The organism is Pelagicoccus albus (genome assembly GCF_014230145.1).
GTDB classification, from domain to species: Bacteria; Verrucomicrobiota; Verrucomicrobiia; order Opitutales; family Opitutaceae; genus Pelagicoccus; species Pelagicoccus albus.
Map to the genome: position 1 here is coordinate 1,270,433 of NZ_JACHVC010000012.1, position 103,915 is coordinate 1,374,347.

Genomic DNA, 103,915 nt, shown 5'->3' on the forward strand with positions numbered 1-103,915 from the left:
TCACGCACTTCTCGGAGTGATGATGTACAAGTACAAGATTACCGACCAATTCTATGACAATATGGTTGAGGAAAGCGGTATCCTGAAACCCGCGGATTCCGAGTAATAGTTACCTTGTAGTAGAAGTATAAATACGAAAATTTAGACGATTTTGGCTATGGAAACACAACCGACTCCACTTATCTTGCAACGTGCGGACCCGCATATACTCAAGGCTCCAGACGGCTACTACTATTTTTCCGCTTCAGTGCCTGAATACGATCGCCTCGAGCTAAGACGCTCGAAGACGATAGAAGGGTTAGTAGAAGCCGAAAAGGTTACGGTTTGGACAAAGCCTGATGAAGGTCCGTTTTCTGATCTGATTTGGGCTCCAGAAATTCACTACAATCGAGGTGCGTGGTACATTTATTTTGCAGGGGCTCCATCGCGGGAGATCAAGTATGATCTGTTCCAGCATCGAATGTATGCCATATGCACTACGGCGGAAAATCCGCTGGAAGGGGAATGGTCCGAGCCGGTTCAGATTGATACCGGTATCGACACGTTTTGCCTAGATGCGACTACTTTTGAACATGGTGGCGACTTGTTTTATGTCTGGGCTCAAAAGGAGATTGGTATCGAAGGAAATTCCAATCTTTACATAGCTAAAATGGATACGCCTCTGACACTTGCGACCGATCCGGTCCGGCTAAGTATCCCGGAGTTCGATTGGGAAATCCGTGTTTTTTGGGTGAATGAAGGGCCTTCGATCCTCAAGCGAAACGGGAAGATATTCTTATCCTACTCTGCGAGCGCTACGGACGAGAACTATGCCATGGGCCTACTTTACGCAGACCAGGATAGCGATCTGCTCGATCCCAGTAGTTGGACCAAAAGCAAGACTCCAGTTCTTTGTTCGAACTTAGAGTGCAAGCACTACGGCCCGGGTCATAACAGCTTTACCGTTTCAGAAGACGGAAAAGATGACCTGCTTGTGTATCACGCTCGTGAATATACTGAAATCGAAGGTGATCCGCTTTGGGATCCAAATCGCCATACTTTCGTTAAGAAGTTGCTATGGGACGATTCAGGCATGCCCATCTTCGATGAACGCCTAACTTCGTAGGCTCCGTTTCGGATGAATCGCTTTTTTAAGAGTCTACTATTTGTTTGCGGCTTTTCAGTGTTGGCGTCCTGCCATGCTGACGAACCGGCTGACGTGTCAGAAGCGGTTAATCTGCTTCCTCATGACGTGGTCGCTCACGACCCAGTAATCATTAAGGATGGAGAGACTTTCTACCTCTTCACGACTGGACCAGGGGTGACGGTTTGGAAATCTGAAGATTTGAAACGGTGGACCATGCAGGGACCCATTTTCGATCCTGTGCCGGAATGGACGAACAAAGAGGTCGCTGGTTTTCAGGGACACATGTGGGCTCCGGACATCAGCTACCACGACGGTAAATTTTACCTCTATTATTCTGTATCCACATTTGGCAAAAACAATTCCTGTATAGGACTTGCCACGAATACGACATTGGATCCTGAGAACCCTAGTTTCAAATGGGTTGATGAGGGGATTGTGGTTCAATCGAAGCCTGACCGTGATGACTGGAACGCGATCGATCCGAATCTGATTCTCGATGAGGATGGGACTCCCTATCTGGCATTCGGCTCGTTCTGGAGCGGACTCAAGATCGCGGAACTTAACGCTGACATGACTCGGATTGTTGAGCCCGAGGTGGAACCGCTTCCTTTGGCCAGTCGAGTGAAGGCATTTGAAACATTGGAGTCAGGTGAAACAATATCCGTGGCTGGCAATACTGCCATCGAGGGACCTTTCATTTACAAAAGAGGGCAATATTTCTACCTCTTCGCGTCGATCGATTTCTGCTGTCGCGGTTTGGATAGCACCTACCGCATGATATACGGCCGTTCGGAGGATGTACTTGGCCCGTATGTCGATAAGCAAGGCCACGCTCTCCTAGATGGTGGCGGAAGTTTACTCAAAAGCGGAGACGAGCGTTGGCAGGGAGTAGGGCACAATGCCGTTTGCGAATTGGACGGAGTGGAATATGTTATATTTCATGGATACGACGGAAATACGGAGCGAGGGCTGCCCAAGCTTCATATTGAAGCCTTGAATTGGACCGAAGATGGTTGGCCAGAGTTGACGGAGCAGGAGTAATTCTGCGTCTCGAAACACGGCACCCCGAAAATAATTATTAATTAAAATACTCTATATTGACGGGTTTTACCGCTCAAACGCGCATTTCCCGATAGAGGCATAGTTCCTCGATAGTTTTCTAATTTTAGTACCTTAAACCCAGTCAAAACTATATCTAACTAACACTACCATATGACCCCAAATACCCTCCCCGCTAATACCGGGGCTCTCGGATCGGCTGCACGCCGCCGAAAGTCCTTGGGCTATTCGCTCGCGCTCGTGCTTTCGCTCGTTTGCGGCGCAACCTCTTCCTACGGGCAAGAGGCTACCGACGAAGACGATGAAATTTTCGAACTCGGCCCTTACATCGTAGAAGGCAGTATTCGTGAAAGTTTGATCGAAGGTCTCGAAATCAAAAAGGAATCTTTCCAAATGGTCGACGCCCTCGTGGCGGAAGACATTGGTAAGTTCCCAGACAACAACGTTGTTGAAGCGTTGCAACGCGTCACTGGCGTGCAGGTCACTGACCGTGCATCGGGTGAAGTTTCATCGGTTTCCATTCGCGGTTTGAGCGACATCGCGACAACCGTTAACGGGCGTAACATCTTTACGTCTACTGGGCGTTCGGTGGCTTTGCAGGATATTCCCGCATCACTTTTGTATCGAGTGGATGTTTATAAGACACGTTCCGCTGCCGAGATAGAGCAAGGGATCGCCGGTGTTATCGACATAAAGACGCAACGCCCTTTCTACTTCGACGGCGAAAAGACTGTGGTTGCCGTTCGTGGTATCTATCAGGAATTGGCCGATTCTCTCGATCCGAATATCAGCGCCCTCTACACCAACACTTGGGAATTGGACAATGGCGCAAAGTTTGGTGCTTTGATTAACTTGTCGTATGCGGAAACTAACTACCGCGATCAAAGCGTAACCGCTGGGGCGATGGTTCCATTTTGGACAGACGAGCAACCAGATGGTTACGTTCCCTATCAACGTATCTTCGATACGGCTATCTGGACTCCTGGTCTAGAAAACGGTTTGCCTTTCGATGAAGGATCCACTCTCACGGTCAATGGAGAGGAATATGAATACGTTCTCTCTCGTGACGCGGTATTTGGTAATACACTCGATGGTTCGCGCGAGCGTCCCGCTGCAAACATCTCCCTGCAGTATGCTCCCAACGAGGATGCGGAGTACACCTTCGAAGCGTTCTACAACGGATACCGTGCTGAGACCTTCAACCAGTTGCACTTCGCTTTTGCGGACTGGTGGGGTTCTCTTGGCGATGATCCCGCTGCAAACGTAGAGTTGTATCCAGGAACCAATATCGTTAAGTCTCGTGACAACGTGGGCTTCCCATACGGCTTCCAAAGTGGTGACTACTTCAATGGGAAGACGGACAGTTATCTCTATGCCTTGGGTGGTAAGTGGAACATCAGCGACAAGTTCAAACTGACTGCTGACCTCTCCTTCCAAGATAGCGTTTACGAAGGTCAGTTCTTCGCGATGCGTCTCGACCGTGTTCACAGCGAGATCGACGTCGACTTCAACTCGGCCAGTGGATTCCCTGCATGGAACTTCGGCGAAGCCGATGACCTCAACGATCCAGCTAGTTGGAACGTAGCTCAGCTTTGGGACAACGCCGATAAGAGCGAAGGCGATTCGATGGAGCTACTCATCGACGGTGACTACAACCTCAAGGCAGGGATCATCGACGGTATCAAGTTTGGTCTTCGTTATGACGACCGTGGCGCTAAGTTCTCGGATCGCTACATTGACGAACGTCTAGGATACGTACCGTTCTTGGGCGCGAACCTCGCAGACTACCCAGATTTGGTTTACCAAAGCACAGGCTTCTTCGACGGTCGTTCCGACCTTCCTGATTCCTACCTCGTTCCAAACGCTTACTACACATGGGAAAACCATGAAGAAGTACTCGGTTGGTACGGACTGCCAGGACTCGATGATCCTCTATATGCTCTAGAAACCGTCTTTGACGTGAATGAAGTAACGACCTCTGCGTATGCAGTTGCTAACTTCAAGACAGAGCTCGGCGGCAAGAACCTAGACGGTCAGTTTGGTCTACGTTACGTAAATGTGGATACAGACATGTCTTTCTATGACTCCGACGCTGGCGCATTCACGGATGCATCCGTTTCTACAGACGACATTCTGCCAAGCTTCACCGTTCGCTACGATGCTGCAGATAACTTCCGTATTCGTTTCAGCTACGGTGAAACGCTTCGTCGCCCAGGTTTCAATGACCTGAATCCAATCATCAACTACGTGGATGACGTAACTGGTATCGGTTACGGTACCGCATCGGGTGGTAATCCAAACTTGGTTGCTACTACATCCAAGAACTACGACTTGGCTTTCGAATACTACATGGAAAACGCTGGCTCCCTCCATGCGACGCTTTTCAGACGTGATATCGAAGGCTTAGTGGTTAGCTTCCGTAACCGTGTTACCTACGAAGGTTACGATTACATCCTCTCTCAGCCGGACAACACCTCCAACGGTGAGCTAGAAGGCGTGGAGATCGGCTGGGTTTACTTCCCAAAGGATTTGCCAGGCGTACTTGACGGCTTCGGTGTACAGGCAGCTTACACGATGCTCGATTCCATTCAGGATATTCCGCTTACGGATGCTACCGGTACTGTCATTGGAACCGAGTCTAGCCCATTCTATGGTGTATCCGATTCTTCTTACAGCGCCGTGCTTGCTTACGAAAAGGAAAAATGGAGTTCCCGTCTCTCCTACGTTTGGCGTGAAGATTGGCTGAACAATGCGGAGGCTGCTCTTTTCGCTAACCCACTGGGTGTATGGCGTAAACCACAGCAGAGCTTGGACTTCCAGTTCACCTACAATGTGTCGGATGATTTCAAGATCACACTCGATGCAACCAACGTGACTGATGAGGAGTACAAGAGCTACTACGTTTACCCAGAGACTCACAACTTTGGTAACTGGCTAATCAGCCGCACCGTAGCAATCGGAGCACGCTACTCATTCTAAGCGTTTTTTCCTGATCTTAGTTTTGTTTATCGAAAGGACGTCCCGCGAGGGGCGTCCTTTTCGTTATCAGGGTTGGCTTACCGAAGTAAGCTCCTATGCCGAGCAGGGCTGGTGTGATATGTATTGCGAAACGCCCTACAAAAGACGTTGGAGGACGAGAACCCGGATGCGGCAGCAATTTGTTCGATGGGAAGGGAGGTTGACTCCAGCATACCCTTGGCGTGGGAGAGGCGTAGCTCCCTCAGCATTGCGCCGGGCGAAGTGTGGTAGCGCTTGGTAAACGCTCTGATTAAGTGCTCCCGTGTCACGCCGCACGTTTTAGCGATGCCTTTAAGCGTGATAGCGTCAGCGTAGCGGTTGTGTAGCAGGTGGTAACAGTATTCGATCGGGTTGCTGCCCTGAGTCTCCGCTACCTGCTGGCGATAGATTGCCGTGAAGAGGCGAATGATCAGTTCCGATTCGTGGTAGCGATCTCGAAAGTTGCCTTGGTTGAATCGCTCGTAGGCTTCTTGGAAAAGGATCCCTGACTCGGACTGATCTGGGATGGATAGAACCGGACCGAAATCTTGACGGATACGGTTAAATAAAGGGTTGGCGGAAGCGGATGAGTCGATGGATAGGTACTGTAGGTGGTATGGCTGTGAACCAGTGGCAGGATAGCCATAGCGGGAGTTTTCCCGCTGCGTGAAGGCCATCATGGTCCCTTGGGGCACTGCGTAGCGTCGTCCGTTTGATTCTTCGAAAAAGCCTTCACCCGAGAGGGTGCGCTGCAGGTTTATGCGGTTGGATTCTAGCCGTTTAGAGTTGTCCCAGTAGTAGCTCGTGTTGGTGCGTATTTCTTCCGCACCGCCATCTATACGAGCAAAAACGTCTTCCCTCATGGAGGAAAGACGTGTCAATTTTTGCACAGATTGCGAGGCCTCAATTCAGTCGAGGCCAGACTGTTTTGGGACAGATCTACTTCTTGGTCAGACGCATCATCAGTACGTCGTGGCTGCCTACTTCAGCGGTGAGGTCTGTGTGGGTGTCGCCAAGATCCTTGTCTGCCCAGAGGTCACGCACATCGAATTCGCCTTGAATGGCACGCTCTAGTCGCTCCCATTCGATGTGAATTTCCTGAGCTTCGTCCGCTGTATTCAGAACGCAGACTGCCCAATCTCCGCCATTGAGGGGTTTGATCCAAATCTCGTAGCTATCGGGAACGATGCGGTAGCGCCAAGCGGCCACGCCGTCTTTGTCCTGGTTAACTGCAATAACGTCTTTGTTGGTGAGGATATCTACGATTTCCGGAGTGATGATCCGCATGTCGTTGCCGGCCATGAGAGGAGAGGCGACCATAGCCCAGAGGGTGAAGTGGGAACGGGATTCCGCCAGCGTCAAACCGGGGTTTCCGACCTCGAGCATATCGAGGTCGTTCCAGCCGTCTGGTCCCGAGTACATGCCCAATCCGTCGTTCCCAACCACGGAAGGTTTCTTGTCGTGGTATAGGTCCAGGATAACTTTGAATCCTCGCGACCATTCCTGTTCGCAATCCCAGCAGTCGTAAATGTCGCCGGAGATTCGCCATAGGTGTCCAATGTCTTCGCCCCAGAGCCATGGATCGGCGGTACCCCATTCGCAAATTGAGAATACGATGGGGCGACCTGCTGCGTAGAGGGCGTCGCGCATGGTGGTGTAGGCTTCGATTGGGTCTCGAGTACCGGTGGCGCACCAGTCGTATTTCAGATAATCAATTCCCCAAGAGGCGAAGGTACGGGCGTCTTGGTACTCGTGTCCTTGGCTCCCAGGATAACCGGCGCAAGTGGTTTTACCGGCGTCGCTGTAGATACCCATTTTAAAGCCCATTTCATGGAGCTTGTCCGCCAAGCCTTTGATGCCGTTGGGGAATTTCTCCGGGTCGGGCACTAGATAACCTTCCGGGTCGCGTTCCCGAAGAGACCAGCAGTCGTCGAGCACGATGTACTCGTAGCCGGCTTCGAGCATCCCATTGGCCTTCATCTCGCGAGCGGTGTCTAGGATAAGTTCCTCGCTAATGTTGGACTCGAAAGTGTTCCAGGTATTGAAACCCATGGGAGGAGTGAGGGCGAGCCCCTCGAATTTTTGAGCTACGGTGGTAGCTGCTAAGGCGCTGGCTATACCGACCGCCGCTATTTTCCTCAACGAGGCGAATAGGCCTCGGACTTGGTGATTTCTAATTTCCATAGCTTTGTTTTGGGGGTTCGCTCCAAGGCCATGCTAGTAACGGAAGAGGTCAAACCAAGCCTGAAGAATTATCACATATTGCACATTCACAGGTCACTCTTTGATCTATTTGTCCTGTCGAATGGATGTCCTGGGCTTTCTCAAGCATTTGAACGAGGCGTGAAAATGCAGTGTCGTTGGGTTTCAATGCGCAGCCATCTGCGGTGGAGTGTCGTGCATAGTTCCTTGTCAACTGGAACTCTCTGGACTCAGATGAGGGCTTGGGGCATGTTTAAGGGGCAGGTGGAGTGGCTATATCGACCACAAGCTAAGTCGGCTGCAAATTATTATGCAGTTGGCACAGACCTAGCAGCTTCGATTTAGAGGAAATCAACCATGAAGAAATACTATCTACCGATCGTTTTCGTAATATCGCTAATCTGGTCTACTGCGTCTTTCTCGCAGGTAAGTTCAGACCTTTCGCCCGAAGTGATGATTGGGGCGGAAGTTGTGGGTCCAGATGGCAGTTCACGCTTGGGTCACGTGCTTGGCCTGGGGCGTAGCGGTGAGAACGGCGAGCCCCTGATGTATGTTGTGGGAACGAAAGGGCTCTTTGGGAAAAAGGGAATAGTCCCGCTCTCCAACGTGAAAGAAGAACTGACCGTGCCCGGCAAGGATGGGATGAGAACTTTTCGCCTAGTCGTAGGCGTCAACAAAGGTACTTTCCGCAATATCGCCAAATGGAGTGGTGACGAGCCGCTTGGTTCCTACCTGTCGAGGATTGATTCGATCCTAGGAACTATCTACGGCCTCGATGAAGACACGATCGAGCAAATGGCTCGACGTGTCGTTTTCGATGATGGTGCGCCAGAGGAAGCAATCCCGGTTGCTGCGTTGTAATTGAACCGGGACCGCTTTGGAGTTGGGTACTCGACTAGAGGCTGAACTTTACGGTTTCTCCGGCAGCTCTGTGGTTGGTCCAAAAGGATTCTCCATCGTGCGCTAGGGCTCGTGCTTGAAAGGGGATGTTTGCCAAGTCTTCGTATTCCCCGCTCTTCGTATCAATTCGGCCGAGATAGTAGTCGTTTGTCTCTTCGTCTGCTGTGTTGGCGATGTAAATGTAATCGCCTATGATGACCTGCCCGCAGATCCCTCGAGGCGATCGGTAGGTTTCTAAAACGTCACCATTGGGACTGAGCGACAGGACGACTTGGTTATACCATTGGCTAACGTGTAGGGAGCTACCGTCGAAGCCGAGCTGTGAACCAGTATCATCTGGACACTGAATCTTGAAAGCTGTGTCGAAACCGTGGGCTGGTATTAGCCGGCGGATGAATCGATTGTCCTCTTCGGTTTCGCCGCAGAGCACCCGCAGTTCCTCTCCACTTGAAACCATGCCGAATGGGTTTCCGGGAGCTGGGAACTCGGATTTCACCGTCCAAGTCTCCACGTCAATTTGGTAGATGCGTTTAGTCGCAAGTGAACCCATCCACAGAGCGTCTGCGTGCCAGGCTAAGGATTGGGGCAAGTCTGCAGGGGCTTTGAGACGGGAAATTTCGGTAATAGTGTTCATGGTGTGTTGAATTGGGTTTTATTGGAGCTTGGCTAGATTTAGGATAGGGGAACTAGCGTCGATAAAGGCTTGAATTTGGCGTTCTTGAAAACGTGAACCGAGGCAAATGAGGTTGTGGGAGAGAGTGCAATCGAAGCCGTCCCACTTAATCAATTCGCCGTTTTCGATCTCTTGTTCTACAAGGGCTTCGCCCATCAGGGATAGGGCGGCCCCGTTTCTGACAAACTGCAAGCAGGTACCTTCTTCGTCTATGGTGTAGCGTTTTGGGATCGTAAGTTCGTGGGCCTTTACGATTCGATCCATGAGCTGATAATAGCTGCAGTCCGGGGTTTTGAAGACCCAAGGCAGCTCTTGCAGCTCTAACCAGCTCGCGTCAGTGAGCTCGTCCTGATATTTTGGAGACGCTATTACCAGAACCTTGTTCTCGCGGAATTTTGAGCTCAGGATTTTGGGTGAATCTATTTCCCCCTCGTAAAAGCCGACGTCGATTTCTCCCGCGAGAATTCCTTTCTTTATGTATCCAGAAGAACTGTGCTGAAACTCAAGCTGCAGGTTGGGACAGGATTCGCTGAGAGCTTGGGCTATTTTGTCCAGAGGGATTTCAGCGGAACCGGAGTTGACGCCAATGATGAGTTTTCCGGACGGACTGGACTGAAGGTTTCTCGCTAAGTTGTTCAACTCCGCGGTCTCTTTCAGGATTGAGTAGGCTCGGGTTAGCAGGGCTTCGCCGTCCTTGGTCAAGAGCATGCCGCGAGAGCTTCTCTCAAAGAGAACGAGTCCCAGCTCGTCCTCAAGAGCCTTTATATGGGCGCTGACCGATGGTTGGCTGGCGAAGATTCGCATGGCTGCCTTGGCGAGAGTGCCCTCCTCAGCAACCGCTGCGAATGTTTTGAGCTGGTAGAGTTCCATTTAGGTTTCGATCTCGGAACAGCTAGGCGGATATGGGCGAAGGATTCAACTGTTTGTGAGCCCCTGCCATCGCGTCCTCCTCTTCGTCTTCCTTTTCTGGCTTACCGGTTTTAATGCTGACCACTACGCCGTGCACTAGGATTTTAAATCCTGGCTGCTTTGGATCGACAGGCAAGGGGCTGACGTCGGGGAGAGAGTTGTGGATGGCTTTAAAAAATCCTCCGATAGAGGATAGCAGTTTACTGAGTTCAGTTGGATTGTTTTTCATGACGCCCACAGTATGCCATGGGCTTCGATTTTTGGGTAGACGTAGTAGCTGATGCTTGCCTTCAGCTTTTCTGAAGGTCCCTTGGCTACCTATAGAAATCTCGAAGTAGAAGATTCCTAGCGACTTGTCCGGCTGAGTCGTTGCAAGACCTGCAGGGCGAGCTCCGCCTGGGATTCCGGTATCAACAAGTGGTCGTGAAAGTATGCCGAAACCACATTGCACGATATATTTGAAGCGGCTAGCGCTTGGGCGATGTGGCTCAGGAATCCCACGGCTTCGAGGGATGAATGAACCTCCAGCGTGATTAAGCGAAATACCGAATCGAAAGGAATCCCACAGCGGATGGCCTCTGCCTTTTCGCAAAAGACGGTGAGTCCTTCTGATTCGTAAAAGGTACCTTTCGCCTTAAGCCCTTCAGGTAGATGAGAGTCTCTTAAGGTCGCAATGACGAATGACTCTTCCGATAGAGTGGGAGACATCGTCTGTATCAGTTGCTTCAAGTCCGTTGATCCGCTCATCGTCGTTTAAATCCAAAACTGAATGAATTTACGCAATGGCGCGAGCCCTCTTTTACGAGGGTGTTAGGAGAAGTGTCGCCAGAATAGTGATACAATTGAGATGCCTCGTCTATGACGCAAGGCTCTCGCTGGAGCTTTCTATGCTTTTGAGCAAGGATTTTAAGAGTTTGTCCGGACGTGTCGGTTTGGCGACGTAGTCATCCATCCCTGCTTCCATGCAACGTTCGCGATCTCCGGTCATTGCGTTGGCTGTAAGGGCAGTTATGAATATGCGATCGTTGTCGCGCGACTCTCTGAGTTTTTCTGCCGCTTCAAAACCATCCATTCCCGGCATTTGGCAATCCATGAAGATGACGTCGTAACGCTTCTTCTTAACCATCTCGAGGACCTGAAAACCATCTTCAGCCAGATCCGCGTCCAATCCGAGCTTCTTAAGCTGCAGCAAGGTTACCTTCTGATTGATGGGCATGTCCTCCGCAACGAGGATTTTTATGGCGGGTCCTGTCCATCTAAGCTTTTTCTTTTTCCTTTTGCCCTCTTTGGTATCAGGAAGCTCTTGTTGTGATGTCTTATTGAATACGGCGGTGAACCAGAAAAGCGAGCCTTGGCCTTCGGTGCTCTCCAGACCTATTTCACCACCCAGCAATTGAACGATTTCTTGCGAAATCTTAAGACCCAAGCCGGTGCCTCCAAAACGTCGTGCATGAGAGTTGTCAGCCTGTACGAAGCTATTAAAGAGTTTTGTTTGGGCAGCGGGAGGTATGCCGATACCAGTATCGGTTATGTTGAAACGATAGGTTAGCTTATCTTCGGCATCGTCCTCTAGCTCCACCTTTAACGAAACGAATCCCTGTTCCGTAAACTTGATTGCGTTGCCTAGCAGGTTCAGGAGGACTTGCCTCAGCTTACCTGCGTCACCCATGAGTTCTAGCGGTATTGATTCAGTGACCTTCGACCTCAAGTCGATACCCTTGGTTTTCGCGGTAGTTCCGAGTAGCGTAGTCGTTTGATGTATTGCTTCAGCAAGGTTGAAAGGGTGTGGATCGAGAGTAAGCTTGCCAGCCTCTGCTTTGGATAAGTCTAGTATATCATTTAGGAGAACGAGGAGGGAATTTGCTGAATCGCGAATCGTCTCACTATACTCTTTTGCCTCCTTATTTAGTTCCAAACCAAGGAGCAAATCCGTCATGCCGATGATGCCGTTCATGGGCGTTCTCAATTCGTGGCTCATGGTGGCAAGGAACGCGCTCTTTGCTCGCGTGTTTTCCTCCGCTTTTTCCTTGGCCCTAGTAAGTTCGGCTTCCACTTGCTTGCGAGCATCGATGTCTCTCATTATTCCGAATGCGTAGACCGCCTCCTTGTTTTTGCGTACGAAGCCGCAATTGACTTCGACCCAAAGCGGCGACCCATCTTTACGGTGGATTTGCAGCTCCAGAGACATTGTAGGCGCGTATCTTCCCTTCCTTAGTATATTCCGAACAAGCAAGGCATGCCGGGTGCCGAGAAGGGCAAAGATGTTGATCGATTTAGACTCGGCTTGAGTGTATCCAGTGAGCTCCTCTCCCGCTTCATTGAAGGAGAGGAAATTTCCCTCGAAATCTAGTGTATAGATGAAATCGGATACGTTGCGGATCAGCTCCTGATGTTGCGATTCGAGGAGCCTTTCGCTCTCCGCTTTTTGACGAATAGTCTCGGTCTGAGTTCTGATAACTCTTCTGAGAGACAAGCTCCACAATCCGCCTGCGACAACGGCCGCAAAGCAAATAAATAGGGCTGCTCCGATGCGACCTGGGGTCCACCAAGGGGCATACTTGAGTATGTCGACATCGTTTTCGCCTCTCAGTAGAATAGATGATTCGGCGGGTAAAGAGTGTTCATCGAAAACAATATAGTAGATTCCAGTTATGCCGAGCTTAGCTCCGGGAATCAGGCGATGCATTACGGCTTCGAAATTCGAACTCTTGCCTGAAGCTTCTATAACGGAGTCTCCGGATTGTAGAAATAATCGAATTTGATTATTGGATACGGCAGTGTCGACTAGTTTGGCTTCCACACTGATTAGTTGTCCATCTAGTGCGAGGTTTAGATAAGGAAGCTTTTTACCAAGGTAGAGGGGAGCGAGTGCCTCGCTGTCTCCAATTTTTTGGATTTTAGCGTTCCGAAAGTAAAGTCCAGTTGATGATCTTTGCGGGATACCGACGACTTGTACTTTGTCCCCAGGCAGAAACTCTTGATTGGTGTGACTGAGCACTCTTAGCGAATCGCGGCCATCATTGAGGTATATGGTTTGACCCAAATCGTGATGGGCAACTGTTGCTTGTATATGCCGGTACTGGTTTGCTTGGCCGATCGCTTGATAAGCTCTGAGCGAGGTTATGTCTGTAAGGGGCAAATCGAATGGGTTTTTGAGTGAGGGAATCGCGACACGAACGAATCTTTGCTCAGGAATGTAGAGGTGGATCGCTTTAAAGTACTTTCGCTTGTCTACCTCTGTAACGAGTACTCCGTTCAGCTCCAAGGTGTCGCCGACTTCGAAGGCGGCATCTCCTTTGTACAGCTTTGCTCTAAAGTCTCCATGAGGAGTTGAAAGGAGGAGGTGACTCCAGTCGTTTTCATATTCTACCTCTTCTAGATAGGCAGATATCTGAACCCATTGGCTATCTAAGGATCCTGAAATGGCCTCTTCGTAGTTGGTTTTTACAGGTTTCGGTATAGGGAGGTATCCTGCGATCTGGAGAGACTCGGCCACTACCTCGGGAGTGAAATTCCCTTCTTGGATTTTTCCTTTTACCGAAATTGATTCCCCAACGAATGGCTGAGAACGAAGGGGTGTTGATATGTTAACCCTTATTCCTCCCGTCGAATCTTGGAGGTAGACGAAGCGAGAATGCGGATCGACATACGTGAGTACACCAGACAGGTCAGCTGAATGTCCGATACTCTGCTCTGCAAGAGGAAGCTCTAAGACTTGTTCGACCAACCTGAATTGGTGCAATATCGAGTCAGCCTGCTGGGGGATGATTTGACTGTCGTTGATTGGTCGATACGTGGCGTTTTCCAGAGTCCATTCCGCCCCGTTTTTGGCAGTGTATCCAAAGAGCTCGACACTGTCCCCTCTCTCAAGCTCGCTTTCCTGCTCAACGGAAACTGCGATTTGGCCAGTTTCGTCGCGAACGATGAGAGGTTGTTCAGGGACCTTTGAGTATACGAGACTGGGCAATGATACTAGTTCGCCAACTTTTTGCTCGGCCAGTTGGGAGATGTTTATCCGAGGGGCTTGTGAGATCTTTTCCTCAAGCTCCGGAGCTGTAGCTAAACCAGTGGAAGCATCGCACCAGATAGCGGCGCTGTTTAGAGTGGGGTCGGAGTTTCGCGTAAGCACGATCACCCCTGACGCGCTAACAAAGGAGCCTACTATTTGAGGGCGAAGATTTGTATCTTCCAGCAAAACCCGTAGTTCAAGTCTCTGACCTCCAACGATAAAGTCATAAGCAAGATGGGTTTCATCTTCGAATAGGATTCTGTCTACGTAACCCTGAGCTTTTGCGAATTGGAGGTCGGCATTCGAGAAGTCTGCATCTTTTCCGGAGTACAGCTTGGGCTCTGGAAAGGTGTTTTCCTCAATTACCTCGATACTGAGAGTTTCAGATTTTAGGCCGAGAGAGGGCACCATGGTTCCTCTCATTCGTATTTTGTTTCCGGATGCGAATTCGAGAGGGGTGCCGGATAGGGGTAGATAGGCTCCGATACCCTCGTTCCGAACCCAGAGATTTCCCCATTCCGGATCGTAGTGCAAAACGTCCAGAGTCAGGTCCAGTTCGAGAGGCTTGTGCTTATGCGTTTCGAGTTGAGAATAGTGCCAGAATTGACCGACTCCGGATATCTTCTCCGGACTCGACGAAGTAATTTGAGTTTCGACTGAATCCTGTGCCTTAACTTGGGCAGTCAGAAAAGAGCCCAACCCGACTAATGCCGCCATCGCTACTTTGCTCCCTAGGGTACAAAGCAATTTCTTTCGGAGAAGTGGAATGTTGAGTCTTAGCTTTTTCTGGGGGGGTAATCTGGAGAAATCCGAAATCACTAGCGTATTATTCGGTAACTCTCCAGTTAGCCCAAAGCATAATCAGACTTGGGTGGCTCTCCAGAAGTTGTTCCCAGTCTCATTTATTTCCTTTTTACTGAAGTTGCAGGATGTACCATTGGTGGCTTCGCCGAGTGCTCAATCTATTTCCCTTGGTTCTCTCTAGGGAGGTTGTGATCGGACTAGGTTGATATCCCCCAGCAGGCTGAGGCCTTCAGACACTGGCTAGGAAAGAAGCAGGAATTAGTTGGAATAAATAGTACGATTATCCGCTGACTTCCTTTAGCTTCCAGGCTGCCAAGGAACCAGCGATGGAAATCAATGCGAGCATCCCAATGGCACCACTCGGGCCGAACGATTCTGCGAGGAAACCCAATCCTCCGAGGATTAGTAGGCCTACACCGATCAAGGTGTTACCAACCGCGACATAGGACGATTTGTCTCCATCCACCATATCTACGAGGTAGGCTTTTCTCCCCAAACGCACACCCGCGTAGAAGATACTGATCAGAAAGAAAAGGGCAGCTTGAGGCCATGACCCTGACAAGATTTGGCTGTATCCGAATTGATATACGACTGCAATGGCGATCCCAAGTAGGCCGGTGGCTAGTGACGCTGTAGCCATAGTCATGCGGCTGGAACGATCAGAAAATCTCCCCCATATCGGCCCGCCGACTGTACCTGCCAAGCCGCCAGCGATAATCAACCATCCTAACGTGCTTCCAGAATCGCTGCCCTCTTTGGCGAGGAGGGTGTAGAAGGGCGGGGCCATGGCCACGCTTAGTAGAAGGGCCCTCGTCAGAAGATAGTGTCGAAACATTGCGTCGTCTCGAAGCAAGCTCATGTTTTGGCGGATAGCTTTCAGCGGGCTGCGACCTCCTTCTGTGGCTCCTGCTGGCTCCTTGATCTGGGCGAAACAAGCGACTGAGGCGAACCAAAGTCCTCCCGATGTTAGGAGAAGGAGGTAAGGCACGGATTCGTTTCCTTGTTCTTTAGCCAACGAAAGCCAGAGGCCCACCCCAAGCACCAGAGCGCTAGATATCCCAGCACTGTATCCCATGAGGGTGCCTCGTCGCTTTTTGGATACAGTTTTCCCGATGACGTCTTTGGCTGAAACTGAGCATATTCCCCGTCCTAGACTGTACGCCAAAAGTAAAAAGAGAGATAGCAGTCCGGCCACCGTTCCGGAAAGGAAAGGGCTTATGCCTCCAACTAGAAGGAGGCAAAGTCCGGAGAAACCCGCACCCCAGAGCCACGCGTATTTCCTGAGTTTTTTTTGTCTTAGGTATTCGGATACGATTAGCTGAGGCAAAAGCACGCCCGCTTCTCTGAGCGGAACGATGAAACCGACTAAGGCCATGGGAGCTCCCATCGCGCTGAATAACCAAGGCAACACTAGACGCGCGGAACTCAATTCATCCGCAAGCTTGCTGAGGATATTTGAGCTTAAGTATGCAAAATAGTTTCGGGGAAGGTGCTTGCAGGCGGATTCTGGAATGTCTCGGCAGAGTCTCGTTTCTTCTTCTCCGTTTACCAAATCATAGAGTTGTTCGAGGGATTGTTTGGGTTTCTGGTTCATTTTAGCCGCTAGTGGGAAGCGTATTTCCTGTATCCACTGGTAGGAGGCCTGTCGATAGAAACTCTGCTTTCAAGCGAAAGGAGTAGATTTAAAAAAACCGGTACCCACTCGCAGGATACCGGCCGAAATTATATTTCAATACTTGGTGCGCTTTCGCTAGGACGCAAGCTTGGCTACTGTTGCCTTGAGCTCATCTTTCAGCTTCGCATCTGCAATCCCAGATTCGGTTGTGAATTGATCGTGGAAGCTAGGAAGGCTGAAGCTTGCCTTCAGCTCGGCTCCCATACGAGGGAAGGTGGCCTCGGCTGCTTTCAACACAGTGGCAGCTCCGCCCGGACCGGGTGATGTAGCCAGAAGGACCATAGGTTTACTCTGCCAAACTGCATACTCTACGCGGGATGCCCAGTCGTAGAGGTTCTTGAAAGCGGCTGAATAGGAGCCGTTGTGTTCAGCTAGGGACAGGACGATCGCGTCGTGTTCTTTGATCGTCTCTATGAACGCTTTGGCGTCATCGGGTATGCCGGAGGATTCCTCTTCGTCTGAGCTGTAGATTGGGAGGGTGTAGCCTCGCAAGTCGAGGGCAGTAACTTCTGCTCCCGGCAAAAAAGTCGCCGCATAGTGGGCGAGTTGTCGATTGATGGATTTGGAGCTCGTGGAGGCTCCGAAGGCTAGGACTTTCATAAGTAATTGGTCTGTACGAATATCAACGAATTAGCGCGATACTTGCCTGCCTCGAATTTGACTAACGCATCGTTTCGTTATATCTGATTCTCTACAATGGTTCGGGCGGATTTCTGATGCTGCTTTAGCATAGGGGAAATTCCTTTTTGCAGGTCAGTTGCTACCCTAGCCAACGTTAAATAACTCATAATGCCGTCTACTTCGGCTCATTCGAATCAATTTTGCCCAGAATCTCCGATAAACTGATCATGACTATGGCTATCGCACAAATACCTCCTCAAGCGGCACCCTGCTGGAAGCGGTTTGCGGCCAAAGGTTTAAATGGATTCGAGACTAAGATGCTTGGTCTCCAGCTCCTCTTTAAGCGCTTTGAGCTGGAATCCTTGCCGGTAGAAAAACGAGTCCAACAGCTCCACGCCTTCTTCGTTAAGTACGAGAAAATCCTTCAGAAGGAAATCGCCCAACTCACAAAACTATGAAAAATGTTCTCAGCAATACCTTGGTCTCATTGGAGGAAGCCAAGGATCTCATCCGAAAAGGCGAGCCGCTAAGTGTGGCGGGATCTGAAGAGTTGCTTGCTCAGTTGCCTGCCGGTAACTGGATCGGCGGTACCAGTTCCTACTTCATGGCCGAAGGTGGAGGCGTCTTATCTTCGGACCAAGTTTTCGTTAGCCATCTACCCGAAGGTGCGGGTATTTGTTTCAAAACCTATGAGGCTGATCAGCTTCATGACATAATGGATGACGCTCCGGACAATGGGTTTTCTATGGTGATCATCCCCTCTGGTAGTGGAGCCCTGCGACAATTCTCAGAAGGCAGCCGCTACTGGGAAGACATTCTTTTGAAACCAGTCGTAGGTTGGGTTTCAGGAATCAATCTCGCAGATTTGGGTAAAGCAGTTCCGAAAGTATTCCTCGGTACTGACGCTTCTGCTCACGACAACGTAGCCGTTGTGGCCCACGTTTCCTTGCCGGCCCACCAGCTCGCACTCGTTGAGACAGTTAACATTTTCGAGCGAGACGAAAGCTGCGTGATTCGCTTCGACGAGCGAGGAACCGAAGTAGTGGATTGTGTCGTCGATGGTCAGAGAATGAAGTTCATCGACTTCCTGAAAAGCAAGGGAAACGAGGATGGCAAACTGCCGATCATTGGCAATTTCAGTGGCGCCAATATCAATGTCTCGATCCAGAGCGTCGACGAGGAATCGGGCAAAGTCACTTTCTACGCACCCGTGTTCCAAGATGTAGAGTATAGCTTGGCCAAAGACATTGCCGACTACTCTGCCCGTTTCACTTCAGAGCTAGATAATTGCGATTCGACTGGGTTGGTCAGTTCGTGCAACTGTATTTTGAACTACCTACACGGTGAGCTTGAAGGCAAAAAAGCAGGGGAGTTGCAAGGGCCGATTACTTTCGGGGAAATAGCCTACCTCTTGCACAACCAAACTTTGGTTACACTGCGGGTCCTTTAGGCGACTCTTTAGTTTTTTCAGCAAAGAGGCAGAGCTAAGGCTCTGCCTCTTTTCGTTTAGAATGGAGAGTCTGGAGATATGATCTGTCTCAAAAAGGAGAGCACGTACTCGTTCGTGGCTGAACTCTCTGTTTGTCGGGTGGTGATCAGGGCGGTTCCCTCGATGAGGCACTGCAGCGCGTAGAAGCGTTTATCTATTTGTTCATCCGAAAGGACTGTGCCTGATTTTTGAGAAAGGTGGGTGAGCCATTTCTTGAATTCGGCGCGATAGGTTGCGTCGGCTTTCAGTATTGCGGTTTGCACTTCCGGGTCCCGACTCGCCTCGGCGCACATTTCGATAAAGAGCACCGAATTCATACGCGTGTTGCCCTCTTTAGACCAACTCTGCACAAGCTCGATGACTTTGGCTACGTAGTCATCCGCGGTTGCTGACGCTTCGTTCAAAGTATGACGCTCTGATAGTTGCCGATCGATGATCGCCAGGATGATGGCGTTTTTGCTTTTGAAATACCTGTAAGCTAGGCCTTGGCTGATCTCTGCAGTCTCCGCGACCTTAGCCATGCTAGCGGCATGAAATCCGTATCTGATGAAGCAGAGTTCCGACGCGTCTAGGATGCGGTTTCGCATCGCTTCGGCGTGTTCCGCAGAGCGGGGGTTGTCTTTAGAGTTGGGTTTCATGAGTCTTCATTCCAGCCGCCTCCGAGGACTTTGTAGAGTTCTATGCGATTGCCCTGTTCGCTGAGGAGAGACTGCACGAGGGCTTGGCGGGCACTGTAGAGCGTTCTTTGCGAATCGAGCAAGGTCAGATAGCTGTCGCGTCCAGCGTCGTAGCGTTGCTGGGACAGGGTTTCGGCCTGGTTTGCGGCGTCGACCAGTTCCTCGATGGCCATTCTGCGATTGGCTAAAGTGGAGTTCAGCGTCAAGGCATCGGACACTTCTTTAAACCCGCTTTGGATGCCCTTCTCGTAGTTTGCCAGGGCGATGTCTCGATCGGCTCTCGCTACGTCTCGATTGGAGCGCAGCCGGCCGGCTTGGAAAATCGGCATGCTGATTTGCGGAATGAAACTCCAAGTTCCGGTGTTGTCTCCAAATAGCTCTGACAGCTCGCCACTCGCAGTTCCCAACGATCCAGTGAGGGATATTGTCGGGAAAAAGGCAGTGCGAGCTGCGTCAAGGTTAGCCTTGGCGGCCCGAAGTTGAAGTTCCAACTGCTGTAGATCTGGTCTTCGAAGGAGAACCTCGGAAGGCAAGCCCGAGGGTAAACTTGCAACGCCACTCACCTGCAAGTCGAATGTGCTTGGTAGCAAATCGCTCCGAACGGGGCTTCCCACCAGCAAGCTCAAAGCGGATGTGTCTTGTGCAATCTGCCCTTCGTATAAGGCTAGGTCCGCTTTGGCGCTGGCTACCAAGGTGCGGACTTGGCTGAGCTCCAAGTTAGAAACGCTGCCGAGTTCGTTTCCACGTTTAGAAATGTCATACTGTTCTAAATACGTGTCCAAGGTTGCTTGCGCGATCTTTTGCAACTCTTGGTCGGCGGACAAGGTTAGGTAAGCGTTTGCGACCTCAGCGATGAGGCTTAGCTGGGCAGAGCGTTGTGCTTGCTCTGTAGCCAGATAGCTTTGCAGTGCTGCATCGCTGAGGCTTTTCACGCGTCCGAACAAATCGATTTCGTAGGACGCGATTCCCAGGTTTGCCTCGTATTGCTCGACCTCCGCAACTGCATCTCCGCCTGTCCTAGTCATGGAGGCTGAACCATAAACTGAAGGAAGGCGATCCGCTCTTTGGATACGATACTGGGCTCTGGCCCGCTCCACATTTAGAACTGCGACACGTAGGTCTCGATTGTTCTCCAGAGAGAGCGAGATAAGCTCTTCCAGTTTGGGATCGGTGAAGAAATTGCGCCAGCCAATCTCGGCCGCGATCTGCGTACCGAAGGCGTTTGCTGCTTCGTTAGCTGGCGTTGATTGTGTTCCGCCTGTTTGCCATTTGTCGCCTATTTGAGCATCTGGTTCTGGCAATTTGGTTTGCAGCGAGGAGCACCCTGCGAGTGAGAGGGCAACTGCGACGGCGGGTAGAGTGAATATTCGTTTATGCATGGCTTTGGTGCCCTTTTTTGCGGATGAAAAGACGTTCGATTACGAAGAAGAATAGTGGCACGAAGAAGAGCCCCAAGAAGGTGCCTACTAGCATACCTCCCAATACTCCGGTTCCGATGGCCATCTGAGCTCCCGATCCCGCGCCGCTTGCAATAGCCAATGGCACAACGCCAAGTCCAAATGCGAGCGAAGTCATTAGGATCGGACGGAGTCGATCTCGCACAGCGTGCAGGGTCGCCTCCATTAGTTTCATGCCGCTCTCAAGATTTATCTTAGCGAACTCGACTATGAGGATGGCGTTCTTACTGGTCAGCCCGACGGTTGTGAGCATCGCCACCTGGAAGTAAACGTCTCGCTCGAAACCACGTGCCATGTTCGCCAATACAGCTCCTACGATACCGAGAGGAGCAGCCAAAAGGACTGCCGTCGGAATAGTCCAGCTTTCGTATAGCGCTGCGAGGGCGAGGAATACCATGAGGAGTGAAAGGGCGTAGAGTAGGGTGGTTTGGTCGCCTGCTTGGCGTTCTTGGTAAGATGAGCCTGTCCACTCGATACCGAAGCCTGCCGGAAGTTGCTCAACTAACTTTTCGACCTCTAGCATGGCGTCACCAGAGCTCGTGCCGTTAGATCCTTGCCCTTGTATTTGAACGGCGGGTACACCATTGTAGCGTTCCAGTCTCGGAGAGCCGTAGCTCCACTCAGTTGTTCCAAAGGCAGAGAAGGGGACCATCTCGCCGTCGGAATTGCGGACGGACCAATCGTTGAAGTCCTCTGGCTGCATACGGTGTTCCGCTTCAGACTGCATGTAGACGCGCTTGACGCGACCCCTGTCGATGAAGTCGTCGATATAGAGACCACCCCAGGCGACTCCTAAGGTTGTATTGATTTCGCTGATTGAGAGTCCTAGCGAGGTGGCTTTAGCGTTGTCGATGATGACTCGGAGTTGCGGAGTGTCTTCCAATCCGTTTGGACGCACGTTCGTGAGTCGCGGGTTTTGAGCTGCCATCCCGAAGAATTGGTTACGAGCAGCGATTAGAGCTTCGTGCCCCTGACCGCCATTGTCTTTCAGGTAAAAGGTGAAGCCGGCAGAGTTGCCCAGCTCGGTGATTGGCGGAGGAGCGAATGCGAAGACTGTGGCTCCCTCGATACGGCTAAACGCTGCATTGGCTCGACCAGCTAAAGCTTGAGCGCTCTGTTCTGGGTTTGGACGATCATCCCAGTTTTCCAGACTTACGAAGGCCATGCCATTGCCCTGTCCAGCTCCCGCAAAGCTAAAGCCTTGTACAGTAAATGCGTCTGAGACCACGCCTTTTTCATCGTTCATCAAGAAGTTCTCTACTTCTTCCAGGACCTCCAAGGTATGCTCTTTAGTGGCGCCTACGGGGCCGATGATTTGGGCGTAGATTGAACCTTGGTCCTCGTTCGGAAGGAATCCGGTTGGCAGCTTCATGAAGAGAAGCACCATAAGGCCGACGATGACTAGGAAAGCGGCAAAGAAGCTTTTGCTGTGTCCTATGATTTTACCTACGATTCCTTGGTATCCGTTGTTAGTGCGATCGAAAGTGCGATTGAACCAGCCGAAGAAGCCTGTATCCTTTATGTGGTGACCTTTCTCGATTGGTTTCAGCATTGTGGCGCACAGAGCCGGGGTGAAAATGATCGCCACGATCACGGAGAGTCCCATAGCGGCGACGATTGTAACCGAGAACTGCTGATAAATAACTCCAGTGGCTCCGCCTAGGAATGCCATGGGAACAAACACAGCCGAGAGAACGACCCCGATGCCTATCAAAGCTCCGGTGATTTGGTCCATCGATTTCTTGGCTGCCTCTTTTGGACTTAGCCCTTCCTCGCTCATGAGGCGTTCCACATTTTCAACGACAACGATGGCGTCGTCCACGAGAAGTCCGATTGCCAAGATCATAGCAAACATGGTGAGCATGTTGATCGAGAAACCGAACAGGGAAAGAATACCGAAAGTTCCGAGCAGAACGACTGGGATAGCGATGGTCGGGATCAAGGTTGCTCTCCAGTTTTGTAGGAAGAGGAACATGACGATGAATACGAGTACAACTGCTTCGAGGAGCGTGTGTACCACTCCTTCGATAGCCACTTCGACGAAAGGTGTGTTATCGAAAGGAATGACCACCCGTAGACCTTCGGGTAGGAAGGGCTCCATTTCTTTGATCGCTTCTTTTACTGCAGCGGCTGTGGCGAGCGAGTTTGCTCCTGAGGCGAGCGAGACCGCCATGCCGCCCGCTTGTTGTCCATTGTAGTGAGTCTCCTGTCCATACTCCTGCGAGCCCAGCTCGACTCGAGCGACGTCGCTTAAGCGTAGGAGGGAGCCATCAGAGTTGCTTCGCACCACGATGTCGGCGAATTCATCCGCGGTTTCCAAGCGGCCACGGGTGTTTATGGTGAAGTTGATTTCCTGACCTTCGACGGCGGGTGCCCCACCTAGTTGCCCGATAGACACTTGCGAATTCTGAGCCTGCACTGCAGACGTGATGTCGGAAACTGAGAGTTCGTAGGACTGTAGTTTGTTTGGATCCAGCCAGATTCGCATGGCGTATTGTCCACCGAATACACGCGTGCCGCCCACACCGTCGACGCGAGCAATCTGGTCCGCGACGTTGGCTACGAGGTAGTCGGCGATATCGACCCGCCCCATGCTTCCGTCTTCCGATACGAATCCCAGTACCATGAGAAATCCTTCTCCCGATTTGGATACGGTGACGCCTTGCTGCTGTACTTGGCTCGGCAGGAGAGCGGTCGCGGACTGGATTTTGTTTTGAACCTGCACTTGTGCGATATCTGGGTCAGTTCCGGTTTCGAAGGTGGCAGTGATTTGCGAAACGCCGGATGAGTCACTCGTAGCAGAAAGATAGATTAACCCGTCGAGTCCAGTGAGGCTTTGTTCGATGATCTGCGTTACGGAGTCTTCTACGACCTGAGCGGAAGCTCCCGGATAGACTGCGCTGATGGAAACCGAAGGCGGAGCCACGGTCGGGTAACGGGAGATTGGAAGCTGAGTCATACTCAACGCACCCGCTATCATGATGGTTAGGGCGATAACCCATGAGAAAATGGGTCTATCGATAAAAAATTTGGCCATGGTAAAGTGTATTTAAAATTTTGGCACGAAGACTACTTAACCTTCGGCTGTTTCGGAGGCTGTTCCGCTGATCTGAACTGTTGCTCCAGCTGCGGCTTTTTGTAGTCCGTTGACAATTACGCGATCGCCCTCGGTAAGGCCGCTTTCGACTACCCATTTGTTGCCTTTCGTCTGACCTAACTGGACGGTGCGGGACTCCACCACATTGTCCTGCCCCACTACCTTCACTGTGGTAGATCCATCGAAACTGCGGCTAACTGCTTTCTGTGGTACGAGTATCCCGTTTTTCCTTACGCCCTCGCTTATGACTCCTCGCACGTACATGCCTGGCAGGAGTAGATGCTCGGGGTTTGGTACTTCAACGCGAAGGATGTAACTACCGGTGGTGGGATCGACGGTAACTTCGGAGAAAGAAATGGAGCCTTTGTGTTCGTAGGTCGTGCCATCCTCCAGAATGAGATCTACAGGCATGTCGGCCTCTTGTAGTTGGCCATTGGATAATGCCCTTCGCATAGCGAGGAGCTCTGAACTCGATTGAGTTAGATCGATGTAGATTGGGTCGAGTTGCTGAACCGTCGCGAGTGCAGTTGCTTGATTTGCGGTGACAAGTGCCCCTTTTGTCACGCTGGATTTGCCGATTTGCCCACTGATCGGGGAAGAGATGCGACTGTAATCCAAGGTGATGCGGGTGCTTTCTAAAGATGCTTCAGCGAGGTTTGCTTGCGCCTCTGCTTGTTGGAGCGTCGCCTGAGCGCTGTCATATTCTTGGGTGCTGATCGCTTTTGTCTTATACAGGTCTTCGCTCCGTTTTGCTTCACTGCGGGCTAGTTTTAGTGCTGATTGGGCATTCTCTAAGGTTGCTTTGGCAACATTGTAGTTTGCCAGGTACATCGCATCGTCGAGCTGGTACAGAGATTGGTTCTCCTCGACCATGCCTCCTTCTTCGAAAAGTCTTTCCTCGATAATTCCGCTGACCTGCGGCCGAACTTCGGCTATAAGGAAGGGTGTCGCTCTGCCGGGAAGCTCGCGGGTGATCACGACTTCCTCAGCCTTCACCTCGGCGATGGTCACGGAAGGGGCGGGCATTTGGCGGGCGCCTGCGGCTGCTGGGCCTGCTTCCTCTTGGCCGCAGCCGGCCAGGAAAACTGCAGAAAGGAGTGCGATAGCGGTGTACTGAAAGTGCTGTTTCATAATTGATTATTTCGAAGTGAATGAACGTTCATTTATGGTACGTCAAACTAGAAATGAACGTTCATTCACTTTTTACGAAACGGAGTTTCTCACGCTTGCGGGCAAATTAAGATCTTTACTTACGTAAGCACTTACGGAAATAAGTCGAAATGGACTTTTACGATAGAGTTGGGGTGGCGGCTCTGGGAAGCCGGCTCAGGCGGCTGGGCGATCGGTTGGCGGAAGATGCGGCTAAGGTGTATGAACTTTACGAAAATCCGCTGCAACCTCGATGGTACCCGGTTTTTCAGATTCTGCAGCAACGGAGCAGGGAGTCGGTTTCGGAAATCGCGAATGAAATTGGGCAATCGCATGCTTCGGTGAGCCAAATCGCTAAAGACATGGAGCGAAACGGCTTTTTGAGATTCACCAAGGACGAATCGGATTCCCGAAGATCCTATCTGGAGTTGACGGAGCTCGGTATCGCGGCGGGACCGAAAATGACCGAACAGCTCAAGGGGGTGGGTGCAGCCGTGGAGGCGCTGTTGAATAGTTCCTCTCACAACCTTTGGTTGGCTATGGCCGATTGCGAGGAGGCTTTGGAGAAGGTTTCGCTGTTGGATCGAGTTCGGGAAGTGAAATCGAAGGAGGATTCGGCTCAGGTCAAAGTGGAGCGATTTTCGCCCCGTTACGCAGAAGACTTTCGTCAATTGAACGAGGAATGGATTACCCGTTACTTCGAGCTCGAGGATTCGGATCAAAGACAATTGGGCGATCCACAGAAAACGATTTTAGAGAAAGGAGGGGATATCCTATTCGCTTTTCTCGGAGAGGAATGCATTGGCACCTGCGCTCTGATCCCCCATGGCGAAGACTGCCTTGAGTTGGCCAAAATGGCGATATCTCCTAGTAGGCGGGGCTTAGGCCTAGGGGCGATTCTCGGAAAAGCGGCTTTGAATCGAGCGAGGGAAATGGGTGCACGGACTGTGTACCTCGAAAGCAATCGCGGCCTTACCGCTGCTATCCGCCTGTATCGGAGCCTGGGATTCCAAGAAGTGGTGGGAGCGCCGTCACCCTACGCTCGGGCGGATATCCAGATGGAGCTTATGCTCTAGGCTAAGCCTTTTGTCTGCTACGCCTCGCGCCGCCGCTAGCAGTCTCTCAGTTGCACATCGACCCGGCATATGTGGTTGCAGAGCCAATCTTCAAGTTTCTTGTGCAAGTCCTTCGCCCATGACTTTCGGTAGCCCTCGGTTCGATAGGTTTCGATTGATCGAGATAGGTAAGCCTTGAAAGCTATATGCTCGGAGCGGTTTTTCTGAGCGGCTGGACACTTTCGTTTTAGCATACAGGCTTCCTCGTAGCGGAAGTGATTCTGGATATAGGTATTCAGAAAGCTCAACAATGATTCGACCTCATGCAGGTCGGGATCTTCCTGCTGGGCGACGCTTTCGAATCGATTGGTGAAACGAAATATCTGCTGGTGCTGTTCATCAATGTGCGAGTCTTTTGTCGCAAACCCTTTATCCCATTCAATAGCCATACTCGGAAATTCCCTTTCGAGCAGAATTCCTGATGTTGGATTCAAATGCAACTTATGCTTATTTTGTACAGTGGAATTATAAATATAACTAATTGAAAGCGTAAGCGCTATACACGTTGGAGGGTGAATGCGAGTATCCTTCTTTGTAGCAAAAAGCCCGGACGCTTTCGCGTGCCGGGCTTTGTTGTATTCAGATTTTTGGAGCTGGTTTATCAGCCGTAGGCGGCTCCGGTTTCCACGTCGATGACTCGGTAGTTTTCTACGTGGAAGTTCGGGTCGGCCCGGAAGGTTAGTTGGGCGTTGTAGTCCTTCTCCAGGCTGATGAGCAGGTCAGCGTCCTCTTCCCTTAGGCGATCGATGATCGAAGGGTTGACGAGGATACGCAGCTTGATTGGGCGTTCCAGGTCTGGCGTGCGGTTGCGAGCCCGGCGGATGATGCCTGAAAGCTTGCGTTGCAGCTCGACGGAGACGGTAGTGGCGGACTTGACGATGCCTTTTCCTCGGCAGTACGGACAGTCCGTGTAGAGTCCGGACGAGGTGGATTCCTGCATGCGCTGACGGGTCATTTGCATGATGCCGAGAGGCGAAATGGGCAGTATGTGAGTCTTGGCCTTGTCGGTTGCCATAGCTTCGCGCATGCGGGTGAGGATCGCGTTGCGATGGCGGCGTTGCTTCATGTCGATGAAGTCGATGATGATCAGTCCTCCGATGTTTCGCAGTCGGATCTGGCGGGCGACTTCCTCGGCGGCTTCGCAGTTAACCTGGAAGATGGTGTCGTTTTCGTTGCCCTTGTTCTTGTGCGAACCGGTGTTCACATCGATAGCGATTAGGGCCTCTGTTTCCTCGATGACAATCGCTCCGCCGGAAGGCAGAGGCACTTGGCGTTGGAAGGTTTGTTCGATCTGCTTTTCGATGTTGTAGCGTTCGAAAATAGGGATCGAGTCCTCGTAGAGCTGGATCTTGGAGGTGGACCGCTTGGAGATTTGAGCGACGGTTTCCGATATGCGTTCGTGATCGGTCTCGTTGTCGATGAGGACGCGATCGATATCTTCGGTCAGGAAGTCGCGCACCGTGCGTTCCGCGAGATCCGGCTCCTTGTAGAGGCAAGATGGCGCTTTGGCGGAGTCCATCTTCTTTTGGATCTTCTCCCACGTCTGCAGAAGGATGTGCAGGTCGCGTACGAAGTAGCGGGCCTTTTTGCCCTCGCCCGCGGTGCGGACTATGATGCCCATGCCTTCGGGGATGGTGAGGTCGCGAATGATTTTCTTCAGGCGCGCTCGCTCCTTGTTGTCCTCGATCTTGCGGGAGATGCCACACTGGTCGGAGAAGGGGACGAGTACGATGAAACGCCCTGGGATGGAAAGGTTGGTCGTGCTCCGAGGTCCTTTGGTGCCGATGGGGCCCTTGGTGATCTGGATGACGATTTCGGTTCCGATCGGGTAGTGGTTAGGGATCTCCTTGAGAGGAATCTTGGCCTGCTTCTTCTTTTTCTTAGAGGAGTTTACGCGAACGACTTCGATCGAGGAGTCGGCCTCCTGAGGCTGGATGTCCCAGTAGTGGAGGAAGGCATTTTTCGGCATGCCGATATCGACGAATGCCGCCTTGAGGCCGGGGTCCAAGTTTTTGATGCGGCCTTTGAAGATGCCTCCAACGATGCGTTGGGCGGAGTGGCGTCTCTCGATATCGAACTTATCGAGGATTCCGTCGACTAGTTGCCCGACGCGGGTTTCCAGTGGCTCGGAGTTGATGATCAGTTCGCGGTAGGGCTTTTTCTCTCCTTTGAACTTTTCGATGATTTTGGTCATCAGCGGGCGTTTCTTCGCTCGTTGATTGGCCTCGGATCGAAGCTTGTCCTGATCGACTTTTGTGCCGGTTTGGAGCTTGGGAGGCTGACGTAGCTCTTCGTCGAGTTTGCTAGCTGGGTCTGTCTGTTGGTTTTTGTTGGTTTGTTTTTCGCTCATTTGGGCGCGTTTCCTGTGTTTCTGCAGGGGGCGTCCTTTGGTGGGGAGCTGAGCGGCATTTTTTCCTTTTGGGCGGTATTTCTCGAAGGCGGCGTATTTAGCGTCTGCTGTTCAGGCAGACTTAGAAATCCTTTCGATAGCGATAGACGCTTTGAACCAGTCCCAGGAGGATGCAGCAGCTCACCATAAAGGTGCCTCCGTGACTTAAGAAGGGGAGCGGCAGTCCTGTGATCGGCATCAGCCCGATGGTCATTGCGATGTTCACGAAAATGTGGACGGAAAACAGGGCGACGACGCCCAGCACGAGTAAGGTACCGAAACGGTCCTTGGCTTGGCCGGCGATGCGCAAGCTGTTAGCTAGCAATATTCCGAAGAGACTGATCACGACTGCGCTTCCTATAAAGCCTGCTTCTTCCGCGATAACGGAGAAGATGAAGTCGTTATGGGCTACCGACCGAGGCAGGTAGCCGAGTTGGGCCTGGGATCCCTGTCTGACTCCTTTGCCAAACAGGCCGCCCGAGGCGACTGAAATTACTGATTGTTCCCGGTTCCAGCCGGAGTCTTGCGAATCGACCTTGCTGGGATTTACGAAGTTTAAAATGCGGTTTCTTTGGTAATCTTTGAGAGGGAACCAGGAGGTCTCCTGGTATTGGCCTTGGCCTTGGGAGGGCGTCAGGTTGTTTTCTTCTAAAAATTTAACGTAGTTGTGGTTATCGATTAAAATAGCGCCTAGCAGCACTCCGAACACGACGAGTGCCGTGGTGAAGAAGCGCTTGGATAGGTTGGATGCGTAAAGTTGTGCGAACACGAAAAAGGGGATAACGAGAGAGGAGCCGAGATCTGGCTGCGCCAAGATCAACAGGAAGGGTATAGAAATCGCAAGCGCCATTTTAGCAAGTACTTGTAGAGAATCCCTGAAGTCTCCGACTTCCGATCGAGTGAGAATGCTGGCGCTTATGACAATGCCGGCGAGTTTTGCGATTTCCACGGGCTGGAAGGTATAGAATCCGAGGTCGAGCCAGCGTTTTGCCCCGTAGATCGATTTGCCGAGCGGGCTCCAAAGAACCAGGGCCAACATCACTACGGCGGCGAGCCAGAGCCAATGGCTGTATTTCAGGAAATTCGAGTAATTCGTCAGCGATACGGCTGTATAGATAGTGGAGCCGATAAAGAACCAGGCTAACTGGCTTTTCCACTGGCCACCATGAATATAGGATTGGGCGCTGTGGATGAAAAGGATGCCAATAGAGGACAGCAGCAGGATACAGATCGGGTTGATCAGATCCAGGCGAGGATGGTTGTGCTTGTTGGGCGAGAGAAGCAAGGCAGCGGGCGAGTGTGAGTGGTCTCGAGTCCGGGGGTGGCAGTGGTAGCCCGGGACTCTAGGCAGCTTGTTTAATACGGTGGCTTAATGGGAAGTAAAAAGAGTGGCGAGAGGCGCTATTTGTTTACAATTTACAGGACTTGGAATCGAAGGATCTAGATAAGGTGCGCATCGACCGTTGGCTTTGGGCCGTCCGTGTGTTCAAAACCCGCGGGGAGGCGGCCGAGGCTTGCAAGGGGGGCAAAGTCGAAATTGGCGGCGAAAACGTGAAGCCATCGCGCTCGGTGCAGGTTGGTGAGACGATAGAGGTCAACAAGGACGGTGTGCTGCGTGAGTTCAAAGTGACTGGACTTTTGCTGAAGCGAGTAGGGGCCAAGGTGGCGGTGAATTTTGTGGAGGACCTGACTCCACCTGAGCGTTTGGAGATTCGGAGGGAAACCTTGGCCCAAGCGATCTTGAAACGAGAATCGGGGGCGGGAAGGCCAACAAAGCGTGAGCGTCGAGACATAGATCGCCTTTTTGGGGATTGATCGTCTCGAGTCGCAGACGGAATTCCGCGACACTTTGACATTGGTTTTCCGGATTTGGCGGCTAGGTTTTCATTTATGGATGAAGAGCCAAGGGAGCCTAGTAAGGTTCGTACGATTTATTTGCCGGTAACGATCGCTACTCTTTTCTGTGGAGGCTTGTGGCTTTTCATTCCAGAAATCGGGGCTTTGGCGGTCGGGTCGGCATGGGTCGGAACCGTCCTTTTCATGAGCATCTGGGGATCTTTCTATTCGTGAGCGACGCTGATCTCGATTTGCTCTTCGACGAGACATTGAAGGCGCGTCGCCGCGTCTACGAGGCCGCTTCTGCAACTCCTTTGGAAAAGCTCGAGCTCGGCACGGACGAGGAAGTCTATGTCAAACGCGAGGACACTTCTCCCATCCATGCTTATAAGTGGCGTGGCGCTTACAACCGGATGAGGCAGTTGAGCCCTGAGGAATTGGAGCTTGGCGTCGTTTGCGCTTCTGCGGGTAATCATGCGCAAGGAGTGGCCTTAGCTGCCAAGAAACTTGGCACGACTGCCACCATATACATGCCTTGCTCCACGCCGATCATGAAGCAGAAGGCGGTCAAGTCTATCGGAGCGGAGGCGGTTAACGTGATTTTGGAGGGCGACGCTTACGATGACGCCTCAGCAGCGGCCAGGGCTTTTGCGAACTCGACCGGTCAGGTTTTTATCCACCCGTACGACGACTTGCAGGTGATTGCCGGTCAAGGTACGATGGCGGATGAGATCGTGATGGCAGGCGTAGGCGGGTTTGACATCGTTTACTTGCAGATCGGAGGAGGCGGTATGGCTGCAGGAGTGGCGTGTTGGTTGAAGCGGTATTATCCCGAAATCGAAGTGGTCGGAGTTGAGGGTGTAGACCAAGCGTCTATGGCCGCTGCGGTTGCCCAGGGGCAACCGGTGACTCTCGATTATCTCGACGTCTTTTGTGATGGCACAGCGGTTAAGAAAGCAGGTGCGATCACGAGTAAGTTTTGCGCCAAGCTGATCGATCGATTTGTAACTGTGACCAATCCAGAGGTTTGTGCCGCGGTACAAACGCTCTGGGAGTCTTTGCGCGCGATACCGGAACCCGCGGGGGCGATGGGATTGGCCGCTTGGATGAAAGAGCGTGAGAGTTGCAGGGGCAAGCGGGTGCTTACGATCATGTGTGGTGGCAATATGGATTTCGGGCAACTATCCTGGATCGTGCGCCATGCTGGAATTGGCTCGGCTCGCCGGAAGTTCTATCGGTTCAGTATCCCGGAGAAGCCGGGCAGCCTGTTGGCCTTGCTACAGCATTTTCCTGAAAAGGTGGGTATCGTCGAATTCCAGCATGGAGTCATCAAAGGAGATGGGGCTCGTCCCGTGATCGGGATTGACGCTATGCCGCAGCAATTGGAGGTGTTCGAGCGGACTTTGACCGATCTGGGGATTCGTTTCGAGGATGCGACTGGTCAGGAGGATGTGGAGTTTCGCATCATCCACTACGACGCCTCGCTACTCGTTCGGCCGATTTTTATCCGAATCGAATTCCCGGAACGCCCTGGAGCCTTGAAGGATTTTCTAGAGATGAACTGTCAGGAAGCGAGTATTGTGTATTTTAACTACAACTACACGGGAGAGCGAGTTGGGCGGGCTTTGATTGGTTTTGACTTTGGCTCGGACGAAACGCGTGAATCTTTCCGAAACGCGGTATTCGCTAATACCACCGTGCTGCGGTACGCCAAGGAGCTCTCTGCGGAGGCCTTGGCTCGTATCGTCTAGCTGGTTCATTAATTGGTAGCTTGTATGTCGTTTCGCTTTATCGACTTGTTTGCCGGTATCGGCGGGTTTCGCATTGGCTTGGAAAGGCTCGGAGGGGAATGCGTATTCAGCAGCGAAATCGATAAGCACGCAGCAGCCACCTATGCTCGTAATTTTGGGCACGCTCCTGCAGGAGACATTACCAAGATCGGTGCGGAAGAAGTGCCTGACCATGATCTGCTCTGCGGAGGGTTTCCATGTCAGCCATTCTCGGTGAGCGGCAAGCGGCTTGGATTCGAGGATGCCCGAGGGACATTGTTTTTCGAAGTAATGCGGCTCGTCTCCGCCAAAAAGCCTAAAGCGGTTTTTTTGGAGAATGTCGCCAATTACGTTAAACACCAAAATGGCGAAACACTCCGGCGAACCATCGATATGCTGGAGTCCGCTGGATATGTAGCCAAGTGGGCGGTTCTCAATGCATCGGACCACGGTGTCCCCCAAGCCCGAAAGCGTCTGTATATAGTTGGCATTCGAAATGACTTGGATGGCGGGAAGGTATTTGCGTTTCCGGAACCGACCTCGGCGGTGGTCAAGCTCAAGGATATCCTCTTGCCTACGGATTCTACAAATGCGCAGCGCATTCTTAGAGACGATATAACCATAACGAAGCCTGACGTTTCGGAAATATCGGTCCGTGGTCCAAACAAGCCGATTCAGATCGGCTACATAAACAAAGGCGGGCAGGGAGAACGAATCTACTCTGTCGAGGGGCACGCTATAACGCTATCCGCTCATGGTGGAGGGGCTGCTGCCAAGACTGGAGCTTACCTTGTGGACGGAGTCGTAAGAAAGTTGCATCCCCTAGAGTGCCGCAGACTAATGGGGTTCCCCGACACTTATCAGATCGATCCCCGTTCCCAGCAGGCTTACAAGCAGTTTGGCAATGCAGTAGTGGCTGATGTTATTGAGGCCGTTGGTAAAAAACTAGTGCCGATTTTGACTGCATAGGTGAATCCACTAAATCCAGTGTGTGATTATAAGATTTTGGATATCAGTAGTTTGCTATGATTTATTCTGCCAAAAAAATGCTTAACTAGCAGAAACGTCTGAAAATCAGGCTGAACGTAAACAAAATGCCAAAAAATGGCGGTTTTTGATGGGGTTTCGTGAGTGAAATTCGACACTCGTGCCGAAAAGGTTAGGGTTTACCCATAGGCCCCTTAGAGGTGAATTTCCCTCAGTCCCATGGGCCCTATCAGGGAAACCCTGTCCGGTAAGCTCCAGAGCACGAGCCACTTGCGGGCATGAAAAAAAAGTGCGAATGTTTTCGCCAATCTAGCAGCTCTAACTGCCAAACAGAAATTAGTTATGAAGACATCTCTTAAATCTTTCCTAGGTATGGTTGCCGCAGCCGCGGTTTGCACCGTCGGCTCAGCCATCACATTGGACTCAGCTACATTCCGCGACGTCGATCTACTCGACCTCACTCTTACCAAGTATCAGTCTACTGCGGCTGGTGAATTCGATATCACCACTGCGGACGCAGCTGACGGGTGGAGAGACATCGCAGTCGATTCGTCAGACCTCAGCAGCTACACGATCACTGACGCTATGGTCGGTTTTGTGTTTCTCGAAACGGGTCCTACCTCCCAGCAAATCCTCCAACGCGTCGTATTCAACATCGGTGATTATTTCAGCAGCACCGCAACCGCATCAGTCGGTGACCCAGCTTACAGCTCAATGGACGTGAGCCTGGCTGGAGGTTTGGCTAGTTTGATCCTTGATGTTGCAACAGACGGCAAGGTGAGCTGGTCAGTGAGCCTCTCGCCATCTGATATCGCGGAGGGCAACTCGCTCAAGCTTTGGTCTGGCTACCTCGCGGCAGAAGCTGAGCCAACCGCAGTTCCTGACTCAGGATCTGCTGCAGGTCTCCTTGGTCTAGCGATTTTCGGTCTTTTCGTGACCTTTAAGCGCGGCCGCCGCAAGTAAGCTATATAAATTCATTTTTCGATAGGCGAGATCCTCAGGGGTCTCGCTTTTTTTGTCGTTTTCAGGTTGCTCCGGATAAATCAGGTCTAGAGGTTTTTGGGTATGAAGATTTTGATCACCGGTACTGGGGGGTATGTGGGTTCCATCGCGGCACGTTGTTTTTTAAAGGCAGGACATGAGGTTGTTGGTGTAGATGCTCTGTTTCGTGGATACGAAGCGCCACAGGCCCTGCTTCAGTCGGAGTTTGGGGCGGACCGGTTTCGGTATTTCAAGGCCGATGTGGCGGATAGTCTGGAGAAGGTCTTCGAGAGCGAGGCCGGTATCGAAGCGGTGGTACATTTTGCTGCCTACTGCAACGTCGGTGAGTCGGAGAAGGATCCTGGCTTGTATTTCCGAAACAATGTCGGCGGGGTAGTCGCTCTCTTAGAGGCGATGAAGAAGCATAAGGTGTTGAAACTAGTCTTCTCATCTACTTGTGCGACCTATGGGGACCCTGAATATGTGCCGATCGATGAAGCGCACCCCATGACTGGATGCACGAGCGCTTACGGCGAGTCAAAGCTGATGGCTGAAAAGGCTATACAATGGTATGCAACCTCCTTTGGTATCCAGTATCTCGCTCTACGGTATTTCAACATTTGCGGGGCAAGTGATGACGGGCTGTTTGGCGATTCGAAGAAGCCTTCTTTCCATTTAATGCAAAATGCGGTGAGGGCTGGTCTCGGCCTAAGCGAGTTTCAATTTAATTACACTGAGGTTGATACGCCGGATGGTTCGCCGATCCGAGATTACATTAATGTAGAAGATCTGGCTGAAGCCCACGTCAAGGCGTTGGACTATCTCGTTTCTGGAGGAGAATCAGGTATCGTAAACCTGGGTACAGGCGAAGGGAATTCGGTCATGGAAATCGTCGAGACCGTGGAAAAGCTAATGTCTGTGAAGTTCAACAAGTCTGTAGGAGAGCGTAGAACTGGTGATGCCATCCGTGCTGTAGCAGACAATCGAAAGGCCAAGGCCTTGCTGGACTGGACCCCTTCACGAAGCTTGGAGGATTCGGTGAATTCTCTCTGGAAATGGTATAAGGCCCGTCCCCAGGGGTGGGAACGCTAGGATTCGTAATTGATTGAACCCTTGCGGCCGTAGTTTGTGTTTTTCGCGACCAAGGTCGCTCCTACTTGTATCGCTGATGGCTCCTACCTTTGGCGTAGGGCACCTTTTTCGTATTCTTCTAGGAACAGTGGATAGGTGAGCTTGATGCCTTCTTCCAACGGAATTTGGGATGTCCATCCCAGATCTTGGAGGCGTGAAACATCCATCAGCTTACGTGGAGTTCCGTCGGGTTTGCTCAGGTCGTTTTTAATCTCTCCGTTAAAGCCAACTGTCTCGGCGACCAATTCGGCGATTTGGCGAATGCTGTGCTCCCGCCCGGTACCCGCATTTAGAATACTTGGAGGATTGTCGGCTTGCAGGGCAAACACAACTGCGTCCGCTAGGTCGTCGGCGTGCATCATCTCTCTCAGCGGATTCCCTGTTCCCCACATTACAACTTCTTCTGCTCCGGCTTCTTTCGCCTCATGGAAACGGCGAATGAGGGCCGGAAGGAGGTGTGAGTTTTCGGGATGGTAGTTGTCGCCCGGTCCGTAGAGATTGGTTGGCATCAGGGAGTGAAAGAGGACTCCGTATTGTTTGCGGTAGTACTCACAGAGCTTGAGGCCAGCGATTTTCGCGATGGCGTAAGCCTCGTTGGTTGGCTCTAGTTCTGAAGTTAGCAAGCAATCCTCGCGTAGCGGCTGAGGGGCGAGTTTTGGGTAGATGCAGGAAGAACCCAGGTAAAGAAATCTGGATACGCTATTTTGGTAGGCGGCGTGGACGGTGTTGCTGGCGAGGGCAAGGTTTACATATCCGAAGTCTGCTGGGTAGGTATTGTTGGCGTGGATACCACCCACTTTCGCCGCCGCCATCACGACGACGTCCGGCCTTTCGCTTTGGAAAAACGCTTCCACTTCGGCCTGACGGGTGAGATCTAACTCTCGGGAAGAGCGAGTGACTATGTTGTTGAATCCGAGGCTTTGCAGTTTTCGAATCACTGCAGAGCCGACCATGCCGCTCGATCCGGCGACGTAAATTTTGGATGAGGGAGTCATTGTAGTGTGATGGTTTTTAGTTCGGACTCCGTTGTTTGGAAAGCCGAACTATACTATTTCACTATTCAATCCGGCTAAATGGGTAGCCGCGAGTTCCGCTACGCCAGAGCGACTTTGATCTTAGCTTCCCTTTCGGCAAGCTCGAGGTCGGCCTCAGTCATGATCTTGACCAACTCCTTGAACTTGACCTTCGGCTCCCAGCCCAGCTGTTTTTTCGCCTTGGCTGGGTCTCCGATGAGGAGATCGACCTCCGCCGGGCGCTCGTAGCGGTCGTCATAGTCGACGTATTTTTCCCAATCCAGATCCAGCAGGGCAAAGGTTTCCTGCACGAATTCCTTAACGGTGTGGGTTTCGTTGGTGGCGATCACATAGTCGTCTGGCTGGTCCTGCTGAAGCATCAGCCACATCATTTCCACGTATTCCTTGGCGTAGCCCCAGTCGCGCTTGGCGTCCAGGTTTCCGAGGTAGAGCTTATCCTGCAGGCCCAACTTGATGCGGGTGGCGGCTCGGGTGATCTTGCGGGTCACGAAGGTTTCTCCGCGGCGCGGGGATTCGTGGTTGAAGAGTATGCCGGAGCAGGCGAACAGGTCGTAGGATTCGCGGTAGTTCACGGTGAGCCAGTGGGCATACATCTTGGCGCAGCCATAGGGCGAGCGGGGCCAGAAAGGTGTTTTTTCAGTCTGGGGGACCTCCTGGGCCTTGCCGTACATCTCAGAAGAGGAGGCCTGATAGTAGCGAGTCTTGGTGACTAGATTGGCCTCGCGAATCGCCTCGAGGATGCGAACTGCCCCTGTGCCGACTATGTCGCCGGTGTACTCTGGGATTTCGAAAGAAACGCGAACATGGGACTGGGCTCCCAGATTGTAGATTTCATCTGGTTGTAGATCGTAGAGCAGTTTGACCATCTGAACCGAATCGGCGAGGTCGCCGTAGTGAAGGAAGAGCTTTACGCCATTGACGTGCGGATCTTGGTAGAGGTGGTCGATGCGAGCAGTATTAAAGGTTGAGGCTCGGCGTATGACTCCGTGTACTTCGTATCCTTTGGATAGGAGGAGTTCAGCTAGGTAGGATCCGTCTTGTCCAGTAATCCCTGTTATGAGAGCGCGTTTCATAATGTATGATTTTGGGGATGGTGCTCAGGTTTACCTTAGAGCAGTGTATGCGGAGCCTGTTGTCCACTTGTTCTTTTTCTTATCGAGCCGTCCATGCTCTTTTGTAGCTTGACCAGGTCTGTAATCTGCTACGATCCGAACTCCTAAATCCAAACCAACTCAGCCATGCCTTTTGTTTCCAGTTTTCGCGGGGTGATCTGTGCCGCCCTTTTCAGTATCTTCGTTGGCTCGTTTTCGATCGATTCATTCGCCGCGGCTCCAGCGGATTCGCAGATCAAGTCTGCTCTGGTCGATATCGAGAAGTTTGAGGCCCAGATCACGCCGGCCTTTGTGCAGAACAGCGCCTCGGTGAGGCGAACTCGAAACCTGCTCAAACTTACGCGTCAGCGTTTGGACGCGTCGCCCAACAAGTCGGACGCTTCATGGCTAGAGGCGGACCAGAGGTTCAATGCCCTGATAGCAAGATTGGATGGTCAAGTGCCTCAGACTCCGACTGCTGCTCCAGAAGTTTCTATTTCTGTCCAAGTTTCGAAGTCGCAAGCGAATGTTGCCCAATCCCAAATGATATCGCAGCAACGGGTGCGAATCCAGAAGCTAAAGCGTGATATCGAAAGCGCTACTGAGACGATGGATAAAGAGGGCGTGACCGTTTTTCAGGACGCTGCTCACGTGCAGGCAATGGATCAGCGAGTGGCTCGCTTCCGCGATGCTCTCGCCAAATACAGGGAATTTGCGGGGGATCCCGACGTTGAAGCGGCTCGTTCTGCCCTGCAGGCACACGAATCATTACTCGCCTTCGGCAAGGATCATACGGCAAAGCAGATGGCCGGATTGGGCGATGTGCAGGCTCGCTTGAGGGCAATTGACGAATCGAAAAGGCGTGCTCCAGAGCCGCCATCTTTTCCGTACGAGCGAGAGGCTATCGCGGCTTGGGGCGCTCAGGCAGCTGAGTTTCGCCAAGAAGCGACTGCTCAGCTTGGCGTTTTGCAGCAAATCGGGGCGGTGGCCTACCTGCCAAATAACCCGGGTACTGTCGGACAGGGAGCATCCTACGACAAAAACGACCTAAACCGCCTTCAGCGTTGGTTCTTGGGTGGTATCGAAAAAGTAGAGCAAGATGCTGCTCAAATCGGGGCAAATTTTGATGTCCAGATGGGGCAAATACTGGATACGATCGCCCATTTTGAGGCCCTAGACCCGGCTGACCCTTCCGATCAGGTCAACGCGTTTTTGGGGCAGGGCGTGGCCAAGGAAAACTGGGGTCGTATGTCTCGGGATTTGCGAATTGCTTCCGCAGCGGTCGAATTTGATCAGCTGCTCGAGAGGCCGCAGCTTCAGGAGCATTTGCAGATCTTGCAGCGAATGACGGCCACGATGGAAGGCTTCAAAGCTAAGCACGGGGAGGCTCTCTCACTCTCGCGCATGCCGGAGTCAGTTAGCCGCGACGGTCGACTATTAGAAATTGCCCATGAGGTTTTGTCTCGCCCGAAATACGATATCGGAGAGATCCGGAGGGTAGTGATCAATGCGGAGCTCCGAAGCTTGGAAAAGGAGACCAGCGAAACTTTGTATGACGATGTGGAGTTTAGCTTAAACGGCGACATAACCCTGACTGGGACGAAGACGACTTATTTCTACGAGTGGGAAGAGTTCCAGGTCGCCACTGCCGAGCCAGTGGAAGATCGGTTTTTCGTTTTCTACAATACCTTGAGGCATTTCACGAAGGGTGCCCCCACTACACCTACGAATCGCTGGATCGTGGCGAAACGTTTCCAGGGAAGCGAAATTCTAAAGGAAAACATTGATCGCTAGGCGATTTCGGCTCTGGGCAAAAGGCTACGAAAAAGCCGAGCCTCGAAAGGCTCGGCTGTTGAGAGTTGGGATTCTATGCGGGAGTCCCGCAAAAGTTAAGCGCAGCGCAGGATGCCGGTGCGGCAGCGGCGGCTTGGTCCGTTGTGCCAATACCAGCGGGTCGGCGGAGTGAGATCGGTTTCCGCCTCGTCGTTGGTGCTGCGGGAATGGAAGGACGTGCTCTGGTAGGGCAGTGGAGAGCTACAAAGGATCAGACCTTCGATCACCTCTCGCACGAGACCTTTCTTGTGGAAATCCTTGGCGAGCACATTCATGGGGCCGTGTTCGACGTGTTGAGCGTTGAAGCCCGTTAGCCCGATCACTCTGCCGGTGTCTTTCTGCGCAACGATCCACCATGCTCCTGTACCTGTCCGGTGATCTTCGAGCATCCGTACGATGGCCGTGCAGGCGGTTTCCAGGGAGCTGGAGTTCTGACCCACGGTGGCGTTTGCGAATGCTTCGTCAGCGGCCGCGAGATCGTGCAAGGCGATTGCGTCTTCGATCCGTGGCGTTCTGAGCAGAAGGTTCTCCGTCTCGATGATCGAGGGCGGGCGCTTCCGAGTTAGCAGTATGTTTTCCATTGTATTTTCGTGTCCTGAGTTGGTGTAAATTGGGTTTGTGGGTTCCGGCCCATAAAAAAAGCCGAACGTTTTTTCGTTCGGCTTGGCAGGGCGGTTTGTTCGTTTTCCGGTTAGGTTCTAGCGTTCCGGTCGTTTATCCGCTTGCCAAGCCATGGTCCATTGTTGGCGTGCTCGTAGGCCTGCCACTTGGACTGCGTTGTTTTTTTGTTGTTGGTTGATAGAACGTTTCATCGATGAACAAGACCGTTTAAGCATGCTGCGTGCCTAAAAGAAAGTTTTTTAATGAAAAGATAATGTTACAGCGAATTGGAAAGTCTTTACATTCTTTTAAAACACTGAAGCGCAACTGTTTCGGTCAAAATTAATCTCAAGGGACCAAATGCGAGGATTAGCGCTATTTCGGAGCTTCATTTTCTTCACTGGGCTTGTGATATTAGCTGTCTGTGGGGCTGCCAACGAATCTCGGGAGCTTAGGATTGCGACTTTTGACGCAGCTTGGTCGAAAGTGGGCGAGACCTATTACGACCCCGATTTTCGAGGATTGGACTGGACCGAAGTGGGGCATCGCTATCGGGCGGAGGTCGAGAATTCGCAGAGTATGGCCGAGGTTCGTTCCTTGATCACAAAGATGCTATACGAGCTCGGAGATTCTCATTTAGCTCTTCTAACCAGCGTATCTGATAAGGGAAAGGCACTTCCTTGGGGAGGTGCTTGGGCTGGGGTAGACCTTTGCTCCGCTGGAGAGCAGCTGTACTTTTATCGGGTGGAGGCCGATGGTGTCGCGTTTGCGGCGGGTGTGCGGGACGGAGATCGTTTGCTCGCTGTTAACGGCGTCGCGATCGACGATTTTTGGCGTTCTCTACGGAATTCCGGGGCCCCGGACCATGTTATCAAATACGAAGTGGTTTCTTCGGTACTCTCACGTTTCCGATCTGGAGTTGGTGATCGCGTCGAAGTCCAAATCGAATCACCCGAGGGAGCGAAGCGAACGCTTTCCTTTAATCTGGAGAAGTACGAAGGCCGCAGTTCGGAGCCTCTGGGCAATATTGGTCGTCTGCCAATAGAGCTTGAGACCCGAGAGCTAAGTGAAAAGGTGGGTTATTTGCGGTACAGTTTATGGTTTCCGGCTATCATGCCGGATATCCGGTCCTACCTTAGCAATTTGAGTGAAGAAACCGATGGGCTCATTATTGATCTGAGGGGCAATCCGGGTGGCCTGATGTTCATGGCCGGCGGTTTGGCCGGCATGCTTTTGGACCAGCAAGAAACGCTCGGAACCACTACCATGCGCAGCGGGCATATAAATGTTGTCGGCTTTCCGCAGAAACGAGCATTTCTTGGCAAGGTAGCAGTGTTAGTGAACGAGAGTACTTTATCTACAAGTGAAGTATTCACTATCGGACTACAAGAGCTCGGGCGAGTTCGGGTTTTTGGTCAGCCAACCCCTGGTGCGGCCCTCCCATCCATGGCGTTTTCTTTGCCGAATGGAGATGCGCTCCAGATCGCGATGGGGGATTTTATGACACCTGGTGGCAATAGTCTGGAAGGGCGAGGCGTTGTTCCAGACGAGGTGGTTCCAATTTCACCGGTTGATCTTTCTCGGGGACACGATACGGTTCTCGAAGTAGCCCTCCATTGGATCAATTCAAACGAATAGCCTCTCATGATCGCATCCTGCCTAAATAGAACCTTTATCTATGTCCTCGTAGCCTTGGCTCCACTCGCCGCTTCGGCTCGCGCTGCTTTGCCCGACTCCGTCATTGAAGTCCTCGAAGCAAACCTCGAAGCCAGCGGCGGTCGCGAAGCGCTGGAGGCAATCAAGAGCTCACGCTTGAAAGGGACTCTCGCGATCGAAGCCATGAATATGACAGGAAGCTCGATGGTTGTGCAGGCCTATCCTGACAAGATCTACAGTGAGCAGGTACTTCCTGGATTGGGAACGATGACCCAAGGGTATGATGGCGAGATCGGCTGGGCTAATGACCCGATGCAAGGGTTTCGCTATTTGGGTGAAGCGGAGATCGCGGCCCTGAAGCAAAACGAAAGTTTTTCCGACATCTTGGATTTCGAGTCTTCTTTTTCTTCCGGCGAATTACTGCCGGATGAAGAGGTAAGAGGGGAACCCGCGGCTGTTTTAAAACTCGTCTCCGCCGCCACGGAGTTGCCTGAAACTCGCTACTACAGCAAGGAGTCCTGGCTGCTTCTGCGAGTGGATACGATCGCGGTGAGCCCTATGGGCGAGATCAAGGCTGTGATGGATTTCTTGGAATACGGAAACCAAGACGGAATTGTTTACCCAACTCGTATGGAGCTAAATAACATGGGGGTCATCATCGTTATCACCTTTGATTCCCTAGAGTTGAATCCAGCGATCGACGAATCGATTTTTTCCGCTCCGCAGTAAAAGGGAGCGTGCCTAGCCAACTGACAACACAAGATTATATGATCCTAGTTAAACGTATTGCCTTCTTACTCTTAGCCGCCTGTGGGGCACACTTAGCTTCGGCCCAGCTCGAGCGTCAGCCCTCTCCAGAAGGGGCTGAAGTCTATATCATCTCGCCATCGGATGGGGAAACTGTTTCCAGTCCCGTCACGGTTCTTTTTGGTCTCAAGGGTATGGGTGTAGCTCCAGCAGGAGTGATGAAAGAAAATACCGGACACCACCACCTTTTGATCGACGCGAAGTCTATGCCTGCCGAATCGACGCCTATGCCGATGAGTGACAGCCTTAAGCACTTCGGAGGAGGACAAACGCAAGCAACGATCGAACTTGAGCCTGGTGAGCACAGTTTGCAGCTCGTCTTAGGCGACTATCTGCACATCCCGCATGATCCGGTCGTGAAGTCCAAGAAGATCACAATTACGGTCGAGTAGAATGCAGAGAAGTCTTTGACTTCCTCGCTGCGTAATTTGAAGCCACGTTCCCGGCAGGGAGCTGTGGCTTTTTTTGCAAATCGCGACGCTAACGGTTCTCAGCTTCATCATCCTTCTTGTCAGGGATGATGGCTGCACCTGCCTTGGCAGTCGTTTTGACGCCTACTTTCGCGGTTTTTACTCCTGCTTTTGTTGTCTTGGTTGCGACCTTTACAGGAATCGTGGCGGCGCAACCTGCGAGCAGGCTTAAGCCAAGGGCTATGGCGACAGTACGAGCTGGTATCTTCATGGTGGGATAATCTCTGTAGGGCTGGGTTTGGACCAATAATCGTGTTTCGTTTTAGCGAATGTACCTCTGTGGCTTTGACTTAGGATCTTCTAGCGGTTGTGCTTGTCCAGTACTCTTTATTCCGGCCGTAGAGACAGACCATGGATCCAGACCAAGCGAGTGCGCTGTACTGGTTCAAGGCCGATCTCCCAGCTCTTAACTCCGTAACCTTATGATCGTAACTCGAAAGATTGGTTCACTGTTTCGTGGTAAAACCACTCCGTTTCAAATTTATGCAGCTTGCCTCTTGGGAGCTCTGCTTGGGTTCATTCCCAGCTTTGGGCACTCGCCGGCTTTGACCGTGCTCTGGGTCTTTTTGTTGCTCATCCTCAACGCGAACCTCTTTCTAGCTGGTATCGTCGCCCTGCTGAGCAAGTTGGTCCTGCTTCTTGCTATGCCGCTTATTTTCCTGGTGGGTCGATTCCTTCTCGAGGGACCGCTGCAGGGGATTTTCAAGCTACTGATAAATGCGCCCATCACAGCGTATTCGGGTTTGGACTACTACTCGGTAGCGGGTGGACAGTTTTTGGCGGTTGTTTTTGGGCTCGTGCTGGCTTTTCTCATCAAACGCTCCATCGCTAGCTACCGCAAAAAGATGTTGGCGGTTTCGAAAGAGCCGAACCGGTTGAACAAGTATTCTGAAAAGGGTTACGTCAAGGTTCTCAAATTTCTCTTTCTCGGTTCGGGCCGCGGCAAAAAGAGTTACGAGGAGCTTCTTGCAGTCAAATGGGGTAACCCATTCCGCATCTGGGGCGTAGCGGTTGTGGTTGTTCTGACAGCTGTGCTCATCTTTGGCTTCAGTAAGCTGTCGGAGCCGCTCATCACTTCGTTGGCAAAATCCAATCTTGAGACCGCCAATGGTGCGACTGTCGATTTGGAAGGCGTAAACCTAGGACTGACGGACGGGAAACTGGAGGTTCTTGGGTTGGCAATGGCGGATGCCCAAAACTTGGATACGGACCTTTTTACCTCCAAACGGATTGTCGCAGATATCGATACGACTGATCTACTGCGCAAACGTTTTTCGATCGACAATCTAGTGATAGAAGACGCAACTTCGGGACAAGCTCGCGAGACGCCAGGTGAACAGATTGGGCCACAGCCGAAGGAGGATTCCGGTTTGGAGCTGCCAGATTTTGATGATTTGGATAGCGTATTGGAAAACGCTGAGGTCTGGAAGGAGCGTCTGGCTCAAGCCAAGCGCTGGTTAGAAGAGATGACGGGTGGTGAGGAAGAGGAAACTCTGACCTGGAAGCAGCAGCTGGATAGCAAAATCCGCTCGCTTGGCCATGCTAACGTGAAGGCAGACTTTTTAACGGAAGGTAGCCCCACTGTCTGGATACGAAATATTGAAGCCCTCGGGATCAAGACGGCCTTTTTAGACGGGGCGATGATCGACCTGAATGCCAAAGATATTTCTACACACCCTTCTTTGAGCGGCAAGGCCCCCACACTCTCTATTGTATCCGATAACGGGGTACTTGATGCCAAACTTAGTTTGGCGGGAGCAAGTGGTACGGGAGCGAACGACCTCAAGTTGTTGTTGAGTAAGGTCGACGTGGATTCGCTCGGATCGAAAATCAAGTCAGATGGCGAGCCTCCTATTTCCGGCGGTACCATGGATATTGATCTGAGTGGAGTGATAGGTACTGCTGTGAACGATTTGGTTGCTCAGGTTACCTTCTCGGGTTCCAAGGCTCGCATTGGTGGCAAGCCCGTTGACCTAAATGGGGTGACGCTACCGCTTGCTATCCGGGGCCCCTTGGATAGCCCGGGAGTCAAACTCGAGTCCAAGGCTTTAGAGAAGATCCTCGTTTCTGCGGGCAAGCAAAAGCTTCTCGACGAAGCATCCAAAAAGCTTGGACTTGAAGGCGATGATGCAGATGCAGCCGGCAAGTTGCTGGAAGGGATCTTTAAAAAGAAAGACTAGCCGCTTTCGACTACACTAAAATGAATTATTAAAGGGCGTCTCGCGGGACGCCCTTTTTTTATGGATTAATCGGGTCGCTCCAAGTGGAAGATGCTGTCGGTTTCGCAGTACCCGCTAGGACCATTCATTCGCCCGACCAAGTGCATGTCCTTGACCTTTAAGTAGCCGCTCTCGTCGTCGCAAAACTCGTCGGCAACCCAAGCATGCACGACTTCTGCGATGATAAGCCGATTTTTACCGATCTCCTGGAGGGAGTGTAGTTGGCATTCCATTGCGACCGGAGCGCCTACTATGCGAGGAGGCGAGACGGAGTGGGAAGGCGATGTTTGGAGACCGAAGGTTTCGATTTCGCTTTCCGAGTGGATCAAAGAGGAGGCTGTTTGAACCATGACCTCCGCTTGTCCTTTGGTCACCATGTTGATGACGAATTGACCGGAGCTTCTGATATTGAGGACCGTATCCTTCGGTTCTCCGGTGTCAGGCCGATTGCCGATGCCCAAGATTACCAATGGTGGTTTTGAGCCGAATACGTTGAAAAAGCTAAACGGAGCCGCGTTTACGACGCCTGATTCGGAGAGGGTGGTAACCCATGCTATGGGTCGAGGAACGATGACGGAGGTAAGAAACTTGTAGCGTTCCTGAGGCAAGAGCTTTGGCAGATCGATTTCCATAGTCGACCAATTCGTCAAGGGGCTGTAACGGCCGCAACCTCAAAAAAGAACGGGGCCCGCTTCCCAGCAGGCCCCGATGTTCGTAAACTTAGGAATATCTTTGGAAAATGTGTCAGGCGCTCGCGTTGAGCCGTGTACCGATGAGTTGCTCTGAGCCAAAGAGACCATTGGAGCGGTAAGAAAAATTGCGGATGTTCAGCGGCTCGGATTTTCGTGTAGCGAACTTTTTGAGGGTGTCGTCTGAAATGTTTACCGCTTGCTTTGCCTTAGTCGGATACTGGACCGCTGGGCGACGCGTGAACTGAAACTCCTGGCTGAAGCTGGAGGGCGTTACGGTTCTGGCGGTCTCAAATGACATGGCCAGAAGTTAGCAAAAAATTAACAGATTGGCTATAGAGTGGATTACTCAAATTAGCAGGTTTTTAAAAGAATCGACCCTGAGACGAGTGATGAGGGCACGAAAAAGCCTCTCCCGATTTCGAGAGAGGCTTTGAAAAATAGGCCTTACGCTATAGCCCCAACTTTCCGAACGCGTCGCCCAAAGCCCCGAAGGATTGGCCTCCACGATCGTTCCCGCGACTATTGCGATTGCCGCCTCTAGGACCGCCTTGGTGGCCGCCACCGCGAGGGCGATTACCTCGACTGGTATTCGGACCCCGGTTGCCGCGATCCGCGGCTCTTTCGGCAGGCGAACGGCGGTCGATCTCCACCACGCTTTTCAGGCTGAGGCCGATACGTTTTCTCGCCACGTCTACTTCTGTCACGGTGGCGGAAACTTTTTGGCCGACCTTGACCACTTCATTCGGATCTTTGACGAAGCTGTCTGAAAGCTGGCTGATGTGAGCCAATCCGTCTTGGTGCACGCCGATGTCGATGAAGGCGCCAAAGGCGGTCACGTTGGTAACGATGCCTGTCAGCTTCATGCCTTCGGTCAGGTCGGTGATTGCGTTGACTCCATCCTTGAATTGGACGAGTTCGAATTCGGCGCGAGGGTCACGGCCTGGCTTTGCCAATTCTTGGAGGATATCCTGCAAGGTCGGTAAGCCGACTTCTTCTGTAGTGTATTTCTGGATATCGATACGGTTGCGGGCGGAGGAGTCGGCGATCAGGTCTTTGAGGGAGACGTTCAGGTCGAAAGCCATCTGCTCTACGAGACCGTAGCGTTCGGGGTGCACTGCGGACGTATCCAATGGGTTATCTGCTCCGCGTATACGCAAGAACCCAGCGGCTTGTTCGAAGGCCTTTGGTCCGATGCCTGCGACCTTGGTGATTTCTTTGCGCGATTTGAACGGGCCGTTCGCTTCGCGGTGTGCCACGATAGCTCCAGCAAGGCGGCTATTGAGTCCGGAGACGTAAGACAAGAGTTGCTTGGAGGCGGTGTTCACTTCCACTCCGACCGCGTTTACGCAGGATAGAACCGAATCGTCGAGCGAGGCTTTCAGGGCCCGTTGATCGACGTCGTGCTGGTATTGTCCGACACCGATTGACTTCGGGTCGATCTTTACCAGTTCCGCTAGTGGGTCCATCAGTCTCCGTCCGATGGATACAGCTCCACGAACGGTGATGTCTTTGTCAGGGAATTCCTCGCGAGCCACTTCGGAAGCGGAGTAGATGGAAGCACCGGATTCGTTGACCATCACGATGGCCACATTCTTGGGTAATCCCAGTCCGCGAACGAATTGCTCGGTTTCGCGTCCTGCTGTTCCGTTTCCGATAGCGATGGCTTGCGATTGGAAACGCTGTACCAAACCGGTAATGATGGTTTTTGCTTCGTCGATCTGGCGTTGGGATTGGCTCGGGTAAATGACGGTGTCGAAGAGCAGTTTGCCTTGGGCGTCTAGAACGACGGTTTTGCAGCCGGTGCGGAATCCAGGGTCGATGGCGATGATCGGACGCTCTCCGAGAGCTGGTGCGAGCAGAAGTTCGCGTATATTGGAAGTGAATACATTGATGGCCTCCGCGTCAGCCCTTTTCTTTAGCTCCAGTCGAGCGGCGGTTTCCATAGAGATGGAGAGGAGGCGTTTGAATGCGTCCTTCACCGCCAGACGGACTTGTTGGGCCGCAGGGGAGGAGCCTTTGACGAAGCGTTCTTCCAGCTTGGTGATGGCCAGTTCTTCATCTGGGCGCACGGACATGGAGAGAAACATTTCCTGCTCACCGCGTCGGATAGCGAGGATGCGGTGGGATGGTGCATCTGCGACGGGCTCGGACCAGTCGAAATAGTCACGGAACTTCGCTCCTTCCTCCTCCTTGCCCATCATGACTTTGGAGGTGAGGGTGGAGTGTTTTGTGTAGAGTTCGCGGAGTTCGGCGCGAGCATCTGCGTCGTCGTTGATCCACTCCGCTATGATGTCGCGAGCCCCTGCCAAGGCGGCATCGGAGTCGGCGACTTCTTTTTCCGGATCGACGAAGGCTGTTGCTTCGCTCGCAGGGTCGATCCCGGCGTCTTCTTGGTTTTCGAATAGCTTCAAGGCAAGCGGTTCGAGGCCCTTTTCGCGGGCGATGGTCGCTTTGGTTCGGCGCTTGGGCTTATAGGGGAGGTAGACGTCCTCGAGGCGTGCGAGTGTCTCGGCGGCGTTAACCTTTGCCTTCAGCTCGTCGGTGAGGACCTTTTGCTCTTCGAGCGACTTCAAGATGGCGGCTCTGCGGTCTTCGAGTGCCTTCAACTGGTCAAGACGGTCGCGAATATTGGCGATCTGCACTTCGTCCAGTCCGCCGGTAGCTTCTTTGCGATAGCGAGCGATAAAGGGGACGGTGCCGCCTTCCACTAGGAGTTTGGCGGTGGCCGCTACGTGGGACTCGGGGATGCTGAGCTCTTCAGCGATCTTGGGCAGGAAATTTTCGTGCATGAAACAGGGTTGATGGGTTCTTGGTGAAATTGTTAGCGGGTTAGTGGCGCTGGTCGCTAGAAACGTTTGGAAAGCCGGTGAGGATGGAAAAGCGTCACACCGAGGCAAGCGCGTTTGCGGCAAAGAAAAAGCCGCTCAGGTGAGCGGCTGGGGAAGGAAAGAATTGTTAAGTGACGGTTATTGATTTCGCCCCTCTATGACTCAGAAGGGGATGCGAGTGTAGGCTTTGGGGATGCTGCCTTCGATCATCCTGACGGCGCGAGGTTGGCGCTGGGAGTAGTAGTTTCCGTTGTAGTAGAATTCGAAGAGAACGAAATAGATAGTCCAGCCAGACACCGTTGCAGTAGAACCGGTTTCGCTGTAGCTGGGAGCAAGGGTAAAGATGGACGGGTAGGTGGCGGGTGCGCTGCTATGCTCGTATCCGAGTTGAGCGACACCGGACGGGGTGAACTCGATTGTGCGGGAAAATACTTCAGTGCCGATGAAATCCGCGTAATCCTGAGTGTAGCCGTCGTCCCAATCGATGAATACCTCGAGCTCGAAGGAGACGGTCAGGGTGCCGTCCGTATTCCACTGAAAAGAGGGGCCGTAGGGGATGACTCCTTCGGTGCCGACGTAATAGTCGTAGGTATCAACTATATTTTGAGGAACTCCGAGGTCGAGTTCCTCTTGTTTGAATTCGGCAAGTCTTTCGGAAGGGATCACTGCCTCGTTTAGCCCGGCGAATGAATGTTCGTTGAGCGAGGTTACGAAGCTACCGTCCACCATGGAATAGATGCGGACATTGTGATCCATGAATGCGTCGGAGAAACCGAAGTACTCCTGGAGTGAATAGACGACGACCAGTTCGTTTTGCGGGTTCGCGTAGAGGTCGTGTACGGCCTCGTTGAAGCTAGAGGCGTACGAGATGTCGAAGTTTTCCAGGGTGGCGACGTCCCTCGCTTCGGAGATAATTCCCGATTGGGTGATTTCCGCTAGCTTGGTGAACTGCTGAGTCCCTTGCTCGTAGGTGTAGACAACGCGGTTGCTCGGCTCGCTAAAGGAGGGAACGTAGAAGTAATAGGCAGGAGGGAGGGTGACTGGATTCAGTTGGAATTGGGCGAAAGCTGAACTTGAGACGAGGCCTAAAGCTAGGGTGATACAGCGTAAAATGGGTTGCATGGTAGGAGCGGTTGAGGGTTGCAGCCTTTGTGAATAGGGAGGCTTTAAGTAGTTGAGGAAATAAACCATGTAAGAACTACTTATTAAAGCAAGAAACTAGAATTTATGCCCTATCGTTTCGCTGTGTTGATATGGGGCAGGTCTCAGGGCTATCCATGATCGAGGAATGCGGGAGCATGGGTGTTGGGAGGGCCTCAACTGCCTCAGGAGAGAGAGTGGGCCTGCTATCAGAAGCTTTTCAGATTCGAATTGAGTCGATATGGCGCCAAAAGCTACAGAATTGAAAAATTGGCCTTACCAAATTGGTTGACGATTGACCCTTTGGCCTAGTCGGCGAGTCCTTTCGAGCGAGCGAGAATGGCATCCACAGGTAGGGTGGTATGCGTAAGCGATTTTTATAATGAAGTTACTAAGTTGTTTATTGGTGGGCGTTTTGTTGTCGGGCCCGAACCTTTTGTTCGCCCATGATGCAGAGGAGCATTGGCACCCAGTCAAGTATCCTATCGAGCTTGAACATGCGCCGACTCCAGTGCCGGATCGCGTGGTTTTGACTTGGAACGCTGACCCGAGCTCGACTCAGGCTGTGACTTGGAGAACCGATACATCGGTGCAAGAGGCTGTAGCTGAGATTGCAGTGGCCAATGCAAATGGCAGAGCTTTAGATCCTCAGCGGGTGAAGGCCGAAACGGAGCTTTTCAAAAGCGACATAAACGACGCTCACTACCACTCGGTCACTTTTCGTGATTTAAAACCGGATACGCTTTATGCTTATCGGGTCGGAGATGGGGAGAATTGGAGCGAGTTCTTCCACTTTCGCACCGCGAGTGCCTCAGAGGCCCCTTTTACCTTCATCTATTTCGGCGATGCTCAAAACGACCTGAAAACGCATTGGTCCCGTGTATTCCGCGAAGCGTTTCGCGATGCTCCTCGAGCCGCTTTCTCGCTTCACGCAGGGGATTTGATCAACGAAGATGCTTGGGATGCCGAATGGGGCGAATGGCATGGCGCTCCCGCCTGGGTAAACGGGACCATTCCCGTGGTGGCGACTCCCGGCAATCACGAGTATTTTTGGGTGGATCAAGGTCCAGCAAACGAGCGTTTTTGGAACGCCAAAGATGGAGCTGTTTTGAAGCTAGACGTTGAAGTAGATGTAACGAAAGACCCCGAGGGGAAAGAGCTTTATTTGGTCACGGCCCGAAGCGAGGATGGAAAAGAGGCGTATCTTGAATACGACGAGGATGACGAGATAACCATGGTCGGGGATGGTGTTGAAGCGCTTACGGGGTATGTGGAATCCGACCTGCTTGGCACGGAAGTGGACAAGGCTCCCTTGCGTGATCGTTTGCAGGATCGTGGCACGCCGAAGGTCAGCACCCATTGGCGTCCGCAGTTTTCCTTTCCGATGCAGGGCATGCCAGAAGGCCTGGAAGAGACATGTTATTACATCGATTATCAAGGTGTCCGCATTGTATCTTTGGATTCAAACAAGAAGCGAGAGGAGCAAATTCCTTGGTTGCGTGCCGTGCTAGAGGATAACCCAAACCGGTGGACGGTGTTGACCTTTCACCATCCGATTTTTTCCCCAGCCAGCGACCGCGACAACAAGGAGTTACGCGAACTTTGGAAGCCGGTTATCGATGAGTTCAAGGTAGACCTAGTTCTAAATGGTCATGACCACACCTATGCGCGTACGGGGGATTTAGGTAGAGAAATGGGTATCGAAAATGTCCCTACTGGATACCAACAAGCTTATGATCCGGATATCGGGACGGTTTATGTCGTGTCAGTCAGTGGGCCAAAAATGTATCCAATAACCAAGAACGGATTCGCCAAGCGTGTTGCCGAAGATACTCAGCTTTATCAGGTGATATCTATCGATGGGAATACATTGGACTACAAAGCGTTTACTGCGACGGGCCGTTTGTACGACGCGTTTACTCTAGAGAAAAGGACAGGGTATCCAAATCAATTGATCGAGCTCTTACCGGAGGAAAACCGACGGCGATAGGGGTGCGAATACTGGGTTTGCGATGGAGCCTGCTGTCAAGGTTCCCGCAGTTCTAGCGCCTTTGAGATCTCGTTTAGTGTTGCGATAGCTGTTTTTCCGAACGTTTGAAGAAGATCGGGAAGGAGTTCGCTGTGTCGCTCTTTAATTGCTTTCTCCACTCCTTGAGCTGCTTTGCTTAACGGTCGCGCTCCACACTCCGCGGCACTTCCTTTTATGGTGTGGGCTATATTTGCGATTTTCTCAGGATCCTTGGTTTTTGCCAGTTTCTCGACCAGTTCGGAAATGTTGCGAGAAAATGTACTGAGGATTTGTTCGATCATGCCATCACCGGTCGGGAACAAGGATTCTAGACGGGTGATGTCTAAGTAATCGTTAGCCTTATTTTGCTTAGGAGTTTCGAGAGTGAGCCTGCCCTTTGTTTGCTCTCCTTCCGGTAACCAGCGGTTCAGGGAAAAGGCTAATTTCTCAGGTGCTATCGGTTTTGTCAGATAGTCGTCCATACCGCAGTCGAAGCAGCTTTGGGCGTCACCTACGAGCGCGTTTGCGGTTAGGGCAATGATGGGGGTCCTTTTTATTCGCTTAGCAATCTCTTCCGACCGTATCAGCCGAGTTGCCTCAAAGCCGTCTACTATTGGCATCATGCAATCCATGAAGATGGCATCGTAAGGTCTTTCTCTCCATGCTTCGATAGCTTCTTGGCCATTGGCGGCGGTGTCGGTCTTGTATCCAAATTTTTCTTCAAAAATGGTACGGAGCAAAACCTGGTTTAGTTCGGTATCGTCGACGATTAGTATCCGATAGTTTCCTTGAGGAGCTGAGCCAAAGGCACTCTGCTTTCCAAGCCTCGTCGCGCTATTCTGCCGAGTATTCGCGCTCAAGGCGCATTCCAAAGCTTCTTTTAGTCTTTCGGGCCATATCAAGGGCTTCATCACGAAGTTCTCATAGCCTACCTCCGCGAAACGAACGCCTCCAACCAATGATGCGTTGCTAGCCAAGGCAACCAGCCGAATGTCGGGGTGGCTTGCCTTTATCTGTTTCGCGAGTGCGATACCGTCCGTGTCGGGCATTTTCTCGTCCACGAGAGCTACTTGGTAGACTTTTGATTCCCTCTGAGCTCTCGCGATTTTCTCGATGGCTTCTACTGCTGATGATGCCGTATCGCAAGAAAAGCCCCACGGCTCAAGTTGGGTTTGGATTAACTCTTGGCTCAGTCGATGGTCATCGACGATGAGTATTCGAATGCCGGGTACGATTTGGTTTTGGGATTCAGCGTTTGGAGACTCCTCGTCGGCTTTTGCTGGTAGGGAAAACCAAAAGGTAGAACCTTCTCCTTGGATGCTTGAAAGACTGATTTGACCGCCGAGCTTTACGACAAGGTGTTTGCAGATGGACAATCCCAAGCCGGTGCCGCCGAAGATGCGAGAAGTGGAAGAGTCGGCTTGGGTGAATTTATTGAAAAGGTGTTTTTGGGCCTGATCTGGGATACCGACTCCGGTGTCTTCAACCGAGATTCTCAAGAAGGAGCTCGGTTTTTCGGGGTCTGGTTCCACACGTACGATGACATGGCCCTGACGTGTGAATTTAATAGCGTTCCCGACCAAGTTTATGACGATTTGACGAATGCGGCCAGGATCTGAAATCAGGCTGCGGTTGTTTCCCGGAGAGAATTGGAAAAGAAGCTCCAAATCCTTTTCTTCTGCTTGGGCGGATAGCAGTTCGACTGCTTCGCCGATCACGCGGCGTAGGTCGATCGGGACGGATTCTGTCTCGAGTTTGCCTGCCTCGATTTTGGAGAAGTCCAAAATGTCGTTGATAACGCTGAGCAAGCCTTGACCAGAGCCGAGAATGGATTTCGCGAATTCCCTCGACTGGTCTGGCAGGTCAGACTCGATCAGTAAGTTTGCAAACCCGACGATGCTATTCATTGGGGTGCGGATTTCGTGAGACATCGTGGCGAGGAAATCGCTCTTGGCCGCGTTTGCCCGCTCTGCCCGCTCTGAGGATTCATTTGCCGCCTGCAGCGCTGCTTCGAGGTTCTGCTCTGCCTCGATCTGCTCGGTTATGTCGGTTCGGATGGCTACATAACTATAGATATGTCCGGCCTCATCGCGATATGGCACTATGGTGGTGTCTACCCAATAGTGGGATCCGTCTTTGGCTCGATTCTTTATTTCACCTTTCCAGACATCCCCTCTCGCCAGATCTTTTCGCATGTCTACGAACATCGCCTTAGGGTGGTGCCCAGAATTTAGAATGCGGTGATCCTGACCGATGAGTTCTGAGCGCTGGTATTGGCTTACTTCGCAGAATCGGTCGTTCGCGTATGTGATGCGCCCTGCTGTGTCGGTTATGGCTACGATGGAATGCTGGTCGAGAGCGAAGCTTTGGGATCTTAATTCGTGGCGTGCTGTGTCGGCCCTCTCTCTGCTCTTCTCTGTTTCTGTAACCTGCATGTTCAGAAAGCCTGACATCTTATGCCCGAAAAAGAGGGTAATCCCCAGGATGGAGGCGATTAATGCCAGCAGAAGGTACTCAAACTGTGTGAGTTTTTTCGATTTCTCTTGGCCATTCGCAAAATCCATCTCCTGCAGATTCGAGATGGAATGGCTCAGCAGTGTTAGCATAGAGCTGCTTTCGCTCGCATGGATGTCCATGGTAGCCATCAGCGAGGAGGCTGTTTCAATTTGACCGAAGGAGATTGAGTCGAATATCGCCTCTGCGTAAGCGTCTAAGATCCGATACCCGGCCTCTATTTTGTCGAGTTCGGACTCTATTCTTTCAAGTTGGTCAATGTGATTGGGAGCTCTTGCTAGATGAGTACGGATCTTATTGAGATCTGTTTTGAATTTCTCGTTGGCTTGTCCCTTCCTAAAGCGTTCAAGGGTGGGATCCAGTGTATCGAATACTCGGTTAGCGGGCACGTTGGAGCTAACGAGATGATCGTTTAGGCTGACTATTTGGATCATGGCATCAGACCAGTAGTCGTCCAAGCGAATGGTTTTTTCGTAGTCCTTGTGGAGGGTCCGGGCGAATTGGAAAGCGGCTCCGATGGTTATGAAATTAAGCGCTACCAGAGTGAAGTAGGCTTGCTTCCACTTGTGGGTAATCTCTCGGATTTTCGCTTTTGGAGAGTTCTGGCCTGCAGGGGCGTTGTCGGGAGGGAGGGGCATACGAGTCTTGTTCAATAGATTCGGCTGAAATCAGGTCACAATCTAGCTAAGTTGACTGCGTTAGCAGCTTTTGAAGGCTTTTTAGCCAAGGTAATAGATTGCTTGCCCCTTTGTAGCGTGGATCTGAAAGCGGTCCTTAAGTTTTTCCTCGCCTCGTGTATTCTGAAGTTAGCCCAACTTATAGGGGTCAGGCTCGCTCCTCACTTGTCTTTCTCGGGAAAGTCCTCTAGCCGTTCGAGTCCTCACACATTTACGACAAATGAAAGTTAAGAAAGTAGGTATCCTCACGGCAGGCGGTTTGGCCCCTTGTCTATCCTCAGCAATCGGTGGTCTCATCCAGCGCTACACGGAGATCGATCCGGATGTGGAGATCATTTGCTACAAGAACGGCTACTATGGGCTGCTCAAGGGCTTGAGCTACCAAGTAACCCCAGAAGTCCGCAAGAATGCTGGCAACTTGCACCTTTTCGGCGGCAGCCCGATCGGCAACAGTCGCGTAAAGCTGACTAACATCAAGGACTGCGTTAAGCGCGGTCTCGTGAAGGAAGGCGAAGATCCACAGAAGGTTGCGGCTGACCAGCTGGTCAAGGACGGGGTCGACGTGCTGCACACTATCGGCGGAGACGACACCAACACTGCGGCTGCGGATTTGGCAGCGTATTTGGCCAAGAACGATTACGCCCTCCGAGTCATCGGTCTCCCCAAGACCATCGACAACGACGTGTATCCTATCAAGCAGTCTTTGGGCGCATATACAGCGGCCGAGCATGGCGCTAATTACTTCGAAAACGTGGTAGCGGAGCACAACTCCAGCCCACGCATGTTGATCGTGCACGAAGTTATGGGCCGTCACTGCGGGTGGCTCGCTGCTTACACCGCCTACGAGTATCACAAGCGCCAAAAGTGCCGCTACTGGGTCCCTGAGCTGGGTTTGTCTCGCGAACGCCACGACGTGCACGCGATCTACGTGCCAGAGCTTAGCATCGATCTGGAAGCGGAAGCGGCTCGCCTGCGCAAGCAGCTCGACGAGCATGACGCGGTAAACATCTTCCTCTCGGAAGGCGCAGGTGTGGCGGATATCGTAGCCAAGAAAGAAGCGGCTGGCGAAGAGATCGTTCGCGATGCGTTTGGTCACGTACAGCTCGACTTCATAAACCCAGGAGCCTACTTCGCCAAGCAGTTCAAGGAAATGATCGGAGCTGAAAAGGTATTGGTACAAAAGAGCGGCTACTACTCTCGTGCCGCCGCAGCCAATGCTCAGGATCTCAACCTCATCAAGAGCTGCACGGACAAGGCTGTTGAAGCTGCATTTGCCGGTGAGAGCGGTGTTATCGGGCATGACGAAAACAACCGTGACATCCTTCGCGCTTGCGAATTCGAACGCGTGGCGGGCGGAAAGCCTTTCAACACCGAAGAGCCTTGGTTCAACGAATTGCTCTCCGAGATTGGTCAGCCAAAAGGCACCGTGCTCGATACCAGCCACTAAGGCTTAGCATCTAGCGCATTGATTTAAAAAACAAAGGCCGGAGCGATGAATTCGCTCCGGCCTTTTTGTGTAAGATTATTCTGAATACTCAGGAACTGTTACGCGTTCCACTTCCTCAAGAGTGGTCAATCCCAGAAGGGCCTTTTTCAAGCCGTCCTCTCTGAGGCTTTTCAGTCCGAGGCGTTTGGCCTCCGCGTGGATAGCGCTGACCGGCTGGCTCGAGGAAATAAGCTCTCTCATGCGCTCGGAGACTTCAACGATCTCATGTACTCCGACTCGTCCTTTGAAACCGGTATGGTGGCAGTGCTTACAACCCGTGCCTCGATAGAATGGAATCGTTGGGTCGATCGTTTCCTTGGTGAAGTACTGCTCCAGCAATTCGCGTTTTGGGAAATAGCTTTCTTTACAGGAATCACAGATTCTTCCTACCAGTCTTTGCGACATAACGCCGTTTAGAGCTGGAGCTACCATGTATGGGTCCACTCCCATTTCTACGAGTCGGAGAATCGCTTGAGTCGCACTATTGGTATGAAGCGTGGTCAATACCATGTGCCCGGTGAGGGCTGCCTCTGTGGCAATCTTTGCAGTTTCCAAGTCGCGAATTTCACCCACGAGAATTATGTCAGGATCTTGTCGCAGAGCGGAACGTAGGATCGCGCTGAAGTCTAGGTTGATATTGTGGCGGACTTCGAAGTGGTTGATTCCAGGGAGTTGGTACTCGACTGGATTCTCGATGGTCATCAAGTTCTTGTCGCGGTCATTTAAGTAGTCCAATGCTGAATACAGCGTGGTCGTTTTACCCGAACCGGTGGGCCCTGTTACGATGAACACACCATTCGGTTTGGAAACCGCGGTACGGAAGCTCTTCATGTTGCTTTTTGCAAACAGGAGCTCGTCGAAATTAGGCAGGCCCTTTTTACCGGCTTGGCCGAGAAGTCGTATTACCGCCTTTTCGCCGTGAAGAGCGGGACAGGTGGAGATACGGAAGTTTTGGCTAAAGGTGCCAACCTCTACACTGAATCGCCCGTCCTGTGGCATTCGGGTTTCCGAGATATCGAGTTCTGATATGAACTTCATACGTACCATCAGGGCGGTATGCGCTTTGACAGGGATCTCCACGATATCGCGTAAGTGACCGTCAACGCGGAAGCGAATCTTAGCGTGATCCTTATGAGCTTCCATATGGATGTCGCTAGCTCGTTGCTTGAAAGCGTTGTAGATCACATGGTTGGCCAGCTCTACTAGGGCGTTGTTTTTGACGAGCTCGAGTAGGGTGTCGCGGCCCTCTGCGGCTTGCGTTTGTCCGCTCGTGTAGGCTTCGAGCGTCTTAAGCGCCTCGTCGAAAGATATGTTCGACTGGTAGGTGATCTCGATGGCGTGGGAGATGTCCTCCGGATGACCATATACGGGACTGACTCGTTTTTGAAGGAAGCGTTCTAGGGATTCGATGAGATTGCGATTGGTCGGATCGCTCATCGCCATCGTTACGTATCCGTCGAACTCATACAGTGAAATGGCTTGGATCTTCTTTGCCATTTCGAGCGGGATACGCTCTTCCTCTGGGTATGAAATTTTTATGGAAAGCGGGTCGACGTAGGTGGTGTTATTGGCTCGAGCCCACAGCTCACCCACTGGGTCTTTGCGCATGAAACCCTTTTCGATGATTTCGAAAAGCATTCCAGAATGGTCCTGCTTGAACTTGCTGGTCAGCGAGCTTAATGTCTTCTCGTCAAGCTTCTTGGATTCGGTCAAAAGCTCGACGAACTTGTCGCATCTAATTTCTCGCATCGCTGTCGTCCTCCAAGTTAAAGAAGCTTCCTATCGCGTCTTGCTCTAGGAGTTCTCGGTTTTGGGCAGCGCTATCGAACTCTTCTCTAGCGGCCTTGTAGAGTGCTTTCATGTCGTACGTGACGATAAGGTCGTCGAGGGAACGTACTACAACCTCTTGTGTTTTTTCTGAGTCAGACATTGCCTAGAGCGATGGTGGGCTTACTTGCTGGTTGCGGTCGGGGTGACCTTGGATAGGATCTTCAGGAGGTGGTCTTTGATACTCTCCGGCGATTGCGTTTTGAGAATGTAGTAGATGGCCCCGTGCTTCGCTGTTTCCTCGATGGAATCGCGTGTAGCCACGGCTGTAAGCATAACAATTTTGGCCTCTGGGTTGATGGTACGGATGTGTTTGAGGGCATCGATTCCGTTCATCTTGTTCATGTTTATATCGAGCAGAACGATGTCAGGATTGTATTCCTGATACGCTTCGACTGCATCCATACCGTTTTGCATCAGATAGATCTTCGGGATGCCAATATCGGTGAGGAGCAGTTTGAGGAAGGTGCGCATGTGCGCTTCGTCATCGGCGATGAGAGCTGTCAATTTGCTGTAGTCCATTAAGGGATACGTTTAAGTTTTATTTTGAAATGTGCTCCGCCTTCAGGGCGGTTTTCTACTGAAATTTCACCTCCGTGACTGGTGACTATCCGCTTCACCACGTAGAGGCCGATTCCGCTAGTCGATTCACCGGCGGTAGGCATGTTTGAAGTTCTGCTGAATTCGCGGAAGAGCTTGTCGAACTCGTCTTCGGGGATCCCGGGACCACCGTCTTTCACTGAGAGAGCGATCCATTGATCTTCAAAGCGCGTTTCCAGACGGATCTCTGTTTCTCGGGGTGAGAACTTGATCGCATTGGTGACCAGATTCTCGATGGTACGCATGATGAGACGCTTATCGATGGAGGCCAGAGCGCCATCTGTGGAATCAGTGTGAGAGATTGCGATGGATTTCTTTTCGGCAGCAGGTTGCTGTAGGAGGCAGGTTTGCTCCATCAACGCTGCGGGGGCGAGTTGCTCTTTCGAAAGGTCGAAGTGGTCCAACTCGATTTTCGATACGTCGAGGAGGTCCTCCACGAGAGTGAGCATGTTTTCGCTGGCATCTATGATACAGCGTACCATTTCCTTTTGGCTCTCGTTTAAAGTGCCGAATTTCTCTCCGTCTAGGTATTGCGAAATTCCACGGATGGAGGCGAGTGGGTTGCGCAGATCGTGAGAGGCGACGCTCAAGAAGCGGGTCTTGGAAGTGTTTTGCTTGTGCAAGGTGTTGATCTTGCGTTTGGCCTCGTTGCGGGCCCTGAACTCTTCGATTTGCCGTTTGCAGCGGGTCAGCAATTCAGCTTTCCGGATCGGTTTTACCACATAGTCGTTTGCTCCGGCTTCGAAAGCTCTGCTCATGGTATTGAGCTCTGTGCTTCCGGTGAAAATGATAATCGGGATATCGGAGGTATCTTCGTCGCTTTTCAGCCGCTGGCAAAGGGTGATACCGTCTTCGCCGGGCATATTGACGTCGCACAGAATGAGTTCCGGCTTTTTCTCAGAGATTAGGGATCTGGCTTCTTCCGCTCTGAGCGCCGCCAAGGTCCCGTAATCCGCTTGTTTCAGAAACTTGCTGACGATGCCCTGGGTGGTTCGATCGTCGTCGATCACCAGCACGAGGTTGCTGCAGACCTCTGTGAGCGGAGGGAGGTCTTTTTCGGCTGTTTCATTTGTAGAGTTTGAAATCACGACAGTGGGATTGGTGTTTCTTCCGGTGGATCATCGGCCAAAGCCTGTCGCACTTTAGGGGAGTTGCCTGTGCTCTGGGCCCGGATCTCGGATAGGCACAAAAAAGCCCGTCCGGTGTGCGGGACGGGCTTCTAAGTTTTGATTTTTTTGTAAATCTGGCTTTTTGGCCGAGGGCGAATGGCTAGAACAAGGATTCGTCGAGGAATTTGTAGAGCTCCTCTTCGCTGATTCGCTTTTGCTCGGTGGTATCTCGGTCGCGAAGAGTGACGGTGCCATCCTTCTCAATCGTATCGAAATCGATGGTGACGCACCAAGGGGTACCCGCTTCGTCTTGGCGACGATAGCGTTTTCCGATGGCTCCCGCAGTATCCCAGAACACGTTGTAGCGGCGGGACAGTTTCTCGAAGATGGATCGTGCGCGCCCGACTAGCTCCGGCTTGTTCTTGAGCAAAGGAAGTACCGCGACCTTGTACGGCGCGATGCGTGGGTGGAATTTCATCACGGTTCGCTTCTCGCCGCCGACTTCGTCCTCTGTGTAGGCGGCCGTGAGCAGAGCCAATAGGAGACGGTCGACGCCGAGCGATGGCTCGATGACATGCGGGATGTACTTCTTCTTGGCCGTCTCGTCGAAGATTTCCATAGGCTTACCGGAGTGTTCGGCGTGCTGAGTGAGGTCGAAATCGCCTCGAGCCGCGATGCCCCAGAGCTCTTGCTCTCCAAATGGAAACTGGAAGGTGATGTCGGTGCAGGCCTTGGCGTAGTGCGCCAATTTCTCGTGAACGTCACGGCCCAGCATTTCCTCTGGAAGGCCGACCGAGATGAGCCAATCGTGGCAGTATTTGATCCAATCTTGATGGATTTCGGACCAATCGCCGTCGGGAGATACGAAGTATTCGATCTCCATCTGCTCGAATTCGCGGGAGCGGAAAATGAAGTTCTTAGGCGTAATTTCGTTGCGGAAGGCCTTGCCGATCTGAGCGATACCGAAGGGAATCTTCACGCGGCCAGTATCGACGACGTTCTTGTAGTTGGCGAAAATGCCTTGAGCGGTCTCTGGGCGCAGGTATGCGACCGCGGAACTGTCGCTGAGAGCCCCAACCTTGGTTTCGAACATAAGGTTGAACTCGCGAGGAGCGGTAAGGCTGCCCGGTTCTCCCGTCGCGGGCGAAGGGATGAGGGCCCATTCGGATTCATCCGCTTCGGTGTACTCTTTAAGTTCGATCGGAGCGAGTTCCCCTTGATGGCCGCCCTTGCGTTTCATTTTCTCCGCAGCGGCTTCGGCGTCGGCTTGCATGTTGCCGTCTTCCAGAATCGATACGTAGCCAACCTTTTCTCCGTCCACGATGACCGGCGCGTAAAAAAGCTGGTCGGCCCGGTAGCGCATCTTGGAAACCTTACAGTCTACCATAGGATCGGAGAAACCGCCTACGTGGCCGGAGGCGACCCAGATCTTAGGAGACATGATGATGGAGGAGTCCAAGCCCTCGATATCCTCACGGCGGTGGACCATATCTTTCCACCATGCGTCCTTGATGTTTTTCTTCAATTCGACGCCGAGTGGGCCGAAATCGAAAAAGCCGTTATAGCCGCCGTAGATTTCCGAGGACTGGAAAATGAACCCTCTGCGTTTACAGACGGCTACGATGGCATCCATGAGTGGATTTGCTGATGCTTTTGATTTGGCCATAAGGGCAGTGAAAATGGCGTTTCGCGGGGGTGGGTCAAGGTGAAGAATGGAGATTGACGAATTCTCGGCTGAGATTTCCGCAATTGATTGGTTCGGCTTGGCGCTCGCTATTTTTGCGAGGTGGGCAGGCATCTCCAAATATGAGTTGCCATGCGGATAGGGATGTCCTTTGTCTTGCCAGTTACTAACGTTTAGAACCTTTTCTCAACATGTCGGAATTAGAAGGAAATTGCCTTGTTTGTCAGTCGGGTGGTCCCACTGCAGTCATTAATGCTAGCCTCGCGGGCGTAATCGAAGAAGCGCTTAACCACGAGTGCATCGAAGAGATATACGGTGGCCTGAATGGTGTCGTAGGTGTGTTGAATGAGGATCTCGTCGATTTGGCTGCGGAATCGCAGCAAGTGATCCGCCTGCTCAAGTCCACGCCGGGTTCCGCTCTTGGCACCTGCCGCTACACGTTCAAAAAGGAAGAAGATCTCGAGCGCGCTTTGGAAGTCTTCAAGGCTCACGACATTCGTTACTTCTTCTACATCGGCGATAGCGAGTCGATGGCTATGATCGACAAGCTCGATGAGCTCGCCAAGTCCGAGGGCTACGAGATGAGAATCTTGGGAATTCCCAAGACCATCAACAACGATATCTCCGCTACCGACCACACCCCTGGTTACGGAAGTATGATCAAGCATGTGGCCACCACCGTACGCGAAATGGCTGCCGACAATGAATCAATCGGCAAGGGCGACTACGTATCCATTCTCGAGGTGCAAGGCCGTAACTCTGGCTGGATCGCCGCTGGTTCTGCTCTCGCTAAGCGTCGTGACCATCCACATGATGCCCCGCATATAATTTTGCTCCCAGAAGTTGTCTTCAATCCTGAGAAGTTCATCGCAGATGTTCAGAAGGTACTCGCTCGCGAGAAATTCTGTCTCGTTGTGACTGGAGAAGGTCTTGTCGACATGAACGGTAACTATGTCTCGGCCAAGGCATCCAGCAGCGACGCTTTCGGACATGTACAGCTCGGTGGAGCGGGAGAATTTCTGCGTGGAGTGATTGAGGCAAACCTCGGTGTTTCGGCTCGCTCCTGCAAGCTCGGCGTAGCGGGTCGCGCGGCAGCCCACAATGCTTCCCAAGCCGACTCTGACGAAGCTTACCTAGCCGGTTCCGCCGCAGTGATCCAGGCTGTCGAAAACGGCAAGAGTGGTAAGATGATCACGCTGCAACGTGCTGAAGCAGACTCTTACAAGTGCGAAACTGGATGGGTCGATTTGGCGGATGTGCCTGCAACTTCGAAGCAGTTGCCAGCCGATTGGATCAACGATGATGGCGTGAGCATGAACTTTCCGTTCGTGAAGTACGCGACGCCTTTGATCCAAGGTGAAGTTCCTATCGTTTGGGAAAATGGTCTCCCAGTTTTCGCGAAGCTCAAGGGCGCTCGCGTGGACAAGGTTCTTGCGGCCTACGAGATGTAGGACTTCGCAGCGTACACCTAAAATTTCGAACCCTCGAGCCTTAGCGGGCCGAGGGTTATTTTTTTGTTTTTTGGCTGGGGGTTCTGATCGTGCCACTATCGGTTTGCTAGCGAGTGACTTAGCCGCTTTCTTACGGACTGCCTTCTATGAAAGAGACTCCCACCTGGCTACGTCCGAAGCGTTGGCTCGCTTTTTTCCTGACCCTACTCGGGGTTTGTTCTTTTTTGGCCATTGTCCCGACCAGTCGCGAGGCAACGCCAGCTGTGGAAATGGCTGAGGTGGCCCACGATGCTCCGCTCTCGTTTATCGACAATTTGCGAGATAGCGCTCGGGAGGTGCAGCTTATTGGCCACTGGACCTCGCTATTGCCTCCGCTGCTTGCGGTCATGATTGCCGCGTTTTTCCGAACCATGGTGGGCGCTTTGATTTCAGCTTTTGCGGTGGGCTCGTTCCTGTCCTACGGCTTGAATCCATTGTCCACGGCTGTGCTGGGGACTTACGATTTTCTGATTCGGCCCGCCGTTTCTGAGTTCAGCATTCTAATCATACTCTTTTTGGTGACCTTAGTCGGCATGGTGCATGTCATGTCTGCTAGTGGAGGCTTGGATGGATTGGTCAAGGTGGTAGAGCGTTTGGCGAAGGGCCGCAGGAGGACGAAGGTGGCAATCGCTCTGAGCGGGCTGCTGATTTTCTTCGATGACTATTCCAACACAGTCGTGGTCGGCTCTACTATGCAGAAGCTGTCTGATCGTTGGAAGATTTCACGCGAAAAGCTGGCTTATCTCGTCGATTCTACAACTGCTCCGGTTGCCGGGCTGGCGCTTCTCTCCACTTGGGTCGCTTTTGAAATCTACTTGCTAAGTGATGTGGCGGCGGAAACGGGAGTCGGCCTGTCTGGATACGGCATGCTGGTCGAAATGCTTCCGCTCCGATTCTATTGTATTGGCACGTTGATTTTCGTTTTCATGACTTCAGCGAGCGGGCTCGATTTCGGACCTATGTTAAATGCCGAGAGAAGAGCTTATCTCGAAGGGAAAGTATTCGCGGACGATCAAAATATACTCGGATTTCAAAGTGCGGACTCTGACAACAGCAAGACCAAGCCTAATTGGATAAATGCGGCGCTCCCTATTGGGATTCTCGTGTTTTCGATTGTATTTGGAATCCTGATATTAGGAATCGTGAGATTGCGAGCGGCGGGGCTGGAATATAGCCTAGGCAGTATGGAGGGTATCAGGCTTATCTTTGGAGCAGCGGTTTACGATCCGTCTGGTGAAAGTGATGCTGGAGCGATGCCGGTAATGTTGATTTCTTCTTTGTTGGCGGGCGGCGTCGCGATTTTGCTGCCGATTTATCAAAAGGCCCTGAAGGCAGAAGAGGTCGTTCAATCTTACGTGAAGAGCTTCTCTACCATGTGGATGGCGATATTCATCCTCGCGATGGCTTGGTCCATGAGGGAGGTTTGCGAGAGTTTGGGCACTGCTCAATACTTGGTAGGAATGTTGGGTGAAAGCATGCCGATTTGGATGCTGCCTTTGCTTACTTTCTTTGTGGCGGCGGTTATGTCTTTTGCGACGGGAACAAGTTGGGGGACTATGGGGATCCTAATCCCTATTTTGATGCCTTTGGCTGTTGAGTTGGGGGCCTTGGAGCCATCGCATTTTATTGTCTATTTGCTTACCGCTGCAGCGATTTTAGACGGAGCTATTTTTGGAGATCATTGTAGTCCGATCAGTGATACGACAGTTTTGTCGTCTATCTCTAGTGGTTGCGACCATATCGCTCACGTAAATACGCAGCTGTATTACGCGCTGGCGACCGTGTTGTTTTCCTGTGTTTTCGGATATTTGTCCGTATCGCACGGAATGCCGGTTTGGACTTTCTATATATTGTATCCGCTTTCTGTAGCCGGCTTTTTATGGATGTTTGGTCATAAGTCCTCTGTTGATCCAGCGGTTAACCGAGATGAAGAGTTAGCCTAATTTCCCATGCAGGATATATGGCCCCAATTGCGTAACTGGTTTGTACGGCGCGAGCGTTTTGCGTTGGCTACCGTGGTGGATGCTAGCAAGCCTTCGCCTCGGGGAATTGGAGCGGTCTTGGCAATTCATGAGGACGGGGAGAGTTTTATCGGCTCCGTCAGCGCGGGGTGTGTTGAGCATGAAGTCATGGAGGCGGCCAAGCTTTGTCTCGAGGACGGAAAAACGCGATGGTTGCGTTTTGGTCCTGGCTCTGGCTTCGCTTGGGAGGTGGAGTTGTCATGCGGCGGATCGATAAAGGTGCGAGTCGATCCGGCTCCCCATCTCAAGGATTCGACGAGTGCCGATTTCATGGAGCGCCTTGTCGGACTACTCGACGAGCATAGGCCATTTTTGTGGAAGTCTAGCCTTGAGGGGGAGCTGATAAGCGAAGAGCTTCCGGGCTTTTTGGATACGTGCGAGATAGGGGAGGGTGGGGAGTATGCTCTCTATCGTATCGTTGGCCGGCGCAGTCGTCTTGTCGTGGTCGGCGCTTCGCATATCGCTCTCCACTTAGTCGCTGCCGCCAAGATGCTTCAATATGAGGTGATCGTGGTAGACCCGAGAGAGCACTACGCTCGGCAAGAACGGTTTCTTGTGGAACCAGACCGCTTGATCGTTGATTGGCCCGAACGCGTGTTGGGAGAATTCGACCTTTCGACAAGGGACGCTTTGGTGGCCGTGACGCACGACCCTAAAATCGATGACCAAGCGCTTGCCTCAGTTCTGTCAACGGATTGTGGATACGTTGGAGCTCTTGGCAGCAAGAGAAGCCATGCTGCTCGCTTGAAACGACTGGCCGCTCGTGGCTGCGAGGACAAACAACTAAATCGTATTTTTGGCCCGGTCGGATTAGATGTAGGGAGCCGCACGCCGGCAGAGATCGCGATCAGCATTGTTGCCCAACTCATTCAAGAGCGGAACAAACCTAAGGCTAGATGAAATCCTATCCAGACCTTGCGTGTGTCTTTTTAGCGGCAGGTTTGTCGCGACGGTTTGGGGTCGAAAACAAACTTTTGGATACGGTAGGTGGCATGCCCATGGCGCGACGGTCTCTCTTGCCGTTTTTGAGTCTAGGGCTGAAGGACATTATAGTTGTATTGGGCCACGAGGCTGCGGAGGTACGAGCTTGTTTGGAGGACCTGCCGGTGCGATTCGTTTTGAATGAATCCTATCGGGAGGGAATGGGGGCGAGTGTCGCTTGTGGTTTTCGTGAAATGCGGAACCTTGATGCAAAAGGGTGTTTGGTCGCCCTGGGCGATCTTCCGGGCTTAAGAGGAGAAGACGTTGACCTAGTGTGCTCCGCGTTCGCAGCGGCGTGTTGCGAGAAGGTCACTTTGCCCCGCTTCGAAGGGGTAAATGGTCATCCTGTTTGTTTTCCGAGACGGCTTTTCTCAGAGCTCGAAAAGCTCAGTGGAGATTCAGGGGCCCGCAATATCGTGAAGCGAGAGAAGGAGCGGATCGTCGTTCCGGTTGTCCATGCAGGTTGCATTCGCGATCGGGATACGAAGTCGTTTTAAAACAAAAAGCCCGCATCCTTGGGGGGCGCGGGCTGGTGAAGTTTTTCGCGACCAAGGTCGCTCCTACCTGGCTAAGCTTCGAGCTGCGGACGGGTGCTGTCCGGCCAGTCGATGTGGAAGAACTTTCCACGTTCTTGGTCGACTCGCTCGTAGGTGTGAGCTCCGAAGTAGTCGCGCTGAGCCTGTAGGAGGTTCGCTGGGAGGCGTTCGCTGCGGTAGCTGTCGTAGTAGGACAGGGCGGACATGAAGGTTGGGATGGCCACGCCAGATGTAGCTGCGGCAGCTACCACCTTGCGCCAGTTCTTTTCGCAGCGCTCGACTTCGCCCTTGAAGTAAGGGTCGAGGAGGAGGTTGGCCAAGTCGGCGTCACGCTGGTAGGCTTCGTAGATCTTCTGCAAGAATGCGGCGCGGATGATACAGCCACCACGGAAGATCATGGAGATCTCGCCGAAGTTAAGCTTCCAGTCGTATTCATCCTGAGCGGCGCGCATGAGCTGGAATCCTTGTGCGTAGGAACAGATCTTAGAGCAGTACAGAGCGTCGTGGATCGCTTGAACGAACTCCTCCTTATCGCCTTCGAAGGCGTCGAAGATCGGGTTGATGATTTTTGAGGCCGCGACGCGCTCTTCCTTCACTGCGGAAATGCAGCGGGCGAAAACCGCCTCGGCGATTGAAGGAGCCGCTACGCCCATGTCGAGAGCGTTGACGGAGGTCCATTTGCCGGTTCCCTTTTGGCCAGCAGTGTCAAGGACGATGTCGACGAATGGCTTGCCAGTTACAGGGTCGTCCTGCTGGAGGATGTCAGTGGTGATTTCGATGAGGAAGGAATCGAGCACGCCCTTGTTCCACTCTCCGAATACTTCGGACATTTCCTTTGGCTCCATGCCGAGGAGTTTGGACATGATGGCGTAGGCTTCACAGATCATCTGCATGTCGCCGTATTCGATGCCGTTGTGGACCATCTTGACGTAGTGGCCGGCACCGTTTTCGCCGATGTAGGTGGTGCAAGTTACGCCACCTTCGACTGGCTTGCCAGGGGCTGCACCTTCGATTGGCTTACCGGTTTCCGCGTCGACCTTGGCGGCGATCGCTTCCCAGATAGGCTTGAGTTCGTTCCAGGCGGATTCTTTGCCGCCTGGCATGAGGGAAGGTCCGAATCGGGCTCCTTCTTCACCGCCGGAAACGCCGGATCCGATGAAGCGGAAACCAGCTTCATTCAATTCCTTCTCGCGACGGATGGTGTCGGTCCAGAGAGCGTTTCCACCATCGATAATGATGTCGTCCTGTTCGAGGAGAGGAGTGAGGCCGGCGATAACTGCGTCTGTGGCCTTGCCCGCTTGGACGAGGATGATGATCTTGCGCGGGCGTCTAAGGGATTGGACAAACTCTTCTAGGGTTTGGGTACCGACAAGGCCGCCCGGGGTATCGGGGTGTTTGGCGACGAATTCGTCTGTCTTGGAAGTCGTGCGGTTGTAGACCGAGATTTTAAAGCCGTGGTCGGCTATGTTCAGGGCCAAGTTTTGACCCATTACGGCAAGGCCGATGAGTCCGATGTCAGATGTTGCTGTCGACATAATAGGAACTTTTTGAAAGGGTGCGTAGTAAAGTTCCAGAGGCGAAGGGCAGCAAGCGCTAAAAAGCGATTCGTGTTGGGTAATGGCTTGTATTTGGCACTCTTATGAGAACGATTTCCATCCGCGATGAGCCAAATTCGATTTCCTCAGAAGGCTCCCCATATTCCATTTTTCCGGAAGCCACAAAGGCCGACAGCCCGTCGCACCCTACAGGAGTTAGGCTCCTCGGGTTGGAAGAAATTGGGCTATCATGTTCACTACGGGAGTCAAAATTTCCGGTTCGTTCCGGTTGTAGATCCAGTTGAGTGAAATGATGACGACAGTGGCCATGATGATAGGATACATGACCAGTTTAGGCAGAGATTTTAGGCTCTGGTACACGGAATAGGCAAAAATCAATCCGAGCACGCCAATCGCGTAGGGAAACCACGGCTGATTGTAGAGCGGTTGTAGGGACTGAAAAAGTTTTTCCACGTAGTGCATGTGTTGAATGAGACGCGACCTTCGCTAGTGGATTATCGTCTAGGTTTTGGTAGGGTTAAGCCCGCTGGTGGCAATTGATCCAGTCTGTGGCTCCACTTGAGTAATATTCTTTCTTCCATATGGGTACTCGTCCCTTGATCTCCTCGATAATGTAACGGCAGGCGTCGAAAGCCGCTCCACGGTGCGCTGCGGAAACTCCTACCCAGACCGCAATCCCGCCGATCGGAAGAAGGCCGACTCGATGGCGAGCGATGGCGGCGTCGATATCGAATTTTTGGAATGCCTCCTCGACGATCCGCTGACCCTCCTTGTTGGCTAGGGCAGGGTAGGAGGAGTACTCGAGCTGCTCCACGGCCTGGCCCTCGTTGTGGTTCCGAACCCAGCCTTCGAAAGTGGCCAAGGCTCCCGCGTGAGCGTCTAGGAGGTGCTGCTTAAGGGCTTCGAGTTGCAGTGGCTCGCTTGAGATCAGGAAGCTGTCTGTGGCGTTGTCACTCATGGGAAATTTAGCCTCCAGCCACTGGGGGAATGAAGACGACATTGTCTCCCTCTTTCAACGCCTGGCCCCAGGACGAAAAGTCGTCGTTAACGGCGACCTTCAGGGCTGATTGAGGCAAAGTGAAGCCGTGCATGGCAACGAGCTCAGCATAGAGTGACTCGGGCGTGTTTGCCTCGGAATCGACCGTTTCTTTATCTAGGCCTCTCTGGTCTTTCAGCAGAGCGAAATATTGTATCTTCAGTTTCACCTCGGGTTCGGAAGGGTTTTGTTAACGACAATTGCCGGGAGAATGACTAGCAAGGGGAGCAAGTCTCTGGTATCAAGCGTGATACTCGCCGGATTTGCCGCCGGTTTTCTCAAGCAACTTGATTTCGGATATCACGATGGCTTTGGACAGCGCTTTGCACATGTCGTACAACGTGAGTGCGGCTCCGCTTGCTGCGGTCAAGGCTTCCATTTCCACACCTGTTTTAGCGTCTGTAATGGCGGTGGCAGTTATCGTCACCTCTGAGTCTTGGTTTGGCCGGATGCTAACATGGCATTTGGTGAGAGGTATCGGGTGGCATAGGGGAATGAGCTCGCTGGTTTTTTTAGCCGCTTGGATTCCTGCCAGTATCGCCGTGTGAAACACGGGCCCTTTCTTACTCTGTATGTCCTGCCCATCGAATTGGGACATGATTTCCGGAGTCAGTTTCACGATCGCTTGAGCTATCGCTGTGCGACGAGTGACGGCCTTGTCCGTGACGTCTACCATGTGCGGTTGTAGATCGTCGTCTAGGTGGGTGAATTTCGTGGAGCTCACGTCGGTGGGAAGTTGAATCGATTTTGAGTTAGCGAGGCCAAGGATAGAAGACGAAAGCCTCCCCTTCAGGAAACACTTTTCTTCCCCTTGGTAGCTCGAGGAAACCATCGGTCTTGGCCACGGAAATGAAATCTCCAGAGGTATTGAAAAGGAGCGGCTTGGCCCATAGCTCGCCGCTCGGTCTAGACTCGATCATCGCTGGAACGAAAAGAGTCAGCTCTTGCTTGAAGCTCATGTCGTGGCTGATCTTAGCGTACACTGGTTTGGAAGCTGGCATCTGGAGCCACTTTTCCAAAGCGGGTACGACGTATCTTCGTAGACAGGTGAAGCAGGAAACTGGATTTCCGGGTAAGGCGAAAACCGGCAGGCGGGAACCGTCTCTGGAAAATTGCCCATACCACATCGGTTTGCCCGGCCTTTGGCTGACCCACTGAAATCGGATAGAGACTCCGAGTTTCGCGAGGATTTCGGGTACGTAGTCGAACTTCCCCTTCGATACCCCTCCGGCCAAAATAAGGGCGTCGCAGCTACTGAGGATTTGGCGAAGTTCAGTTTCGATCTGCTCTGGATCATCGGGGATGTGGACAAGGTTTACCTCTTGGAATCCGGCGGATTCGAGGGCGGCTCCAAGGGTCGCATCGTTGGATCTCCTTATCTGATGGGATTCAGGTATCTGGTCAATGGATACGAGCTCGTCGCCGGTTGATACGATTGTGATCTTTGGGGTTTTGGATACCAGTAGCTTCGATTTTCCGACTGAGGCGGCGATGGCGATCTCTTTGGCACTTATTTTCACGTTGGGCGAAAGGAGTTCGTCTCCGGTCTTGCAGTCGGACGCTTGCGAGTGGACCGCAGTGTGAAAATCCAGTTTTAGGCCGTCCGGTAGAAGTGCTTTGCCCCCTTTGATTTCTACATCTTCGATTTTGACCACGCAGTCAGCGTGCAGCGGCAGAGCTGCTCCGGTCATTATCTCCATGGCGCTCTTCAGGTCTGACAGTGCCTCCTGAGGCGAGCCTGCAGCAGCAGTGCCACAGATTTTGAATTTGCGGAGCCCGGTATTGTAGGACGAGCTGTTTATCGCGATCCCATCCATAGTGGCCCGGTCGAATGGGGGCAAAGAACGGTCGGCCAAGACGCTCTCTCGTAGACACCGGCCCAGCGCCTTTTCCAGCGCTATCTCTTCTGTTTCGATAGACCCAATGCTATCTAGGATGAGTTTTTCCGCTTCCTGAACAGTGATCACAGTGGGGCAGCATCTCCACTTTTAGCTTGGGGGCAACTTTATCTGGTCGATCGATTTAGTTGCCTGCCAGTTTTGCTTTTGCGTGACTTTGCGTAGGAACGAAACGCGGGGATGAGGATCCTTTATTTTGGAAAAGGGATCAGCTCTGCCATTGGGACCTTAGTTTCGAGCGCTCAGCTTGCGAAAGGCGAAATTCAGCATTAGCCTCTGAGAGCATCCGTGATCATGGTATTCACGTATACGTTATATTACTAGTTTGCGTGTATGAAACTTGGATACGGTCGTATAAGAAGGACGGAAATCTTGGTAAAATGACTTTGAATTATCAGCAAGCGGTCTTGTTTTCTGTTCTAATTTCTATGATTAGAGATGAATAACGGTTCGGAAGCTCGGAGTGACTTAGACGCTTCCGACTTTGGTTTGGGTGGATTTATGAGTTCAGTGGGAAAAAAGGTTGTAAGTGTTTTGGTGGTCGATGGTGACCACAGGTTTCTGGACTCGATTCGAAGTGCTCCAGTTTTTCACCAGCCCGGCTGGGTCGTGCGCATTGCCCCGAGTGCCGATGCTGCGGAATCTGCAGTAAAGGAAGCGCGAGCGGACGTATTTGTGGTGGGAGGCTCCTTGCCAGATTCAGATGCAGTTTCTTTGCTTAAAAAACTTAAGGAGCTGTCTCCCAATTCACTCCGTTTTCTCCTGTATTCCGATGCGGAAAAGGATGTCCTAAGCAAGACGCAGGGACTGACTCACCGCAAGATCCAGAAGCCGGCGACGGCCGGTGAGCTGAGCCTCGCCATTCGGCAAGTGCTCGTTACGCACCTGCGGATTCGCCGACCAGAAGTCGCTAGCATCGTGCGGGATACGAAGCAATTGCACGTCAACACGCAGCCGATGCAGGAACTTCTGCGCACAGCTGAAGATCCAGAATGCGAGCTTGAGGATCTGGCTCGCATCGTTTCCCAGCACCCGACTGCCGTAGCCACCATATTGCAGGTCGTGAACACCGCATTTTATGGAACGCTAGGAGATGTGGATACGATAGAGGAGGCGTTGCAGATTCTCGGAATGGATTTTGTCCGTAACCTAGCCATTACCGAACTAGCGAAAAAGCAGCTTCGACTTAGCCCGGGACTACACGAACTAGCCAACGCCATCCTTCAGCATTCCATCGAAACGAGCCAATATGGGTTGCGTATGAAATCCATGGTAAAGAATGTTCGCCTGATCCAGCAGTTAAGCAGCATCGCGCTTTTGCACGATTTGGGTAAGCTTGTCTTGCTGGCGTCCAAAGGCAACGACTACGCAGACCTCATGGGGCAGTCGGTCGATTCCAACACTCCCTGTTGGATGTTGGAGCGGGAAAACTACGGCTGCGATCACGCGGCGGTAGGAGGCTTTCTTTTCGCTATGTGGGGCTTGCCGGAAGTGATCGTTCGTTCTGTGACATGGCACCATCAGCCCGAAAAGGTTGCGGAAGACGGTTTTTGTTCCACCTCGTTGCTTCACTTCGCGAACTACGCCGCACACTGCAATAGTGGCGTGTCTTGCTATTGTGGAGACCGGCTCAATGAAGAGCTCGCGGAACGTCTCGGTTTGTCACCGGAGTTCGCATACGAGTTCGAATAGTATCTTACGCGTTGGTCCGCTACTGGTTCGAAGCGACTTTTTGCATCTTTTCCACGCAAGCTTTTAGGGCTGGTACGGGGTTCTCGGGGTCCGCTTCGTACTCCAGGATCGTTACGCCTTCGAACGATTGAGCCTCGAGCTCATCGAGTAGACCGGGAAGGTTCAAATTCCCTTCGCCAACGATTGTGTCTTTCCATTGGGCGTTCGACTCGAAGATGAAATCCTTGAAGTGGATACCGTAAAGTCTACCGGCGTATTTTTTAGCCCAATCGATTGGGTTGCCCAGGTTTGGACCGATTTGCATCGCCCAAGCGGTGTCCATGCACAGGCCGATTTGAGGACTGCCTAGACCAACTAGAAGCTCCATAACATCAGGCTGTCCCCCAAACATATAGCCACCGTGGCAGTGGATTCCTACCTTGATGCCGTATTTGTCGCTCCATGACTTAACTTGAGCGATGGCTTGATTGAAGGTGCCGACTTGGAAATGGGCGGAAATGTGTTTGGCGCCCGCCGCTGCGGCGCATTCGAAATAGGATTCCTGTTCCGCTTTGCCTACAAAGGTCTGTACTCCGATCGATACGACCGAGATTCCTGCGTCCTCGTAGCATTTCAATTGCTCCTGCCATTTGGATACATTGTCGAAATCAGCATGCACTGCACAGACCTCGATGTTTCGAAGACCAATCTCCGAAACCTTGGAGGCGACCTCTGCATTGTCTTTGAATTCACGGAAGCAGTAGCTTTGTACTGCAAGGTTGTCTAAAATGTTCATGTTGGAGCGTTGCTTAAAGGTCTACGGATTTGCCTGTGCGGCTAGATTCTGCGATGGCGTCTAGGATTTTCTGTACCGTGAGTATCTCGTGGGCTGCTGCCAGTAGTGGTTCTCCAGAGACGAGGTGGTTTACGAAATTATGGAAACGGTCGCAGTGTGGAAGGGCCGGTGTGGCTGCCACGTTTTCAACGATCTGGTAATCGGCGTTTATGGGGTCGTTTCTTTTGTAGACCTTAGCTGGATACACGCTCGCTCCCATCTCCGTACCAAAGAGCTCTACGTTTACCCGTTCGCGTTCTGCCATATGGGCAGCCCAAGAGGCCTCCAGGTTAATTGTCGCGCTATTTTTCATACGAATCATTGCGGCGGCCAGATCATCGACGTCGAACACCGTATCTGTTTTATCGGAGATGCCCCAGCCTCCTTCACCGAGGCCCCGGTTGCCGAACTTGGTATAGGTTTTCCCAAAAACGGATACCGGTTCGAAGTTGTCCATCAAGTGCATGCAGAGATCGAGCAGGTGCACGCCGATGTCGTTGATCGCTCCTGCTCCAGCGAGCTCCTTGTTTCCAAACCAAGTGCCCAGGGAAGGGATTCCCTCGCGCCGTTGCCAGTAGGCTTTCGCGTAGTAGATTTCCCCCATCGTTCCCGACTCTACGATCGCTTTGATTTTTTGGGAGTCGGGGCTGAATCGTTGATTCATGCCTAACGTGAAAACTTGTCCTGTTGCCTTGGATACGTTTATTACCTCTTCCGCCTCTTGCGAATTCATGGCGAACGGTTTTTCCAAAATAACGTGTTTTCCTGCCTTTAACGCTGCTATGGCAAGGGAAGCATGGAATTTGTTGGGAACCGCGATATATACCGCGTCGACCTCTTTGCAGGAAAGAAGCTTGGCTGAATCGGTGAACCGGTGCGGTATCGCAAAGGTGTCGCCCAATTCTGCGACCCGCTTTTCGCTTAAGTCCTGAGCGGCGACCAATGAGGCTTGGGGATGTTTGAGAAGCGCTTCCGCGCTGTACTGCGAAATCTTTCCGCAGCCGATGAATCCGAATCTGACTTTGTCCATGGCGGGTTAGGTGAGCGTGTTGAGGGTATTTCGCTTGTTGTGCGACTTCGGGGTCGGTCTTGACGCACTCTTTTAAAGAAACAATCGCGACAATTGGAACGGAGATGGTCCCTTGTCAAATGAAGCTCAATTCAAACGAGACGGGATTCAACTCTCATTCAAGTGTACGTGGCCGCAGACTCACCGGAACTCAATAGACTCGATCATTACACCAAGTTTTCTGGTATCTTGACTGTTAGGGTCTCGCTCGCTTGGGACAAAGGTTTGGTTGTGTAATTCTAGGGTGTTCATTCCTTGTCGATTCCAAGAGTCGAGAGGTATTTCAAGAGTTGAGCCTGAATCTAGGGGCTCGGTCACCATCAAGGGGATGTCGTTCCAAATGATATTCAGAGGCACCCGTTCTGGATTCGCATTTAGGATCTTGATCGTCAAAAGCTGTGGTGCGAAGTCGGGGTCGAATTCTAGCGAAAACTTGGCTGAACCGTTGGTCCATCTCGCAGATTTGCTTTGTATCGTTTCGGTCTCGTACAATCCGCTCTCTTTGATGCCAAAGTGGGGTTTTTCACCGAAACTTACTTCTCTGAACTGCTCATCTCGCTTCATTTTGAAGGTGAATCCACCCAGCTGCAGTCCTAGCTGCCTCGAGTCCGTGGCGTTTTCGTAGACCTGAGCTGGAGACCACGTATCGCAGAGGATCTGTAACTCGATGCTTTCCGCGGCCCAGTCGATTTTGTCGATTGGAAGGTCGATCTTAGCACCGCTTTGGGGAATTTTGCCACTGTAGATGGAAACACCGTTGGCAAGGATCTCGGTTGTTGACCCCTCTGGCCCAGTTGAAAGGGCTTTGAACGTCAAGGATAGAGGAGGGCGGTCGAAAATCCACGGTATCGAGAAGCGTACGTTGCCTTCCGACCATCGGAAGTAGTTTCCGCCGCTGTTTTCTTGATTAAACAAGCCAGATTCCTTGACCCCGAGAATTTTGTGGGGACCGACAACCACGTTGCGATCTCTCGGTTCGTATCCAATTAGCTCCCCCTCAACATCGGTTAGGAAAACTGTCATTACCCTCTCGCTCAATTCTGTAGCTGGGGGCTCGAGTGTTTTGGTGATGTCAATGTCGTTGAAGGAAAAGCCTTGAGATCTGCCTGTTTCGGGAGTGGATAATGGTCCGCGAGTCACGTACACGATTCTCCTACCCTCTGCCAGCTCCTCTCCTATCAACCTCTTCAGTATTGATTGGTGTTTCTCGTTTTGATCTAGACCTCGCAAAGTTTGTTTACCTTCTGCCAACAACAGAGCTCCGAATATCGGCTTTTCGAGATCGGTGACGACGAGAGCGTCCTCTGGAATCTCTCGGGCTATTTCTTGAATGAAGGTACTTGCCCCTTTGTGCAATTTCGTGAAAGCGATAGTTTCCAGAGGTGCCCTCACTAATAGCACAAAGGCGATAAGGACGGGAGCTGCCAATTGGGCTGCAGACACGTTAGCCTTAAGCCGGTCTAAAATCTCGTTGATCGCTAGGGCTGCGAAAATACAGAATCCAGGTATGATGATAGGGGTATAACGCCGGATCCTCCACGGGTGATCGGGGCTTATCTGAGGCGCGTACAGATAGAGAATGCTCAAGGTTGCCCAGCAAGCTACGAGGAGTGTGAGCGAAAGATCTTTGCGTTTGAATACGCCGACAAAAGAGAGGCATACTCCAGCCACTCCTAGGAATGTTACGGGGAGACTCAGATAGGTCGTCAGGTGGACCAGTGACAGTTCGCGAAAATCTCGTCCGGTTAATCTCTTCCCTTCTGGGAATTGCGCGAACGGCTCCACGTGAGGCCGTACGAAATAAGCGTAAGCAGCGGCCGCTATGAGTGCTCCTAGGAAGGTCGCAATAAAGGGCTTGGAAGCAAAAAAGGAGCGAAGGGATCGACGAAGGGTTGGGTTGATTGGAACAAATCCCAATAGGGCCAAGAATATCGCTGCCGAGACCATGGCTATTATCTTGTTCGTAAAGTCGTTGTAGTAGTCCTCAGAGCACAGGAAACCGTAGAGCGCAGCTAGGAGCGCAGTTGCTGCACTAGATAGAGCGACCCACGTTAGCTTCTGTGCATCTTTGCTGTTTTCACTGCGAGTTAAAACCCAATAGGTTAGAGCTGAGCTTATCCCGGTCGCTGTGAGGAGCCCATCGATACGAACGAAAGCGTTTGCGGATGCCAGGATAGCTCCCGCAGTTAGAAGCAAGCCTACTTGAGCACGAAGGCCTACGGAGATGGTCATAAGCCCCCCGATAATAAGGGTTTGGGCGAGAGGCTCGCTAAGCGTTATCCGAACATTCCAGACTTGTGCTGGGTTTAAGGCAAAGAATATGCAGGCGATGATTGCTGCTCTGGAACTTCCTGAAACCCTCCTGACAAAACAAAATAGGAGCAGGAGATTGAGTGACCCTAGTAGGGCATTGAAGGCGAACAGGCCGTTGTACTCTCCCATCCCAAAGAACTGGGCCATCCACAAGGCCGTGGTTGGGGGGAACTGGAAGTAGACGATGTTTTTGGATATATCGAATGAGTATCCACCACCTTGCAGGCCGCCGCTCAACAGGGCCCGGTTTTCGTCTTCGTAAACTTTGCTATGGGGTGGTTCGTCGAAAAGCCAGTGTTCTTGGGCGATATGCGCAGCAAGGTTGGAGTAGACCCCTTGATCTCGTCCAGAGAAGATGCTCTCAGTGGAATAGGTAGCGTTCCACGCAAACAGCGCTATTGCCGCGAGGACGATGGCGATTTCGGACTTGGTCGGCAAATTGTATCCTCGAAATGAGTACTTCGCGCCTAACAGGAAAATTAGCCAGCCGGCTATACCATTTACGGCTGGGAAGAAAAATCCGAACCAAGCCGTCGCCAATAGGATTGGAAAGTAGATTGTACCCCCAAATAAACAAGAGATGCAGAACCTTTCTACGAATGAGAGTTCTGCTTTATGCCGTTTTTGCAGGAACTGAAGGGTTGCTCCGCCCAGAGTTAATAATCCCGGAAGGGCGCCGAATGAGGCTAATTCTTGGAGAGTCATTTGGGAGTCCTGAGTAACGGTTTTTCTCTAGTAGCAGGATAGATGATCCAGTCCGAGGAAGGACAGGCAGTATCTCATTTTGGGACAAACCTTTTTTATGCGATGCTAGGGACGGAAGATATTTGTTGATTGCGTGGAAGGATGCCTTCAAGGCTTTGAGATCGATTATGAAGTTGATCATTCAGATTCCCTGTTTCAACGAAGCTGAAACGCTTCCTGGCACTTTAGCCGATTTACCACGGACCATCCCAGGGGTGGATGCGGTGGAGTGGCTTGTGATTGACGACGGCAGTGCAGATGGCACCGCGGATGTTGCTCGCAATTCAGGAGTAGATCACGTGGTCCGATTACCACACAATCAAGGTTTGGCGAAAGCATTCACTACTGGATTAGAAGAATGCCTGAAGCTAGGTGCGGACATCATAGTGAATACGGATGCTGACAATCAGTATTGCGGAGCCGATATCGCAAAACTCGTAGCTCCAGTTTTGAACGGAGAGGCGGAGATGGCTATCGGGGCCCGGCCTATCGATGGAATCGAGGAGTTCTCCCCATTGAAGAAGCTCCTACAGAAATTTGGAAGCCGAGTTGTGAGGTCTCTCAGTGGTACGGATGTCGCGGATGCTCCCAGCGGTTTTCGTGCAATGAGCCGATCTGTGGCTACCAAACTTAATGTTTTCAGTGAGTATACATACACTTTGGAAACAATCATTCAGGCGGGACAGAATGGAATGAAAATAGTTTCCGTCCCTATTCGAGTTAATGGTAAGACTCGTGAGTCTCGCCTTGTGAAGAGCATTTTTTCGTATGTGAAACGGTCTGTATTAACGATGTGCCGGATTTTTGTGGTGTATCGTCCCATGCGTTTTTTTATGACCCTAGCTGCGTTGACGTTCGGGGTTGGGTTTATAGCGGTTTTGCGTTTTCTCTATTTTTACTTCATCGGGGAAGGCTCCGGCCACGTACAGTCTGTTATATTGGCAGTTTTCATGATGGGGACAGGGCTCTTGCTCGCGGTAGTCGCTTTACTAGCAGATTTAATTTCGGTGAATCGTCGTCTGATGGAGAGGTTGCAATGGAAGCTGACAGAGCTCGAACGCGGAATGAAAACTTCAGATTTGGACTGATATGGAGCGGAACGAAATCGACTCCTTACACGTTGGAATTGTAGGCGGTACCTTCACCGGCAATAGAGGTGCCCAAGCGATGTTGGCTGTTTGTGTTCGCGAAATGCGCAAGCGATATCCTGGATGTACTATTCACGTTTTGACTTACTATCCTGATGCTGATCGTAACGAAAAGCTTGATACGGATGTATATGTTCACAGCGCAACGCCAGTGAGGTTAGTACTAAACTGGGTTCCTCTATTCTTGTTGGCTAGACTGTTTGGGGTAGGAAAAAATCCTCCAAAGGAGCATGGTTTGGGCTTTTTGCAGCTGGCTAAGTTGGATCTGGTGCTGGATGTGGCGGGAGTTGGTTACATTGATGGTAGGGAGAAGTTTCTGCCGTACAACGTCTTAACCTCTCTGCCTTTTTCTTTGCTAGGTGTGCCTTATTTCAAGTTATCGCAGGCGATTGGCCCGATTGGGTCCTTGCCCAATAGAGTTTGCGCGAATCTCGCTTTGGCTCGGGTATCTCGGATTTTTGCACGTGGAGCGATGACGGAGAAGCATCTAAAAAAGGCATTCCCTGAAGGAGGGAATATCGATGCCGCCGCCGACTTGGCATTTTTGTTAGCACCGTCCAATCCGGTTAAACCCATCGCCCAGCGTGAACGAAGGGTCGGTATAGTGGCTAGCTCTTTAGTGATGTCTAAGAATGATGGATACATTTCGACTTTGGCAGAAGTCTGTATCGCACTTTTGAACCAAGGCTGGGAAGTTGTCTTGATTGCCCATTCTTGGAGAGGTCAAACGACAAAGCTGAGAAACAATGACTTGCCGGCCTTGGACGCCATAGCTGCCTACGACGAACGATTGGGCTGCTTGCCTAGGATTGGTGAAGGTTTGGATGCTTCGGAGTTGAAGTCGCAAATAGGATCTTGCCGAGTTATACTCACGAGCCGTTTTCACGGTATGATTGCAGCCTTAAGCACTGCGACCCCCGTCGTTGTTGCTGGTTGGAGTCACAAGTATCGCGAGGTTATGGAGATGTTCGGCTTAGAGCGCTTTTGTTTACCGCACGATAAAGCCAATGTGGAGTCTTTAGTTGGCTGTATTTCTGAGTTGGATAAGGATGCATCTTTGGTTTCCAAAAGCATTCTAGAAAAACTTCCCGAAATCAGATCGAATAGCGAGAGCCAGTTCGATAAGGTCTGTGCAGCAGTCAACTTTGAGCGAGAGTGAGCAATATCTGGACGGGAAGGCTGAAACGCATTTTACCCCAGCTGGTGCGTTTCGCATGTGTCACTACGTTGGTTCTAGGAGTCAAACTAGGTATTGTGTGGTCATTGGGACCAGTGCTCAATCCGTATGTCGCATATTTTATCACTCATCTCGCTATTTTTATCGTTTCTTACGTCCTGCATTCTAAAGTTACGTTTAATTCGGCTTTAGGCTGGAAAAAAGCAGGGGTCTATCTGAAGGCAGTTATTGGTATCAAGATTCTGGATTACCTAATTTTTTCTGTGGCTTTGGTTTATTTCGAAATAAACTCTTTGGTGGCAGTTCTTGCTGCAACGGCGTTAATTACAATTTTGAGATTCATGTTTGCTCGGAAAGCCTTGAGTGCTTGATGAATTACTTTTGGGAAGATGGAGAATATTGATAATGTGGACACAAGCACGCCGATAGGAAGCTATCGCAAGGCGTGGGTTGGTTATAGCTTGGATGAAGAAATTCGTAAGCGCGCTGCATCCGGAGGGATCGTTACCGCGACCCTTTGTCACCTATTGGAAACCGGTCGCATACAGGGTGCTTTGGTTTGCTCCTCTGGATTCGAGGAAGGAGAATTCAATTTTCGTTTGAGTATCGCCCAGACTCGAGAGGACCTTTTTGAGGCTCAATCGAGTAAGTACTTTGATATACCCGTTCTCAGGGGGTTGAATCTACTGAAAGAATTTGAAGGTAAGGTGGCTGTAGTTGGTTTACCATCACAGATCAATTCCTTGTCCCGAAGGATGTCGAAAAATGAGGAACTGCGTTCCAAGGTCGGGTTTCGGATAGCATTGTTCTGTGGGCACAATTCAAAAAAAGAGCTGATTGAGCGGGTCTGGGAAAAAAAGGGAATCAACCCTAAAGACATTGACAGGTTTCGTTATCGGCAGGGCCATTGGCGAGGGCAGATGGAATTGACTATGAAAGATGGTCAAATTCAGCGTTTTCCTTTCCAAGATTTCAGCCACTACCAAAATTTACACATTCTCTCCTTGGATCGCTGCTTAAATTGTCACGACCACATGGGCTACTATAGCGATCTTTCAACTGGAGATGTTTGGCTGCACGAAATGAGGGAAGACCCTGTGAAGCACTCTGTATTCCTTGCTCGTTCACCTCTAGCGGAAGAAATTGTAGAAGAAATGAGGGCCAGAGATCTTCTAAAGGCAGAGCCTGTGGATCGTCGTTTTGTCTATAGGAGTCAGAAGAGATCAATCAATTACCACTACAACTTGTCGGCTCGGGCAAAGGTCGGAAAACGGCTCGGCGTTAAGATAAAGGATAGAACCGGAGAGAAACCGAAAATTCGCGATTTGATTGCAGCTTACATCGTTCTGACAAATCACAAAATCTCTAAGAACCCGCGTCTATTGAGGTGGTTTATGAAAATACCTAAGCCTATCGTCGCAGCGTATCTTTATTTGTTCAAAGGATTGGTAAATTACGAACGCAAGGATTATTGAATCCAAAGTACATGGACTGCGAGGGGACTTTCAATCCGTCTTCTTTAGCCTAACTCCATACAGGCAGGCTCCAATTCGCCTAGGTGCTTCATGGTCTTCAATCTGAGGATCAAGGACTAAAATGTTTTCTCCAGGGGGCAGCTGTATCCGGCCCAAATCAAAAACTGTACGGCTAGTTGGTTGCTGCAGGGCTTGAATTGTTTTGCCGTTGAGGTTGATCAAACAGATCCTTCTTTCTCGTGCCCCAAGTTCGAGATCGATTGTTAAAGTCAGTTCTGATTCAGTTATATTGAAGAATTTGACTTCAGCCGCACCGATTGTCCATTTTGCGGTTTGTCCGCCGTGGTGTTCGGTTCTGAGCCAACCTTCTTCGAATGTCACCTGTAGCTGGTCTTTGAGGTCCTCGGACTGGTATTGAATTAGTTCTGTTTGTTCGAGGAACCTTACAGATTGATCTGAGAGATAAGGGGGCTGTAATTGATGGTTGAAGTCGAGGGCGCTTACGTTGGCAAGCAGCAGAAGCGGTAGCCATTTCCAGCTTTTAGGTACGGAGAGATTAAAGGCGACGTGGAGGACTAGAAGCACCCTCGGGACAGCCCCCGGTTCACCTTCCCAAACCGCGGGACCCAGAAAGGCGGCGAGCACCGCGAATCCGAACCCGATTCGCCACCAGATTTCGTCCCAGCTTTGTCTCGAAAGGATGAATACGATTTGAGTGGCAATTCCCAAGAAGCAAATCAGGTTAAAAGTGGCGAAATTTTCTCCCTGTGACGCAGCTTGGGCTAGGGAGATTAGCTTTGCTCCAATGCCGTGAAAAGGCAGGCCAAAGTTTGCTCGCCCCATGAGGTTGTTGCCAGGGACCGAGAGGGTTTGAGAAAGGTAGAGTAACCACAGAAAAAGAGGCATAATGCAGATGCATCCGAGCTTGACGAATCGAAACCAAGTTGATCGTGCAGAGGGGCATTTTTCGAATACAGCTAGACCTGCAAATAGGCTCATATCTTTGGTCAGTGCGGATGCTGCGATGCCGAAGGCTCCTCCCTTTTTCAAGCCCCGGGCGATCAGAATGGCCGCCAGCAAAATTAGAGTGGCTGCGGGACCGTCCGTTAGCGAACGTTGTGCACTGAGCGTCCAACCCCAACCGAGGAGCATTCCTGTCCAGCGAATGAAATTTTGGATACAGTAGGGCGGTAGCCAGTAGAGAAGCAAAATTGCTGAAATGACCCAGCAGATGGGATTGATAAGTGGGTAGATCTTAACGATCTTGGCGGTCTCTCCACCGCCGGCTAGCCACGCGACAGCGGGCATAAGGATTCGGCGAGCGCGATAGGTGAGATTGTCGATGGCGTTTGGAAGCTCTGGATCTTGCAGGCTTGGATCGAGGGCTATTTGGACGTAAAATTGAGCGTCGTATCCGGAGCTACCCTTCATGACTAGCGGATCCGTTTCCTTGAATTTCGGCAAAGCGCTTTCGTAGAATTGTTCGCCGACCATCAGCATTCTGGAAAAACCTACGCCGGGTTGGTGGTTTTTGGCGATGGTCGAGAGGTAGTGCAGTCCGACGAGCAGGTAGCAGATACTCCAGAAGGTGGTCTGGATCCGAGCCGACCGAAGATAGTGGAGCGCTTTCATTTTAAAGTCGGAAGGTGTGGCGACTTCTCGCTCCTTTTTTTTCCTTAGTTTTCGGAGGTCGGGAAAAGTGTGTAGCCGAGTCTCTGGCGGGTGACCGCCACGCGGGGGATATCCTTTACGCGTTCCAAGATATCGAGAGACTTTTGCGGAACTGGGTTGGCTTGAACCTTGAGGGATTTGATCTTATCGCCTCCGTCGTCCGTTCCCCATTTCCACTCGTAATCTTTGGGGGGCGGGTAGGAATCGACGCCTTCCGTTCGCTCGGACCCGAGAAAGGAAAATATCTGCTCGGTCCAGGTGATGGGATCGGAAACAAGATCTTCGTAGCGTACCCAGAAGTTCTTTTGCAGGTCGTTCGGAAAGCGTCGCAGCAAACTGTCGTAGGCTCGGGACCAATAGTTTTTAGCCAACCACCGGTCCACGAAGCCCTTGGGCATGGAGGACTCGAATTTGCGGAAAACCATCTTGCGCAGGGAGGCGACGTTGGTGTGGACGTCGCGCGTCAGGATGAGCTGCTTGGAATTTTCGACTTTGGGTAATTTCGGGTAGCTACCGGCGTCGTTGAACCAAGCCGGCCGCTTGAGAACGATGATTCTCTCGTCGCAAAGGGCGTGGATTTGGCTCTCGGCGTTGATCGAGCGAAACTTGCTGAAGTTGATTTCCGGCAGGCTTGAGATGTCCGGAGCGGCAGACATGAGCGCCTTGAGCAGGGTGGAGCCGGAGCGCATGGTGCTCAGTTCGACAGCGATGGTTCTCTGGGTGGTTTCGGCCATGTTGGATGCGGCTATTGGTATTGGGACGGACGGCGGGGGAGCCAAGGGTTTTTTGCGGGCGACAGCGATATTGCGGTTTGCGTTCCTCATAGTCGCCGAACTCGGATCTTGGATACGGGCAGTTTCTTGCGATTTTGCTCTGCGGACAGCTTTCGCCGCCTTCAGAGGCTGGATAATGGGTTTAGCTTTAGCGAAACGTAAGTTGGCCGTGGATTAAAAAAGCTTTCCATAGGTTGCGTAGAGCCTAGGGTTCGGGCTCATTTTTATCATGCCAAACTCACAGTCAGTCATTCCAAACGTGTTGGCGGAGCGTTACGCTTCCGGCGCGATGAAGGCAATTTGGTCGCCCGAAGGGCGCATCCTGATCGAACGCGACTACTGGATCGCGGTGATGAAGGGCCAGCGCGAACTGGGCTTGAAGATCCCAGCCAAGGCGATCAAGGACTACGAAAAGGTTAAGGGACAGGTGGACCTCGAGTCGATCGACCGCCGCGAGCGGCAGCTCCTGCACGATGTGAAGTCGCGCATCGAGGAGTTCAATGGCTTGTCCGGCCACGAGTACATTCACCTCGGCATGACTAGCCGCGACCTGACGGAAAACGTGGAGCAGCTGCAGGTCTTGCGTGCTCTGGAGCTAATTCGCCTGAAGGCCATTGCGGCTCTCAAAAAGCTCAGCGAACGCAGTGTCGAATATCGCGATCTGATGATCACCGGCCGTACCCACAATGTACCGGCCCAGGCCACGACCTTGGGCAAGCGCTTTGCGATGGCGGGCCAAGAGCTCTTGATCGGAATCGACCGCTTGCACGATTTGGTGGAGCGCTATCCGGCTCGCGGCCTCAAAGGCGCGGTGGGAACTCAGCTCGATCAGCAGACCCTATTCGAAGGCGATGCTAAGAAGGTGGCGGAACTGGAAGAAAAGATCGTCAAGCATCTCGGCTTCGGAAACGTCATGACCAACGTAGGGCAGGTCTATCCGCGTAGCCTTGATCTGGATACCGTGACCGCTTTAGAGCAACTCGCTTCGGCTGCTGTAAACATGACTACTACCGTTCGCCTCATGGCGGGGCAGGGGCTCATGACGGAAGGTTTCTTGAAGGGGCAGGTCGGATCTTCAGCCATGCCGCATAAGATTAATTGCCGCAGCAGCGAGCGTATCCATGGATTTGGTACTATTCTTAAGGGCTACGCTACTATGGCAGCAGGCCTGACTGGCGGCCAATGGAACGAGGGCGATGTCTCGTGTTCAGTCGTTCGCCGCATCATGTTGCCAGACGCCTTTTTCGCGATCGATGGTTTGCTCGAAACCTACATCACCGTTTTGGGGAATCTGGGCGCGTACGAAAACGCGATCGCGGCAGAAAACGAAGTACAGCTGCCATTCTTGGCTACCACCACTATCCTGATGGAGGCGGTCAAGGCAGGAGCGGGCCGCGAGACTGCGCACGAAGCGATCAAGGAGCACGCTTTGGCGGCAGGTAGCGAGATCCGTGAAGGACGCCCTAGCGAAGCCAAGCTCACCGAGCGCCTTGCTGGCGACGATCGGATCCCGCTCGACTTGAAGCAGCTAAATAAACTACTTTCCCAGTCGGATCGTTTCGTTGGAGCGGCGGGTAAGCAAGTCGACACATTCAAGCGCCAGACCGCCAAGTGGGTTAAGAAATTCCCCGCCTCGGCGAAGATCAAGCCCGGCAGCCTGCTCTAGGACGCAGCCTCATTTTTACACAAAAAAGCCACCTTCTTGCGAGGTGGCTTTTTTATGCGTTGAATCAATTGATAGCCGTTAACGCACGTAGGCGTAGATCGGGTATTTTCGAAGCACTTGGCCGTCTTCGCCCTCGCTCGCCAAGAAGTAGACGTCCCGCGATTTCCGCTCCGTGGTCTTGGGAGTGATGCGAACCAGGTATTTCAAATTGGGCTCAACAGTTACGATCTCGTAGTCGAAGTTCGATTCTTCCTCTTCGTCTTTGCGGACCAAGTGGCTCAAGGCGAAGGGCATTTTTTCGTGAATATTGACCTCGATTTCCTTCGCTTTGGCCTCAGAGCCGATTTTCCAGAAATGTACCCTTGGCTTGAAAGTGACCGGTATAGGGATGTCGACAGCCAGCTTGAGCAGATGGCTTTCCTCTTCGTCCTGCCCCTCGGTTTTGGTCAGAATGGTGATGGACTTGTGCTGCATGCCTTGGCGGGACCCCAAGGTGAAAATGGCTTTCAAGGTACCGCTCTCGCCCGGGGCGTAGCTTCTCTTGTCTAGAGTCGGCACAGTGCAACCGCAGGATGAACTGGCATTGACGATCTCTATGGCTTGCTCACCGGTGTTGGTGAAGGGGTATTCCGCGATCACTTCTTCTGCCCCGAATTCGGTCTCGAAGAAAAGGGACTCCGTTTCCCATTGCAGACCTTCTGCCAAAGCCACGACGGGAGCTATGAGCAAGGCGGCGAGACTGGCTAGGAGCTTGGAAAAGAGAGCGGTGCGGTTGGTGTGGGTACGACGCTTCATTGTTGGAGTATGATGATCCGTTGGGGGCAAAAAAGTTCAAACCTTCTTTGCGTCCGGAGTATGCGGAAGGAATTGAGTTGTGTGGGGCAAGTGGCTCGTTTGTGGTGCTCGGCGATATGAGCACTTTTTCCAGACCAGACGGGCGCGAATGCGACGCCTTGCGCGAGATTTCATTCCAAGCCGACTTTGCGGCCCATGCGACCGGTTCGGTTTTGGTCAGTTTTGGAAATACCAAAGTCATCTGCGGAGCGACGCTTGAAAAGCGGGTACCGGGTTGGATGCGGGCGCAAAACGTTTCCGGCGGTTGGCTCACTGCAGAGTATTCCATGCTTCCTTACAGTACGCTCGACCGCAAACAACGCGACTCCAGCCGCGGCAAGCAGGACGGTCGGGGAGTGGAGATCCAGCGTCTGATCGGCCGCTCGCTCAGGGCGGTGATCGACCTGCAGAAACTTCCCGGGCACACCCTTTGGGTGGATTGCGATGTCCTGCAGGCCGACGGGGGTACACGTACTGCTTCGATCACTGGGGCTTACCTAGCGGCTCGCATGGCAGTGCAGAAGCTCATCGATGACGGCAAGCTCAAGGAGAACCCGTTCAGCGACTCGATCGCGGCCGTTAGCGTCGGCATTTACAAAGGTCAGCCGGTGCTTGATCTTCCCTATATCGAAGACCGTGACGCCAGTGTGGATTTCAATGTCGTCATGACCGGAAAGGGCGAATTCGTGGAATTGCAGGGCACTGGCGAAGAGGCGACTTTTTCCGAACAAGAACTGGTTAAGCTAATCGCTTTGGCGAAAAAAGGCATCAAGGAACTGTCCACTATGCAGACGAATTTCCTAGCCCAGCGTCTTTTAGGCGATTTGAAGCTCTAGAAAGCTGTCCACTATTTGGACACTGAGAATTTTAACCACTTAGTTTCGCTTTTCGTTAGAGGGGGGTTGATTAACCCCTTCGATGCGGTTTTTGTTCAGATCCGCATTTTCCAACAAAGGCTATGAATATTCACGAGTACCAAGCGAAACAGTTATTTGAAGAATATGGAATCCCTTGCCCCAAGGGTTCCGCGACGAGTTCGAGCGAGGAGTTCGAATCATGCATCGATAGCCTCCCCGAAGGCTTGGTGGTCGTTAAGTCCCAGATTCACGCTGGTGGACGCGGTAAGGGGACTTTCACAGACGGTTTCAAGGGAGGCGTTAAGCTCGCCAAGACCAAGGAAGAGGCGATCGAGTATGCCAACAAGATGCTCGGTAACACTCTCGTGACCATCCAAACAGGGGAAGCGGGTCGCAAGGTACAGACCATCTACTTCACCGAAGGGGCTGACATCAAAAAGGAATATTACTTGGCCGTTCTTTTGGACAGAGCCACTTCTCGTCCGGTTGTCGTCGCTTCGACAGAAGGTGGCATGGACATCGAAACAGTAGCGGAAGAAACGCCAGACCGCATCTTCAAGGTCTTCATCGATCCAGCCTACGGCATCGCCGATTTCCAGCTTCGCGAATTGGTAACTAAGCTCGGCCTCAGCAAGCTCGAGTCTAAGAATGCCATGAAGCTGATCCGCAATCTCTACACCATGTTCTGGGAAAAGGATGCGGATATGATCGAGATCAACCCTCTGATCACTACGGCCTCCGAAGACGTGCTCGCCTTGGACGCCAAGGTCAGCTTCGACTCCAACGCTCTTTACCGCCATCCAGAGATTGTAGCTCTTCGTGACTTGAACGAAGAAGACCCGAAGGAAATCGAAGCTTCTAAGTTCCACCTCTCCTATATCGCCCTCGACGGGAACATCGCTTGCTTGGTCAACGGAGCTGGTTTGGCCATGTCTACCATGGACATCATCAAGCACTTCGGCGGAAGCCCAGCCAACTTCTTGGACGTCGGCGGAGGAGCAACCAAAGACCAAGTGGTCGCAGCTTTCAAAATCATCCTCGGCGATCCCAACGTGAAGGGAATCTTCGTTAATATCTTCGGAGGCATCATGGATTGCGACGTTATCGCCAACGGTATCGTAGACGCGGTCAAGGAAGTGGGACTGGAGCTGCCGCTCGTCGTTCGCCTAGAGGGCAACAACGTGGAAGCGGGCAAGAAGACGCTCGATTCTTCCGGCCTCACCATCGTAAGCGGAGACAGCATGGCCGACGCTGCTCAGAAGATCGCTAACCTCGTCGCCTAACTAACGCCGGAACTTTAAAGAATTTAAACGATGTCCATCCTCATTACACCCGAGACTAAGATCATCATCCAAGGCATCACCGGCGAGTTCGGTGCGCGCCATGCCCGCCTCTCTATCGAGTACGGGACTCAAGTCGTTGCCGGCGTCACGCCAGGCAAGGGCGGCAACACCTTCGAGCACGCCGGTGTCGAAGTGCCGATTTTCAACTCCGTCGCTGAAGCTGCGGAAGCTACCGGTGCGACAGTATCCGTTATCTTCGTACCGCCTCCATTCGCTGCGGACGCCATTCTCGAATGTGCGGACGCTGAGCTCGAGCTCGCTGTGGCGATCACCGAAGGCATCCCAGTTCGCGACATGGTTCGCGTGAAGCGTGCTATGGCTGGCAGCAAGACCCGTCTGGTTGGTCCTAACTGTCCGGGACTCGTTTCTCCGGGTGAAGGTGAAGACTCCAAGGGCGGTTGCCGCATCGGTATCTCCCCAGGTTACATCCACAAGAAGGGCCACGTCGGTGTGGTTTCCCGTTCCGGTACTTTGACTTACGAGGCGGTTTACCAGCTCACAGTCAAAGACATCGGCCAATCCACTTGCGTGGGTATTGGTGGCGACCCGGTCAATGGCACTTCGCACCTCGACGTGATCAAGCTCTTCAACGAAGATCCTGATACGCACGGTATCATCCTGATCGGCGAAATCGGCGGAAATGCTGAAGTCGAAGCGGCTCGTTGGATCAAGGAAAACTGCGATAAGCCAGTTGCCGGATTCATCGCTGGTGCGACTGCTCCTCCAGGCCGCCGCATGGGTCACGCTGGCGCGATCGTCGGTGGCGCCGAAGATACCGCCGCTGCGAAGATCAAGGTCTTCGAAGAGTGCGGAATCGAAGTCGCTGCGACTCCTTCTGACATGGCAGACGCGTTGCTTCGCTCGGCCAAGGCAAAGGGCGTAACGCTCAGCTAAGATTCGGATTCGAAACCGAATAGACTTTTCAAAAGGACGTCCGCGAGGGCGTCCTTTTTTTAGGTAGGAGCGACCTTGGTCGCGAAAGTCCCATAAGGTGAGGGGACCCCAACGCTACCCGTTCCGTCTATCGAGTGCCCCTTCACTGCGAGTTTGAAGTCGACGCCCTGATCCAAACGTTCATTAAACTAGATAAAATCCGAACCGATCGAGATCTAGAGCGTGGTAGCAGAGAAAAACATAATCTTCTTCGATGGCGTCTGTGGCTTTTGCGACAAGACGGTCAATCTGCTGCTCAAATTGGACGACCGGCAGGCTCTCTATTTTTCACCGATCCAAGGAGAGGCGGCTAAGGAAATTCTGCCACCCGAGCGTCGAGAAAATGTGGATACGATATCCTACTACAATGGAGATCGGCTATTTTATCGCACCGATGCCTTGCTGGAAGTCGGCAAGACTTTGGGAGGAATCTGGTGGCTCTTTTATCCGCTCAAGGTGATCCCTGCTGAATGGCGCGACGTGGCCTACGATTGGTTCGCCAAGCGACGCTATCGCTTTTTTGGCAAGATGGATTCCTGCCGGATGCCCACGCCCGAGGAACGGGCGCGGTTTCTAGATTGATCGAAGTCGCTTATCCGGTGGTGCGAAGCCCGGCGGCGATGGCGTTGATGCTTTGCAGCACGCAGCGAAGATCCGCCTCTGATCCAGACTTTCTCCAGCTTGCCAGTAGTTCTATTTGCTGAGCGTGCAAGAGGTCTAGCCACTTGTCGCGAGCGTGAAGGGTGGTGAAGAAGCGCGGACGTCGTTTTTCCAGTGGTCCGTTCATCAGCTCGTGCAATACTTCGCGAGTCGCAGCTCGCTCGTCGGTGATAAGTTTGAAGAACTTATCACGTATCGACTCGTCCGATACGAGATCCGCGTAAGACTTCATCATCAGGGTGTCGGCGCTCTCGACGCTGTTCTCGACGTTGTAGAGAACATAGCGAAGGAATGGCCAGGTCTTGACGCTCTTCTTGAGAGCTTCGAAGAGGTCAGGCTTTTCGCTTTTGAGAGCGGCCAGCGAAGAGCCTACTCCGTACCAGCCCGGCATGTAGAATCGTGACTGATTCCAGCTGAAAACCCAAGGGATCGCTCGAAGGTCTTTGAGGCTAGGCTTGCCGCTGCGGCGGGAAGGGCGGGACCCTATTCTGCTTTGCTCCAAAGCGTCGATCGGTGTGGCTTGGCGATAGAAGGTAAGAAAGTCCTCTTCGTGAAGAAGGCTCCGGTATTTCTCGGCGCTGTATTCTGAAAGGAATGACATGGCCTCTGTGAGCTCCTCGGTAGGCGTGTTTTGGCTTTCGGAGAGTTGAGGTCCCACCGAGCCCGCGACCAATAGCTCCAAGCTGCGAGCAGCGGTCAGGAAGTTGCCGTACTTTTGGGCGATGACTTCCCCTTGTTCCGTAACGCGTGTACCAGGTGTTAATGAACCTTCCGGCAAGGCTTCCAGGAAGCGGTGCGTCGGGCCGGCTCCACGGCTAACGGTACCACCGCGTCCGTGGAAGAAGCGAATGGATACACCGTGTTTTTTACCGAGTGCGATGAGTTTGGACTGGGCGTTGAAAAGTCCCCATTGAGAAGCGATGATACCGGAGTCCTTGTTGCTGTCACTGTAGCCGAGCATCGCTTCTTGCGTGAGCGGCGCGGAAGGGTCGAGAACAGGTTCGCCATAGTGGGCGAATCCCTCGTCTAGATCACGGTTTTGCCAAGGGAGGCTGGCTTTGGTGACCGGATGGGATAGGAAAGCGTCCATGATGCCCTCGCTATTTTGCAGGTCGTCCAAGGTCTCGAAAAGAGGCGAGATGGGGATCAAGCAAATCATACCCTTATCTGTCATACGAGTAAGGCCCGCCTCACGACAGAGTGCGTACATGACCAGCAAGTCGGAAAGCGAGCGCGTCATGCTGATCACGAACTGGCCTACTGCGGCGCGGCCGTAGTCGCGTACTTGATTGGCCACTACCATAAGGCTTCCCACAGCCTCTCTCGCTTCCAGCTCCAGCTGGCCATGATCTTGTGCGAATGGTCGCGCTCTAGTGAGTTCTTCGGAGAGGAAAGCGACCCGTTTTTCTTCGCTCCATTCTGAAAAGTTTTCTGCATCGGGAATGCCTGCCGCTTGCATAAGTTGAGACATGGCCCGGTCGTGGTAGCCGCTATTTTGGCGCACGTCGAGCGAGGCCATATGGAAACCGAATGTATCCAGAAAACGAATTATCGGTACGACATAGGTTTTCGCCAAGCGGGCTGCGTTTGCTTCTTCCAGCGACTTCTTCAGAAGATGCAGATCCGCGATCACCCCACTCGGTTGCCGATATCCTTTGTTTCCTTTCTTGGAACGTGGAAGGTTTTCTCGAATCACCTCGGCAAAGCGTTTCCAAGGTTCTTCAATAGCAGTCGCATCCTTGCAGGAAGGATCTAGCTCGATGATGCGTTCCAGGAGGTACGCTGGTGGAGATTGAAACAACTTCGAAAGCGCCATCTCCTTGCTCAGCTGCTTGAGCTTGCGGCGGAGAGTGTCGAGGGCCGCTCCCCGAAGTTGGGCAAAGGTTTCCTCGGTTACTTGTGCAGTGACGAACGGGTGGCCATCGCGGTCACCGCCGACCCAGCTGCCGAGACGGATTCTGGGATATGCCGACACGTCGGATTCGTCCCATTCGATTTCTGCGCGTGCCATAGCGGCCCGGAAACGGGCGTCGGAGATTTCGATGGCTACGGGGAATTTTTCTCGGAGGTAGTTAAGAACATTGTCCCGCTCCGAGGCGACGTCGGGTTTTTCGACCAGGATTTCTCCGCTTCGCCAAATGATCTCGATGATCGCTTTAATGCGCTCGCGGAATTCGCCACGCTCGATCGGCGTGTACATCTGGTTTTCCAGTTCGACGAGCAATTGGTAGAGCTTTCGGTGCTGAGCCAATACAGAAGGACGCTTCGCCTCGGTTGGGTGTCCGGTGAGAACTGGGTGCACGCTCGAGCGTTTAATCGTCTCCAGCAAGTCGCCCTTGGACGGGGTGGTTTCTTGAATTCGCTTTAGCCAGTAACCCCATGAGCCGGTATCAGATGACACTTGCTGAGAGGTCTCAAGTCGGCGTCCCCCTTGGTTGGCCACGTTTTCTTCCACTAGGTTCATGATCTGGAAGGCGATGGAGAGGACTTGGGCGCTCTTTTCGGGGGGCACATTTCCCGCCTCGGAGTTGTCGCGCTTGAGAAGGGGAGCGAGTTCAGGCTCCCCTATCTCTTCGAGGACCTCGCTTGTGCAGGCTAGGAGGAAGTCTATGTCTTGGTCTATTTTTTCCAGACCGGTGGTAATGTGTTGTTCGAAAAATGGCATAACTAGGTGTGTGGAATAGCATTTCTTATAGAGTGCATTAGGAGCAAGCGAAACTGACCGCTAATGCAAGGGCTGTGCTAGATTTGGGCCAGACTTTGGGTGAAGGAAAAGTCTGACCGTTCGCCGCTTTTTGCAAACTTCTGGCAGCGGTGTCTTGTAAAAGTTTCTGGTGGATTTTTGAAGCGGGCGTTAGCTGGGATCGGCTCTGTTGGAATCCCTCTACTTGTTTGGTTTTCTGAATACGTAGAGGTAGCTTTGCCAATTTTCGCCGGCTGCCGGGTAGTCCCAAAGGGCGACTAGCTGCAAGCTCAAGCCTTGCTCCATAAAGGTTAGCAGCTTGGGTAGCGGGATACCGTTCATTTCGAAGTATGCTTTTCCGGAGCCCGTTGCCTGCTGAAGACGTTTCAGGAAATAGCCGAAACGTTTTCGGAAGTAGCTGGGGCCGGTGTAATGGCTGGGAAGCTGGAAGGCGAAGGTTCCGCCCGGTTTGAGGGCTCGAGCGATCTCCGCGAAGTAGCGTTTGCTGTAGCGGGGAGCTATGTGCTGGAAGACGATGTCGGAATAGACAAAGTCGAGGCTGTTCGCTTCAAGGAAAGACAGGCTATCGTTTGTATTCAGGAAAAACTTGCAGCTCTTTCCGCGACCCAAGTTGTTCTCCGCTTCGGCGATCATGGACTTGGAAATATCGACTCCGATTGCGGTATCGAATCGTCGCGAAAGGGGGAAGGTCAGTCGTCCAACTCCGCAACCAAAGTCCAAGGCTTGGGCACCGCTTAGTGAAATGCCGAAGTGGGCGAGGCGTTGTTCGAGCGATACGATTTCGTCCTCACCCGATTGGTAGAATTCTTCCGGGTCCCAGAGTCCGCCTTTTTTCGAATTGTCGGAGAGGACGGTCCATAAGGGGTCCTCTGCGGCCAGCGATTCGAAATTTTTCTGAAGACGGGAAAGATTCAAGACTGCGGTCGGTGGGTTGTTTTGTGGAGGCTTCGGCTTGAAACCAGTGCTTAACTGCTTCTCTGGCGGACGGCTTCGAACAAGGTTATCAAGGTAGCCATGGCCACGTTTAGCGAGTCCGCTTGGCCGGCCATAGGGATGAGAACTTTTTGGTCGCACGCCTCGAGCCAACGTTCCGATAGGCCAAACTGTTCACTACCCATCACGATGGCGAGCGGACCCTTTAAGTCGGTGTCGGTGTAGACTTGGTCTGTATGCGGAGTTGTGGCGGCGGTGCGTATCCCATTTTTCCTTACCCATTCGATAACGTCCTCAGTCGAAGCCGAAACGGTTGGCATGGAGAAGAGCACTCCGGTGGAGGAGCGAACGGCATTGGGGTTGAAGAGATCGGTTACCGAGTCGCAGCAGATCACGGCATCTACGCCGGCGGCGTCTGCGGAGCGGAGAATGGTTCCCAGGTTGCCTGGCTTCTCGATAGATTCGACGATCAGTAAGAAGGGGGGCTCGGACAGCTTGATTTGGTCGAGGGTGTAGCTCCACTGCTTGATGACTGCCAGCAATCCTTCCGGCCGATCGCGATAAGCGACCTTTTCGAAGGCGTGTTTGGAAAGTTCGAAAAGGGCGGCTCCGTTGGCTTGGGCCTGACCGAGGAGGGCGTCCTCGTTTTCGCCGAGGAAGCAGTCTGGGCAAAAGTATACTTCGAGCGGGAAGACGTCTTTTTCCATAGCCCGAGATATGGCTCGGTAGCCTTCGGCTATGAAAATCCCCTGTTGGTTGCGCGCTCGGCGGTCTCGCAATTTGACCAAGTTTTTCACGCGAGGGTTTTGTAGGCTAGTAATGAGTTCGGCCTCGATCATCGGGGGTGGCTGTAGCTGTAGAGGCGTCGAGACTCAAATAAAATGTCGGTTGTTACCAGCTCGCTTGAGCGCTTTTGCTCAAGAATTTGCGTTTTTGTACGTATTAGCCTGATTATTATGGTCTTACTCGTCTCTCGATACCAAGGGCCAACTCTAACAAGTTAACTCTATCCCCACACAGTCATGTCCATGGTCCCCATTCTCTTCCTAGTAGTCGCAGTCATCGTGGTCGTCTATTTCTTGCTCAACCGAAAGACCGAGGAGGAATTGAAGGAGGGCATCGTAAAGGACATCCTGCGTAAGGACGCCTTGTCTATCGATTTCGGAGAGGGACAGCCAGTCGTGGTAAAGCTTCAGGGGATCATACCCGCCGTCGATGGTGAAATGCTGGATGAAAAGATCTTTGCCTTTCTAGAACAAAGCCTTCGTGGTCAGAAGGTTATGGTTAAGCCTGTCGTGGTCGAGTCAGGTTCGGTCATGAGTGCCGAGGTCCGTACGCCCGCTAATGAATACGTCAATTCGGCACTGGTTCGGCAAGGATTTGCAAGGTGGCAGGTATCGGAAGCATCGGGGGATACGGAGATCGCGGAAGCCCAGGCTCTGGCGCAGAAAGAGCAATTGGGCGTTTGGAATCCGGCGATAATGCAGTTGCTAGAGGACCGTCGCAAGGCTGGAGACAACTCCGATATGACTGATGACGATGTGGCCAACATGCAAGTGAACCCCGACGATCTACAAACCAAGGGTTAATTGACCTGCTGGTACCCTACGTAACTGCAAGCCTCATCAGAGGGTCCCTCAGGCAGATCAATTTTCTCGGAAGAGCGCTTCAGCGGCTTGAGCCAGAAAAAGGTAGTCGGTAGTGCCTCCGCCCAGAACGTATTCAGTCTGCTGCCAGAGGAAAGGCCAAGTGAGGAGCTCGGGATAATCTGGGCGTATCAAAGCGGTTCCGGAAGCACTTCCTCCGGGTATGAAAGACCAGTCCGCTCGATTCAGCCCATAAGCGACGGTCAAGGAATCTGAACCAACTCCCGAAACGAAAGAGGCTGTGTTGGAACCCGGATGGCAGCCCAGTACGAAGTTGAGAGCGTTCAGGGCTAGGTCTTTTGAAAAGAGATCAGGGTACGCTTTATGCAGGAAGTATTGCTGGGCACCGAAACTTTGAATGCCCCATCCGGCTCCCCATATGCCCGGTTCGTAGGGAACACCGTACGGTGTTTTGGCCTCCGCGGCTACAATCTCTTTGGCGTAACTTTCCGCTGCTGCTCTAATGGTCGCGTGGAAGCTTGAGTCGCCAATTTCACTCAACACCCGGGTTACTTGCCATCCGAGCGAAGCGAAATCTTCAGCAATGGCGTCGGCATGGTCCGCGATAAAGTTGAGGTATCGGTCTTTCCCCGTTGTTAGGGCAAGCTCGATGGCGAGTGGTACTCTCTCGACCTCGGAATCGGTTTCGATCTCGCTCCAGAGGGTTTCCGAGTAGGCAAGGCATTCGGCCGAGAGCTTGGGATTGAAGTCTCCTAGGGTTCTTGCAGCGGCAGCCAGACCAGCTGCTCCTATGAGCTCGTGTCTCGCAGATCTCCGTGTTGTGAATACCCAGCGGTCATCGGGAGAACCAGTGATCCCGAGACCAATTTCGGGAGTCTGCGGGTCGCTTTCATCCCCTTCGAAAGCGAGGTTGTCTGTCATATTGGCTGTGTCGCCGAGCATGACATATTGACGGATCGTGGGGTTGATTATTCCGCGGTAAAGGACGCCGAGTTCGCGGTATCCTGCTGCGACCGTAAGCGCTCCGTGCTCTATTTGCTGTAGGATGTCTGGCTTGCCGTCGGGCTTATGGACTTCGACTGTGAGGGTCTTTTGGTCGATTGTTGAATTGTCATACTGGCTACCGAAGGCGTCGTAGGCTTGGGCGAGTCCGAGTATTGTGCCGGCTTGAGATTCTATGCGCAGATCGTCATCGCCCGCATCGTGCCAGCCTCCTCTGTTTAATCCAGGAATCGATTCACCAGGCTGGTAGGTTGTCCGGGTATCGGAGCCTTGGATATAGCCGTCGAAATGGTTATGGTCGAGCGGAGCGAGTCGGGCGTCGTCTAAATGACAAGCACCGTGCCACACTCGATAGCGATCATTCACCCGCATGTGACACATCTGAGCAGGCATGAAATACTCTAGTGTCGGCTGCCAAACGTGGCGTTCGAAGATCGTATCCGAAATCTGGAACGGATTGCTGCGTTTTTCTCCGTAGGTAACGAGGTAGGTACCCGGCTCGCTGACTTGCGAAAAGTCTAGGCGGAGATAGTCGTATCTGAGAAACTGTCCCCATTCTTCTACCGATGTTTTGGAGGAGAGCTCGAGCGAGCCGTCGGGAAGGACCTGGTGAAGCTCAGGTGTTTCTCTTTGTGAATCGTTGCGGTCGAGTTCGATGACGGCGAATTTCGTTTGTTCCGGGTGGTAGCCGATCTGAGAAACTTGTATTGCTGGATCAGCGATCCAATTTTCAATTACGTTGGGACTGAGTTCCCATTCGAGAGCTTTTTCTTGGGCTCCTTTTTCCAGTTCGGCTCGAACAATGAACCAGCCGTTGTCGTGAAGTCCTCGTCCGTCTACCAGTTCCAGCTCGCCACCCAATCGTCGGCTGATGAGCAAGCGTTGCTTGTCCGACTCTGGCGCGACGACGAGATTTTCTCCGCTAGCCAATGCTTCTATCTGATACTCTCCGGCCGAGTCGTATGACCCCGGTCCATTGGCTTGTCGGGGGAATAGGCCGAATTCTTCCCCATCCATCATGTAGGATTTGCCGAAAAGAAAGCCGGGGAAAAGCTCGAGCATGAAAGAGACTTTTCCGTCCCACTCAGCTGGCAAGGCCTCGTCTAGGTCTACGGTTATCGAAAAGGATGAATCTTTTGTGGGCTGTATCGTTAGGGTGTAAGAGAATTCAAGATCTGGATACTCGATCGGGTTGAAGCCTTTTCGATTGCGGCTTTCATCCGGATACTTGAAGCGACAGCTGATGGCTCTGGTCTCCGGATCGATGGTGCGCTCGCCAATTTTTGCTGGAATAGGTGACCATTGTCCGGGGATTCGGTCGAGTCGCAGGTCGCCGTTTGTTGCCACTCGCAGTCCATTCTGGATAATGCTCACGCCTCCTTGGTGGCCTTCAGGGTAATAGTCGTGAGCGAGCATGATGTTCAGTCCTTGAGTCTCGAGATACTCGAGCTCGTTTAGCTTGAGATCCTGTGCAGAGGTTAACGCTGGTATCGCGCTCGCGGCGATAATGGGACAGAGTGAAGCGACAGTTCTGAGCATGGGGCAGGGGGTTGAATTAGGGACTACTACAGTGCTCAAACTTGCGAACAAACACAATGCCGTCCTGGATCCTTCCTAAAGAGCAATCTCAAGCGGGACCGCGTTGGCTCTAGCTTTGAAGTTCGCGTGTATCTCCCAAATCGATCCTTGGCCCGAATAGAGTATCTTATTCGAGCCTTAATTTGTAACAACTAAAGATGCCGTATTCGCCTGCCGGCTCCGAAGTCTTTATTCACTGGCTAGGGTTGTTTTCGCCTTAGGCTTGCTTGGTAAAATAATGGATAGGTCTCCGCTCATCAAATTGAACAAGCGCGGAGCGAATTTTTCTACTGCGATGCTTAGGTTCAAAGTGATAAGAAAGGTGAGCGGAACAACCAGAACATCTCTGATAATCGGCGGGTATCCCATCTTTAAAACGATCTCGGTGATGGCCCAGACAACATAAACGTGAAATATGTAAACCGGAAGAGCGTGTGTTCTCCCTAGATTTGCAAGATGGGCGGATCCCTTGAAATTCAAGGATTTTGCGATTATGAACATGCCGATTGCGAACGGTATTGTTCCGATTAGGATCTGGGGAGAGTGCGGGTCTTTTCCTAAGTAGTGCTTTATTCCATACGCCTCAACGATTTGGAGGAGAAATCCCAGCACCACTAAGCATATGGCAAAGCGAATACCCAGATTTGAGTTTCGCAGATGCATTCCAATTATAATGAATCCTATTCCGGATACATATCTGCCGAGTTCTAGACCATAGGGTTCGAATGGGTTGTATACCCCTAGGACTAGGCTCGAAGTTAACGAGATCAATGTGAAAGCTCCGAAGTATCGCGATAACTTCCAGTAGTCGCACGCCAGGAAAAAAAGCAGACAGAACGTTAGGGCGCTCAAAAACCAGAGGTGGTAATAGGTCCCGCCTGTTATTACTTCTATGCTGAAAATCTTCATCAGTGCGTGACGGAGGTCGGTTTGCACTAACACCAACGGGATCAGGAACACTGAGGCGATCGCGAATATAGAACCTGCTCTTATAAGAGACTTCACGCAACGATCTGGCTTGGTCTTGGTCGCCAAAAAGTATCCGGAAACGATAAAGAAGAAAGGAACGGCCCACCGCCCTGAAAGCCTTATTAAAACGCCTGCCCAATCGGGTAAGGTGCGATAGTAGCCGATGTGGAGGCTAATAACTGAAAAACACGCTAGCAGGCGAAAGCTATCGATGCCCTCGTTCCTTGCTGTGTTATCCATTTTTCTTGATCCTTATATTGTAGGTGAAATCTTGTGTTTCAACCGCTTTGCTCATCATTAGGCTGTCTTGATGTGGAACGTCTCTTAGTGAGATATTCTCTCCAAGGCGTTTCTCGTTGAGATTTTGTGTAGGGGCAAGGAAGTATCCTGCACCTGGTTTGGAGACTAAGCAGCCCAAAGTGTGCCAGCTCTACAGAAAGAACGAGCCGTACGAGGCGAGAGCCCTAGGGTAAATATGCTAACTCGAAGAACGAGTGAGGAGTGTTAAGGCTGCCATGTTTCATTTATACACACTAACCTCTTTTATTCGAATCAGATAGAATCGCAACAAAGTGAGGCAGATAAAGATATTCAGTAGGTAGGGGATTGTGATCGATCCGAACAGTAAAGTTCCGAGACCGTAGTGGTCTGAGAGTGTACCTATGAGTGTAGAGAAACCTGCGAGGCTGAGTCCTTGGCACAGGGATGACATGATGGCAAAACTTGCACTACGTAGTTGAGGAGGGATTACGTTGGCTAGCATTGGGAGAATGCACCCGGCGAAGCCGATCGGGAATACTGCGCTGCTGGCGATGGCGACTGCCCAGTCTGCATAGATGTTACTCCAGATCGGAAGGAATTGCATCGCGGTGAGCAGGACGAATGCGATCGTGTAGGCGATCATCAAATACAAACGTCCGGCAAATGGCCAACGTTCTTCCATTCTGTCTCCCAAGAATCCACCCGCGAGGGAACCTACAATCATGAAGATTTTCATTACTCCGATCAGAAAAGCCGCTGACTGTATGGAGTGTCCCCGTTCCTCGGAGAGGAAGGTGGGTAGGAAAACTGGGATCAGCATCCCTGTAGCGAAAATGTGGATAAGCGTGAAGAGAATGAAATGAGGAGTGAGTGCGAGCCGCCCAAACTCACCCCACTTGAAGGGAGCAGACTCGAGTTTCATCTCCCGCTCGATGGAGCCGAGTCTAATGGCCAGGCTAATTGCTAGGATCGCCTCCAGTGCACCGAAGCTCAGCAAAGCGTAGCGCCAGCCATCTGATAGGCCACCGAACCATCCTATTGCTGCTACGAGCCCGCCGCCGGCAAGACCACGTAAGGCTCTGACTGCTCCGAAGGCTTTTCCGCGGTCCTTCGGGTCAAACAGTATGGAGGAAAGGGTGAAGGTGAGCGGCTCAGCCGCTACAGCAAAGAGAACACTTACCGCATAAAGCGTAATAAGCTGAGACTCGTTTTGGGAGAAGCCAGTCGCGACCATGGCGGAACTGCTGGCTAGAAAGGTGATTAGCAAGATCTTCTTTTGTCCGAACTTGTCGGCGCTGAATCCCCAGATCGTGCCAAAGGTGGCTCGAGCCAAAAGGTAGATGGATGAGAATGTTCCCAGCTGTCGATTGCTTAACTCGAAGTCCTCTTTGAGGAGAGGAAATAGGGTGGTGAGGACTCCGATTTGTGAAAACGCTAGCGAGTACAATGCCGATACCAGAACGATGGCTAGCCATTTAGCGGAAGCAGAATTGGAGGTATGCATCGGTATCGCGTATGGGTGCGTATCAAAAGATTGGGGATGTTTTTTTCGAGAGTGATCTATTTCGTTTTATCCGGCATTTTTAGCGATACTTCTCCGGTAGGCAGCTGGGGTGGTGCCAGTGCTTCTTTGGAAGGCCCGAATCAGATGGAAGCGGCTGGTGAATCCACTATCCAAGGCGACTGCTTCGAGCTTCAGCTTTTTGTTGGCCAACAACTGCTTCGCATTTTCCACCCGAACCCGCGTCAGTTCTTGAATCATGGTAAAGCCAAGGTGTTCCTGAAATGAGGATTGAAGTCGTCGAATGGATACGCCGATTTGATCGGCGATATCGGAAACGCCTATAGGTTTGCGGAAGTGGTCGCGAATCATTCTAAGAGCCAAGGCCGCATCGGGATCCGGGACAGCCACGGTGTCGGTTGATTTGCGCACTGTGATTCCGGTGGGGTCGATTGTTTTTACGGTCTCCGGCTGAGATTCGCCCTGCATCAATAGGTGTAGTGATTCGGCAGCTCGGTATCCGATTTCTTCGAAATTGCAGTTGACGCTCGTTAGGGGGACTTCGGCCGCGTCGCACATGATGCGAGTATCATCGGCTCCCACGATGGCGACTTCTTCCGGCACTCGCAACCCAGCGTCCAGGCAGCTCGTCATTAGAGATATGGCATTTAAGTCGTTCATAGCCATCAATCCGATCGGTCTAGGAAGCGCTTTGGGATCTTTGGTGAATTCTTCGAAACTCAATTGGGTGCAATGCATCCCGCTCTTTTCCGCTTGCTGGCAGAAGGCCTTGCAGCGGGCTTGTTCCACGGGATTGTCTGCGAAGGAGACAAAGGCGACTTGTTTGAAGTTGAGGCTCGCTAGGTGTTTGGCCCCGAGGCTTCCAATCAGATTGTGATCCTGGAGAACTTTGGATGAAAAGGGATAGTCACCGAAGGTCTGCAAGCCGACCGTAGGGGCTTGGGACGATTCGATAAGCTGGATCAAGGGTTTGATTGGACTGGAGAATCCGGGGTTGGCGATGATTCCATCGCCCTTCCATTCTGCGAGGGATGGTATGGCATGGGTCCAACGCATCTTGCAGTCGAGGATCCAGCTTTGCTCGGCGGCGAATTTGGCAACTCCTTCGAAGACTCGGTCTTCCCACCAATAGAGGGCCAGCAGAACTCGCCGACGGGGGCTGTTCACATTGATCCAGAAGTTCGCTTGATCCATGAAACCTCTCTTGGCGAACGGCTACGCAAAACGTCAACTTAAATGCGTTAAATGGCACTAAAAGCGTGTTGTAGCTTCTTGTCCTGTAGTGTTGCTTGTAGTCTCAACCTTACCATTAGCCCCTTAAAACCCTTTTTATGACTTGTCTCAAAAGAGCCTCAAGGGCTCCAGATGTCGCATTTTTCAGGTACTCCCATCCGCAACGTTGATGAGACATGTGCGCCCCACTCAGGAGAATTACACAAATGATTGATAGTTTCTATTTACGCAAAGCACGATTTATCGGGATCCTCTCTTCCGGGTTGTTTTTAACCGGATCGATGCCTGGCGCTCTAACTGGTCAGACCATGAAAGAAGACAGTGTCTACGAAACGGTCGGTTACATCGACTTTAATAAAAATGGGAAAATGGATACATACGAAGATCCGTCCCAATCGGAGGAGATGCGTATCTCAGATCTCCTGTCTCGGATGAGTTTGGAGGAGAAGGTCGCCCAGATGACGACTCTGTATGGTTTTTCTCGAATCCTGAAGGACGAGCGTCCTACCGAAAAGTGGGAGGATCGCATGTGGATCGCAGGTATTGGAAATATCGACGAGCAAATAAACGGGAACGAAGGTTGGACCCAGAACTTGCCCGATCCTGAGAATGATCTTCCATGGTCTAACCATGCCTCCGCTATCCGTGAGATCCAGCAGTGGTTTATCGAGAAGACGCGTCTTGGCATTCCGGTGGATTTCACCAACGAGGGGATACGCGGTCTTATGCACTCCAAGTCAACCAGCTTCCCAGCGGAGCTTGGTGTGGCGAGTACTTGGAATCCCGAATTGGTAAGAAACATCGGTCGTGTCACTGGACGCGAAGCGAAAGCGCTTGGCTATACAAACGTGTATTCACCTGTCTTGGACGTGGCTCGCGATCCGCGTTGGGGGCGTGTGATCGAAAGCTACGGTGAAGATCCGTTTCTTGTTGGAGAACTGGGCTTGCAACAGGTTCTTGGAATTCAAGAACAGGGGGTTGCTTCAACGTTGAAGCATTTTGCGGTTTACGGAGTTCCCAAAGGGGGGCGCGATGGACATGCTCGCACAGATCCGCATGTAACTTGGAGCGAGGTGCAAAACACTTATCTTGCCCCTTTCAAAAAGGCTATTACGCAGGGTGGCGCCTTGGGAGTGATGTCCTCGTACAACGACTACGACGGAATTCCGGTCCAAGCGAGCAAGCTCTTCCTACAGGATATTTTAAGAGATGAATGGGGCTTCGAGGGCTATGTGGTCTCGGACAGCGGAGCGGTAGAGTTCCTCTATGAAAAGCACAGAGTGGCGGCCACTCCGAAGGAAGCGATACGTCTTTCGGTCGAAGCTGGATTGAACATCCGCACTCACTTCACGCAACCGGAAGAGTATGCGGAGCCATTGGCTGAGCTGGTGGAAGAAGGTCGCCTCTCTATGGATACGATCGATTCGCGAGTGTCCGATATTCTTCGGGTGAAGTTCCGATTGGGATTGTTTGACGATCCATATGAAACCAAGTCGATCGATACCGACTTGGTGGTGCGTTCTGAGGAGAATCTAGCGATTTCCCATCAGGCTTCCCGTGAATCGATTATTCTTTTGAAGAACGAGGGCGAGCTGCTGCCGCTGGAAGGTGACTATCAGAAGATTCTCGTTACTGGTCCGATGGCGGACGATCAGCGGGCGTGGTGGAGCCGCTACGGCGCTCAGCGTCTCGACTACGTCACTCCATTGGAGGGCATTCGCTCCGCGTTGGATGGCAAAGTGGAGATCGTATATGTCAAAGGCGTAGAAGCGGCGGATGAGAATTGGCCCCTGAGCGATATCTATAAAGAGGCTGCCTCCGCTGAGGTACAAGCCGGCATCGACGCTGCCGTGGCAGCTGCAAAGGATGTGGACGTGATCATCGCTTGCGTTGGGGAAACGGATGCTCAATGCCGCGAGTCGCAAAGCCGCATCAGCCTTGATTTGCCGGGTTACCAGAACGAGCTCTTGCAGGCCCTGAAGGCAGCAGGCAAGCCGATCGTTCTCGTTTTTTCCAATGGTCGTCCTCTCAGCGCTCAATACGCTATCCGTAACTTCCCATCTATCGTTGAAATGTGGTTCCCAGGGGAAGA

At 52.1% G+C, this 103,915-nt stretch carries 86 protein-coding genes (1 of these 86 only partly in view); 37 read left to right on the top strand and 49 right to left on the bottom strand.

Going from position 1 to position 103,915, the window contains the following annotated elements; translation table 11 throughout:
- The 4 genes from H5P27_RS14910 to H5P27_RS14925 form a co-directional block, all read left to right on the top strand.
- A protein-coding gene (locus H5P27_RS14910; RefSeq protein WP_185661188.1) for an MFS transporter crosses the window boundary here: on the top strand, positions 1 to 106 show its 3' end. It extends 1,256 nt beyond the left edge of the window; 106 of the gene's 1,362 nt are visible here — the last part of the coding sequence; its start codon lies off the left edge, out of view; the stop codon is at positions 104 to 106.
- A 51-nt stretch (positions 107 to 157) separates the two neighbouring features.
- Positions 158 to 1,105: a glycoside hydrolase family 43 protein gene (locus tag H5P27_RS14915; protein WP_185661189.1), complete on the top strand. Its 948-nt coding sequence runs from the start codon at positions 158 to 160 to the stop codon at positions 1,103 to 1,105.
- Between the two features lie 12 nt (positions 1,106 to 1,117).
- A complete protein-coding gene (locus H5P27_RS14920; RefSeq protein ID WP_185661190.1) occupies positions 1,118 to 2,167 on the top strand; it encodes a family 43 glycosylhydrolase in 1,050 nt (349 codons plus the stop codon).
- Between the two features lie 171 nt (positions 2,168 to 2,338).
- Positions 2,339 to 5,164, top strand: a complete 2,826-nt coding sequence (locus H5P27_RS14925) for a TonB-dependent receptor (protein WP_185661191.1) — start codon at positions 2,339 to 2,341, stop codon at positions 5,162 to 5,164.
- A gap of 77 nt (positions 5,165 to 5,241) precedes the next feature.
- On the opposite strand, the gene H5P27_RS14930 is transcribed toward H5P27_RS14925, so the two are convergent.
- Both H5P27_RS14930 and H5P27_RS14935 read right to left on the bottom strand, forming a co-directional pair.
- Complete coding sequence (locus H5P27_RS14930; RefSeq protein ID WP_221774729.1) at positions 5,242 to 6,072, bottom strand: helix-turn-helix domain-containing protein; 831 nt, start codon at positions 6,070 to 6,072, stop codon at positions 5,242 to 5,244.
- A gap of 49 nt (positions 6,073 to 6,121) precedes the next feature.
- Positions 6,122 to 7,366, bottom strand: coding sequence for a glycoside hydrolase family 27 protein (locus H5P27_RS14935; RefSeq protein WP_185661192.1), 1,245 nt, complete (start codon positions 7,364 to 7,366; stop codon positions 6,122 to 6,124).
- A 375-nt stretch (positions 7,367 to 7,741) separates the two neighbouring features.
- On the opposite strand from H5P27_RS14935, the gene H5P27_RS14940 reads away from it, so the two are divergent.
- Complete coding sequence (locus tag H5P27_RS14940; protein WP_185661193.1) at positions 7,742 to 8,245, top strand: hypothetical protein; 504 nt, start codon at positions 7,742 to 7,744, stop codon at positions 8,243 to 8,245.
- Between the two features lie 34 nt (positions 8,246 to 8,279).
- On the opposite strand, the gene H5P27_RS14945 is transcribed toward H5P27_RS14940, so the two are convergent.
- From H5P27_RS14945 to H5P27_RS14975, 7 genes are all read right to left on the bottom strand, one after another.
- Positions 8,280 to 8,918 carry an NHL repeat-containing protein gene (locus H5P27_RS14945; RefSeq protein ID WP_185661194.1) on the bottom strand — a complete coding sequence of 213 codons (639 nt, stop codon included), beginning with the start codon at positions 8,916 to 8,918 and terminating at the stop codon, positions 8,280 to 8,282.
- An 18-nt stretch (positions 8,919 to 8,936) separates the two neighbouring features.
- Positions 8,937 to 9,827, bottom strand: coding sequence for a LysR family transcriptional regulator (locus tag H5P27_RS14950; RefSeq protein ID WP_185661195.1), 891 nt, complete (start codon positions 9,825 to 9,827; stop codon positions 8,937 to 8,939).
- A 22-nt stretch (positions 9,828 to 9,849) separates the two neighbouring features.
- Positions 9,850 to 10,095: a hypothetical protein gene (locus H5P27_RS14955; protein WP_185661196.1), complete on the bottom strand. Its 246-nt coding sequence runs from the start codon at positions 10,093 to 10,095 to the stop codon at positions 9,850 to 9,852.
- Between the two features lie 116 nt (positions 10,096 to 10,211).
- A complete protein-coding gene (locus tag H5P27_RS14960) occupies positions 10,212 to 10,613 on the bottom strand; it encodes an ACT domain-containing protein (protein WP_185661197.1) in 402 nt (133 codons plus the stop codon).
- A 109-nt stretch (positions 10,614 to 10,722) separates the two neighbouring features.
- A complete protein-coding gene (locus H5P27_RS14965; protein WP_185661198.1) occupies positions 10,723 to 14,592 on the bottom strand; it encodes a PAS domain-containing hybrid sensor histidine kinase/response regulator in 3,870 nt (1,289 codons plus the stop codon).
- 367 nt (positions 14,593 to 14,959) lie between these two features.
- Positions 14,960 to 16,273 carry an MFS transporter gene (locus H5P27_RS14970; protein WP_185661199.1) on the bottom strand — a complete coding sequence of 438 codons (1,314 nt, stop codon included), beginning with the start codon at positions 16,271 to 16,273 and terminating at the stop codon, positions 14,960 to 14,962.
- 156 nt (positions 16,274 to 16,429) lie between these two features.
- Positions 16,430 to 16,954 carry an NADPH-dependent FMN reductase gene (locus H5P27_RS14975; protein ID WP_185661200.1) on the bottom strand — a complete coding sequence of 175 codons (525 nt, stop codon included), beginning with the start codon at positions 16,952 to 16,954 and terminating at the stop codon, positions 16,430 to 16,432.
- Positions 16,955 to 17,208: 254 nt separating this feature from the next.
- Between H5P27_RS14975 and H5P27_RS14980 the strand changes: the two genes are divergently transcribed.
- A complete protein-coding gene (locus H5P27_RS14980) occupies positions 17,209 to 17,433 on the top strand; it encodes a hypothetical protein (RefSeq protein WP_185661201.1) in 225 nt (74 codons plus the stop codon).
- Positions 17,430 to 18,425 (top strand): DUF6976 family protein, encoded by a 996-nt coding sequence (locus H5P27_RS14985; RefSeq protein WP_185661202.1) that lies wholly within the window; start codon positions 17,430 to 17,432, stop codon positions 18,423 to 18,425. Before H5P27_RS14980 ends, H5P27_RS14985 begins: the two co-directional genes overlap by 4 nt.
- 56 nt (positions 18,426 to 18,481) lie before the next feature.
- On the opposite strand, the gene H5P27_RS14990 is transcribed toward H5P27_RS14985, so the two are convergent.
- Genes H5P27_RS14990 through H5P27_RS15005 form a run of 4 tightly spaced genes read right to left on the bottom strand, consistent with a single transcriptional unit; the run spans position 18,482 to position 24,826 of the window.
- Positions 18,482 to 19,102: a TetR/AcrR family transcriptional regulator gene (locus tag H5P27_RS14990; RefSeq protein ID WP_185661203.1), complete on the bottom strand. Its 621-nt coding sequence runs from the start codon at positions 19,100 to 19,102 to the stop codon at positions 18,482 to 18,484.
- On the bottom strand, positions 19,099 to 20,520 hold the full coding sequence (locus tag H5P27_RS14995) for an efflux transporter outer membrane subunit (protein WP_185661204.1): 1,422 nt from the start codon (positions 20,518 to 20,520) through the stop codon (positions 19,099 to 19,101). The genes H5P27_RS14990 and H5P27_RS14995 overlap by 4 nt, the downstream gene beginning before the upstream one ends.
- Complete coding sequence (locus tag H5P27_RS15000; protein ID WP_185661205.1) at positions 20,513 to 23,635, bottom strand: efflux RND transporter permease subunit; 3,123 nt, start codon at positions 23,633 to 23,635, stop codon at positions 20,513 to 20,515. Before H5P27_RS15000 ends, H5P27_RS14995 begins: the two co-directional genes overlap by 8 nt.
- A 36-nt stretch (positions 23,636 to 23,671) precedes the next feature.
- Positions 23,672 to 24,826, bottom strand: a complete 1,155-nt coding sequence (locus tag H5P27_RS15005) for an efflux RND transporter periplasmic adaptor subunit (protein ID WP_185661206.1) — start codon at positions 24,824 to 24,826, stop codon at positions 23,672 to 23,674.
- A 149-nt stretch (positions 24,827 to 24,975) separates the two neighbouring features.
- On the opposite strand from H5P27_RS15005, the gene H5P27_RS15010 reads away from it, so the two are divergent.
- On the top strand, positions 24,976 to 25,920 hold the full coding sequence (locus tag H5P27_RS15010) for a bifunctional helix-turn-helix transcriptional regulator/GNAT family N-acetyltransferase (protein ID WP_185661207.1): 945 nt from the start codon (positions 24,976 to 24,978) through the stop codon (positions 25,918 to 25,920).
- 35 nt (positions 25,921 to 25,955) lie between these two features.
- On the opposite strand, the gene H5P27_RS15015 is transcribed toward H5P27_RS15010, so the two are convergent.
- From H5P27_RS15015 to H5P27_RS15025, 3 genes are all read right to left on the bottom strand, one after another.
- Positions 25,956 to 26,348, bottom strand: coding sequence for a bacteriohemerythrin (locus tag H5P27_RS15015; protein WP_185661208.1), 393 nt, complete (start codon positions 26,346 to 26,348; stop codon positions 25,956 to 25,958).
- Between the two features lie 212 nt (positions 26,349 to 26,560).
- The gene (locus H5P27_RS15020; RefSeq protein WP_185661209.1) at positions 26,561 to 28,309 is read right to left on the bottom strand and encodes an Rne/Rng family ribonuclease; all 1,749 of its coding nucleotides are present in this window, start codon (positions 28,307 to 28,309) and stop codon (positions 26,561 to 26,563) included.
- A gap of 121 nt (positions 28,310 to 28,430) precedes the next feature.
- Entirely contained in the window at positions 28,431 to 29,633 is a 1,203-nt protein-coding gene (locus H5P27_RS15025) for an FtsW/RodA/SpoVE family cell cycle protein (RefSeq protein WP_221774730.1), read from the bottom strand.
- 140 nt (positions 29,634 to 29,773) lie between these two features.
- On the opposite strand from H5P27_RS15025, the gene H5P27_RS15030 reads away from it, so the two are divergent.
- The 6 genes from H5P27_RS15030 (at position 29,774) to galE (ending at position 35,013) form a co-directional block, all read left to right on the top strand.
- Positions 29,774 to 30,163 (top strand): RNA-binding S4 domain-containing protein, encoded by a 390-nt coding sequence (locus tag H5P27_RS15030; protein ID WP_185661210.1) that lies wholly within the window; start codon positions 29,774 to 29,776, stop codon positions 30,161 to 30,163.
- 75 nt (positions 30,164 to 30,238) lie between these two features.
- The gene (locus tag H5P27_RS15035) at positions 30,239 to 30,418 is read left to right on the top strand and encodes a hypothetical protein (protein ID WP_185661315.1); all 180 of its coding nucleotides are present in this window, start codon (positions 30,239 to 30,241) and stop codon (positions 30,416 to 30,418) included.
- Positions 30,415 to 31,935, top strand: coding sequence for a pyridoxal-phosphate dependent enzyme (locus H5P27_RS15040; protein WP_221774731.1), 1,521 nt, complete (start codon positions 30,415 to 30,417; stop codon positions 31,933 to 31,935). The genes H5P27_RS15035 and H5P27_RS15040 overlap by 4 nt, the downstream gene beginning before the upstream one ends.
- Positions 31,936 to 31,959: 24 nt before the next feature.
- Positions 31,960 to 32,922, top strand: coding sequence for a DNA cytosine methyltransferase (locus tag H5P27_RS15045; protein ID WP_185661211.1), 963 nt, complete (start codon positions 31,960 to 31,962; stop codon positions 32,920 to 32,922).
- A 360-nt stretch (positions 32,923 to 33,282) separates the two neighbouring features.
- Positions 33,283 to 33,903 carry a VPDSG-CTERM sorting domain-containing protein gene (locus H5P27_RS15050; RefSeq protein ID WP_185661212.1) on the top strand — a complete coding sequence of 207 codons (621 nt, stop codon included), beginning with the start codon at positions 33,283 to 33,285 and terminating at the stop codon, positions 33,901 to 33,903.
- 102 nt (positions 33,904 to 34,005) lie between these two features.
- Positions 34,006 to 35,013 carry a UDP-glucose 4-epimerase GalE gene (galE, locus tag H5P27_RS15055; RefSeq protein WP_185661213.1) on the top strand — a complete coding sequence of 336 codons (1,008 nt, stop codon included), beginning with the start codon at positions 34,006 to 34,008 and terminating at the stop codon, positions 35,011 to 35,013.
- 83 nt (positions 35,014 to 35,096) lie between these two features.
- On the opposite strand, the gene H5P27_RS15060 is transcribed toward galE, so the two are convergent.
- On the bottom strand, positions 35,097 to 36,047 hold the full coding sequence (locus tag H5P27_RS15060; RefSeq protein WP_185661214.1) for a GDP-L-fucose synthase family protein: 951 nt from the start codon (positions 36,045 to 36,047) through the stop codon (positions 35,097 to 35,099).
- A gap of 98 nt (positions 36,048 to 36,145) precedes the next feature.
- Positions 36,146 to 37,159 carry a GDP-mannose 4,6-dehydratase gene (gene gmd, locus H5P27_RS15065; protein WP_185661215.1) on the bottom strand — a complete coding sequence of 338 codons (1,014 nt, stop codon included), beginning with the start codon at positions 37,157 to 37,159 and terminating at the stop codon, positions 36,146 to 36,148.
- A 165-nt stretch (positions 37,160 to 37,324) separates the two neighbouring features.
- On the opposite strand from gmd, the gene H5P27_RS15070 reads away from it, so the two are divergent.
- On the top strand, positions 37,325 to 38,971 hold the full coding sequence (locus H5P27_RS15070; RefSeq protein WP_185661216.1) for a hypothetical protein: 1,647 nt from the start codon (positions 37,325 to 37,327) through the stop codon (positions 38,969 to 38,971).
- Between the two features lie 95 nt (positions 38,972 to 39,066).
- Here H5P27_RS15070 and H5P27_RS15075 read toward each other — a convergent pair whose 3' ends face one another.
- Positions 39,067 to 39,591 carry a GNAT family N-acetyltransferase gene (locus H5P27_RS15075; protein WP_185661217.1) on the bottom strand — a complete coding sequence of 175 codons (525 nt, stop codon included), beginning with the start codon at positions 39,589 to 39,591 and terminating at the stop codon, positions 39,067 to 39,069.
- 427 nt (positions 39,592 to 40,018) lie between these two features.
- On the opposite strand from H5P27_RS15075, the gene H5P27_RS15080 reads away from it, so the two are divergent.
- The 3 genes from H5P27_RS15080 to H5P27_RS15090 are packed head-to-tail and all read left to right on the top strand — an operon-like array spanning position 40,019 to position 42,465.
- Positions 40,019 to 41,248: a S41 family peptidase gene (locus H5P27_RS15080; protein WP_185661218.1), complete on the top strand. Its 1,230-nt coding sequence runs from the start codon at positions 40,019 to 40,021 to the stop codon at positions 41,246 to 41,248.
- Between the two features lie 6 nt (positions 41,249 to 41,254).
- On the top strand, positions 41,255 to 41,995 hold the full coding sequence (locus H5P27_RS15085) for a LolA-like protein (RefSeq protein WP_185661219.1): 741 nt from the start codon (positions 41,255 to 41,257) through the stop codon (positions 41,993 to 41,995).
- A gap of 38 nt (positions 41,996 to 42,033) precedes the next feature.
- A complete protein-coding gene (locus H5P27_RS15090) occupies positions 42,034 to 42,465 on the top strand; it encodes a DUF4399 domain-containing protein (protein WP_185661220.1) in 432 nt (143 codons plus the stop codon).
- Between the two features lie 88 nt (positions 42,466 to 42,553).
- Here the strand turns inward: H5P27_RS15090 and H5P27_RS15095 are convergent, their stop codons facing one another.
- Positions 42,554 to 42,754, bottom strand: a complete 201-nt coding sequence (locus H5P27_RS15095) for a hypothetical protein (protein ID WP_185661221.1) — start codon at positions 42,752 to 42,754, stop codon at positions 42,554 to 42,556.
- Between the two features lie 211 nt (positions 42,755 to 42,965).
- On the opposite strand from H5P27_RS15095, the gene H5P27_RS15100 reads away from it, so the two are divergent.
- The gene (locus H5P27_RS15100) at positions 42,966 to 44,723 is read left to right on the top strand and encodes a DUF2062 domain-containing protein (protein ID WP_185661222.1); all 1,758 of its coding nucleotides are present in this window, start codon (positions 42,966 to 42,968) and stop codon (positions 44,721 to 44,723) included.
- Positions 44,724 to 44,788: 65 nt separating this feature from the next.
- On the opposite strand, the gene H5P27_RS15105 is transcribed toward H5P27_RS15100, so the two are convergent.
- The 4 genes from H5P27_RS15105 to H5P27_RS15120 form a co-directional block, all read right to left on the bottom strand.
- The gene (locus tag H5P27_RS15105; protein ID WP_185661223.1) at positions 44,789 to 45,394 is read right to left on the bottom strand and encodes a flavin reductase family protein; all 606 of its coding nucleotides are present in this window, start codon (positions 45,392 to 45,394) and stop codon (positions 44,789 to 44,791) included.
- A gap of 112 nt (positions 45,395 to 45,506) precedes the next feature.
- Positions 45,507 to 45,752, bottom strand: coding sequence for a hypothetical protein (locus H5P27_RS15110; RefSeq protein WP_185661224.1), 246 nt, complete (start codon positions 45,750 to 45,752; stop codon positions 45,507 to 45,509).
- A 151-nt stretch (positions 45,753 to 45,903) separates the two neighbouring features.
- On the bottom strand, positions 45,904 to 48,243 hold the full coding sequence (locus tag H5P27_RS15115; protein ID WP_185661225.1) for a Tex family protein: 2,340 nt from the start codon (positions 48,241 to 48,243) through the stop codon (positions 45,904 to 45,906).
- A 201-nt stretch (positions 48,244 to 48,444) separates the two neighbouring features.
- Complete coding sequence (locus H5P27_RS15120) at positions 48,445 to 49,404, bottom strand: hypothetical protein (RefSeq protein ID WP_185661226.1); 960 nt, start codon at positions 49,402 to 49,404, stop codon at positions 48,445 to 48,447.
- Positions 49,405 to 49,804: 400 nt separating this feature from the next.
- On the opposite strand from H5P27_RS15120, the gene H5P27_RS15125 reads away from it, so the two are divergent.
- Positions 49,805 to 51,412: a purple acid phosphatase family protein gene (locus H5P27_RS15125; RefSeq protein WP_185661227.1), complete on the top strand. Its 1,608-nt coding sequence runs from the start codon at positions 49,805 to 49,807 to the stop codon at positions 51,410 to 51,412.
- A 35-nt stretch (positions 51,413 to 51,447) separates the two neighbouring features.
- Here the strand turns inward: H5P27_RS15125 and H5P27_RS15130 are convergent, their stop codons facing one another.
- Positions 51,448 to 54,582 carry a PAS domain-containing hybrid sensor histidine kinase/response regulator gene (locus H5P27_RS15130; protein WP_185661228.1) on the bottom strand — a complete coding sequence of 1,045 codons (3,135 nt, stop codon included), beginning with the start codon at positions 54,580 to 54,582 and terminating at the stop codon, positions 51,448 to 51,450.
- Positions 54,583 to 54,841: 259 nt separating this feature from the next.
- On the opposite strand from H5P27_RS15130, the gene H5P27_RS15135 reads away from it, so the two are divergent.
- Complete coding sequence (locus tag H5P27_RS15135; RefSeq protein ID WP_185661229.1) at positions 54,842 to 56,068, top strand: pyrophosphate--fructose-6-phosphate 1-phosphotransferase; 1,227 nt, start codon at positions 54,842 to 54,844, stop codon at positions 56,066 to 56,068.
- Between the two features lie 75 nt (positions 56,069 to 56,143).
- On the opposite strand, the gene H5P27_RS15140 is transcribed toward H5P27_RS15135, so the two are convergent.
- From H5P27_RS15140 to H5P27_RS15160, 5 genes are all read right to left on the bottom strand, one after another.
- On the bottom strand, positions 56,144 to 57,856 hold the full coding sequence (locus tag H5P27_RS15140; protein WP_185661230.1) for a GspE/PulE family protein: 1,713 nt from the start codon (positions 57,854 to 57,856) through the stop codon (positions 56,144 to 56,146).
- Positions 57,843 to 58,037 (bottom strand): hypothetical protein, encoded by a 195-nt coding sequence (locus tag H5P27_RS15145; protein ID WP_185661231.1) that lies wholly within the window; start codon positions 58,035 to 58,037, stop codon positions 57,843 to 57,845. The genes H5P27_RS15140 and H5P27_RS15145 overlap by 14 nt, the downstream gene beginning before the upstream one ends.
- A gap of 20 nt (positions 58,038 to 58,057) precedes the next feature.
- Positions 58,058 to 58,456, bottom strand: a complete 399-nt coding sequence (locus H5P27_RS15150) for a response regulator transcription factor (protein ID WP_185661232.1) — start codon at positions 58,454 to 58,456, stop codon at positions 58,058 to 58,060.
- Positions 58,456 to 59,622: a response regulator gene (locus H5P27_RS15155; protein WP_185661233.1), complete on the bottom strand. Its 1,167-nt coding sequence runs from the start codon at positions 59,620 to 59,622 to the stop codon at positions 58,456 to 58,458. The genes H5P27_RS15150 and H5P27_RS15155 overlap by 1 nt, the downstream gene beginning before the upstream one ends.
- Positions 59,623 to 59,803: 181 nt before the next feature.
- On the bottom strand, positions 59,804 to 61,309 hold the full coding sequence (locus H5P27_RS15160; protein WP_185661234.1) for a glycine--tRNA ligase: 1,506 nt from the start codon (positions 61,307 to 61,309) through the stop codon (positions 59,804 to 59,806).
- A gap of 209 nt (positions 61,310 to 61,518) precedes the next feature.
- On the opposite strand from H5P27_RS15160, the gene H5P27_RS15165 reads away from it, so the two are divergent.
- The 4 genes from H5P27_RS15165 (at position 61,519) to H5P27_RS15180 (ending at position 66,316) form a co-directional block, all read left to right on the top strand.
- Positions 61,519 to 62,778 carry a 6-phosphofructokinase gene (locus H5P27_RS15165; protein ID WP_185661235.1) on the top strand — a complete coding sequence of 420 codons (1,260 nt, stop codon included), beginning with the start codon at positions 61,519 to 61,521 and terminating at the stop codon, positions 62,776 to 62,778.
- A 146-nt stretch (positions 62,779 to 62,924) separates the two neighbouring features.
- On the top strand, positions 62,925 to 64,760 hold the full coding sequence (locus H5P27_RS15170; protein ID WP_185661236.1) for a Na+/H+ antiporter NhaC family protein: 1,836 nt from the start codon (positions 62,925 to 62,927) through the stop codon (positions 64,758 to 64,760).
- 6 nt (positions 64,761 to 64,766) lie between these two features.
- Entirely contained in the window at positions 64,767 to 65,738 is a 972-nt protein-coding gene (locus H5P27_RS15175) for an XdhC family protein (RefSeq protein ID WP_185661237.1), read from the top strand.
- Positions 65,735 to 66,316, top strand: coding sequence for a nucleotidyltransferase family protein (locus H5P27_RS15180; RefSeq protein WP_185661238.1), 582 nt, complete (start codon positions 65,735 to 65,737; stop codon positions 66,314 to 66,316). Before H5P27_RS15175 ends, H5P27_RS15180 begins: the two co-directional genes overlap by 4 nt.
- A gap of 71 nt (positions 66,317 to 66,387) precedes the next feature.
- Here H5P27_RS15180 and gndA read toward each other — a convergent pair whose 3' ends face one another.
- The 6 genes from gndA to H5P27_RS15210 all read right to left on the bottom strand — a co-directional run bounded on the left by gndA (position 66,388) and on the right by H5P27_RS15210 (position 70,914).
- Positions 66,388 to 67,890 (bottom strand): NADP-dependent phosphogluconate dehydrogenase, encoded by a 1,503-nt coding sequence (gene gndA, locus H5P27_RS15185; protein WP_185661239.1) that lies wholly within the window; start codon positions 67,888 to 67,890, stop codon positions 66,388 to 66,390.
- Between the two features lie 216 nt (positions 67,891 to 68,106).
- Positions 68,107 to 68,373, bottom strand: a complete 267-nt coding sequence (locus H5P27_RS15190; RefSeq protein WP_185661240.1) for a hypothetical protein — start codon at positions 68,371 to 68,373, stop codon at positions 68,107 to 68,109.
- A 55-nt stretch (positions 68,374 to 68,428) separates the two neighbouring features.
- A complete protein-coding gene (locus tag H5P27_RS15195) occupies positions 68,429 to 68,869 on the bottom strand; it encodes a molybdenum cofactor biosynthesis protein MoaE (RefSeq protein ID WP_185661241.1) in 441 nt (146 codons plus the stop codon).
- Positions 68,870 to 68,876: 7 nt separating this feature from the next.
- Positions 68,877 to 69,116 (bottom strand): MoaD/ThiS family protein, encoded by a 240-nt coding sequence (locus H5P27_RS15200; protein ID WP_185661242.1) that lies wholly within the window; start codon positions 69,114 to 69,116, stop codon positions 68,877 to 68,879.
- Between the two features lie 72 nt (positions 69,117 to 69,188).
- Entirely contained in the window at positions 69,189 to 69,671 is a 483-nt protein-coding gene (moaC, locus tag H5P27_RS15205; RefSeq protein ID WP_339382593.1) for a cyclic pyranopterin monophosphate synthase MoaC, read from the bottom strand.
- Between the two features lie 28 nt (positions 69,672 to 69,699).
- Positions 69,700 to 70,914 carry a molybdopterin-binding protein gene (locus H5P27_RS15210; RefSeq protein WP_185661244.1) on the bottom strand — a complete coding sequence of 405 codons (1,215 nt, stop codon included), beginning with the start codon at positions 70,912 to 70,914 and terminating at the stop codon, positions 69,700 to 69,702.
- Between the two features lie 369 nt (positions 70,915 to 71,283).
- Here H5P27_RS15210 and H5P27_RS15215 point away from each other — a divergent pair, with 369 nt between their 5' ends.
- On the top strand, positions 71,284 to 72,537 hold the full coding sequence (locus tag H5P27_RS15215; protein WP_185661245.1) for an HDOD domain-containing protein: 1,254 nt from the start codon (positions 71,284 to 71,286) through the stop codon (positions 72,535 to 72,537).
- Positions 72,538 to 72,556: 19 nt separating this feature from the next.
- Here the strand turns inward: H5P27_RS15215 and H5P27_RS15220 are convergent, their stop codons facing one another.
- The 3 genes from H5P27_RS15220 to H5P27_RS15230 all read right to left on the bottom strand — a co-directional run bounded on the left by H5P27_RS15220 (position 72,557) and on the right by H5P27_RS15230 (position 77,438).
- Positions 72,557 to 73,312, bottom strand: coding sequence for a sugar phosphate isomerase/epimerase family protein (locus H5P27_RS15220; protein ID WP_185661246.1), 756 nt, complete (start codon positions 73,310 to 73,312; stop codon positions 72,557 to 72,559).
- Between the two features lie 13 nt (positions 73,313 to 73,325).
- The gene (locus H5P27_RS15225) at positions 73,326 to 74,381 is read right to left on the bottom strand and encodes a Gfo/Idh/MocA family protein (protein ID WP_185661247.1); all 1,056 of its coding nucleotides are present in this window, start codon (positions 74,379 to 74,381) and stop codon (positions 73,326 to 73,328) included.
- A gap of 180 nt (positions 74,382 to 74,561) precedes the next feature.
- Positions 74,562 to 77,438 carry a hypothetical protein gene (locus H5P27_RS15230; RefSeq protein WP_185661248.1) on the bottom strand — a complete coding sequence of 959 codons (2,877 nt, stop codon included), beginning with the start codon at positions 77,436 to 77,438 and terminating at the stop codon, positions 74,562 to 74,564.
- A 167-nt stretch (positions 77,439 to 77,605) separates the two neighbouring features.
- Here H5P27_RS15230 and H5P27_RS15235 point away from each other — a divergent pair, with 167 nt between their 5' ends.
- The 4 genes from H5P27_RS15235 to H5P27_RS15250 are packed head-to-tail and all read left to right on the top strand — an operon-like array spanning position 77,606 to position 81,277.
- Positions 77,606 to 78,565, top strand: coding sequence for a glycosyltransferase family 2 protein (locus H5P27_RS15235; protein ID WP_185661249.1), 960 nt, complete (start codon positions 77,606 to 77,608; stop codon positions 78,563 to 78,565).
- 1 nt (position 78,566) lies between these two features.
- A complete protein-coding gene (locus H5P27_RS15240) occupies positions 78,567 to 79,784 on the top strand; it encodes a polysaccharide pyruvyl transferase family protein (RefSeq protein WP_185661250.1) in 1,218 nt (405 codons plus the stop codon).
- Positions 79,781 to 80,173, top strand: a complete 393-nt coding sequence (locus H5P27_RS15245) for a GtrA family protein (RefSeq protein WP_185661251.1) — start codon at positions 79,781 to 79,783, stop codon at positions 80,171 to 80,173. The genes H5P27_RS15240 and H5P27_RS15245 overlap by 4 nt, the downstream gene beginning before the upstream one ends.
- Positions 80,174 to 80,191: 18 nt before the next feature.
- On the top strand, positions 80,192 to 81,277 hold the full coding sequence (locus H5P27_RS15250; protein WP_185661252.1) for a Coenzyme F420 hydrogenase/dehydrogenase, beta subunit C-terminal domain: 1,086 nt from the start codon (positions 80,192 to 80,194) through the stop codon (positions 81,275 to 81,277).
- 30 nt (positions 81,278 to 81,307) lie between these two features.
- Here the strand turns inward: H5P27_RS15250 and H5P27_RS15255 are convergent, their stop codons facing one another.
- A complete protein-coding gene (locus tag H5P27_RS15255) occupies positions 81,308 to 82,909 on the bottom strand; it encodes an AZOBR_p60025 family cell surface glycopolymer formation protein (RefSeq protein ID WP_185661253.1) in 1,602 nt (533 codons plus the stop codon).
- A gap of 44 nt (positions 82,910 to 82,953) precedes the next feature.
- Complete coding sequence (locus H5P27_RS15260) at positions 82,954 to 83,682, bottom strand: sulfotransferase family protein (protein ID WP_185661254.1); 729 nt, start codon at positions 83,680 to 83,682, stop codon at positions 82,954 to 82,956.
- A gap of 268 nt (positions 83,683 to 83,950) precedes the next feature.
- On the opposite strand from H5P27_RS15260, the gene purB reads away from it, so the two are divergent.
- Positions 83,951 to 85,387, top strand: a complete 1,437-nt coding sequence (gene purB, locus H5P27_RS15265) for an adenylosuccinate lyase (RefSeq protein WP_185661255.1) — start codon at positions 83,951 to 83,953, stop codon at positions 85,385 to 85,387.
- 78 nt (positions 85,388 to 85,465) lie between these two features.
- Here the strand turns inward: purB and H5P27_RS15270 are convergent, their stop codons facing one another.
- Positions 85,466 to 86,182 (bottom strand): DUF1573 domain-containing protein, encoded by a 717-nt coding sequence (locus tag H5P27_RS15270; RefSeq protein ID WP_185661256.1) that lies wholly within the window; start codon positions 86,180 to 86,182, stop codon positions 85,466 to 85,468.
- Positions 86,183 to 86,298: 116 nt separating this feature from the next.
- Here H5P27_RS15270 and rph point away from each other — a divergent pair, with 116 nt between their 5' ends.
- The 4 genes from rph to H5P27_RS15290 all read left to right on the top strand — a co-directional run bounded on the left by rph (position 86,299) and on the right by H5P27_RS15290 (position 89,936).
- Positions 86,299 to 87,057: a ribonuclease PH gene (gene rph, locus H5P27_RS15275; RefSeq protein WP_185661257.1), complete on the top strand. Its 759-nt coding sequence runs from the start codon at positions 86,299 to 86,301 to the stop codon at positions 87,055 to 87,057.
- Positions 87,058 to 87,179: 122 nt separating this feature from the next.
- Positions 87,180 to 88,361 (top strand): ADP-forming succinate--CoA ligase subunit beta, encoded by a 1,182-nt coding sequence (sucC, locus tag H5P27_RS15280; RefSeq protein WP_185661258.1) that lies wholly within the window; start codon positions 87,180 to 87,182, stop codon positions 88,359 to 88,361.
- Between the two features lie 30 nt (positions 88,362 to 88,391).
- Positions 88,392 to 89,315: a succinate--CoA ligase subunit alpha gene (gene sucD, locus H5P27_RS15285; protein WP_185661259.1), complete on the top strand. Its 924-nt coding sequence runs from the start codon at positions 88,392 to 88,394 to the stop codon at positions 89,313 to 89,315.
- Between the two features lie 222 nt (positions 89,316 to 89,537).
- Entirely contained in the window at positions 89,538 to 89,936 is a 399-nt protein-coding gene (locus H5P27_RS15290; RefSeq protein ID WP_185661260.1) for a DCC1-like thiol-disulfide oxidoreductase family protein, read from the top strand.
- Positions 89,937 to 89,946: 10 nt separating this feature from the next.
- Here the strand turns inward: H5P27_RS15290 and H5P27_RS15295 are convergent, their stop codons facing one another.
- The 3 genes from H5P27_RS15295 to H5P27_RS15305 form a co-directional block, all read right to left on the bottom strand.
- A complete protein-coding gene (locus H5P27_RS15295) occupies positions 89,947 to 92,679 on the bottom strand; it encodes a phosphoenolpyruvate carboxylase (RefSeq protein ID WP_185661261.1) in 2,733 nt (910 codons plus the stop codon).
- Positions 92,680 to 92,898: 219 nt separating this feature from the next.
- Positions 92,899 to 93,633: a class I SAM-dependent methyltransferase gene (locus H5P27_RS15300; protein ID WP_185661262.1), complete on the bottom strand. Its 735-nt coding sequence runs from the start codon at positions 93,631 to 93,633 to the stop codon at positions 92,899 to 92,901.
- A gap of 50 nt (positions 93,634 to 93,683) precedes the next feature.
- Positions 93,684 to 94,490: a TrmH family RNA methyltransferase gene (locus H5P27_RS15305; RefSeq protein ID WP_185661263.1), complete on the bottom strand. Its 807-nt coding sequence runs from the start codon at positions 94,488 to 94,490 to the stop codon at positions 93,684 to 93,686.
- A gap of 183 nt (positions 94,491 to 94,673) precedes the next feature.
- On the opposite strand from H5P27_RS15305, the gene H5P27_RS15310 reads away from it, so the two are divergent.
- Positions 94,674 to 95,240: a thermonuclease family protein gene (locus H5P27_RS15310; protein WP_185661264.1), complete on the top strand. Its 567-nt coding sequence runs from the start codon at positions 94,674 to 94,676 to the stop codon at positions 95,238 to 95,240.
- Positions 95,241 to 95,297: 57 nt separating this feature from the next.
- Here H5P27_RS15310 and H5P27_RS15315 read toward each other — a convergent pair whose 3' ends face one another.
- The 4 genes from H5P27_RS15315 to H5P27_RS15330 all read right to left on the bottom strand — a co-directional run bounded on the left by H5P27_RS15315 (position 95,298) and on the right by H5P27_RS15330 (position 101,784).
- On the bottom strand, positions 95,298 to 97,799 hold the full coding sequence (locus H5P27_RS15315; RefSeq protein ID WP_185661265.1) for a glycoside hydrolase family 9 protein: 2,502 nt from the start codon (positions 97,797 to 97,799) through the stop codon (positions 95,298 to 95,300).
- A 228-nt stretch (positions 97,800 to 98,027) separates the two neighbouring features.
- Positions 98,028 to 99,047, bottom strand: coding sequence for an acyltransferase (locus tag H5P27_RS15320; protein WP_185661266.1), 1,020 nt, complete (start codon positions 99,045 to 99,047; stop codon positions 98,028 to 98,030).
- Positions 99,048 to 99,327: 280 nt separating this feature from the next.
- A complete protein-coding gene (locus tag H5P27_RS15325) occupies positions 99,328 to 100,572 on the bottom strand; it encodes an MFS transporter (RefSeq protein WP_185661267.1) in 1,245 nt (414 codons plus the stop codon).
- A 66-nt stretch (positions 100,573 to 100,638) separates the two neighbouring features.
- Positions 100,639 to 101,784 (bottom strand): substrate-binding domain-containing protein, encoded by a 1,146-nt coding sequence (locus H5P27_RS15330; RefSeq protein WP_185661268.1) that lies wholly within the window; start codon positions 101,782 to 101,784, stop codon positions 100,639 to 100,641.
- 320 nt (positions 101,785 to 102,104) lie between these two features.
- On the opposite strand from H5P27_RS15330, the gene H5P27_RS15335 reads away from it, so the two are divergent.
- The coding region (locus H5P27_RS15335) for a glycoside hydrolase family 3 protein (RefSeq protein WP_221774732.1) at positions 102,105 to 103,915 on the top strand (1,811 nt) is incomplete at its 3' end.

Bases quoted from the DNA above. Each gene is read 5' to 3' on its own strand.
- H5P27_RS14915 (WP_185661189.1), top strand. From the start codon at position 158: ATGGAAACACAACCGACTCCACTTATCTTGCAACGTGCGGACCCGCAT.
- H5P27_RS14920 (WP_185661190.1), top strand. From the start codon at position 1,118: ATGAATCGCTTTTTTAAGAGTCTACTATTTGTTTGCGGCTTTTCAGTG.
- H5P27_RS14925 (WP_185661191.1), top strand. From the start codon at position 2,339: ATGACCCCAAATACCCTCCCCGCTAATACCGGGGCTCTCGGATCGGCT.
- H5P27_RS14935 (WP_185661192.1), bottom strand. From the start codon at position 7,366: ATGGAAATTAGAAATCACCAAGTCCGAGGCCTATTCGCCTCGTTGAGG.
- H5P27_RS14940 (WP_185661193.1), top strand. From the start codon at position 7,742: ATGAAGAAATACTATCTACCGATCGTTTTCGTAATATCGCTAATCTGG.
- H5P27_RS14945 (WP_185661194.1), bottom strand. From the start codon at position 8,918: ATGAACACTATTACCGAAATTTCCCGTCTCAAAGCCCCTGCAGACTTG.
- H5P27_RS14950 (WP_185661195.1), bottom strand. From the start codon at position 9,827: ATGGAACTCTACCAGCTCAAAACATTCGCAGCGGTTGCTGAGGAGGGC.
- H5P27_RS14955 (WP_185661196.1), bottom strand. From the start codon at position 10,095: ATGAAAAACAATCCAACTGAACTCAGTAAACTGCTATCCTCTATCGGA.
- H5P27_RS14960 (WP_185661197.1), bottom strand. From the start codon at position 10,613: ATGAGCGGATCAACGGACTTGAAGCAACTGATACAGACGATGTCTCCC.
- H5P27_RS14965 (WP_185661198.1), bottom strand. From the start codon at position 14,592: ATGGCGGCATTAGTCGGGTTGGGCTCTTTTCTGACTGCCCAAGTTAAG.
- H5P27_RS14970 (WP_185661199.1), bottom strand. From the start codon at position 16,273: ATGAACCAGAAACCCAAACAATCCCTCGAACAACTCTATGATTTGGTA.
- H5P27_RS14975 (WP_185661200.1), bottom strand. From the start codon at position 16,954: ATGAAAGTCCTAGCCTTCGGAGCCTCCACGAGCTCCAAATCCATCAAT.
- H5P27_RS14980 (WP_185661201.1), top strand. From the start codon at position 17,209: ATGGCTATCGCACAAATACCTCCTCAAGCGGCACCCTGCTGGAAGCGG.
- H5P27_RS14985 (WP_185661202.1), top strand. From the start codon at position 17,430: ATGAAAAATGTTCTCAGCAATACCTTGGTCTCATTGGAGGAAGCCAAG.
- H5P27_RS14990 (WP_185661203.1), bottom strand. From the start codon at position 19,102: ATGAAACCCAACTCTAAAGACAACCCCCGCTCTGCGGAACACGCCGAA.
- H5P27_RS14995 (WP_185661204.1), bottom strand. From the start codon at position 20,520: ATGCATAAACGAATATTCACTCTACCCGCCGTCGCAGTTGCCCTCTCA.
- H5P27_RS15000 (WP_185661205.1), bottom strand. From the start codon at position 23,635: ATGGCCAAATTTTTTATCGATAGACCCATTTTCTCATGGGTTATCGCC.
- H5P27_RS15005 (WP_185661206.1), bottom strand. From the start codon at position 24,826: ATGAAACAGCACTTTCAGTACACCGCTATCGCACTCCTTTCTGCAGTT.
- H5P27_RS15010 (WP_185661207.1), top strand. From the start codon at position 24,976: ATGGACTTTTACGATAGAGTTGGGGTGGCGGCTCTGGGAAGCCGGCTC.
- H5P27_RS15015 (WP_185661208.1), bottom strand. From the start codon at position 26,348: ATGGCTATTGAATGGGATAAAGGGTTTGCGACAAAAGACTCGCACATT.
- H5P27_RS15020 (WP_185661209.1), bottom strand. From the start codon at position 28,309: ATGAGCGAAAAACAAACCAACAAAAACCAACAGACAGACCCAGCTAGC.
- H5P27_RS15035 (WP_185661315.1), top strand. From the start codon at position 30,239: ATGGATGAAGAGCCAAGGGAGCCTAGTAAGGTTCGTACGATTTATTTG.
- H5P27_RS15045 (WP_185661211.1), top strand. From the start codon at position 31,960: ATGTCGTTTCGCTTTATCGACTTGTTTGCCGGTATCGGCGGGTTTCGC.
- H5P27_RS15050 (WP_185661212.1), top strand. From the start codon at position 33,283: ATGAAGACATCTCTTAAATCTTTCCTAGGTATGGTTGCCGCAGCCGCG.
- galE (WP_185661213.1), top strand. From the start codon at position 34,006: ATGAAGATTTTGATCACCGGTACTGGGGGGTATGTGGGTTCCATCGCG.
- H5P27_RS15060 (WP_185661214.1), bottom strand. From the start codon at position 36,047: ATGACTCCCTCATCCAAAATTTACGTCGCCGGATCGAGCGGCATGGTC.
- gmd (WP_185661215.1), bottom strand. From the start codon at position 37,159: ATGAAACGCGCTCTCATAACAGGGATTACTGGACAAGACGGATCCTAC.
- H5P27_RS15070 (WP_185661216.1), top strand. From the start codon at position 37,325: ATGCCTTTTGTTTCCAGTTTTCGCGGGGTGATCTGTGCCGCCCTTTTC.
- H5P27_RS15075 (WP_185661217.1), bottom strand. From the start codon at position 39,591: ATGGAAAACATACTGCTAACTCGGAAGCGCCCGCCCTCGATCATCGAG.
- H5P27_RS15085 (WP_185661219.1), top strand. From the start codon at position 41,255: ATGATCGCATCCTGCCTAAATAGAACCTTTATCTATGTCCTCGTAGCC.
- H5P27_RS15090 (WP_185661220.1), top strand. From the start codon at position 42,034: ATGATCCTAGTTAAACGTATTGCCTTCTTACTCTTAGCCGCCTGTGGG.
- H5P27_RS15095 (WP_185661221.1), bottom strand. From the start codon at position 42,754: ATGAAGATACCAGCTCGTACTGTCGCCATAGCCCTTGGCTTAAGCCTG.
- H5P27_RS15100 (WP_185661222.1), top strand. From the start codon at position 42,966: ATGATCGTAACTCGAAAGATTGGTTCACTGTTTCGTGGTAAAACCACT.
- H5P27_RS15105 (WP_185661223.1), bottom strand. From the start codon at position 45,394: ATGGAAATCGATCTGCCAAAGCTCTTGCCTCAGGAACGCTACAAGTTT.
- H5P27_RS15110 (WP_185661224.1), bottom strand. From the start codon at position 45,752: ATGTCATTTGAGACCGCCAGAACCGTAACGCCCTCCAGCTTCAGCCAG.
- H5P27_RS15115 (WP_185661225.1), bottom strand. From the start codon at position 48,243: ATGCACGAAAATTTCCTGCCCAAGATCGCTGAAGAGCTCAGCATCCCC.
- H5P27_RS15120 (WP_185661226.1), bottom strand. From the start codon at position 49,404: ATGCAACCCATTTTACGCTGTATCACCCTAGCTTTAGGCCTCGTCTCA.
- H5P27_RS15125 (WP_185661227.1), top strand. From the start codon at position 49,805: ATGAAGTTACTAAGTTGTTTATTGGTGGGCGTTTTGTTGTCGGGCCCG.
- H5P27_RS15130 (WP_185661228.1), bottom strand. From the start codon at position 54,582: ATGCCCCTCCCTCCCGACAACGCCCCTGCAGGCCAGAACTCTCCAAAA.
- H5P27_RS15135 (WP_185661229.1), top strand. From the start codon at position 54,842: ATGAAAGTTAAGAAAGTAGGTATCCTCACGGCAGGCGGTTTGGCCCCT.
- H5P27_RS15140 (WP_185661230.1), bottom strand. From the start codon at position 57,856: ATGCGAGAAATTAGATGCGACAAGTTCGTCGAGCTTTTGACCGAATCC.
- H5P27_RS15145 (WP_185661231.1), bottom strand. From the start codon at position 58,037: ATGTCTGACTCAGAAAAAACACAAGAGGTTGTAGTACGTTCCCTCGAC.
- H5P27_RS15150 (WP_185661232.1), bottom strand. From the start codon at position 58,456: ATGGACTACAGCAAATTGACAGCTCTCATCGCCGATGACGAAGCGCAC.
- H5P27_RS15160 (WP_185661234.1), bottom strand. From the start codon at position 61,309: ATGGCCAAATCAAAAGCATCAGCAAATCCACTCATGGATGCCATCGTA.
- H5P27_RS15165 (WP_185661235.1), top strand. From the start codon at position 61,519: ATGTCGGAATTAGAAGGAAATTGCCTTGTTTGTCAGTCGGGTGGTCCC.
- H5P27_RS15170 (WP_185661236.1), top strand. From the start codon at position 62,925: ATGAAAGAGACTCCCACCTGGCTACGTCCGAAGCGTTGGCTCGCTTTT.
- H5P27_RS15175 (WP_185661237.1), top strand. From the start codon at position 64,767: ATGCAGGATATATGGCCCCAATTGCGTAACTGGTTTGTACGGCGCGAG.
- H5P27_RS15180 (WP_185661238.1), top strand. From the start codon at position 65,735: ATGAAATCCTATCCAGACCTTGCGTGTGTCTTTTTAGCGGCAGGTTTG.
- gndA (WP_185661239.1), bottom strand. From the start codon at position 67,890: ATGTCGACAGCAACATCTGACATCGGACTCATCGGCCTTGCCGTAATG.
- H5P27_RS15190 (WP_185661240.1), bottom strand. From the start codon at position 68,373: ATGCACTACGTGGAAAAACTTTTTCAGTCCCTACAACCGCTCTACAAT.
- H5P27_RS15195 (WP_185661241.1), bottom strand. From the start codon at position 68,869: ATGAGTGACAACGCCACAGACAGCTTCCTGATCTCAAGCGAGCCACTG.
- H5P27_RS15215 (WP_185661245.1), top strand. From the start codon at position 71,284: ATGAATAACGGTTCGGAAGCTCGGAGTGACTTAGACGCTTCCGACTTT.
- H5P27_RS15220 (WP_185661246.1), bottom strand. From the start codon at position 73,312: ATGAACATTTTAGACAACCTTGCAGTACAAAGCTACTGCTTCCGTGAA.
- H5P27_RS15225 (WP_185661247.1), bottom strand. From the start codon at position 74,381: ATGGACAAAGTCAGATTCGGATTCATCGGCTGCGGAAAGATTTCGCAG.
- H5P27_RS15230 (WP_185661248.1), bottom strand. From the start codon at position 77,438: ATGACTCTCCAAGAATTAGCCTCATTCGGCGCCCTTCCGGGATTATTA.
- H5P27_RS15235 (WP_185661249.1), top strand. From the start codon at position 77,606: ATGAAGTTGATCATTCAGATTCCCTGTTTCAACGAAGCTGAAACGCTT.
- H5P27_RS15240 (WP_185661250.1), top strand. From the start codon at position 78,567: ATGGAGCGGAACGAAATCGACTCCTTACACGTTGGAATTGTAGGCGGT.
- H5P27_RS15250 (WP_185661252.1), top strand. From the start codon at position 80,192: ATGGAGAATATTGATAATGTGGACACAAGCACGCCGATAGGAAGCTAT.
- H5P27_RS15255 (WP_185661253.1), bottom strand. From the start codon at position 82,909: ATGAAAGCGCTCCACTATCTTCGGTCGGCTCGGATCCAGACCACCTTC.
- H5P27_RS15260 (WP_185661254.1), bottom strand. From the start codon at position 83,682: ATGGCCGAAACCACCCAGAGAACCATCGCTGTCGAACTGAGCACCATG.
- purB (WP_185661255.1), top strand. From the start codon at position 83,951: ATGCCAAACTCACAGTCAGTCATTCCAAACGTGTTGGCGGAGCGTTAC.
- H5P27_RS15270 (WP_185661256.1), bottom strand. From the start codon at position 86,182: ATGAAGCGTCGTACCCACACCAACCGCACCGCTCTCTTTTCCAAGCTC.
- rph (WP_185661257.1), top strand. From the start codon at position 86,299: ATGAGCACTTTTTCCAGACCAGACGGGCGCGAATGCGACGCCTTGCGC.
- sucC (WP_185661258.1), top strand. From the start codon at position 87,180: ATGAATATTCACGAGTACCAAGCGAAACAGTTATTTGAAGAATATGGA.
- sucD (WP_185661259.1), top strand. From the start codon at position 88,392: ATGTCCATCCTCATTACACCCGAGACTAAGATCATCATCCAAGGCATC.
- H5P27_RS15295 (WP_185661261.1), bottom strand. From the start codon at position 92,679: ATGCCATTTTTCGAACAACACATTACCACCGGTCTGGAAAAAATAGAC.
- H5P27_RS15305 (WP_185661263.1), bottom strand. From the start codon at position 94,490: ATGATCGAGGCCGAACTCATTACTAGCCTACAAAACCCTCGCGTGAAA.
- H5P27_RS15310 (WP_185661264.1), top strand. From the start codon at position 94,674: ATGTCCATGGTCCCCATTCTCTTCCTAGTAGTCGCAGTCATCGTGGTC.
- H5P27_RS15315 (WP_185661265.1), bottom strand. From the start codon at position 97,799: ATGCTCAGAACTGTCGCTTCACTCTGTCCCATTATCGCCGCGAGCGCG.
- H5P27_RS15320 (WP_185661266.1), bottom strand. From the start codon at position 99,047: ATGGATAACACAGCAAGGAACGAGGGCATCGATAGCTTTCGCCTGCTA.
- H5P27_RS15325 (WP_185661267.1), bottom strand. From the start codon at position 100,572: ATGCATACCTCCAATTCTGCTTCCGCTAAATGGCTAGCCATCGTTCTG.
- H5P27_RS15330 (WP_185661268.1), bottom strand. From the start codon at position 101,784: ATGGATCAAGCGAACTTCTGGATCAATGTGAACAGCCCCCGTCGGCGA.